We start from the raw sequence: 114,809 nt of genomic DNA, 5'->3' as shown, positions 1-114,809 counted from the left end.
GAGGGGCCGTACATCCTGACCGACCTGCGCTGGTACGACGGCCCGCTGTACGTCCGCTACGGCGCGTTCGCGCGGCGGTTCGTGGTCGACGAGCGGGGCTCGCTGGTGCCGGCGGTGCGGGACGGCTCGGGGACGCTGGTCCCGGACCGCCGCCAGCCCTCGTTCCAGGTGCCGGAGTGGGTGACGCTGCCCGCGTTCCTCGCCCCGCAGCTCGCGGCGCGCAACACGACGACGGTCGGCGAGCTGCCGTACACGATCGAGAAGGCGCTGCACTTCTCCAACGGCGGCGGCGTCTACCAGGGCGTCGACACGCGGACCGGGGAGAAGGTCGTCCTCAAGGAGGGGCGTCCGCACGCGGGGCTCGCGTCCGACGGGGCCGACGCGATCACCCGGCTGGAGCGGGAGATGGAGGCGCTGAAGGCCGTCGCCGGTACGGGGGTCGTGCCCGAGGTGCGGGACTGGTTCGAGCTGGGCGGGCACCGGTTCCTCGTCATGGACTTCCTGGAGGGCAAGCCCCTCAACTCGTTCTTCGCCGAGCGGCATCCGCTGCTGGTGCCCGACCCGGACCCGGCGGCCGTCGCCGCGTACACCGAGTGGGCCGTACGCATCCACGGCAAGGTGGAGCGGGCGGTGGCCGCCGTGCACGCGCGCGGGATCGCCTTCAACGACCTGCACGTCTTCAACATCATGGTCGCGCCCGACGAGTCGGTGAGCCTGCTCGACTTCGAGGCGGCGGCGCCGCTGAGCGAGAACGGCCGGCAGGTCGTCGCGCACCCCGGGTTCTTCGCGCCGCCGGAGCGCAGAGGCGTCGACGTCGACCTGTACGCCCTCGCCTGTCTGCGGCTCGCCCTGTTCCTGCCGGTGACGACGCTGTTCGTGGTCGACCGGGGCAAGGCGGCACACCTCGCCGAGGTGATCGGGGAGCAGTTCCCCGACGTACCGCGCGAGTTCCTGGACGAGGCGGTCGCGGAGATCGTCCGCGAGCCCTCGTACGGCGCGCCGGCCCCGGCAGGGGACGGGGTCGGCGCGCGCGCCTCCTGGCCGGCTCCCGCCGACTGGCCGCGCAGCCGGGACTCCATGGTCGAGGCGGTCCTCGCGTCGGCGACGCCGGACCGCGACGACCGGCTCTTCCCCGGCGACGTCGCCCAGTTCTCGGACGGCGGCGGCCTCGGGGTCGCGCACGGCGCGGCGGGGGTCCTGTACGCGCTGCGCGCCGCCGGCGCCGACCGCTACGAGGAGGGCGAGCGCTGGCTCCTCGACCACACGGACCCGCCGCCCCCGGGCACGCCGCTGGGTCTGTACGACGGACTCGCGGGCGTCGCGTACGTCCTCGCGCTCCTCGGACACCGCGAGCGCGCCCTCGACCTCGTCTCCGGCATCCTGCGCGAGCGCTGGCAGAAGCTGTCGTCCGACCTGCAAGGGGGCCTCGCGGGCCTGGGCCTCGTGCTGGGCGGACTCGCGGACCTCACGGGCGAGTCGTCCCTGGACGCGTACGCCGCTGACAGCGCCGACATCCTCGTACAGCGCCTCGCCGAGCCGCGTCCCGCGAAGCCCCGGCCCCGGGCGGGGTTGATGCGGGGCGCGACCGGGCCCGCGCTCCTGCTGCTGCGGCAGTACGAACGCACCGGCGACAAGGCGCTGTTGGAGGCCGCCGGGACCGCGTTGCGGCGGGACCTCGAAGCGTGCGTCGTCCAGCAGGGCGGGTCGCTCGAAGTCGACGAGGGGTGGCGGACGATGCCGTACCTCGGGGACGGCAGCGCGGGGATCGGGCTGGTCCTGGACGACTACCTCACCCACGCCCCCGACGACGGTTTCGAGCAGGCCCGCACCGGCATCTTCACGGCCGCCACCTGCCGCTTCTACGCGCAGCCCGGACTTCTTCAGGGGCGCGCCGGGATGATCCTGCACCTGGCGCGTACGACGATGCCGGGCGCCGCGGGGTCCCGGCTCACCGCGCAGATCGACGCGCTGGACTGGCTGGCGATGCCCTATCAGGGCCAACTCGCCTTCCCCGGCCACCAGATGATGCGTCTCTCCATGGACCTCGCCACCGGAACGGCCGGCTGTCTGCTGGCGCTCGCCTCGGCACTCGCCGAGGAACGCGGCGCCGCGCACCTGCCGTTCCTCCCGCCGCCTTCCCGGCGGCCCCAGAGCACGGCTCCGACGGAGTCGTGAACCACCCCCGTCCCCACGGGAATTGACGGGACAACCCGAAAAGGAGCACACCATGGCACTGCTCGACCTGCAGACGCTGGAGTCCGAGGAGTACACGGGCGGCCAGAGCACCCTCAGCCTCCTGTCCTGCATCAGCGCCGCGAGCGTCCTGCTCTGTCTCTGATCAGGGAGACGACGCCGCTCTGTCGTCGCTAGCGCGTAGCTCTGGGGGTCGGTCCCTTACGGGGTCGGCCCCCGGGGTCGTGCGCTCAGGAAAGGGGATCCGGTGAGTGACGACCCGGTGGGGGTCCGGACACGGGGGCTGCTCAGGGACGCCCTGCGGCACAGCGGGGTTCGGTGTGCCGGGCTGGCTGTGGTGAGTGTGGGGGCCACGGGGGCCGGGCTGGCGTTGCCCGCCGTGCTGGGGCGGGCGCTCGATCTGCTGCTGCGGGGGGAGGAGGCCGGGGTCTGGGTGGGGTGGTGTGTGGGGCTCGTGGTGGTGGGGGTGGTGCTGGACGGGTTCGTGAGTGTGCTGGCGGGGACCGTCGACGCCCGTACGGCCGCCTTCCTGCGGCGGGGGGTCGTGCGGCAGGTGCTCGCGCTGGGGCCACGGGGGCGGTTCGAGGCGGGGGATCTGGTGGCCCGGGTCGTGGGGAGCGGGGCTCAGGCGGGGGCGTCGCCCGCTGCACGGGCCGCGCTGGCCGCGTCGGTGGCCGGGCCGGTGGGGGGTGTGGTGGCGCTGGGGGTGCTCGATCCCTGGCTCGCCGTCGTCTTTCTCGCCGGGGCACCGGTGCTGGCGCTGCTGCTGCGGGTGCTCGCGCGTGATACGTCCGAGTGCGTCGTGCGGTACCAGAACGTTCAGGGGCGGATCGCCGCGGCGCTCTCCGAGGCGGTCGAGGGGGCCCGTACGATCCAGGCGGCCGGCTCCGCCGAGCGTGACGCCGCGCGCGTCCTGCGGCCCCTGCCCGAACTCTCCGACGCCGGGCGGCGGATGTGGCACGTGCAGGGGCGTGCCGCCGCGCAGGCCGTCGCGGTCGCGCCGTTGCTGCAACTCGGTGTGGTCGCAGTCGCCGGGTTCCTGCTCGCCCGGCACCGGCTGTCGGCGGGGGATGTCCTCGCGGCGTCTCGGTACGCGGTCCTCGCGACCGGAGTGGGCGTGCTGACGGGGCAGTTGGCGGGGCTCGTCCGCGCGCGGGCCGGGGCGCGGCGGCTGGCGGAGGTTCATGTGCGGGAGGCGCCGTCCTTCGGGGGACGCCGGTTGCCTTCTGGGCCTGGGCGGTTGGAGTTGCGGGGGGTGCGGGCTGTGCGGGGGGACCGGGTCGTTCTCGACGGGGTCGATCTGATCGTGCCGGGGGGGACGACCCTTGCGGTTGTGGGGCGCAGTGGTTCGGGGAAGTCGCTGTTGGCGGCTATCGCGGCGCGGCTGGCGGATCCTGCTGAGGGGGAGGTGTTGCTCGACGGGGTTCCCCTTCACACGCTCGCCCATGACGAGTTGCGTGCGTCTGTGGCCTGTGCCTTCGAGCGGCCTGTGCTGTTGGGTACGACCATCGCGGACACGATCGCCCTGGGCCTGCGGGGGTCCATCGACGTCGAGCGGGCGGCTCGCAAGGCCCAGGCCCACGACTTCATCACGCGCCTGCCTCAGGGGTATGCCACGCCCTGCGCGGACGCGCCCCGCTCCGGTGGTGAGTCCCAACGCCTTGGCCTGGCGCGGGCGTTCGCTCGTCCTGCTCGTCTTCTGGTCCTCGATGATGCGCTGTCCAGCCTTGACACGATCACGGAACACCGGATCACGGAGATGGTGTTCTCGTCGGCGGATTCGACGACTCGGGTTGTGGTGGCGCATCGGGCTGCTACTGCTGCTCGGGCGGATGCGGTTGCTTGGGTGGAGGGGGGGCGGGTTCGGGCGGTGGGGGGGCATGGGGAGTTGTGGGGGGTGGCGGAGTATCGGGGGTTGTTTGGGGAGGGGGGTGTTGGTGAGGCAGGTTCGGGCGGGGTGGGGGCGGGGGTTGGGCGGGGCGTTTGTGGTGGGGATGAGGGGCGTGTGGGGGGTGGGGGGCGTTCTGGGGGTGGTGGGGATGGGCTTGCTGGAGTTGGTGTGGGGGTGGGATTTGAGCATGTAGACCTGGGGGGAGGGGGTGTTGGGGAGGGTGGGGTTTCTGGTTGCTCGGGTTCCGGCGTTGGAGTGGGGGCGGGTGGGGAGGGGCTGGGAGAGGGGGGTGTCGGCTCGGAGGGGGCTGTGGGGGTGTGGGCACCGGAAGTTGGTGGGGGGTCGGTGAGAGGCGGGTCGGAGAGGGGTGGGTCGAATGGAGGCGGGTCGGTGAGAGGCGGGGTGGATCGGGGCGAGGTGCATCGGGGCGGGTCGGAGAGAGGCGAGTCGAATCGAGGCGGGTCGGAGAGAGGCGAGGTGGATCAGGGCGGGTCGAATCGGGGCGGGTCGGAAAGGGGCGAGTCGAATCGAGGCAGGTCGGAAAGGGGCGGGTCGGAAAGGGGCGAGGTGGATCAGGGCGGGTCGGATCGGGGGCGTACGGCTGGTGAGGTTGGCGGGGAGGGGGCGCGGTGAGTCGTGAAGGGCGTTCCCTGCCTCGGACCGGCGCCGACGCAGACACCACACGCGCCGCTCCCCACTCCAACTCGGCCTCCAGCACCCCCACTTCCGCCCCCGGCCCCCATTCCGACATCGCCCCCACCCCGGTCTCCACCTTCACCCCCGACACCTTCACCTCCGACACCCTCGACTCCAACTCCGGCATCACCTCCGACGCCCCCGGCCCCAACTCCGACATCGCCCGCGACGCCCTCAACTCCAGCCCCGACTCCGCCCCCCACCTCGAACCCGCCCTCACCACAACGCCGGTACCCGAGCAAAAGGAAACCCGAACCTCCCCGACGCCCCCTCTCCCCACGTCTACATGCTCAAATCCCACCCCCACATCAACTCCAGCACGAACACTCCCACCGCCCACCAAACCCACCCCCCCACCCGCACCCAACTCCGACCCCGCCCCCAACTCCCTCCTCCCCCGCGCCCTCCACTACCTCCTCTCCCACCGAACCGTCCTCCTCCGCCTCACCCTCTGGTCCCTCCTCGAAGCCGGCCAGACCTTCCTGCTCGGATACGCATTGGCCAAGGCCCTGGACGAGGGGTTCCTCGCCGGGCGGGTCGGAGTGGGGATGGGGTGGCTCGGGGTCGCCGGGGCCGGGGTGATTGCGGGCACCGTAGGGACCGGCCGGGTGTACAGGTGCGTCGCCGATCTCGTAGAGCCCCTGCGGGACCGGCTGGTCACAGGGGTGGTCCGGCGAGGCGTACGGGACGCCGATCGGGGTGCCCTCTCCGGGCTCACCCAGCAAGTCGAGATCGCGCGAGACACCTTCGCCGGACTCGTCATGGTCTCCCGCTCCTTCGTGTTCACGTCCGTCGGCGCCCTCGTCGGCCTCTTCTCCCTCGCCCCGGCCCTGCTGATCGTCGTCCTACCGCCCCTCGCCGCAGGCGTCGCCCTCTTCGCCCTCACCCTCCGCCCCCTGGCCCGACGCCAGGAGGCGTACCTCCGTGCGGACGAGGCCTTGGCTGCGCATCTCGGCACGGTCTGTCCAGGGCTGAGGGACATCACCGCGGCGGGTGCGGAGCGGGACGTCGAGCAGAGCACCGCACGTCTCATCGACGCGGAGTTCCGAGCGTCCCGCGCGCTGGCCCGCTGGAGCGTCACCCGGGTCATCGCGCTGGCGATCGGGGGCGAACTCCCCGTCGTCCTGCTCCTGTTGACCACCCCTTGGCTGCTGACCCACGACGTCACCCCCGGCGCCCTGCTAGGCGCGTTCGCGTACGTCACCCAGTCCCTGCTCCCCGCTCTGAACGCCTTGGTCCACGGCCTCGGCACAAGCGGCTCACGCCTGACGGTGGTCCTACGCCGCCTCACGGCAAACACGCCACCTGCGCCGGACCCCACTCCCGCCCCGGCACCCCTCGACGCCCCTCACCGAACCCCACCCCGACCGCCCGGCACCGCCGCCCACAAGGACCTGCCTCGATTCGACTCGCCTCTCTCCGACCCGCCCCGATCCACCCCGCCCCTCACCGACCCACCCCGATCCGACCCGCCTCGATTCGACCCACCCCTCTCCGACCCGCCCCGATCCACCTCGCCCCTCTCCACCCTGCCTCTCACCGACCCGCCCCTCCCCAACCCCCCACCAACTTCCGGTGCCCACACCCCCACAGCCCCCTCCGACCCGACACCCCCCTCTCCCAGCCCCTCCGAACCCACCCCCACTCCAACGCCGGAACCCGAGCAACCAGAAACCCCACCCTCCCCAACGCCCCCTCCCTCCAGGTCTACATGCTCAATCCCCACCCCCACACCAACTCCAGCAAGCCCATCCCCACCACCCCCAGAACGCCCCCCACCCCCCACACACCCCTCACCCCCACCACAAACGTCCCGCCCAACTCCCGCCCCCACCCTGACCCTCACCAACCTCACCTTCGCCTACGGCCCCGCCTCCACCCCCGTCCTAGACCACCTCTCCCTCACCCTCCCCCCCGGCGCCCACCTCACCGTCGTAGGCCCCAGCGGCATCGGCAAATCCACCCTCACCGCCCTGATCGCAGCGACCCTCACCCCGACCGAGGGCGAGATAAAGATCGGCGGCAGAGCGGCCCCCGACGCAAAGGCGCACCGCGTCCTCATCCCCCAAGAGGCGTACGTGTTCACCGGCACCCTCGCCGAAAACCTGACGCACCTGTGCCCGGACCCCGTACCGGAGGACGAGCTGTGGGCCGGCGCCGAGGCCGTCGGAATGGCCGGCCTGATGCGTACCCTGGGCGGCCCGCACGCCCCCGTGGACCCCGCCGCCCTCTCCACCGGCGAGCGCCAGCTCATCGCCCTGACCCGCGCCTACCTCTCCCCCGCCCCCCTCGCCCTCCTGGACGAGGCGACCTCGCACCTGGACCCGGCGGCCGAGGAGAGAGCCGAGCGCGCGTTCGCCGAGCGCCCCGGCACGCTGATCGTCGTCGCGCACCGCATCGCCTCGGCCCGCCGGGCGGACCGCGTCCTGGTCATGGACGGCGCGAACACCGCGTACGGCACGCACGGGGAACTCCTGGAGAGCTCACCCCTGTACCGCGACCTCGTGGGCCGCTGGTCAGCATCCTCATAACCACCCCTGCCCCTGCGAGATCCGTATCGCGTCGATCCGGTTGCGCGCCCCCGTCTTGCGGGTGATCGCCGCCATGTAGTTCCGCACGGTCCCGTGCGACAGATGCAGCCGCCCCGCGATCTCCGCCATGGACACCCCCTCCGCGGCGAGCGTCAGCACGCTCAGCTCCCGCCGGGTCAGCGGCATCTCGGCCGCCTTGAGGAATCCGAACCCGAGGGAGTCGTTGATGAAACGTTCCCCCTGAGCGACGGTCCGGATCCCGTCGAGTAACTGCTCGGGCGGCCCCGCCTTGTCGACGTAGCCGAGCGCCCCCGCTTCGAGGGCACGTTTCAGCAGGCCAGGGCGGTTCGCGCTGGCGAGGACCAGCAGGCGGGGGGCGATGCGGTCGCCGCCGGGGTCGCAGAGTTCGCCCAGCGGGGGGATGCCGTAGCTGTCCGCGCAGTCGAGGTCGGCCACGCACACGAGGGGCCCTACGCCGCGTATTCGTGCGGACGCGCCGCGCCACGGCGTGTCGTGCACCCGCAGGTCGCCCTCCCGGGCCAGCCATCTCGCCAGCACCGTACGCACCAGTCCCTCGTCGTGCACCAGAAGTACCCGGATCACTTACGTCCCTTCGGCTCGCCCGCCCACCGGCTCGTCATTTGATGCGTGCCCCATTCTTGGCGCCTGCCTCAGTTTCGGAGCGCGAAGAACCGGCCAGGGCGATGCGCGGGGGCGCACGTACGGCGCCCGGATGCCGTCCCGCGCTTCGATTCGGGTGCCTATGAACGGTTCGAGGGGGTACGGGAACCCGTTCTGGACGCCGCTCCCCGCCGCTCCCGCCGCTCCTCGCCGTGCGCTCCGCGCCGTATCGGGAGAGATTTGTTCCCGACCGCACCGCCGGGCGAGGAGGTGGTCGTGGTGGAGGTGCCGCCGGCCGCGGGGCCGCCGCTGTCGCAGGGGCTGACCTCGATGATGGACGCCGTGGGCGCCCTCTCGGGGGCCGTGTACCTGCTGTCGGAGGAGGAGCCCGTCCTGGAGATGGCGGTGATGGCGGGGCTGCCCCGCGCCTTCGCCGCACCCTGGGAGCGGGTCGGGCTGAGCGCGCCCCTGCCGGTCGCCGAGGCGGTGCGCGACCGGCGGCTCGTGTGGGTCGCCGACGAGGTGGAGATGGCCCGCCGCTTCCCGCGGATCGCGGTCGTCCTGCCGTACCCCTTCGCGCTCGCGGCCCTGCCGGTCGCGACGCCTTCGACTGTCTACGGCGCCGTCTTCGTGACCTGGCCGGGCGGGCGCCCCGCCGAGCTGTCCGAGGAGGAGCGGCGCCGACTCACCGGCGGCTGCCGGCGGCTCGCGCTGCGGCTGGAGCGGGCGGACGCGGTCGGCGCGGAGCGGGACGTCGTCGAGCTGGGGACGGGTACGGCGCCGGAGGCCGCGCGGCTGGTGGCGCGGCTGCCGTACGGCCTGTGCTCGCTGGACCTGCACGGGCGCGTCGACTTCGCGAACGCCGCCGCCGCGCGGCTGCTCGGCGTGCCGGTCGCCCGGCTGACGGGGACCCGGCTGTGGGCGTCGGTGCCGTGGCTGGACGACCCGGGGTACGAGGAGCGGTACCGGGCCGCGCTGATCGGCCAGATCCCGACGTCGTTCGTGGCGCTGAAGCCGCCGGCGGAGTGGCTGTCGTTCCGGCTGTACCCGGGGACGGACGGGCTGAGCGTACGGATCGGGCGGGCCCGCGCCGAGGCCGGGGAGCCGAGCGCTCAGTCCCCGCCACTGGTCACGCTCTCGCAGGCGCTGAGCCTGTCGGGCGCGCTGACGGAGACGGTGAGCGTCGCCGACGTCGTACGCCTCGTCGCGCGGGAGATCGCGCCGGCCGTGGGGTGTCAGGCGCTCGTGCTGCTGGGGTCGCAGGCGGGGCGGCTGCACGTGCTGGGGCAGCACGGGTATCCGGACCCGGCGACCGTGGACCGCTGGGACGGCCTCCCGCTCACCGACCGCACGCCCGGCACGCACGCGCTGGCGACCGGGCTGCCCGCGTTCTTCGCCTCCCGGCGGCAGCTCGAACACCTCTACCCGGACCGGCACGCGACCCCGGACGGCTTCGCGGCCTGGGCCTATCTGCCGCTGATCGCCTCCGGCCGCCCGGTCGGCGCGTGCGTCCTCGCGTACGCCGAGCCGCACGACTTCCCCACCCACGAGCGGGCCGTCCTCACGAGCCTCGCGGGGCTGATCGCGCAGGCCCTGGACCGGGCGCTGCTGTACGACGCGAAGAACCGGCTCGCGCACGGGCTCCAGGCCGCGCTCCTGCCCCACTCGCTGCCTGAGCTGCCGGGGCTGTGCGCGACCGCCCGCTATCTGCCGGCCACCCGGGGCATGGAGATCGGCGGCGACTTCTACGACCTGGTGCCCTCCAAGCCGTACGCGGCGGCCGTCATCGGGGATGTGCAGGGGCACAACGTGACGGCGGCGGGGCTGATGGGGCAGCTCAGGACGGCCGTACGGGCGTACACGACCGTCGGGCAGGAGCCCGGGGAGGTGATGCGGGGGACGAACCGGCTGCTGCTGGACCTCGGGGCGGAGCTGTTCGCGAGCTGCCTGTATCTGCGGCTCGATCCGGCGCGGGGGCGGGTGGTGATGGCCCGGGCCGGGCATCCGCCGCCGTTGCTGCGCAGGGCGGACGGGCGGGTGCGGGTGCTCGATCTCGCCGGGGGGCCGCTGCTCGGGATCGACGCGGGGGCCTCGTATCCGACGACCGAGGTGGCGTTGGAGCCGGGGGCGGTGCTGGCGCTGTACACCGACGGGCTGGTGGAGATTCCGGGGGTGGACATCGAGGAGGGGGTGGCGGGGCTGGCGCGGCGGCTGGGCGAGCACGGGGGGCGGTCGCTGGAGGAGGTGGCGGACGCGCTGGTGGGGAGGTATGCGGCGGCGGAGGACCGGTTGGACGACGTGGCGTTGCTGTTGCTGCGGGCGGAGGAGATGTGACGAGTCCGGCCCTCCAGTGGGGGGAGAGGGCCGGACTCCTGTCAGCGGTGGATCAGTTGTTCTGGCCGCTCTGCTGGTTCTGCTTCTGGTTGTTGTTCTGGTTCTGGTTGTTGTCGACGCCCTGGTTGTTGTTCTGGTTGTTGTTCAGGCCGTCGCCGCCTTCGAGGCCGCTGTTGTCGGCTTCCTGGCCGACGCCGTTACCGGCTTCCTGGCCCGCGCCGTTGTCTGCGCCGTTGTCACCGACGCCGTTGCCGGCCTCCTGACCTGCGCCGTTACCGGCCTGGTCGCCCGCGCCGTTCCCGGCCTGGTCATCGGCACCGCCGCCCGCCTGGTCACCGGCACCGGCGCCCGCGCCGTTCAGCGTCGCGCCCGTCGCCTGGAGGGCCGTCGTCACCGGCTGGAAGAACGTCTCGCCGCCGACCGTGCAGTCACCGCTGCCGCCGGAGGTGAGGCCGATCGCGCTGCCGTCCTGCGTGAAGAGGGAGCCGCCGCTGTCGCCGGGCTCGGCGCAGACGTTGGTCTGGATGAGGCCGGTGACGGTGCCCTCGGGGTAGTTGACGGTCGCGTCGAGGCCGACGACCTGGCCGTCGTTGAGGCCGGTGGTCGAGCCCATCCGGAAGACCTGCGTACCCACGGTCGCGTCGGCGGCCTGGAGGATCTGGACGTTCTGGCCGCCGCCGATGTTGACGTCGCTCGGCGCCTGCGTGGTCGCGTCGTCGTACTTCACGAGCGCGAAGTCGCCGTCGCCGGGGAAGACGGCCTGGTCGACGGTGGCGATCGGCTGGCCGTTGGCAGCGTCGGCCCACTTCTCCTCGGCGACACCGCAGTGCCCGGCGGTGAGGAAGGCGGGCGAGCCGTCGCCGGCCGTGACGTTGAAGCCGGCCGAACAGCGGGCGTCGCCACCGAAGATGGCGTCACCGCCCGAGAGGAACGTCTTGAAGGTGCCGGCCGACTTCTTGACGGTGGCGACGTTCGAGCCGAGCGCGTTCACGGTCGATTCGAGCTGGTTCCACTTGGAGCCGGTGACCGTGGAGTCGGCGGTGACGAGAACCTTGTTCGTTCTGGGGTCGACGGCCCACGACGTGCCGGGGATGGTCGCCTGCGCCTTCAGCGTCTGCGCGGCCGACTTCAGCTTCGCGGCGCTGTTGGCGACCTCGCGGACCTTCGCGCCGGCCTTCTCCGCCTGCTCGACGGCGTTGTTCTGGTCGCCGGAGACGTTCACGACGTTGACGACCAGCTGGCTGGCGTCGGCGTCGTAGTACGAGCCGGCGAACGCGTCGCCGAGCATCTTCGAGAGCTGGGAGGCGAGGCCGGAGACGTCACCGGAGGACTTCAGCGTCTTCGGCGCGACGGAGGAGGCGTTCGTGTCACCGTCCTGCGAAGCGTTCGCGTTGGGCAGCAGGAGTGCCGCCGCTCCGAGCGCGGCCACACCGCCCACGGCTATCGCTGCCTTGCGCTTCGGGATTCGCTTGTGACTCAACTTCTTCGACCTCCTGAGGGGACGGGGTCTGTGCTGCCTCGTCGGCAGCTCCGTACAGCGGCGCCTTGGTTGGCCATGAGTACGCGGGTCCCTGGGAGGGCGTTCAAACGGGTTTCCCGTTTCTTTGCGAACGGCCGGGCGGCGACGGGTAATCGGCCAACCCCCCATATGCCGCTGACCGGCACCGAAACTGACAGAACCGGTCCGGGCAACTCGCCCACCAGAAGAGGAAGGACGCCCTCCTGTACGTCCGCGCCGGTCACGCCGGTGTCTCAATACCGCCGGTCCTGGCGGGAACCCCCGGCACCGAACCCCAGAGTGACCGTTCAGTAACATTCCGCCGACAATTCTCGGGCGAATCCCCGGTGCGAGGAATCTGCACATCGATTGCTCATCGGAGTCACCTCGGGCGCGCTTCCTGCACAACTCGGCAAAGGCGTCGCAACGTTTGGCGCGGGAGTGCCGGATTCGCCGCGACAGCGCACCACGCTCATCCGAGCGATCAAGTGCCTTCGTGTGAAGAACTCGGCGGCGCGCTGTGGACGTGCCTGCACGCTTCCGCACTCATCGGGCCCCAACTGCCCTCAGGTGACCGTCGGTTGATTGGAAGCCCGGGTGCGGGACTGCTTTGATCCAGTCGTCCCCCCGAGGGGGCCCGCTCCTCCGGCCTACGGAGGTCACCCCCTCAAGAACACCATCAGGAAGGGAAGTTCCATCATGGACTCCATCCAGACCGTTGAGATCTCCGACGCCGAGCTCGACAACGTCTCCGGCGGCCTGACCCTCAACGCGCTGGGCACCGTCACCAACCTGGTCGACGGCATCGTGCCGGTCTCCGGTGTTCTCAACACCGCCGTCAGCACGGTCGAGGGTGTCACCGGCCTGAGCGTGGCCCCGGTCACGAACCTGGTCGCCGGTCTCTGATCGACGCCTCACAGTCGCTGAGCTCCGGAGCCGTGACCCGGCTCCGGGGCTCTTCGCTGCTTTCCGCCAGCTGCTCTCCGCCCGTCCAGTGAAGGTCGTATGCAGTTCCGCCAACAGGCCCTGACCAAGCTCCAGTCGCCGGAGGATCTCGACCTGCCGGTGCGTTTCGCGCGTCCGCAGGGCTGGCTGGTGCTGGCGGTGACGGTCGTCGCGCTGGCCGCCGGGTCCGTGTGGGCGGTCACCGGCTCGGTCGCCTCCACGGTGAGCGCGCCCGCCGTCCTCACCCACGGCGAGGGCAGCTACATCCTCCAGAGCCCGGCGGCGGGACAGGTCACCGCCGTCCTCGCGCAGGAGGGCCAACGGCTCGGCGCGAACGCCCCGTTGCTCCAGGTGCGGACGGCGCAGGGCGACGCGGTCGTCCGTACGGTCGCCGCCGGACGCGTCACCGCGCTCGCCGCGACGATCGGCCAGATCATCTCGACCGGCGCGAACGTCGCCGCGATCGAGAAGGTCGCGAAGGCCGGCGACCCGTTGTACGCGACCGTCTACGTCCCCGCGCAGAACGCGGCCACGATCCCCGAGAACGCCGCCGTCGACCTCACCGTCCAGACGGTCCCGACCCAGCAGTACGGCGTACTGCGCGGCCACGTGAAGTCGGTGGACCGCGCGGCCCAGTCGGCGCAGCAGATCGCCGCGTTCCTCGGTGACCAGCAGCTCGGCGAGCAGTTCACGAGCAAGGGACGGCCGGTCGCGGTGCTCGTCCAGCTCGACAAGTCCGCGCGGACCAAGAGCGGTTACCGCTGGTCGTCGGCCGAGGGGCCGCCGTACGGGCTCGACTCCATGACGCTGGCCAGCGGTTCGATCAAGCTGGCCGATCAGCGGCCCGTCGACTGGCTGTTGCCGTGAGCGCCGTGAAGACGGTCCGTACGCCGACCGTGCTCCAGATGGAGGCCGTCGAGTGCGGGGCCGCCTCCTTGTCGATGGTCCTCGCGCACCACGGCCGGCACGTCCCGCTGGAGGAGCTGCGCATCGCGTGCGGCGTCTCGCGGGACGGCTCGCGCGCGAGCAACCTCCTGAAGGCGGCCCGCAGTTACGGCTTCACCGCCAAGGGCATGCAGATGGACCTGGCGGCCCTGGAGGGCGTCCAGACCCCGGCGATCCTGTTCTGGGAGTTCAACCACTACGTCGTCTACGACGGTATCGGCCGCCGCTTCGGCCGCCGCGGCGTCTTCATCAACGACCCTGCCAAGGGGCGCCGGTTCGTCCCGATGGAGGACTTCGACGGCAGCTTCACGGGCGTCGTCCTGGTCCTGGAACCCGGCGAGGAGTTCGAGCGGGGTGGCCGCAAGGCGGGTGTCCTCGGCGCGATGCCCGCACGCCTGCGCGGTACGGCGGGTACGCTCCCGGCGGCCGTCCTCGCGAGCCTCCTCCTCGTCCTGGTCGGCGCGGCGGTCCCGGCGCTGAGCCGCCAGTACATCGACATGTTCCTCATCGGCGGCCAAACCTCTTTGCTGGGCGTCCTGTTCACGTCCATGGCGGCCTGCGTCCTGCTGACCATCGCGCTGACCTGGCTCCAGCAGGCCAACCTCCACCACGGCCGCATCATCTCCTCGACCCTCTCCAGCGCCCGCTTCCTGCGCCACCTGCTGCGGCTGCCGGTGACGTTCTTCTCCCAGCGCAGCCCGGCCGACCTGGTGCAGCGCCTCCAGTCGAACGACGCGGTCGCCGAGACCCTGGCCCGCGACCTCGCCTCGGCGGGCGTGGACGCGGTGGTCGTCGTCCTGTACGCCGTACTGCTCTACACATACGACCCCCAACTCACCTTCGTAGGTATAGGCGTTGCCCTCCTGAACATTGTCGCGATGCGGGTCGTGATCCGGCTGCGCGCGACGCGTACGGCCAAACTCCGCGCGGACAACGCCCGGTTGACCAACACGGCATACACCGGGCTCCAGTTGATCGAGACGATGAAGGCGACCGGCGGCGAGGACGGCTACTTCCGCAAGTGGGCCGGGCAGCACGCGACGACCCTGGAGGAGCAGCAGCGGCTCGGCGTCCCGAGCGCCTGGCTCGGTGTGGTCGCGCCGACGCTCGCGACCCTCAACAGCGCGCTCATCCTGTGGATCGGCGGGATGCGGGCGATCGAGGGGCACATCTCGGTGGGTCTGCTGGTCGCCTTCCAGGCGCTGGTGGCCCGTTTCACGGCCCCGCTGACCCGCCTGAACGGCGTCGCGGGCCGGATCCAGGACTTCGCGGCGGACGTGGCCCGGCTGAAGGACGTGGAGAACTTCCGCGCCGACCCGCTGTACGACCGTCCCGGCGGCGCCGACTCGACGCGGCGGCTGCGCGGACACGTCGAACTCCAGAACATCACCTTCGGGTACAGCCCCCTCGACAAGCCGTTGCTGTCCGGTTTCGACCTCACCGTCGGCCCGGGTCAGCAGGTCGCGCTGGTCGGCGGCTCGGGGAGCGGCAAGTCGACGGTGTCCCGCCTGCTCTCCGGCCTCTACTCCCCCTGGGAGGGCGTGATCCGCATCGACGGACAGCGCCTGGACGACATCCCGCGCGGCGCGCTCGCCGCGTCGGTGTCCTTCGTCGACCAGGAGGTGTTCCTCTTCGAGGGGTCGGTCCGCGACAACGTGGCGCTGTGGGACCCGTCGATCACGGACGAGGCGGTGACCGAGGCGCTGCGGGACGCGGCGCTGTACGACGTGGTGACGCGCAGGCCGGGCGGTATCCAGAGCAAGGTCGAGCAGGACGGCCGGAACTTCTCCGGCGGCCAGCGTCAACGCCTGGAGATCGCGCGGGCGTTGGTGCGCAAGCCGAGCGTGCTGATCCTCGACGAGGTGACCAGCGCGCTCGACGCGGAGACCGAGCTGGTCGTCATGGACAACCTGCGGCGGCGCGGCTGCGCCTGCGTGGTGATCGCGCACCGGCTCAGCACGGTCCGCGACAGCGACGAGATCGTCGTCCTCCAGCACGGCACGATCGTGGAGCGCGGACGGCACGAGGAGCTGGTGGCGCGCGGTGGCGCGTACGCGGCGCTGGTGAGGGAGCGGTGACGGTGCAGGAAGGCGACCTGGTTCTCGGTGCGCTCGGGCAGTCGGGCACACGGTTCGACTGCGCGGGCTCCGCGCGGCTGGACCTGGAGGGGCCGCAGGTGCTGTGGCTCGTCGCGTCGGGCGCGCTCGACCTGTTCGCGGTGGACGCGGGGCAGGAGGGGCACTGGCACCATCTCGGCCGCCTGGAGACGGGTTCGCTGCTGCTGGGTCCGGTGGCGGGGGCGCAGCACACGCTGGTGGCGCGGCCGGTGCGGGACTGTGCGGTGCACCGGATCAACCTGCGGGAGCTGTATCAGCCGGTCGCTCAGGAGGTGTGGTCGTACGACGAGTACGGCAATCCGCAGTACGCGCCGCTGACGACCAGTCCGCTGGAGTACGCCCTATCCCTGGGCGTCGGCCGCAGCCTCTCCATCCTCTTCCAGGCCCCCATGGGTGCGGCCGAGGTCACCGACGAGGACGTCTTCTGGATGCAGGTGCCGCCCGGCAGCGTCCAGTACGGCACCTTGTACGGCCAGGAGGCCGCCGCCGACCTGCTGATGGACCCGGCCGTCTGGCAGAGCATGGTCGACCAGCAGTACCGGCTCCTCACCACCCTCGACCGCTGGATCGAGCAGCTCGAACGCACCCACGAGACGCGTGCCGCCGCCGGGATCAAGGCCGGTGAGGCGGTCCGCGTCCAGGCCGACCGGACGCTGCTGGCGTCCATCGGGAAGCCGTCGGCGTCCCGGCGTACGACGTCCGCCGACGCGGATGCCACGTTCGCCGCGTGCAAGCTGGCCGCCCAGGCCGCCGGGATCGCGCTGACCGAGCCCGCGCGGATGGGCGCCGTCAACGACCGGCTCGACCCCGTCGAACAGGTCGCCCTCGCCTCCCGTGTGCGCGTGCGCGCCATCCGGCTCGACGGGCGCTGGTGGCGGGACGACGTGGGGCCTCTCGTGGGGCACCGGGCGCTGTCCGGGTCGCCGGTCGCGCTGCTGTGGCGGCGTGGCGGGTACGTCGCCGTGCATCCCGGGACCGGGCGGGAGACACCGGTCGAGAAGGCGAACGCGAGCGAGTTCGAGGCGCGCGCGGTGATGTTCTACCGGCCGCTGCCCGACCGGCCGATGGGTCCGCTGGGTCTGCTGCGGTTCAGCATGCGCGGGACCCGGGGCGACCTCTCGGTGCTCCTGCTGAGCGGGCTGGTGACCGTCGCGATCGGGGCGCTGGTGCCGATCGCGACCGGCAAGGTGCTCGGGGAGTTCGTGCCGCGCGCGCAGGAGGGGCTGATCGTCCAGGTGTGTCTGGCGGTGATGCTCAGCAGTGTCGTCGCCGCCGCGTTCATCCTGTTGCAGAACCTGACGATCCTGCGGCTCGAAGGGCGGATCGAGTCGACGCTCCAACCTGCCGTGTGGGACCGGCTGTTGAGGCTGCCGACCAAGTTCTTCTCGGCCCGCTCCACCGGGGAACTCGCCAGTGCGGCGATGGGGATCAGCGCGATCCGGCGGCTGATGGCGGGGCTCGGGCCGTCCGTCGCGCAGTCGTTGACCGTCGGTGCGATGAACCTCGGGCTGCTGCTCTGGTACAGCGTGCCGATGGCGATGGCCGCGATCGGGATGCTCGTCGTCATCGGCGCCGTCTTCCTCGGGCTCGGGCTGTGGCAGGTGCGGTGGCAGCGGCGGCTCGTCGTCCTGTCCAACAAGCTGAACAACCAGGCGTTCCAGACGCTGCGGGGGCTGCCGAAGCTGCGGGTCGCCGCCGCCGAGAACTACGCGTACGCCGCCTGGGCGTCCGAGTTCGCCCGCAGCCGTGAGCTCCAGCACCGGCTCGGGCGGATCAAGAACCTCAACGCCGTGCTCGGCGCGGTGTATCTGCCGGTGTGCACGCTGGTGATGTTCATGCTGCTCGCGGGGCCCGCGCGCGGGAGCATGTCCGCGTCCGCGTTCCTCACCTTCAACACGTCGGTGACGATGCTGCTGACCTCGGTGACGTCTCTGACCGGGGCGTTCGTCTCCGCCGTCGCCGCGCTGCCGCTGTTCGAGGAGATCCGGCCCGTGCTGGAGGCGACGCCGGAGGTTCGGGGCGCGGCGACCCGGCCGGGGCCGCTGACCGGGGCGATCGAGGCTCGCCGGCTGTCCTTCCGGTACTCCGACGACGGGCCGCTCGTCCTCGACGACGTGTCCTTCGAGGTGCGGCCCGGTGAGTTCGTCGCGGTCGTGGGGCCCAGCGGGTGCGGCAAGTCGACTCTGCTGCGGCTGCTGATCGGCTTCGACCGTCCGGTGTCCGGGAGTGTCCTGTACGACGGACAGGACCTCTCCGCGCTGGACCAGTCCGCCGTCCGGCGGCAGTGCGGGGTGGTCCTCCAGCACGCCCAGCCGTTCAGCGGTTCCCTCCTCGACGTCATCTGCGGGACCGAGTCGTACACACCGGAGGAGGCGATGGCCGCCGCCGAACTCGCCGGGCTCGCGGACGACATCAAGCGGATGCCGATGGGTCTGCACACGATCGTCTCCGGCGCCGGGGCCATCTCCGGGGGCCAGCGGCAACGCCTGATGATCGCCCAGGCCCTGATCCGCCGCCCCCGCATCCTCTTCTTCGACGAGGCGACCAGCGCGCTGGACAACGAGACACAGCGGGTGGTCATCGAGTCGACACGCAAGCTGAACGCCACGCGGGTGGTGATCGCGCATCGGCTGTCGACGGTGATGGACGCGGACCGGGTGGTGGTGATGGAGAACGGGAAGATCGCTCAGCAGGGGGCGCCGGGGGAACTGTTGGCGGATGTCGGGGGGCGGTTGCACGAGCTGGTGCGGAGGCAGTTGGCGTAGGGGGTGGGGGGCCGGGTTCGTGATCGGTGTCCTGGTGGTCGAGGACAAGGAGTTCGCGTCGCGGGCACCGGCGTGCCGGACGGTCGCGCTGACGTCGCGGAGCGGCAGGGATGGATCTAGGGGTGGCGTGACCGTCGGCCAGTTCACCTCCACCCGCCAGGAGACACCGCGCCCTGACCGCCCTCTCCCGACACCGACCCCAGGGAAGACGATGCCCCGGACCAGGCCCACCCTCCGAGGCAGACCGCGCCTCAAGGACTTCCTGTTGGTGCGAGCGGCGGCCCCGCATGTCCGCCTCCTGCCCACGTCCCCGGACTGGCACCCGGAGTCAATCCCCGGCGGGGATATTCACCAGGTCGAGTGAACTAGATCTTGCGGAGTGCTGTGAAGGGATGGTTCGCGGTGGTGCGGGGTAGCTTCCGGGACCGGAGCGAGACCCCTGCCGAGGTGGAACAGGACATGACGCCACCGGCCAATCCGTACGCGCGGACCAGATCCAGCGGCCGGTTCACCGTGGTCGAGGTGACCGGGGAGATCGACATGGCGACCGCGAACCTGCTGGCGGAGCATCTCGACGCGGCCACCGCGAAGGGCGTACCGGATGTCCTCGTGGACCTGCGGCTGGTGGAGTTCTTCGACTGCTCGGGCCTGCGGGCACTGTGCCGCGCGGAGGACCGGGCACGGCGGAGCGGCGGCAGGCTGCGGCTGGTCGTCGGCGGGTCTGCCGTACGGCGGCTGCTGATGGCCGCGCGGCTGACGGACCGTTTCCCGCCGCTGACGGAAATCCCCGGCGAGGAACCGGAGTTCGAGGATCGACCCTCGGGGCCGGGGAGTTGACCCTCAAGGGTGAACCCCGGGAACCGGCGGCGGCCCCACCCCGCCTTTCCGGTCCCCGGGGTCCTAGGAGTCACAGGCTCTCCCGTGTCCAGGACTCGCACTCCCCAGTAACGAGCCTCTCGTGGCGTCCACAGGGACCCCGCGACTCCGGTCTGGATGGCAGCGGTCAGAACCCGAACACGCTGCTGGCGCCCGCGTTCTTGACGCACTCGTTGGCGAACGTCCGCTCGTAGGCGACGCGTTTGCCCTGCCAGACGCCGTCGACAGTCACGACGACCGGGTCGTACTGCTTGGTGCAGGGCCCGCTCGCCCGCATCGTGAGCGCCTCGAAGTCGCCGCCGACGGCGCGGAGTTCGGCGCAGGCGAGGGCGGCGGCCGGGTGGGTCCCGGAGGCGGTGGGCGCGCAGTTCAGGGTGACGGCGCGGGCCGGCGTGGTACCGGCCGCGCGTTCGCCGTGCCCGACGGTCAGCACGAGGGCCGACGGCGCGTACAGGGATGCCTGGCCTGCGGACGGGGCTGCGGATGCGGACCCGGTGAGGGGCCCGCACACGGCGACGGCCGCGAGGCCGCCGATCACTGCCCAGCGCGCGGTGTTCTGCATTGTGTGCTTCCTTCCGCTCGGTTGGAGTCTGTGCCGCCGGTCACCGGGTGGGTGCCGTGCGGCGGACGCCACTCTGCCGGGTCCGGCGCCGGACTTCACATCGACACCACAGGTTTCAGTAACCTTGCGTATTCAATCAGTGGCGTGAAGCGACAGGATTCGAACGCGAGAACGCCGCAGGCAAGCGCTTCATGATCCGCTTCCCGGCCCGGATGGCCGGTTCTCGTAGGTTCGGCAATCGACCTGAAACATTCCCTTCACACTCCCCTGACACTCTCCGGCCCAAGCAATGGTCGAACCATCCACTTCAGCCGCAGACTGTGGACGAATCAACCTCTGGCAGGCGCCCGCGCGCGAGCCGTACGGTCACCGCACCCCCCAGAACCAGCCTCCGCCGCCGCCCAGTTGGAGTCCCCATGACGTCCCAGCACCCCCCGTCCCTGACCGAGGTAGAGCCGTACGGCGTGGAGCGCATCCCCGACGCCGACCGCACCGCGCGCCCGCTGGACCTGTTCCGGCTGGCGTTCGGCGGCGCCAACACGTTCTCCACGTGCGTGCTGGGCGCGTTCCCGATCCTGTTCGGCCTCTCCTTCTGGCAGGGCCTCGCGGCGACGCTCCTGGGGGTCGTCGTCGGCGCCCTGATCCTGTGCCCGATGGCCGTGTTCGGCCCGGTCAACGGCACGAACAACGCGGTCTCCTCCTCCGCGCACCTGGGCGTGCACGGCAGGATCGTCGGCTCGTTCCTCTCGCTGCTGACGGCCGTCGCGTTCTTCTCGATCTCCGTGTGGAGCAGCGGCGACGCGCTGGTGGGCGGCGCGCACCGCCTGCTGGACCTCCCGCGCGGGGACGCGTCGTACGCCGTCGCGTACGCGCTGTTCGCCGGTCTGGTGCTCACCGTGTGCGTGTACGGCTTCCGGTTCATGCTGTTCGTCAACAAGGTCGCCGTGCCGACCGCGACGGTCCTGTTCCTGGTCGGCGTGTTCGCGTTCGCCGGGGACTTCGACCCCTCGTACGCGGGCGCGTTCTCGTCGACGTCGGACGCGGCGTTCTGGCCCGCGTTCATCGGCGCGGCGCTGATCGTGCTGTCGAACCCGGTGTCGTTCGGGGCGTTCCTCGGGGACTGGTCGCGGTACATCCCGGCGAACGCCCCGCGCGGCCGGGTGGTGGGCGCGGCGTTCCTGTCGCAGCTCGCGACGCTCCTGCCGTTCGTGTTCGGCCTCGGGACGGCCAGCATCATCGCGGCGCGGGCGCCGAAGTACGTCGATCCGGCGGCCCCGGACTTCGTCGGCGGCCTGCTGGCGATCTCGCCGGGCTGGTTCTTCCTGCCGGTGTGCCTGCTCGCGCTGATCGGCGGCATGGCGACGGGTACGACGGCCCTGTACGGCACCGGCCTGGACTTCTCGTCCGTGTTCCCGCGCCTGAGCCGGGTCCAAGCCACGTTGCTGGTCGGCGGGTTGGCGATCGCGTTCATCTTCGTGGGCCGGTTCGCGCTGGACGTCGTGCAGTCGATCTCGACGTTCGCGACGATGATCGTGACGTGCACGACACCGTGGATGGTCGTGCTGATGCTGGGCTTCTGGACGCGGCGCGGCTGGTACGACGCGGACGCCCTCCAGGTCTTCAACCGGCGTCAACGCGGCGGGCGTTACTGGTTCGCGCACGGCTGGAACTGGCGCGGGATGACCGCGTGGTGGGTGGCGGCGCTGATCGGTGTGCTGTTCACGAACATCCCCGGCCAGTTCGTCGGCCCGCTCGGCGGTCTGGCGAACGGCGTCGACATCAGCCTGCCGCTGTCGCTGGCCGTCTCGGCGGTGCTGTTCCTGTCGCTGCTGCGGATCTTCCCCGAGCCGCGTGCGGTGTACGGGCCTGAGGGCGCGCGGTTCGCGAAGACCGTGGACGTACCCGTGCCGGCGATCACCGATAGCGGTGTTCTGCCTGGTCAGGACGGATTGTCAGAGCCGTCGGCTACCTTGCGGACATGACCGGATTCGTGTTGGTGGCGGGAGCTTGGCTCGGGGCGTGGGCGTGGGACGAGGTGGCGGCGGAGTTGCCGTCGGCCCATCCGCTCACGCTGTCGGGGCTCGCGGAGAAGCGGGATCTGCCGGCGGGGCAGCAGACGCACGTGCGGGACATCGTCGAGGAGATCGAGCGGCTCGATCTGCGGGACGTGGTGCTGGTGGGGCACAGCTACTCGGGCGTGCCGGTGGGGCAGGCCGCCGAGCGGATCGGGGAGCGGCTGCGGCGGGTCGTGTTCGTCGACGCGAACGTGCCGGTGGACGGGAAGGGGGACCTGGACGGCTGGGACAGCGACTGGGTGCGGGAGGCGCTCGCGGCGCACGGCGGGGTCTGGCCCGCGCCGCCCGTCGAGCAGTTCGTGGAGCTGGGCCTGACGCCCGAGCAGGCGGCCCGGATCGTCGCGGGCGCGACCCCGCACCCGGGCGCGACCCTCACCGAGCCGGCCGCCCTCACCGGCGCGCTGCCCGACCTCCCGGCGACGTACATCAAGTGCCTGCTCGACGGCGAGGAACCGCTCCCGGCGGTCACGGAGTTGCTCAAGAATCCGTCCTGGGACCTGGTCCGTATGGACAGCGGGCACTGGCCGATGTTCTCTCAGCCTCGTGAACTCGCCCGCGTCCTGCGGGAGATCGCGGAGTAAGGGAGCGACATGGGGCAGCACTTGGCGGACTTCCAGTACGAGATCTATCTCGACGGCCTGACGGGCGCGGTGCCCCGGCTGCCCACGGATCTCACGGCGCTGGAGGAGATGGCCGGGCGGCGCCTCGGCCCCGGGCCCTTCGGGTACGTCGCGGGGAGCGCCGGGGACGGCAGTACGGCGCGGGCGAACCGGGCGGCCCTGGAGCGGCGCCGGATCGTGCCGCGCATGCTGCGGGACGTCGCCGAGCGGGATCTGTCCGTCGAGGTGCTGGGGCGTACGCTGCGCGCGCCGCTGGCGCTGGCTCCGATCGGGGTGCTGTCGATCCTGCACCCCGGCGCGGAACCGGCGGCGGCGCGGGCCGCTGCCGCGCAGGGCGTGCCGTACGTGCTGTCGTCGGCGTCCAGCACGCCCCTGGAGGACGTCGCCTCGGCGATGGGGGACGCCGAGCGGTGGTTCCAGCTGTACTGGTCCAAGGACCGCGAGGTGACCCGGAGTTTCCTCGGGCGGGCGCGGGCCGCCGGGTTCTCCGTCCTCGTCGTCACGCTGGACACGCCGCTGCTCGCGTGGCGTCCGCGCGATCTGGACCAGGCGTATCTGCCGTTCCTGCGCGGGGTGGGCACGGCCAACTACTTCACCGACCCGGCGTTCCTGGCGGGCCTCGCGAAGTCACCGCAGGAGGACCTGAACTCGGCGGTCCTCCGCTTCGTGAGCCTCTTCTCCGACCCCGGCAAGACCTGGCCCGACCTCGCGTTCCTCCGCGAGAACTGGCCCGGCCCGATCGTCCTCAAGGGCATCCTCCACCCCGACGACGCGCGCCTCGCCGCCGATGCCGGGATGGACGGGGTGGTGGTCTCCAACCACGGCGGACGACAGGTCGCCGGTTCCATCGCGGCTGCGGACGCGCTGCCCCGGGTCGCCGAGGCGGTCGGGGACCGGCTGACGGTGCTGTTCGACAGCGGGGTGCGGACGGGCGCGGACGTGTTCAAGGCGCTCGCCCTCGGGGCGCGGGCGGTGCTGCTGGGGCGGCCGTACGCGTACGGTCTGGGGCTCGACGGACAGCCCGGGGTCGAGCACGTGATCCGGTGTCTGCTGGCGGAGTTCGATCTCACGTTGGCGTTGTCGGGGCATGCGGGGGTGGGGACGGTGGGGGTGGACGCGCTGGCGGAGGCGCCGGTTTGATGAGGCTCCGGCCTGGGCGGGCGCATGCTGCGGGAGTGGGCCGCTCGGGGAGCCGCCGTGTCGGGCGGTGCCGCTCGGACCACCGGCGCACGCCGTGCGGTGGTGCGAGCGGCTCGGGTGGATGCCTTGGTGTGCAGCCGACGTTCGGGCTCAGGCCTGCTGTGGTGACGGGCCGGTCGAGCCGTTCACCGAGAACGAGCTCGGGGTCGGGCGGGGTGCGTCCGTCAGCCAGCGCTGGGACGGTGAGCCGTCGCGGACCTTGACGGCGACGTTCGCGCCGGGGTCGTCACCCACGGCCGCCAGCGGGAGGCGTTCGTCCCAGCGGGGCAGCAACTCGCCCTGGACGGTGAGGTCGTAGCGGACGTCGTCGGCACGAGGGCTGTCCGCGTCCGCGCAGGTGTTGGCGATGACGACGCCGGCGTCCGCGTGCGAGTCCACGCACAGGGCGGGCTCGGCGACGCTGCGCAGGAGGCCGTCGTCCTCGTACGACCACTGCTGGGCCCAGTTGGAGGAGCACACCTCCAGCGCGAGGGCGATACCGGCACGGGCGCCGACCGGGACCTCCAGGCACAGGTCGGCGTCGGCGTTGCGCAGCCGCGTCTGCTGGGGGCCGCCGGACATGCCGACGCTGCCCTGCGTGGGCGTGGGCGACAGGGAGTCGGCGCCGGGCAGGGCGCCCCCACCGCTGACGCTGGTGGACGAGGCCGGGTCGGACCCCTCGTCGGACCACATCCCGGCGGCGAGGAACGTCGTCAGCACCCCGGCGGATGCGATCCCGACCCCGGCGATGAGCGCCCGGGGCGACCGCTTCCCGACTTGCCGCACGGCACGCCGGGTCCCTTGAGCCCCCCGAACCCCACGCACCCGAGCCCGCCCGGCGGCCCGCCGGGACCGAGGCCGCCCGTCGGCACCGGCATCGCCGCCGCCCGACTCACCGTCGGGGTCAGCGAAGCCCTCGTACGCGAAGTCGGTTCCCGGACGACCGGCCCCAGCGCCGAACGCGTGGCCCCCGACCCCGTCGAACTCCCCGTCGACACCAGGGAATCCCGCTGCGGAACTCCGCCGCGAGCCCGGTCCGGCCGCACCACTCGGCATCACCCCACCGAACTCGGAAAACGCCCGCCCGCCCTCACCCGGCACCACACCACCAGGACCACCGAACGCCTGACCACCCTCGGCCGACCCCGCACAGTCAGGACCGGCGAACGCCTGGCCTCCCCCGCCCGACACCGCTCCACCGGGACCGCCCAACGCCTGGCCTTCCCCGCCCGACACCGAACCGTCAGGACCGGCGAACGCCCGCCCACCCCCACCCGGCACCACACCATCGGGACCACCGAGCGCCTGGCCACCCTCGGCCGACACCGCACCGCCAGAGCCTGCGAACGTCTGACCGACCCCACCCGACACCACACCATCAGGATCGGGAAACGCTCCTTCGCCCACGCCCGGCACCGCCTCCGACCCGGCCCCAACGCCGCGCCCCCGCCACCCCGGCCGCCCAGCACGCCGTACACCCCCGCCGAACACCCCCACCCCCTGCGCCCCACCCGGCGGAATATCCCCGGGAAGCACCTCAGCGGCTCCCTGCGTGTCACCCCCGCTCCCCCACGCACCGAACACCCGCCCCCGACCGGACTCCTCCCGGCGCGCAGGCGACGGCATCCGGTCGAGGAGCCTCCGACCCGCCCCCCTCTTCACAGCCCCCCGCACCCGAACCGGCTCCTCGCGCCCCCGGTCCGGCCGGGAGTCGTGGTACCGCCGAGCCCCCCACCCCAGCACCGCCTCCGCGAGCATGAGCCCCACCCACCCCGCGCCCTGGGCGAGTTGCTCGGCGGCGGCGCGGCAGTAGCGGCACGCGTCGAGGTGCCGGCGAACGTCCGGCAGCAGGTCACCCCCGCGCCGCAACGGCACCTCCAGGAGCCGGTTGTAGAAGCGGCACTCCTTGCTCGGCGCCAGCTCCCGGTGCGCGCGGACGATCCCCTCGCGGAGCTTGTCGCGGGCGCCCTCCAGCGCGGCGGCGGCCATGGACGTGTCGACGCCGAGCAGCGCGGCGGGCACACTGACCGGCTCGCCCTCGACCTCGACGTGCCACAGGAGGCACCGTTCGGTCGCCGGAAGCGCGTGATAGGCGTACTCCGAGAGGATCCGGTTGTCCGGCGTCATCCCCTTCGCCGCCCGCATCCCGCGCGCCCCGGCGGGCTTGCGCAGCTCGGGCAGGACGGCGGAGACGCGCTCGGCGGAGGCCCACAGCCGGACGGTCTCGCGGACGGCGAGCAGCAGCCGGGGCCGCAGATCGGTCCCGGACTCGCCGAGCTTGAGCCGGTCGAAGACCTGGTGGAAGGCGGTCCCCGTGGCCATCGACGCGACCGGCCCGGACCCGGCGAGGCAGATCACCGCGTAGTCGTGGGCGGGTCTCCAGTGCCGCGCGATCAGCAGCGCGGTGGCCTCGGCGACCTCGCCGTCCGTCCCGCCGCGCACCCCTGCCGCGAGCGCGTCGTCGGACTCCCCGGGATCCCCGCCGGGCGGCGGGTACGGGGGACGCGGAGGGTAGGCGGAGGGCACTGTGCGGATCCTTCGGTGCGGAACTGTGCGACCGGCCGAACCTCGGCGCACGGATAGTTCACCATTGCACAACTTAGTCGCACACAACAAGGCAAGAGGAACGGCGCCCATCACTTTTCGACGAAAGGTGAAACGCCCTCAACTCCGGCCCGTAAAGCGGGATTTCAACCCACCGTTGAAGCAGACCCACGCGCCACACCCCGTGTGAATCAAGCGCCCGCACCCCACCTCCCACACACACTCCCGCCGCCCCGGGACACGCGCTCAACTGGAAAACGGCCCTCCTCGGGGCCCTCGCGTCGGATGGCGGCTCTCCTGCGCGAGTCGGCCGCCGGCTCGGCCCTTCCCGCACCGGCCGGCGGCCCAAAACTCATATCTGCCACGACCGCAACCGATCCGCGGCCCCGTACACATCCGCCTTCCCGGACATCAAGTCCCGGGCGAGATCCACTAACGCCCCGTACGGCGGATCGATCCCGGCGCCGCTGACGTACATGTACGACACGGCCGTCGCGCAGGCGAACCGCGCATTGGCCGCCGGCAGCGGCTTGAGAACCGCGAGCGTGTGCAGCAGGGCCGCCGCCCGCCACGCCGGGTCCGAGTCGACGCCGAGGCGCGGCGGGTCGACGCGGTGCCGGGCGACGGCCGCGACGAGCGCGGAGAAGTCGTCGACGGTCGGCTGGTCCGGGAGGACCTCCTCGTGGCGCTGGAGCAGCCACGGTACGTCGATATGGATGGCGGTCGTCACCGGCGGACCGACCTGCCCCTCGCCCGGGCGGGGCTCTCGTCGTCGGGGAAGGCCGCCGCGAATTCGTCGGCGTGGGCGGCGAAGAACGTCCGGAACGCCGCCGCGCCTTCCTGAAGTGCCCGATGCCGGGCGATGTCGGCGGCGGCGGCCTCGCGGACGAGCGCCTTCATCGACGTCCCGCGCTCCTTGGCGATCTGCCGCAGGTCCTCCAGCTCGCGTTCGCTGAACTCCACATTGAGGGCTGGCATACCCCTCACGGTACCGCTCGGGTACTTACCCGTAAATATCCCCAGGTCATGTAGGTGACCGAGCGGTACCGGAGGCGTACAGGCGTTCCCCTGCTACCCCTGGTCGGCGACGAAGGACGCGAGCCGGGTCAGCGCCGCGTTCCAGTTGACGGCCGTCTCGTTCGTCGACCAGGACTGGATGTCGTCGATGTAGCAGAACTGGCCGACGCAGCCCTGGAGTTTGCTCTGCGCGTACGGGTCCTGGATCGACGAGTTGGGACCGCCGGCCAGCGTCCCGGCGGGCGGCGACGGCAGCTTCGGGTCGAGCTGGTTCGCGTACCAACGGCTGTGCTGGTGATGGGCGTTGGCCTCGCCGTAGCCGGTGACGTACGACATGTTCAGCGCGTTGCGGCCGAGCACGTAGTCCATGCTCTGCACGGCCCCGTCGCGGTACTTGGAGGCGCCGGTGATGTCGTACGCGCTCGCGACGACGACCGCGTTGTTGAGTATCTGGTGCGCTGAACCCCAGTCGTACAGGTTGTTGTTGGGCGCGTACGGCATCCCGTACGACTGACCCGCGAGCGTGGTGAGGTAGCCGTCCGCGCCCTTCACGACGGACGCGCGGACCTTGTCGCGGCCGGAGAGCCTGCTGGGGACGAGGGCGAGGTCGAGGCGTCCGGCCGCCGCCGTGCCGCCCCAGTCGAAGCTGACGGGGCCGAAGACATCCGCCGTGTGGAGCGGGGAGTTGAGGACGGAGTCCGCGAACTGCTTCTCGCCGGTGGTGAGATACAGCTCGGCGGCGGCCCAGTAGAACTCGTCGGTGACGTTGTTGTCGTTGTAAGCCCCGCCGCCGGTACCGTCGTTGGGGTCGGCGTAGACCGCCGGGTGCGCCTGCGCGGCCGTCCACGCCTTGCGGGCCGCGGTCAGCGCCTTCGCGGCGAACGCCTTGTCGTACGGCTTGTAGAGGCGGGCCGCCTGGGCGGCTGTTGCCGCGAGGTTGAGGGTGGCGGCGGTGGACGGCGGGTGCAGTTCGCGCTTCTGCGGGTCGTCGCTCGGCAGCAGGGGCAGGCCGGTCCAGTTCTGGTCGTGGATCTTGTGGTGGGCCATCCCGGCGAGGGGCTGCCCGTCCGGGACCTGCATCTTCAGCATGAACTCCAGTTCCCAGCGCGCCTCGTCGAGGACGTCGGGGACCTTGTTGCCGCTCTCGGGAAGCGCGAGCTGACCGTCGCCGAGGCGGGCCGGGGTGCCGGTGCGGGCGTGCAGGGAACGCTCGTAGGTGCTGAGCACCTCCCACGTCGCGATGCCGCCGTTCACCACGTACTTGCCGTGGTCCCCGGCGTCGTACCAGCCGCCGCTGACGTCCAACGCGTAGTCGCAGACGCCGGGTTGGCAGGGTACGGAGGTGTCGCCCTGGTTGGGCGCGGTGCCGGTGTGGCCCGCCGCCCTGCCGTAGCCGGGCCGCAGGTCGTCGCGGATCGCGATGCCGCTGCGCTGCGTGTAGTAGTACTTCACGGCGTCGCGGCTGAGCTTCTCGTAGGCGGCCTTGCCGATGTCGAACGGGCGGCTGGTCTCGCCGTCGGCGGTGAGCGTGTAGCCGGTGCCGGCCTTGCGGTAGGCGCCGAAGTCGACGGTGTGGACGTTCTGCGCGGAGGACACGTCCGTGCCGCGCGGTACGGTCCAGCCGTGCGCGACCGTCTTGCCGGCCGCGTTCTTCAGCTGCCACGGCAGGCGGGTCGTCGCGGCGGTCACGAGGGTCGCGTTCTTCGGCCCGGCGGGCAGGTAGGCGACCTGGTTGACGCGCACGCGCGGCCCGGTGTCCGGCTCGTACACCTCCGGCGGCACCCCGCCGAGCAGCGAGACGTCGTCCACGCAGAACCGCCACGGGTCCGCGCTCCCGCCGACCTGGAAGGAGACCTGCGCCTGCGCGGTGTCGACGGGCGAGGTGAAGGTGTAGGAGTACGAGCCGTCGGCCTCGGTCAGGACCGGGCTCGCCTCCTGCCAGGTGTCGTACGGGGAGACGGCGAGGCCGACGATCGCGCGGACCACGTGCCCCTCGGGGACGCCGGACGCCTTGAAGGAGAAGCGGTACGACTCGCCCTTGACGAGGGTGAGGTCGTTCTGGCCGATCCCGGAGTCCCAGCGGTTGGCGGTGCCGCCGGGGACGTCGGCGCACAGGCGTCCGTCGGCGGGGACGGTGGTGACGTTGCTGGTCCACCAGGGGGCGGTCCCGGTGTCGAAGCCGCCGTTCTTGACCTGCTCGACCTCGTCGGCCCCGGCGGGGGTCGCGGGCAGCGCCACGAGGGCGCCGCCCAGTAGGGCGGCCAGGGTCAGTGCGGCCGTTCTGCGTCGTTTCACGTCTGGCTCCTCGTGGGTGCGGCTCCGGGCGTGGCTCTTCAGCACCGCGACTCCATGGGAGCGCTCCCACGCGCGGCGCACGACGACCATGCTTGTTCCCGCCATGACATCCCGTCAACGGTTCGGACAGGACGGCTTCCCGCCCGTCCCGTCCGAACCTCCGCGCAGGAGCTACGCGTCCAACTTGCTCACCCTGACTGCGCCTTGGGTCTCACCCGGATACGCGCTGGTGAACGTGAGCCTCACCCGGCTCCCCCGCAGCGCCCCGAACGTGATCACGGACGGCGCGTCGGAGGCGGTGGCCCACTCGACGCCAACTCCCGTGGCGGGTACGTACGTTCGCCCGTCCCACACCTCGATCCCGACGCTCTTCGGGAGGCTGTGCCCGGCGTCGACGGTGAACGACACCTCCACCCGGTCGAAGTCCCGCACCCTGCCGTAGTCCACCGCGACCCAGTCCGCCGCCCGCGACCCGGCGTGCGCGGGCAGCAGCGCGGTGGCCGACTTGAGGAACCCGTTGGACCAGCCGGTCGCGGGGTTCCCGTCGAGCACGGCGGCCGGGAGGGTGTCGGGCCGGCCGGAGTAACTGGCGTCGGCGTACGGGTAGTCGGGCACCTCGGGGTGTTCCGGCGCGAACGCGGGCGCCGGAGTCGCGGACGCCGAGCGCGCCCAGGTCGTCCGTACGGAGACCGTGCCCTTCTTCAGCCCCTCCCCCGTCGCCGTCACCTTCAGCGTCCCGGGTTCGCCGCCCGAGCGCACGATGGCAAGTGCCTTGCCGTGGAAGGCGGTTCGGGTGCTTGCCTGGTACTTCTCGGCGCTCTCCTGGCGCCCGTTGTCGAGCCCGGCGAGGGAGCCGCCGTCGACGGTGAACGTCAACAGGTGCTCGGCATCGGGGACGACGGTCCCGCGCGCGTCGACCACCTCGGCGGTGACGAAGACGTGTGAACGGCCGTCGGCGGCAAGGGACTTGCGGTCGGCGGTGAGACGTACGGCGGACGGGGCACCGGCCGTGCGCAGGACGTCGGTCGCGACGACCTTGCCGCCCCGCCGGGCGACCGCCTTCAACTCACCCTCCTGGAAGGGGACTTTCCACGTCAGGTGCAGTTTGCCCGCGCTGCCGTTGGGACTTGTGTAACTCCCGGGATACGGGCCGTCGGTGAACGTCTTGTCGTCGCCGGTCGCCTCGGTCGTCTCCAGGTACTCGCGGCCGTCCACGGTCTTCTTCACGTCGAACGACCGCACCCCCAACGACCTACCGTTCAGGAAGAGTTCGACCTCGGGGACGTTCGCGTAGGCCCACACCTCGACGGTCTCCCCCGCCGCGTGGTTCCAGCTCATCGGCAGCAGGTGGACCATGGGCTCGCTCACCCACTGGCTGCGGAAGAGGTGGTACATGTCCTTGGGGAACCCGGCGGTGTCGACCGCGCCGAAGAACGACGCCTTCACCGGGAACACGTCGTACGGGGTGGGTTCGCCGATGTAGTCGATGCCGGACCACAGGAACTGTCCGGCGAACCACTTCCGGTCGCGGTCCTTCTTGTGGCCGTACTCGCCGCTCATCGTCCAGGAGGCGAGGTTGTTGTCGTAGGAGGAGGTCGCGCGCTTGCCGGGGGTGTAGTTCTCGCCGGTGTTGAGGTGCTCAGGTTCCTGATAGGCGCCGCGAGTTGACGTCTCCGACGAGGATTCCGACTCGAAGAGGAACAGGTGCGGGTAGCGGGCGTGGAGGGCGTCGACCGACTTCGCGGTGTTGTAGTTGAGGCCGAGGCCGTCGAGCTTGGCGAGGATCAGGTCGGCCGGGGTGCCGGGGGCGGGGACGCTGCGGTGGCGGTGGGAGCCGATGACGACCGGGCGCGTCGTGTCGTACGCCTTGATGCCGGCGATGAGGCGGTCGGCGATCGTCAGGCCCGCCGTGGAGGTGAACTCGGTGATCTCGTTGCCGATCGACCACATCACGACGGCCGGGGAGTTGCGGGCCGCGAGAACCATCTCGGCGATGTCGCGGTCCGACCACTCGTCGAAGAAACGGCCGTAGTCGTAACGGGTCTTGGGGGTCTTCCAGCAGTCGAACGCCTCCACCAGCATCACGATCCCGAGCTCCTCGCAGATGCGGATCATCTCCGTGGAGGGCGGGTTGTGGGAGGTGCGGAAGGCGTTCACGCCCATCGACTTCATGATGGTCATCTGCCGCCGGATCGCGTCCGCGCTGACGGCCGCGCCGAGCGCGCCGAGGTCGTGGTGGAGGTCGACGCCCTTCAACTTGGCGTGTTTGCCGTTGAGTTCGAAGCCGTCGTCGGGGTCCAGGCGGAAGGTGCGGATGCCGAAGACCGTGCCGTAGGTGTCGACCACCGTGCCCTGGATACGGAGTTCGGTCTCCAGGCGGTAGCGGTGCGGGTCCGTGAAGTCCCAGCGCTCCGGGTCGGGGACGACGGCGGTGTGGGCCTCGGTCGCGGTGTCGGCGACGGTCACCGTGGACGTCGTACGAGCGACCGTGCGGCCGTTCGGGGCGACGATCCGGGAGGTGATCTCGACGTCCTGCGGGGTACCGGAGGTGTTGGCGACCGCCGTGCGGATGTCTACGGTCGCGCGGTCGGCGGTGATCTCCGGGGTGGTGACGTGCGTGCCCCAGCGGGGGACGTGGACCGGGTCCATGACGATGAGGCGGGCCTCGCGGTAGATGCCGCTGCCGGAGTACCAGCGGCTGCTGGGGAGGCGGTTGCGGACGCGGACGGCGAGGACGTTCTCCGTTGCGCCGTCGGTGTGGAGCCGGCCGGTGAGGTCGTAGGCGAAGCCGGTGTAGCCGTAGGGGTGGGTGCCGAGTTCCGTGCCGTTCACGAAGACCGTGGAGTCCATGTAGACGCCGTCGAACTCGACGGAGACGCGCTTCCCGGCGTAGGTGCTCGGCACGGTGAAGGAGAGCCGGTACCAGCCGAGGCCTCCGGGGAAGAAGCCGGTGCCGCTGGTGGTGCCGTTCTCGGTGGTGGGGGCCAGTTCGATGGACCAGTCGTGGGGGACGGCGACCTCGCGCCAGGCCGCGTCGTCGTACGCGGGGTCGGCGGCGTGGTCGTAGGCGCCGGTCGGGTCGGTGATCCCGCCCGGGTTGACCAGCGCGAAGCGCCAGCCGTCGCGCAGGGGGAGGGTGTGGCGGGCCGGGGCTGCGGCGTGGGCGGTGGTGGAGACGGAGGTGGACAGGAGGGCGCCGGCTGCGGGGGCGGCGGCGGAGGCGAGGAGGACCGATCTGCGGCTGAACGTCATGGCGGCTCTTCCAAACAGGCGTCGGGAACCAGAACTACTCACAACTGATCGTCAAACAACAGAATGTGACGCCGGTCCGCGCACACCCGTCAAGGGCGCGGGTCGGGTGCTCGCCATTCCCTCGTCCGCACTCCCCGTTCGCTCTGCGGCCGGACGGTCTAGGCTGGGGCGGAAGTGGCTGGTCTGTTCACTGTGAGTGTCCGCGATGGAGTGGCGAGCATGAGCCCGGTCTATCCGTTCGACGATGCCGAGACGGCACGGGTGGTCGTCGCGGACGACGGTGCCCTCGTCGAGTGGAACGGCGGTGCTCACGCGCTGCTCGGCTGGGAATCCGACGAGGTCGTGGGCGGCCCGGCGGCGGCCCTGCTCGCGGACGGCACGCTGCCGGTCCCGACGGCGGCCCGCTGGGACGGCACCGTCGCGCTGCGTCACCGCGACGGGTACGTCGTACGGGTCTGGCTGCTCGCCCACCACCGGCGCCCCCGCGACGGCGGGCCCGGGTCCTGGCTGGTCGTGACGCCGCTGACCGGCAGCGGCCCGCGCGCCCCCGACGACCCGCTCGCGCTGCCCGCGCTGGCCCAGTCGCCGTGTGCCCTGGCCGTGTACGACGCCCGGCTGAGGCTGCGGCTGGTCAACGACGCCATGGCGGCGTCGATCGGGCTGCCCGAGGAACGCATCCGGGGCCTGAGACTGGCCGAGATCGGCGGGCGGCCCCAGAGCGAGGAGCTGGAGGAGCACATGGCCGACGTGCTCGCCACCGGCCTCGCCAAGGACGTACAGACCTACACGCGCACCGGCGGCGAGGAGCACGCGCACGCCTGGCTGGCCAGGCTCGCGCCGGTCACCGACGAGGAGGGGCGGATCCTCGGCGTCGCCCTGTCGGCCCACGACTTCACCGAGAACTACCTCGCCAGGGAACGGCTGCAACTGGTCAACGAAGCGAGCGTCCGGATCGGTTCCACCCTCGACGTCACTCGTACGGCTCAGGAGCTGGCGGACGTCTGTGTGCCCGCGCTCGCCGATTTCGTGAGCGTCGACCTGCTGGACCCGCCGGACGGCACGGAACTCCCGGCGCGGTTCGTGTCGCCGACGCCGCTGCGGCGGGCCGCGCACCAGTCCGTGAACCCGGGCAGCCCGGAAGCCGTGGCCAAGCCGGGCGAGGTCCAGACGTACCCGGCGGGTTCCCCGCAGGCGGACTCGCTGGAGGCGGGGCGCACGATCGTCGCGACCGTGCCCGGCGGGGAGCTGGACCAGTGGCTGGCCTGGGACGCCGCGCGCGGGGCGCGCGTACGGGAGGTCGGCATCCACTCGATCATGTCGGTGCCCCTGCGCGCGCGGGGGGCGACCCTCGGGGTGGCGGTGCTGACCCGGTTCCGCCGCCCCGACCCGTTCACCCCGGACGACGTGCTGCTCGCGGAGGAGGTCACCGCGCGGGCCGCCGTCTGCGTCGACAACGCGCGCCGCTACTCGCGCGAGCGCGACACCGCGATCGCCCTCCAGCGCAGCCTCCTGCCGCGCTCCCTGCCGCGTACGGCCGCCGTCGACGCCGCCTCCCGCTACCTGCCCGCCGCGCGCGCGGGCGTGGGCGGCGACTGGTTCGACGTGATCCCGCTGTCGGGGACGCGGGTCGCGATGGTCGTCGGGGACGTCGTCGGACACGGCATCCAGGCGTCCGCGACGATGGGACGGCTGCGTACCGCCGTCCGCACCCTCGCCGACATCGACCTCACCCCGGACGAGCTGCTCACCCACCTGGACGACCTCGTCGTACGGCTCTCCGAGGAGGCCGGCAGCGAGGGGAGTCCCGGGGAGGTGGGGGCGACGTGTCTGTACGCGGTGTACGACCCGGTGACGCGGCGGTGCACGATGGCGCGCGCCGGGCATCCGCCGCCGGTCGTGGTGCCGCCGGGCGGCCGGCCGCGCCGGGTGGACCTGCCGGCGGGGCCGCCGCTGGGGCTCGGCGGGCTGCCGTTCGAGTCGGTCGAGATCCAGCTCGCCGAGGGCAGCGTCCTCGCGCTGTACACGGACGGGCTGATCGAGTCCCGCGCGCGGGACGTCGATTCCGGGTTCCGCGCGCTGTGCGCGGCGCTCGACGGGTACGCCGACTCCCTCGACGAGACCTGCGACCGCGTCCTGCACGAGTTGCTCCCGCCGGGCGGCTCCGCCGACGACGTGGCGCTGCTCCTCGCGCGTACGCGCGCGCTGCCCGCCGACCACATCGCGACCTGGGACGTCCCGCCCGACCCCTCCCTCGTCGCGAGCGTCCGCAAGCAGGTCGCCGAGCGGCTCGTCGCCTGGGGGATCGACGCGGTGTCCTTCACGGCGGAACTGGTGGTCAGCGAGCTGGTCACCAACGCGATCCGGTACGGCTCGCACCCGATCCGGCTGCGGCTGATCCATGACGCGGCGACGCTGATCTGCGAGGTGTCCGACACGAGCCACACCGCGCCGCATCTGCGGCGGGCGAAGACGTGGGACGAGGGCGGGCGGGGGTTGCTGCTGGTGGCGCAGTTGACGGACCGGTGGGGGACGCGGCACACGTCGGAGGGGAAGACGATCTGGGCGGAGTTGGGGCTGCTCGGGGAGGAGTGAGGGGGCTGGGGGCGGCTCTCTTACCGGCTCCTGTTTTCATGGGGGGCTGCTCGTCGTCGTACGTCCCGTAAGGATCCGCCCTGAACACCGCGCTCGCCGTCTCCCTGTCGTCCGTGCTGCTCGCCGTCTCGCTCGGGTGGGCCGTGCTGCGGCCCTCCGGAAAGTCGGAGGCGCTGGTGGCGGTGCCCGCCGCCGTGCTGGTGGTGGCGCTGGGGGCGATCTCCGCCGGGGACGCGTGGGAGGAGGCGGAGCGGCTCGGGCCTGTCGTCGGGTTCCTCGCGGCCGTACTCGTGCTGGCGCACTTCTGCGCGGTGGAGGGTCTGTTCACGGCGTGCGGGGCGTGGCTGGCGCGGCGTGCTGCGGGGCGGCCCCGGCGGCTGCTGTCCTCGGTGTTCGTGCTGGCGTCGGTCATCACGGCCGTACTGAGTCTGGACGCCACGGTCGTGCTGCTGACGCCTGTCGTGTTCGCGACGGCGACCCGGCTGAAGGTGCGGGCGAGGCCGCATGTCTATGCCTGCGCGCATCTGTCCAATACGGCGTCCTTGCTGCTGCCCGTCTCGAACCTGACCAACCTGCTGGCGTTCACGGCGAGCGGGCTGAGCTTCACGCGGTTCGCGGCGTTGATGGTGGTGCCGTGGGTGGTGGCGATCGGGGCGGAGTACCTGGTCATGCGGCGGTTCTTCGCCGCCGATCTGCCGGAGCTGGAGGCCGTCGAGGACGACGGGCCCGCGCCGGATGTGCCGATGTTCGCGCTGGTGACGGTCGCGGCGACGCTCGCCGGGTTCGTGGTCGCGTCGGCGGTGGGGGTCGAGCCCGCGTGGGTGGCGTTCGCGGGGGCGCTCGTGCTGGCGGTGCGGGCGCTGGTGCGGCGGCAGGCCGGGCCGGTCGAGGTGGTGCGGGCGGCGGCTCCCGGGTTCCTGGCGTTCGTGCTGGCCCTGGGGATCGTCGTACGCGGTGTCGTCGACAACGGGCTCGGGGACGTGCTCGGGCATGTGCTGCCTGGCGGGTCGGGGCTGCTCGCGCTGCTGGGGTTCGCGGCGGTGGCCGCGCTGCTCGCGAACCTGATCAACAACCTGCCGGCCGTCCTGGCACTGGCGCCGCTGGCCGCCCCGGTGGGGCCCGGGGCGGTGCTCGCGGTGCTGCTCGGGGTGAACATCGGGCCGAACCTGACGTACGCCGGGTCCCTCGCGACGCTGTTGTGGCGGCGGGTGGTGCACGGGCACGAGGAGCGGGTGGACGTGGGTGAGTTCACGCGGCTGGGGCTGCTGACGGTGCCGGTGGCGCTGGTGGGGTCGGTGGTGGCGTTGTGGGGGGCGCTTCAGGTCGTGTGACCGGGTCAGCGCCGGGCTCGGGGGCGTCGGCGTTGACGGGGGGCCGGGGGTGGCCTGGGGGTCAGCGGCCGTAGCCGCCGTACCCGTAGCCTCCCCAGCCGTAGGGGTAACCGCCGTAGCCGGGGCCTCCGCCGTAGCCGTTTCCGTTGCCGTACCAGTCGCAGGCGTACGGGTTGTTGTACGAGCACTGGGACTGCGGCGGCGGGTTCGACGCGGGCGGGGTCGGGGTGGGTGCGGGCTTCGGGGTGGGCTTCTTGGGCGGTGCCGGGGTGGGGGTGGGCTTCGGTGCGGCCTTCTTGGGGGTGGCCGGGGTCTTGCTGGGGGTCTGGGCGGTGTCCCAGTTGACGATCTGCATCTGGAGGTCGGGCTTGGACGTGTCGATGACCCAGCGCTGGGCGGCACTGTCCGCGCGGGTCTTCGCGACGAGCGCGCCGGAGCCGTCGGTCGCGGCGGGGGCGAGCGCGAGGTCCTGGCTCCAGCGGGGGACGAGGGTGCCCTGGAGGGTGAAGTCGTAGCGGACGCTGGTCTCCTGGGTGCCGGCGTCCGTGCAGGGGGTCAGGCGGACCGCGTAGCCGAGGTGCGAGTCGAGGCACAGGTTCTGGGCGAGGCCGTTGCGCAGGAGGCCGTTCGTCTCGTACGACCACTGCTGCGAGGCGACCGAGGAGCAGGTCGCGAGGACGGCTTCGGCGCCCTCGACGGCCTTGCCGCCCTCGATGCCGATGCACTGTCCGGAGAACACGTTGTGCAGGCGCCCGCGCAGGGTGCCCTGGACGGAGCCGCCCGAGTCGACCCAGGAGGGGCCGTTGCCCGGCGTGTCCTTGCCGGGGCTCGGTGACTCGACGCTCTCTCCGGCCTGGTTGCCGCTGTCGCCAGAGCCCGTCGCGGACCACACGGCGAGCGGGAGGACGACGAGGCCGCTGACGGTGAGGACGGCCGCGGCGAGGTTGCGGCGGCGGGCGCGGCGGCGGGCCTTGCGGATCGCGCGCACGGAGCCGCCGCCGGGGGCGACGACGAGGTCGGTGCTCGGGGCGTGGAAGTCCTCGCCGGGGAGGGGCAGTCGCTGTGTCTCTTCTTGCCGTGTCTCTTCTTGCTGTGGTTCCTCAGGCGTGCCCGCGCGGGCGTCCTGGTAGGCGTGTGCGGCCCAGCCGAGGGTGCCTTCGGCGAGGGCGGTGCCGAGGGCGGGGCCTTCGGTGAAGCAGGCGAGCTGGTCGGCGGTGTAGGCGCAGTGGCGGCAGCGGTCGAGGTGGCCGCGCAGGTCGGCGTCCATGCCGTCGCCTCGGCGGCTGGTGACGTCCAGGAGGCGGTCGTAGCGGTGGCACTCCTCCTCGACGGCGAGTTCGCGGTGCGACTGGAGGAGTTCCTCGCGCAGGCGGTCGCGGGAGCGGCGCAGTTCGACGCGGGCGCCCTCGGTGTCGAGGCCCAGCAGGGAGGCGGGGGCCTCGAAGGGTTCGGACTCGACCTCGATGTGCCACAGGAGGCAGCGGGAGGTCGGGGAGAGGCGCTGGAACGATCTCGACAGCAGCCGTCTGTTCAACGGCGGCAGGAGGCGGGCCGCGAGGACGTCGGCGTCCTCGACGCGCAGGGCGGGGTGGAGGAGGTCGCGGCGGCCGTCGGTGTACCACTCGGAGGCTATTCGGCGGACGGTGACCAGGAGGTGGGGGCGCCAGGCGGCGGTGGGGCCGTCGTGGCGCAGGGACTCGCCGAAGAGGCGGGTGAAGGCCGCGGTGGTGAGCATCCCTGCGGCGCGGTCGCCGTCGGCGCACAGGCGCGCGTAGGTGAAGGCCGCTTCCCAGTGCCGGTCGAGGAGTTCGCCCACGGGGTGCAGTGCGGGCCCCGCTCCTTCCCAGCTTTTCAGTTCGGCGCTCAGCATTTCGTCCGTCGCCTTCGAACGCCGAGCCGAAGTCGGGGAATTCGGCTGACCCGCTTCTGTCACAGTTGGATTCCTCCCGGCAAAGCTGCACGGAACCGGCCGTCTCGAACGTCCGCCGGGGCAGCTCTCGTGAAGCGTGGGGGGAGGACGGGAGGGGCCTTCGCGCGTACGTGGAGAACGTGTCGGCGCGTTGACAGGCACACCTTTGCATAGGCCGTGGAGATGGAACAAGGGATCTAGCCGAATGGTGAGCGTTCTGTGGCCGCTCCCTGTGAAGTGCTTTTATTTTCAAGATGATTGGGGTCGGACTTCGCTGTTTGATTCCAGCCGTGATGCCGGATTCAGGGGGCCGTGTATAGGGGTGGGCGTATCGGCCGAAAGGTCTAGGAGGCGTCAACTTCGGTCGCGGGATTTGCTACTTGTGGTGGTAGGGGATGGCCGATCGGCCGATGTGGAGGGGTGGGGTGGGGCAGGAGAGTGGAGGCGGGTTCAGCTCGGCGGGTCGGGTTCGGGAGGCGGGACAGGGATGGTGCGTACGTGGGGCAGGGCGGGCGGGGTGGCGGTGCTCGTGCTGGCGGTCCTGGCGGCGGTGCTGGCCGTACCGGCTCAAGCTGCCGTCTCCGCCGTGCAGTTGTACGTGGCTCCGTGGGGCAAGGACTCCTGGCCGGGCACCTTCCGGCAGCCTTTCGCTACGCCGGGGCGGGCGCAGCGGGAGGCGCGGGGGCGGGCCGGGGCGGTGGTGAATCTGCGGGGCGGTACGTATGCGCTCAAGGCGCCGTTGCGGTTGACCGGGGCGGACTCCGGGGTGGTGTATCAGGCGTACGGGTACGGGAGTTCGCGGGCTGAGCGGGTGACGTTCAGCGGGGGGCGGGTCGTTTCCGGGTGGCGGCCCGACGGGCGGTCGAAGGGGGCGTGGCGGGCCGAGGTGGGGGCGTTGGAGACGCGGCAGTTGTATGTGGAGGGGCGGCGGGCGGAGCGGTTCGCCGGGGGCGCTGGGGGGAAGCTGACGGTGACGAGGACCGGGTACGTGACGGGGAGTTCGGCGCCTTCGCGGTGGCGGCGGGCGGGGGATGTCGAGTTCGTGTACCGGTCGGGGTATGTCGAGGGGCGGTGCGGGGTCGCGGGGGTCGCGCGGGGTGCGGGTAAGGGTGCCGCTCGGGGGTCCGTGATCACGATGGACGAGCCGTGCTGGTCGCTGGTCCGGGAGCTGTACGCGTCGGACGAGTTGCTGGCGGCGCCGGTGGCGGTGGAGAACTCGCCCAGTTTCCGTGCCCGGCCCGGGAGTTGGTACCTGGACCGGTCGCGGCCGGGGCGGCACGCGTTGCTGTACGTGCCGCGTGCCGGGGAGGACATGCGGCGGGCGCGGGTGGTCGCGCCGGTGCTGGAGTCGCTGGTCTCGGGGGTGGGGGTGCGTGATGTCGCGTTCCGGGGGCTGACGTTCGCGTACGCCACGTGGCTGGCGCCGAGTTCACCGGCCGGGTTCCCGGCGGCGTGGAGCATGTATCTGCGGCCGGACGGGAAGCTGCTCACGGTGCCGGGGGCGGTGTCGTTCCGGGGCGTCGAGCGGGTGGCTCTGACGGGGAACCGGTTCGCTCATCTCGGGGCGCAGGCCGTGGAGTTGAGGGACAGTTCGGGCAGCTCGGTCGTCGGGAACGTCATCAGCGACACGTCGGACGGCGGGATCGCGCTGGGGGTGCTGCCGCCCGAGGAGAAGGGCGTCAACCGGGGGAACCGGGTCACGGACAACTGGATCCACCACACCGGCCGGGAGTACCGCGCGTCGTCCGCGATCTGGGACTCGGCGACCCGGGAGACGGTGCTCGCGCACAACCAGGTCAACGACGTGCCCTACACCGGCATCCTCTCCGGTCCCAGCGAGGATCTGCGCGGCATCATGCGGGGCAACCGGATCGTCGGCAACCGGGTCTTCGCGACGAACCGGGTGCTCGTCGACGGGGGCGGGATCTATCTCCGGGGCGAGCAGGGCCGCTCGTTCGCGGACGGGGCGGTGATCAGCGGCAACGCGGTGACGGGGAGCCGGTACGGGATCTGGAACGTCGGGATCTACACGGACGACAGCACGAACTGGGTGACGGTGGCGGACAACGCCGTGTACGACTACGTGGCGTCGATCGGCGGGTGCAGCGAGGAGTGGGGCGGGCGGCCGGTGCGCAACGTCCGCTACCGGGGCAACTTCTGGGACGACACGGTGCCGGACTGGGTCCCCCGGCGCTCCTACCCCGGCGCCTGGCCACCGGCCGACACGACCACCCCGGAGGAGGGCTGCGGAGACCCACACGGACTGACGTTCACGGCGAACACCCTGCTGCCGACGACAGCACCGGGACGGGCCTGTGCGGCAGACCACCGGTGCGCGGCGGTGGTGGCTCAGGCGGGGCCCCGGCCGGGGTGGCGGCGGGGGCTGGGGCTGCGATGAGGGCGACGGTTGGGGTGAGCGCCGGGAGGGTCCGGGACCTGGCGGGCCTGCCGGGGCCTTGGTATGCCTTGTCCGCCCAGCATGTGAGTCCCGCATCGGCGAGGGCTTCGATGATGCCGTGCTGATCACGGCACCCAGCAGTCCCCGGGTGCGCTGACCGGTCAGGACTTCGTCCGCGTCGTCACCTCGTGCCGCCGAAGGAACGCGTCGACAAGCCCGTCGGTGAATTCGCGGCCGATCGGTTCGTCGGTCACCAGCACGCGGTAGTAGAGAGGGCCTACGAGCTGGTCCGTCTCGGCCGCCATGTCGAGGTCCGCAGGCAGCTGACCCCTGTCCACGGCCCGCTCCAACAGCAGGCGGTCGCGGCAGCGTTGCCCGTCGAGGTATCGGGACCGGAAGTCCTGGGCGAACACCGGATCATGCTGCGCCTGGGCAATCAGCGCCTTGAAGACGGCGCCGGAGTCGGACTCGCCGAGGAACCACGCCAGTTGGCGCAGATAGTCGCGCAGGTCGAGGGCGATGTCGCCGGAATCGGGAGCCGTGAGGTCCTCGGTCGCGTCCTGGAGGAAGGCGTCCATCAGGACGTCGGTCTTGCTCTTCCACCAGCGGTAGATGGTCTGCTTGGCCACACCGGCCCGTGCGGCGATGCCCTCCATCGTGACGCCCGCGAAACCCTTCTCGGCGAGCAGGTCGTCGGCCACCTGCAGTACTGCCAGCCGGGCCTGTTCGCTGCGTCCGTGCCGGTTGCCGTGGTGACGCCGCCCCGATCCGCCGGTGCCGCCCGCCTCGACGGCGTTTGCCGCAGGTGCCATTTCGCCTCCCGGCGGTCAGGATATCGCCCCTAGAAATGACGCAACGTTGCGTCTACTCTAACTCTCATGACACACACCCACACGCTTGCCGACCCCCGCATCGAGGCAGCCCTCAGCCTGATGTTCGAGCGAGCCGAGCAGGACGAAACCACTGCCGCACGCGTCAGCGCACAGCTGCCCGGCGGGTTCGCGCCGCTGACACCCCAGGAGCGGGCCGACGCCGTCGCGGAGGTCTACATGCCGATCTCCGCCAGAGGCGGGCAACTGCTGTACAACCTGGTCCGAGCCGTCTGCCCGGCCACGGTCGTCGAGTTCGGCATGTCCTTCGGGATCTCCACGCTCTACTTGGCCGCAGCCGTACGGGACAACGGCACCGGACGCGTCATCACCACGGAACTCAGCAAGGACAAGATCGCCGCAGCCCGCCGGACCTTCACCGAGACCGGCCTGGACGACCTGATCACCACGCTGGAGGGGGACGCCCGCGACACCCTCCACAGCCTCGACGCCCCCGCGGACTTCGTCCTGCTGGACGGCTGGAAAGAGCTGTGCCTGCCCGTCCTGCGGCTTCTCGAACCGCGCCTGCGGCCCGGCACGCTCGTCGTGGCCGACGACGTCGACCTGAACAGTCTGCGGCCGTACCTCGACTACGTACGCGACCCGGCGAACGGATACCAGAGCGTGACGTTCCCCGTCGAGGACGGCATGGAGATCAGCTGCCGCCTCTGAACGGCACGGCGAATCCAGACCAGTCGGCGGGACCAGTGCCCGACCAGTCCGGGCCGGGGTGGGGACCGAGGCGGCCCGGGGTGGGGGTGCCCTGGGCCTCGCCTATGTAGAGGGTGATTTGTTGGCGGAGGCGTTCGGCTGTGGTGCGGTTGGCCATGAAAGTGGGGAAGGTGTCGAGGTTCGCGTTCGGGTACTGCCAGACGGGGGTCAGGCCGGGCGGTGGGGCTACGTCGGTGCGGACGGACCAGGCGTCGGTGGTCTGGCGTTCCTTGGAGAGTTGCCAGTTGAGGAAGAGTTTCGCTGTGGCGGGGTGGCGGGCCGATTTGAGGATCGCTTCTCGCTGGCCCCAGGCCACGAACGGGTCGGTCGTGTTCGGGATCATGCTGCCCTCGGCGCCGGGAGTGACCCAGCCGCCCAGGCCGACGGCCTTCTTGCCCTCGGCCATGAGGGTGCCGGCGGCGTCGGAGCCGCGCAGGAACCGGGTGTTGCGGGCCATGCCGTCGAGCCACTTCCAGCCGTACGCCTGCACGTACCGGCTGTAGAGGAAGAGGGTCGCGTCGTCGTCGTTGGGGTAGGCGGAGGCGACCTTGCCCTTCCAGCGCGCGGCGGCGAGGTCGCGGACGCTCCGGGGTGCGTCGGCGCCGACGGCCTGCCGGTTGTAGGCGGCGCCGAAGGCGAACACGTCGGTGGCGATCCAGGCGCCGTCGGGGTCCTTGAACGCGCTGTGCACTTTGTCGAACCCGGCGGGCTTGTAGGGCAGCAGAACGCCCTGCCCCTTCCAGCGGTCGAAGTCCTGGAGGGTCTGGAGCTGGACGACGTCGGGGACGAGGCTCTTCGTCGCGATGATGGTCGATACGGGCGTCGTGGTACTTGCTGTAGTCGACGACCATGTCGACGGTGACACCGGGGAAGCGCTGCTCGAACGCCTTCTTCGTGTCGTCCTGCTGGTCCTTCCAGTCACCGCCCGCGTAGACGACGAGCTTGCCGCCCTCGGCCTTGGCGGCGGCGTACAGCTGGTCGAGGGTCTTCGTCTCCTCGGCGGAGGGCCCGGCGTCGGAGCGGGTGGCGGCGCCGAAGGCGAGGCCGACGGCGGCGACGGTCGTCGCGAGGACCGCGGCGACCAGGGTGCCGCGCAGGGGGGTCGGTTCCTGGGGCTTGGCCAGGGGGTTGAACAGCATGAGCGGCCTCCGGGCAGGCGGTCAGCGGACGAGTTCGGCGGGCTTGGCGGCCTTGCCGAGCAGCCACTCCAGGGGCCCGCGCCGGAAGTACCGGGCCCACAGGGCGGCGAACACGGTGACGGCGACGATGAACCCGAGCAGGACGTGCAGCGGCGAGCCGGGAAGTTCCTCGATGCCGAGGACGTGGATGCCGGCGATGTGGAAGACGTACGCGGTCAGGGACATCGAGCCGACGGCGATGACGGGCTTCGCGAGCCGGTGGAAGCGGGGAAAGGCGTCGACGGCGGCGAGGCAGCCGACCAGGACGAGGAGCGCGACACCGGTGTTGCCGAGGACGGACAGGGTGGTCTCGCTGTGCGGGGAGGCGACGAGCAGGCCGTAAGGGGTGTCGCCGGCCGGGAAACCCCAGGTGTCCGACCACCAGGCCGACGCCGCCGAGCCGCCCCCGCCCGTGCCCATGCCCATGCCCGCGCCGCCCTTGTCCCAGCCGCCCCAGTCACTCTCCGCCAGCCGCGTCAGGGCGCCGGGCACGAGGTGCAGGGCGAGCCAGGAGCCGCCGTATCCGAGGACGGCGAGCGCGGCGCCGGTGAGGGCGAGGCGGGTGCGGACGACGGTGGCGGCCAGGTCGAGGCGGGCCACGGCCATACCGGCGATGACGAACGGGATCCAGGTCAGGGCCGGGTAGCTGCCGGAGAACAGGAGGGAGACGACGCCGCCCGTCTCGGCGGGCCAGGTCCACAGGCCGCCGGGCTCGTGGTTCGCCAGGAAGTGCTGGACGACGTAGAGGACCTGCGGCAGGACCAGGGCACTCGACGCCGCGATGACCGCCAGGGGCAGGGCGCGCAACCGGTACAGCGGGAGGACGAGGAGGAAGTACAGGCCGTAGAAGGCGAGGATGACCTCGACGGGGGTGCCGCTCATCGTCAGCAGCGTGCCCAGGACCAGCAGGACCACCGCGCGGATCACGACCTTGGCGACCGCCTGGCGCCCGGCCCGGCCGGTCTTCGGGGTGCGGCGGCCGGTGATCAGCATGATCGAGAACCCGGCGAGGAAGGCGAAGAGCGCGGAGGCCCGGCCGTGCGCCAGCTCCATCACGTGGCCGACGAAGCCGCCCTGCGCGGGGTCGGGGCCGACGTGGGCGGCGTACATGCCGAAGACGGCGAGACCGCGCGCGAGGTCCACGCCGATCAGACGGCCGGTGGAGGGCCGTGCGGGCTGCTCGGCCGATCCCGGAGCCGGGTCGGCGGCCCGGTCCGTCAGCGCCGTCCGGTCTGCGTTCTGCGTCATGGATCCAGGCTGTTGCGCGGGCCGCCGCCGCAGTATCCGGCAGTCGTCCGGACACCCCCCGCCGGTCGGGGGGAGCGGACCCGCCGACCGGCGACCCCCCGGGCGGCTGGTCCGCTCCCCCCGACCGGCGGGACTGCGCCCCGTACCCTCTGCCACGAGGGGTTTCGCCCTCTACGGTCGGATGTGACGGCGCAGACGATCGGTGACGATCACAACCCAGAACGACGAGGCGGGACGCACGTGATCCGTGTCATGGTGGTGGACGACGAGGCCCTGGTGCGGTCCGGTTTCCGGCTCATCCTCAACGCGGCCGAGGACATCGAGGTCGTCGCGACGGCGACCGGCGCGGAGGCCGTGGCCACGGTCCGGCGCGAGCGGCCGGACGTGGTGCTGCTGGACATCCGGATGCCGGACGTCGACGGGCTGACCGTCCTCGGCCAGGTACGGGCGCTGCCCGAGCCGCCGGTCGTGGCGATGCTGACGACGTTCGACGCGGACGAATACGTCGTGACCGCCCTCAAGTCCGGCGCGGCCGGGTTCCTGCTGAAGGACACCGAGCCGGACCAGCTCGCGCAGCTCGTACGGACGCTCGCGGCGGGCGGCGTCGTGATGTCGCCGAAGGCGTCGCACGCGGTGTGGCGGGGGCGGCCCGTCTCCGCCGCCGACGACGAGGAGGCGGGGCGTGTCGGGCGGCTCAGCGAGCGGGAGCGCGAGGTGCTCGTGCTGGTCGCGGAGGGGCTGTCCAACGCGGAGGTCGGGGCACGGATCCATCTCAGCGCCGGGACCGTCAAGGACCACGTCAGCGCGATCCTCACGAAGCTGCGCGTCGGCAGCCGCGTACAGGCCGCGCTGCTCGCCCAGCGGGCGGGGCTGCTGGACTCGCGTGAGGGCGGGCCGGGGCGATGAGGTGGCGGCCGTCCGAGCGTGTTCTCGACGCGCTGGTCGTCGCCATCGCCGTCGCGGACGTGTGGATCAACCTGGCGGACGACAGCGCGTTCGTCCTGGTGGCCGCCTCGGTCGCCTGTGCGGCGCTGGTGCTGCGGCGGCGGTTTCCGCTCGCCGTGTTCCTGCTGACGATCCCCGCGACCGCCATGCAGGACTTCGTGTTCGCGCCGTTCGCCGCGCTGTTCACCCTCTCCGAGCGGTCCCGGGACCGGCGGCTGCTCGGGCTGTGCGCGGTGCTGTTCGCCGTCGTGTCCGCCCTGCCGTGGCCGTTCGACGGGCTGTCCCAGAACGAGCGTACGTGGACCGTCGTCTACTTCTTCTACACGCTCGCCACCGCCGCCGCGCCCGTCCTCCTCGGGCAGCTCCTCCAGGCCCGGCGTGATCTCGCCCGGCGGCTCGTCGAGATCGAAGAGGCCCGGGAGCACGAGCGGTTGCTGCACTCCCAGGCCGTACTCGCGCGGGAGCGGGCCCAGTTGGCCCGTGAGATGCACGACGTCGTCTCGCATCAGGTGAGTCTCATCGCCGTTCAGGCCGGGGCCCTGCAGGTCGCCGCGAAAGATCCCGAGTTCCGGGAAGGGGTGCGGGCCATTCGGTCGCTCAGTGTCGACACGCTCGATGAACTCCGGCACATGGTCACTCTGTTGCGGGCGTCCGGGGGGCGGGCCACGGAGTTGACTCCTCAGCCGACGCTGACGGATCTTCAGCGGTTGGTGTCCGGGAGCGGGATCGAGACGGAGTTGGTCGGGGAGTTGCCGGTGCAGGTGAGTACGACCGCTCAGCGGGCCGTGTACCGCACGGTGCAGGAGGCTCTGACCAATGTGCGCAAGCATGCGCCGGGGGCTCGGGCGACGGTTCGGTTGTGGCATGACGCGTCGGGGTTCGGGGTGACGGTGCGGAATACGCCTGCGACTCGGGCGTCCTTGCCGTTGCCGGGGGCGCATCAGGGGTTGATCGGGTTGGGGGAGCGGGCGGAGTTGTTGGGTGGGACGTTTGCTGCGGGGCCTACCGAGGAGGGTGGGTTTGAGGTGCGCATGAGCGCTCCCCTGTAGGTGCCGCTGACGGTTGTGGGGCGGGTGCGGCTTCGTTGTGACTGGTCGCGCCCACGCGGCGGTAGCCGCATATCAGATACAGCCCCGCGCCCCTAAAAGAGCTAGCGAACCGTACCCGCTTTGGTCACAGCGTGGCCCGCACCGTGGCCCTCCGCCCGGTGAGTGATCCGACCGTCAAAGATGCGTACGACTGTCTCCGTGTAGTCATCGACTGCCGCAGCGTCGAGCGCTTCCACGATCGCTCCCTCCTCGTCCAGGACAATCCGGACACGAGGCAGGTCCGTGGGTGCGAACACGCGGCGCAGGCATGCCACGAGGTCTGTGATCCGTAGTCGGACCAAGCGGCCTGTCTCTGCGGGGTCTGCGGTCACCACCACGAACGTCGTCCCCTCCCCCGCCGCTTCCCTCACCCCCCCCAGCCGCGCAGCGCCCAGTACGACCACCACTCCGTCGTCCCGCAGGTCGACCGGTTCGCCGGTGATCTCGTCTCGCAAACCGGTGGGCGGCGTCCATGCCTCCCGTGTCTCTCGCGCCGGGGCTGTGAACGCCAAGTGCGGTGCTGGTTCGTCAGGGGCGAGCGGCAGGTCCGCCATGTGTTCCGCCGCCCTCGCCACGTCGAACGGGTCCCCCGCACCCGGCGCGTTCTCCGCCAGCCCCGTCGCCCCGTGCAGCAGCGTCAACGCGAGGTCCGCCACCCGTACCGGTGGGCTCTCCGCGTTCAGGGACAGGGCCAGCAACAGCGCCTCCAGGCGCAGGAGTTGTGCCAGTGCCGCTCGCATCGGAGCCGTGTCGGCCACGCCCGACAGTGAGCGGAGTTGGAGGTGGCCGCTCGCCGGGGTGTCGCCGGCCAGGGGGAGGCGTTCCAGCCAGACGCGGGCGAACGCACCCAGCGCCTCGCCTGCCGACTCCGGGGATTTCAGGGGCGGTCGGGCAGCCGACCGCACGGTCTCCGCGTCGGCCGCCAGCACCGCCAGGTACAGCGCGCGCTTCCCCGCGAAGTTGGAGTACACCGCGCCCCGCGTGAGGTCCGCGCGTTCCGCGATGCGGTCGATCTTGGCGTCGGTGAAGCCGTGCTCGGTGAACTCGGCGCGGGCGGCGGTGAGTACGGCGGCGCGGGTGCGGTGCTGCTGTTCGGCGCGGGTGAGTCTCGCCATGGTGTCCCCTTCGGTTCGGGCTGTGCCATGATACCGGGACCATCCAGATGTTGACGTCATCTGAAAACATCGAACATCCAAGAGGCCCTCATGCCCCTCCCCGTCCTGCACGCCCTCCGCTGTGCCGGTGCCGCGAGCCCCACCCGTATCGGCGCCTTCACCGGCCTCACCGAACCGGACGTCGAGTCCGCGCTCATCGACCTCGGTGTCGAGGGGTTCGTGACGCGCTCGTACGACGCCTGGAGCCTCACGGACGCGGGGCGCGCGGAGAACGTCCGGCGGGTCACCGCCGAACTCGACGCGGCCGGTGCCCGGGACTCGTTGCGGGCGGCGTTGCAGCGGTTCCTGGTGCTCAACCCCGAGTTGCTCGACCTGTGCACGGCGTGGCAACTGCGGCCGGAGCACGGCACGTTCAGCGTCAACGACCACACCGACCCGGCGTACGACGCGCGCGTCCTGGACCGATTCGCCGACCTGGACCGGCGGTTCGCCCCCGTCGGTGACGAACTCGCCGCCGCGCTCCCCCGGTTGGGCCGCTACCGGGTCCGGCTGTCCGGGGCGCTGGAGCGTGCGGTGGGCGGTGAGCGGCAGTTCGTGACGGACAGTACGGCGTCGTACCACACGATCTGGGCGGAGCTGCACGAGGATCTGCTCGTCACGCTGGGGCTGCCGCGATGAGGTGGGTGCACCCGGTCTCGGCCGAACTCGCCGGGGACAGAGCGGAGTTGGGCGGCAAGGCGCTCGGACTCGCGCTGCTGCACCGGCTCGGGCTGCGGGTGCCGCCCGCGTTCGTGGTGTCGGCGGAGGCATGCCGGGTCTTTCTCAGCGAGAAACGGCTCCCGGACGGGCTCCGCGAGGAGCTGGCCGAGGGGATCGCCGGGCTCGAACGCGCCACCGGCCGCGTCTTCGGCGGTCCCGGCAGGCCGCTCGCGGTGTCCGTACGGTCCGGGGCGGGGGTGTCGATGCCGGGGATGATGGACACGGTGCTCGGCCTGGGGCTGACGGCCGCGGCGACGGCGGGTCTTGCCGCCGAGACCGGCGACGAGGGGTTCGCGCGGGACTCCCGGGCGCGCTTCCTCGCGAGCTTCGCGGCGGCGACGCCGGTCCCCGTACCGGACGACGCCCCGACTCAGCTCGCCCTGGCCGTAGAAGCCGTCCTCGCCTCCTGGCGCTCCCCCCGCGCCCACACCTACCGCACCCTCCACACCATCCCCCACGACCTCGGCACGGCCGTCATCGTCCAGGCCATGGTCTTCGGCAACCGCGACCCCCGCAGCGGCACCGGCGTCGCCTTCAGCCGTGACCCCAACACCGGCGAGAACACCCCGTACGGCGACGTCCTGTTCCGTACGCAGGGCGAGGATGTCGTGTCCGGCGCGCACCCGACCCGCCCGCTGCGTGAACTCGCCGACCGGGAACCGGCGTTGTGGGCGGAGCTGCTCAACGCCCTGCGCCGCGTGGAGAGTCACTACCGGGACGCCTGCTACACCGAATTCACGTTCCAGTCCGGGGAGTTGTGGCTGCTCCAGGTCAGGCCGGGCCGGTTCACGAACGCGGCGGCGGTCCGTACGGCGGTGGAGCTGGCCGAGGCGGGTGCCATCGACCGGCACGAGGCGCTGCGCCGGGTCCGCAGCCTCGCCCACGTCCGCACGCCCCGCATCGCCGAGCCGAAGGACGTCGTGGCCCGGGGAGTCGGCGCGTGTCCCGGCGTGGCGGTCGGCCGGGTCGCGACGACGACGGAGGCGGCGGTCCGCATGGCCCGGGACTCCCCCGTCGTCCTGTTCCGCCCCGAGACCTCCCCGAACGACCTGCGCGGGATCGCGGCGGCGGCCGGAATCGTCACGGAGCGGGGCGGCCCGTCGAGCCACGCGGCGGTGGTGGCACGGGCGTTGAACAAACCGGCGGTGGTCGGAGCGCAGGGCTCCGCCCTCCCCGAAGGCACCCTCGTCACCATCGACGGCACCACCGGCGAGGTCGCCCTCGGCACCCCCCGCATCCTCACCGGCGCCCCCGACCACCACGTACACCGCCTGCTCGCCTGGGCCGACGACCTCTCCGGGAACCACACACCCCGCGACGACGTCCAGCGCCTCGAAGACGCCCACCGAACGCTAGGAGTCCTCTGACATGCCCACCCGCCACCTCCACGTCGTCCGCCACGGCGAGGCCGATGCCTTCGGGCACCTCACCCAAACCGGCGACCGCCAGGTCGAGTTGCTCGGCCGGCGGCTGTCCGCGCTGCCGGTCGACGCGGTCTGGCACTCGCCCCTCCCCCGCGCGGAGCGCTCCGCACAGCTCCTCGGCGTCCACCTCCCGGACACCCCCGTGAAGGAGGCACCCGAGCTGACCGACCACGTGCCGTACGTCCCGGACGACATGCCGCCCGCGTACGCCGGTTTCTTCGACGGGTTCGGCGGCGAGGAGGCGGCCGAGGGGCGGCGGCTGGCGGACGCGCTGATCGCGAGGTTCGCGCGCCCCGCCGAGCGGGAGACCCACGAGGTGCTCGTCACCCACGCCTTCCAGGTCGCCTGGCTCCTACGGCACGCCCTGGAGGCGCCGCCCGCCCGCTGGATCGGCCTGAACTGCGGAAACACCTCGCTGACGACGATCCAGTACCGGGACGGCCTCCCCCCGGCGATCGTGCTCTTCAACGACATGGGCCACCTCCCGGCGGACCTGCGCTGGACGGGCTTCAGCGCCGGGGTACGCCCCTGAGGGACCCACCCCTCAGCCCCGCCCCACCCGATACTCCCCCGGCGGCACCCCGTACCGCCCCCTGAACGCCCGGCTGAAGTGGAACGCGCTCGCGAACCCCGAAGCCGCCGCCACCCGTTCAGCCGTCAGCGCCGTGCTCTCCAGCAACCGCGCCGCATGCCGCAGCCGAGCCTCCCGCAGGGCCCGCATCGGCGACACCCCGAGCTGCTCGGTGAACAGGTGCGCGAACCGGGACGGCGACAAGGCGACGGCCGAGGCGAGCGAGGCGACCGTGTGAGGGGCGCCGGGGTCGGCGGCGATCAGCGTCTGTGCTCGCCGGATCCGCTCATCGGCCCCCGGTGGTACGGGACTCGGCGAGGCGGCGGCCAGCAGAACCGCCTCCTCCAGTGCGCACAGGGCGAGTTCACGCGCGAGAGCGCTGTGCGCGACGGCCACCTCCTCGGCCGGCCGGACCGGTTCCCCGCCGGTCCAGCGGGCGTCGTCCAGCATCCGCCGGAACGCCGACTCGACGCGCCCGCGCAGCACTTCGGGCACGGGTCCCGTCGTATGGACGCCGTCGCCGACGTCGTACGGCCGGATCCAGGGCAGCCAGGACGGTCTCAACGGGCAGTGGGCCCACCAGAATTGCCACGCAGACGCGCCGGGCCGGACGGCGTACCGCTGGGGGACGCCCGGGGCGAGCAGGACGAAGTCACCGGCGGCCACGGGGAGTTCGGTACGCCCCTGCCCGACCAGGCCCGCACCTCCCGTGGTCCACAGGATCAGCCAACTGTCCGACCCGGACGGCCGGTTGACCGCGTACCCCGCCGCCTGGTCGAACCGCCCGACCACCACGAGCCCCGGCGGCGGCGACGGGTCCGCAGCAGTCTCGGTCAACTCCTCAGCACGCACGGGCATCCTCCTCCGCTGATTTCCGGCCTAGTTTCCTGTGCCATGACAGTCACAGGCATTCTGGACCGGTTCCGGCAGGACGGCTACGCGGTCGTGCGGGGTCTCTTCTCGTACGACGAGGTCGAGCGCGTCCGTGGTGAGTTCGCGGCGTTGCAGGCGGCGGGGCGGGAGGTGCCGGGGCACTTCCGGCCGCGTGCCGGGGACGATCCGCTGGACGCGTACCCGCGGGTGATGCAGCCGCACGAGATCAGCGAGGTCGCCCGGAAGATGCTGCTGGACGCCCGACTGCGGGGCGTGCTGGAGGAGTTGCTCGGCGAGGAGGTGCTCGCGGCGCAAAGCATGTTCTACTTCAAGCCGCCGGGGGCGCGGGGGCAGGCGCTGCACCAGGACAACTTCTATCTGCGGGTCGAGCCGGGGACGTGCGTCGCCGCGTGGGTGGCCTGCGACGACATCGACCGGGAGAACGGCGGGCTCGAAGTCGTCCCGGGCACCCACCTGTTGGACCTGTTCTGCCCCGAAGTGGCCGACGAGTCCGTGTCGTTCGCCCGCGAGTACGTCGCGCCGCCGCCCGGTCTGTCCGCCGTACCCGTCGACATGGCCCCCGGCGACGTCCTGTTCTTCAACGGCAGCCTCGTGCACGGGTCGCAGCCGAACCGGACCGGCGAGCGGTTCAGGCGGTCGTTCATCGGGCACTACGTGGGGCGGTCGACCGAGCGGATCGGGGCGTACTACCGGACGATCGAGATGGACGGGGAGCGGGTGGTGCTGGCGGAGAGCGAGGGGGCGGGCCCCTGCGGCACGGAGTTCGCGGCGCAGGGGCCCCACTGACTCAGTGACCGGCGATGGGGTGCGGGGTGTAGGGAGTCTCCAGCTCCTCGATCTCCTTGTCGGTCAGCTCCAACTCGACCGCCGCGACCGCGTCTTCGAGGTGTTTCGGCTTGGACGCGCCGATGATCGGGGCCGTGACCGTGTCCTGGTGGAGGAGCCAGGCGAGGGCGACCTGGGCCCTCGGCACGTTCCTGGCCTCGGCGATGCGGGTCACGGCCTCGACGATCGCGCGGTCGCCTTCCTGGTAGAGGGTGGCGCCGAAGTTGTCGGTGGCGCTGCGGTCGGTGGCCGCGTCCCAGTCGCGGGTGAGGCGGCCCCGGGCGAGCGGGCTCCACGGGATGACGCCCACGCCCTGGTCGGCGCAGAGGGGGAGCATCTCGCGCTCCTCCTCGCGGTAGATCAGGTTGTAGTGGTTCTGCATCGACACGAACCGCGTCCAGCCGTTGCGTTCCGCCGCGTGCTGCATCTTCGCGAACTGCCACGCGTACATCGAACTCGCCCCGATGTAGCGGGCCTTGCCCGCCTTCACCACGTCGTGCAGCGCCTCCATCGTCTCCTCGACCGGGGTGTGCGGGTCGAAGCGGTGGATCTGGTACAGGTCGACGTAGTCGGTACCGAGGCGGGACAGGCTGTGGTCGATCTCCGTGAGGATCGCCTTGCGGGAGAGGCCGCCGCCGTTGGGTCCGGGGCGCATCCGGCCGTGCACCTTCGTGGCGAGGACGATCTCGTCGCGGACCGCGAAGTCGGCCAGCGCCTTGCCGACGATCTCCTCGCTGGTGCCGTCGGAGTAGACGTTCGCGGTGTCGAAGAAGGTGATCCCGGCGTCCAGGGCCTGCCGGATCAGCGGGCGGGACGCCTCCTCGTCGAGGGTCCACTCGTGCGTGCCGCGGTCCGGGAGGCCGTACGTCATGCAGCCGAGACAGATCCGGGAGACGTCCAGGCCGGTCGAACCGAGCTTCACGTACTGCATCGTTGCTGCTCCTGCCGTCGGAGTGGGTGACAGAGGGAGCGTACGTCCGGGTCGTCGCCGCTCCGCAAGGCATTTCAGGTGACGGCCCGGCGTGGGAGCGGCACGGGCCCGGAACGCCGTGCGCATCCTCGGACCGGGCGACCGGCACGGGCTGGTCCGCGAGGTACGGGAGGCATCGATGCGGGTACGTCGGATCGGGTTCGGGGCGTTGGCGGCGGGGGCGTTGCTGGTGCCGGGGTTGTGGGGCGCGGCGGCGTGGGGGCAGAGCCCGGAGACGCGTACGGCCCCGGCGGTGTACGAGGCCTCCCGGGCCCCCGAACCCCCCGCCACCCTCTGCTCCCCCGCCGGTACCCTCCGCGGGCCCGGCGGGCAGTTCGCTCGCGTCAGTCTCTGCGCGGGTACCGGCACCCCGATCACCGCGATCTCCGCCCCCGCCACCTGCCGCCGCCCCGGCACCCGCCCCGCATGCCTCACCTCCGGCACCTGGACCGCGACCCGCGACGGCGTGCCGGTCGCCTCGGGAACGCTGCCCGGCTCGACCCCGTACCCCGGGCCCGGCACCTACGAGGTAACGGCGACGGTCAAGGTCCGTTCCACGCCCGCCGGTGTCGATCTCGCGGGCACCGTCCGCGCGCGGCTCACCTTCACCGCGCCCGCCCCGAAGCCGACGCACCGTATCGAGGTGGACCGGCGCACGCTCGCCCCGAACGCGGTGACGACCCTGACGTACACGGTCTCCCGGGACAGCGAACTCGGCGACGGCAGCGGGAGGTTCGGGGTGATCGGCGTGGAAGGGACGACCCTCACCACGGACGACCCCCGCTGCGTGAACCCCCTGGTCGGCCGGTACCCGGAGCAGGCGCGGACCGCGTACGCCCTGGACTGCGCCCTGACCGACCTCCAGCCCGGCAACCCGTCGACGGTCGTCGTCGAGGCCACCGTCGGGGAGCACTGTTCGGCCGTCGTCTCGAAGCTGGGGTACTGGATGCCGCGCGGCCAGGCCCTCTACACAGGAGGCATGCTGGAAGGCCCGGCCGTCGGGTGCGCTAGCCGACGGTGATCGCGGAGACCGGGCACGCGCGGGCCGCCTCGCGGATCAGGGGGTCGGTGAGGTGGTCCGTGTGGTCGTCGGTCAGGGTCGAGAAGCCGTCGTCGTCCTGGGTGAAGACCTTGGGTGCGGTGAGGGCGCACTGTCCGGCGCCGATGCAGACGTCCGTGTCGATGTCGATGTGCATGTCCGGAGCCTCTACCAGGTCACGGGGAGTTCCAGCATCCCCTGGATCGTGTCGCCGGGTTTGAAGGGGATCGTGTCGGCGGGGACGGCAAGGCGCAGGCCGGGCAGCCGGGTGAAGAGGGTGTGCAGGGCGATCTCCAACTCGGCGCGGGCGAGGTTCTGGCCGAGGCACTGGTGGATGCCGAAGCCGAAGGAGACGTGGTGGCGGGTGGGCCGGTGGAAGTCGAGGGCGTCGGGGTCGTCGTAGGTGGCGGCGTCACGGTTGACGACGGAGGTGGCGAAGACGACGCCCTCGCCCGCCTTGATCGTCGTACCGTCGACGTCGATGTCCTCCAGGGCGATGCGCAGCAGTCCGTCGACGATGGACAGCATCCGCATCAGCTCCTCGACGGCGTCCGGCAACAGGCCGGGATCGGCGCGGAGTTCGGCGAGGCGGTCGGGGTGGCCGAGGAGGGTGTAGGTGCCGAGCGAGATCATGTTGGCGGTGGTCTCGTGGCCGGCGACGAGGAGGATGAACGCCATGTCGAGGACGTCGTCGCGGGCGAGTTCGCCGCCTTGGAGGCGGTGGTGGACGAGCATGTCGAGGACGCCGTCGCCGGGTCGCCCGGCCTGTTTGCGGTCGACGAGGTCGCTCAGATAGCTCCGCAGGCGATCGCGGGCGGCGCGCGCCTCGGCCTCGTCGCGGCTGCGCAGGATGCGTCCGGACTGTTCCTCGAAGAACTCGTGGTCGGCGTAGGGGACGCCGAGCAGGGCGCAGATCACCATCGAGGGGACGGGCAGCGCGAACAGGGAGACGAGGTCGGCGGGCGGTCCCTGGGCGAGGAGGGCGTCGATGCGGTCGTCCACGATCCGCTGGATGGCGGGGCGCAGTGCCTCGGCGCGGCGGAGGGTGAAGTCGGCGAGGAGCATGCGGCGTTGGGTGCGGTGCTCGGGGTCGTCGACGCCGAGGATCGGGATCGGGCGGTCGCTCAGCGCCTTGACGCGGGGGGTGACGCCGGGGAATCCGGGCCGGGTGCGGTCGGAGGAGAGGCGGGGGTCGGCGAGGAGGGTGCGGGCGAGGGTGTGGCCGGTGACGAGCCAGGTGGTGGTGCCGTCGTAGAGGGTGGCGCGGGTGAGGGGGCGGTCGGTGCGGAGTGTGTCGTAGCCCGTGGGGGGCTGGTAGGGGCAGGTGCGGTCCTGGGGGAAGGCGAGGGGGGCCGGTCGCGTCATGGAGACCTCGCAGAGAGTGGATTGCGACGTACCTGTCCCCATTAGATGCCCCAAGCATCTACATTTGCGACGTCGACTTCGGCCAGATGGGCGCGGCCGGCGATCTGGCCGGAACTCTGCGCTCCAGACGCTGCGGCGACCGGTGTGACCTGTGAGGATGATTCCGAGGGAGACGCGCGTTCCCTGGGACACGTGAGCACGCCGTACGACGTGAGAAGAGGATGGTTGCCATGCCGCTCGAAGGCGAGTACGAGCCCAGCCCGGCGCAGTGGGTGCGGGATCAGGTGGAGTTGTACGAGAAGTCCGGCGGGACCGAGGGGACGACGCTGATGGACACCGGGCTGCCGGTGATCCTGCTGACGACCCGGGGCGCGAAGAGCGGCAAGCTCCGCAAGACGCCGCTGATGCGGGTCGAGCACGAGGGCCGGTACGCGCTGGTCGCCTCGCAGGGCGGCGCCCCGAAGCACCCGGTCTGGTACCACAACGTCACGGCCGATCCGCATGTCGAGCTCCAGGACGGGCCCGCCAAGCAGGACATGACGGCTCGCGAGGTCACCGGCGAGGAGAAGGCCGCGTGGTGGGAGCGGGCCGTCGCCGCCTACCCGTCGTACGCCGAGTACCAGCTCAAGACGGACCGGGAGATCCCCGTCTTCGTGCTGGAGCCGCAGGCGTAGAAATCGGCGTTCCCGGCAGGTGTGAAACCCCGCCCGCCGGGAACGCGGATGTACGGGCCCCGCCGCGCTCCCCCGTCGCGGCGGGGCCCTCTTTCATGCCCCGATTCGACTTCTTGGACACCTGTCCAGCTATAGTGGACAGGTGTCCAAGAAGTTCTGAGCCGAGGGAGCCGAAAAAGTCATGGAAACGGTCGCGAACGTACTGGTGGCGCTGATCGCCCTGCTGCACGCGTACATCCTGGTGCTGGAGATGTTCCTGTGGCAGAAGCCGCCGGGCCGCCGTTTCCACGGCTTCGACCCGGAGTTCGCCGCGGCGACCGCGAAGCTCGCGGCCAACCAGGGCCTCTACAACGGTTTCCTCGCGGCGGGCCTGGTCTGGGGCCTGATCGCCGCCGACCCGACCGGCTTCCGCGCGCAGGTCTTCTTCCTGTCCTGCGTGATCGTCGCGGGGGTGTACGGCGCGGCGACCGCGAACCGGCGCATCCTGTTCGCGCAGGCCGTGCCCGGCGCGATCGCCCTGGCCGCCGTCCTGATCGCACAGTGACCCGCGCCGCGCCCGAGGACCCGCGGGCCGCCCGCACCCGGGCGAGGCTGCGGTCCGCGCTGCTCGCGGAGTGCGCGGAGCGTCCGCTGGAGGAGGTGAGCGTGGCCGCGCTGGTCCGGCGGGCCGGTACCGGGCGGGCCACGTTCTACGTCCACTACACCGACCTCGAAGACCTCGCGGTCGACGCGTGCGCGGACGTCGTACGGGAGGCGGTGGAGGCGCTGCACGCCTGGCAGGGACGGCCCGATCCGGTCCGCGCACCGGCCGCGCTGCCGGAGTTCTTCGCCTCCCTCACTCCTCATCTCGCCCTGTACCGGCGGCTGTTGACGCCCGGTGGGGGCGGGCCGCTGGGGTTGGTGCTGCACCGGGATCTGCGCGCGTACAGCCTGCGCGAGCGGGAGCGGGCGGGGGCCGCCGACGCCGCGCTAGTGGCGTCGGCGGTGGCGGCGACGTTCGCGGGGGTGCTGGGGGACTGGCTGCACGGGCTGTTGGAGGGGACGCCCCGTCAAATAGCCGACGAGGTGTGGCAGTTGCTGGTGGCGCTGCACGCCAGCCGGTGAACTGCCTGCCAGGTTGTGCGGGGTCGCGTCAGAAGAGCAGGACGGGTTTGACGGTCCGGCCTTCGGTCATGTCCTTCACCGCCTGCCCGATGTCCTCGAAGCCGTACGTCCCGATCAGCTTCTCCAGCGGCAGCCGCCCCGCCTTGACCAGGCCGACCAGCGTCGGGACGAGGCTCTGCGTCTCGCTGTCCCCGAGCGTGAGGCCCACGACCCGCTTGCCGGTGAGCAACCCGTTGACGTCCAGGGCGACTTCGGTCCCGAAGGGCGGAGCCCCCACGACGACGAGGGTGCCGCGCGCGGCGAGCGCGTCCACACCGGCGCGCAGGACGGCCGTACTGCCGGTCGTCTCCACGACACCGTCGGCGCCCTGTTGGAGTTCGTGTACGTCGGTGAGGGTGCGGGTCGCTCCCAACTCCCGTGCCAGGTCGAGCCGTTCTGGCACCCGGTCGACGGCGACGACCTCGGTGGCCGGGGAGAGCGCGGCGGCCATCACCGCCGAGAGTCCGACGGCACCGGCGCCGAGGACGACGACCGTGCTGCCCGGCTCCGGCTTGAGGACGTTCCAGACGGCGCCGACGCCGGTCTGAACTCCGCAGCCCAGCGGGGCAATTGAAGCGAGCGGCACCTCCGGGTCGACCTTGACGAGACTGCGCTCGTCCACCAACGCCCGCTCGGCGAAGGAGGACTGGCCGAAGAAGTGGCCGCCGAGGTCCTCGCCGTCGCGGGTGATGGTGGCGGTGCCGTCGGCCCGGCGGCCCCCGAGGAGGTTCAGGGGGAGCCAGTCGGCGCAGTAGGCGGGGTGGCCTCCGTTGCAGTTGCGGCACGCGCCGCAGGAGGTGAAGGAGAGGACGACGTGGTCGCCGGGTCGCACGGAGGTGACGGCCGCGCCGACGGCTTCGACGACTCCGGCGCCTTCGTGGCCGAGGACTCCGGGGAGGGGGAAGGGGAGGCCGCCGGACGCGACGCCGAGGTCGGTGTGGCAGAGGCCGGCGGCGACCATGCGGACGACGGCCTCGTACGGGCCCGGGTCGTCGAGGGTGACGTCCGTGAAGGTGAAGGGGGCGCCGCCCGTCTCGACGACGGCGGCTCTGGTGGTGCGGGGCATGGGGGTGAACTCCTGGGCGTCGAGAGAGGGTTGGGGGACTCGCGGAGTGGGGAGGGCGGTCAGTCCAGCGACACGACCACCGACTTCGTCTTCAGGTACGAGGCCAGCGCCTCCGGCCCGTACTCCCGCCCGAACCCCGAGTCCTTCACTCCCCCGAACGGCACCGCAGGGTCCAGCATCGCCCAGTCGTTGATCCAGACGATGCCCGCCTGGAGGCGGTCGGCGACGCGGTGGGCGCGGGCGAGGCTGCCGGTCTGGATGCCCGAAGCCAGGCCGTACGGCGTGGAGTTGGCGAGGGCGACCGCCTCGTCCTCGTCGTCGAAGGGCTGGACCGTGAGGACGGGGCCGAAGATCTCCTCCTGGACGACGCGGGAGTCGTTGGGGAGGTCGGCGATGACGGTCGGCCTGTAGTAGTAGCCGCCGTCCAGGTCGAGGCGCTCGCCGCCGCAGACGATCCGGCCGCCGTCCTTGCGGGCGAGGTCGACGTACTCCTCGACCTTGCGCAGATGCCGCTCCCCCGTCAGCGGGCCGACGACGGTCGCCGGGTCGCGCGGGTCGCCGACCGGGATGCCGGGGACCGCCTCGGCGAGGATGTTCAGCAGCGTCGTACGGACCGAGCGGGCGACCAGGAGGCGGGGGCCGCCCATGCAGAACTGGCCGGTGTTGAAGACGAATCCCTTGATGATCGCGCCGACGGCCTTCTCCAGGTCGGCGTCCTCGAAGACCAGGTGGGGCGCGTTTCCGCCCAGTTCGACGGTGACCGGTTTCAGCGCCTGTCCGGCGATCGCGGCGGCGTGCCGTCCGATGTTCGTGGAGCCGGTGAAGGCGACCTTGTCGATGCCGGGGTGGCGCAGGAGGGCTTCCCCGGCGACGGGGCCGGTTCCGGTGACGACGTTGACGACGCCGTCGGGGACGCCCGCGCGCTGGAGGAGGTCCGCCATGTACAGGGCGCTGAGCGGGGTTTCGTCGGCCGGTTTGTGAACGACCGTGTTCCCGGCGGCGAGTGCGGGCGCGAGTTTCGAACCAGCCAGTATCAGCGGGAAGTTGAACGGCGTGATCGCGGCGACGACGCCGAGCGGGCCGCGTCTCGTGTAGGCGTGGGCGTTGTGCTGGGTCTCGCGGGTGGCGCCGTCGAGCTGGAAGGCGAGGGTGGCGTAGTACTCGTAGTCGTTGGCGGCGTTGGTGACGTCGACGGCGCGGGCCAGCGTGATCGGCTTGCCGACGTCGAGGCTCTCCAACTCGGCGATGCTGTCGGCCTCTTGGCGGATCAGCTCGGCGACGCGCAGCAGGACGCGGCCCCGTTCGCGGCCGGTGGAACGGGACCAGGGGCCGGTCTCGTACGCCTCGCGGGCGGCGCGTACGGCGGCGTCGACGTCGGCGGGTCCGGCCTCGGCGACCGTGGTGACCGTGCGGCCCCGGGAGGGGTCGATCACCTCGGTGCGCGCTCCGTCGGCGGCTTCCCGCCATTGGCCCCCGATGAAGAGCTGCCCGGGGTCGATCTGGAAGGCGGTCATCGCCACTCCTCGGGTCTGCGGCGCCGTCGCCGCGTCGTCAACCGACAGGTTTCCTGGTGGTTCGCAGTCTCTTTACAGACAGGTTTCCTGTCAATGGTTTACGCTCGGTCCATGGCCGGAAGCGCACCCCCCTCTCTCCTCTACATGGTCAAGCAGCTCGAACTCGCCGTCCGCTCCCGGCTGGACGAGCTGGTCAGGCCGTCGGGCATCACCGCCCTCCAGTACACGGCGCTGACGGTCCTGGAGCGCCATGACGGCCTGTCCGCCGCCCAGTTGGCGCGGGACTCGTTCGTCACCGCGCAGTCGGTCGCCGACCTGGTGCGGGCCCTGGAGAGCCGGGGTCTTGTGTGCCGGGAGCCGAATCCGCACAGCAGGCGGGAGCTGAGGATTCTGCTGACCGACGCGGGGCGGGAGCTGCTCGCGCGGCACGAGGGGCCGGTGCGGGAGCTGGAGGGCCGCATGATCAACGCGCTGACGGAACATCAGACGGATCAGTTCCGGCAGTCGCTCTCCCGGGCCTGGCAGGCACTGTCGTAGGACCCCGGGCCGGGCTTTCACACGTCGTCGCGAACTGGCCGACTATGAGCGGTCCATTTTCGAAGACATATGTCAATCGAACATGCTGAAATTCACTCCATCGGGGGTAACTTGCTGAGGCGGGCTCCGCCGAGCGCTGCTCAGCGTCCGATTTCATCCCATCCGCCGGCCCGTGCTGGAGGCAATGCCATGGTGCCGCAGGAACCCCTGGTCGACACCCCTCACCTGCGTATACGTGAGGAACAGGGGTACGTCGTGCTGGAGTTCCACGGCGAGATCGACATCGTCGCGGCGATGGAGATCCTGCCGCACATCGACGACCGCGTGGCGGGACAGGCGCCGCGCGTGCTCATCGACCTCACTCCGGTCGAGTTCTTCGACTGCTCGGGGCTGCGGCTGCTCTACCGCGCCCGCGCCCGGGCCCTGGAGCGCGACGGGGAACTGCGCCTGGTCTGCGTCCACCCGCTGACCCTGCGGGTGCTGCGGGCGACGGGTCTCTCGAAGCTCCTGCCGCCCGCGCCGAGCGTGGAGGCCGCCCTCGGCAAGCCCGGGGAGACCTTATGAACCCGGGTTCCGCCCCGGCTATTCGCTCCCGGGCGCGTCGAACAGGGCGCTGACGGACTCGCCGTTGTGAATACGGCGCACGGCTTCCGCGAGCGCGGGGGCGATCGACAGGACGCGCAGCTTGTCCGTGTGCTCCTCCTCCGGGACCGGCACGGTGTTCGTACACACGATCTCCAGTACGTCCGGCTGCTCGCTCAGCCGCTTCAGCGCGCCGGACGCGAACAGGCCGTGCGTACAGGCCACCCTGATCGACCTCGGCTTCAACTCCCTGAGTTTCTCCAGGAGTTCGAGGACCGTGCTGCCCTTCGCGATCTCGTCGTCCAGCACGATGACGTCCCGGCCCGTCACCTCGCCGATCACCGCGCTGATGCTGACCCGGTCGTCCGCGAACCGCTGCTTCGCGCCCGCCGCGACCTGCGCGCCGATCAGCCTCGCGAACGCCGCGGCCTCCTTCGCGTTCCCGAGGTCCGGGGAGACCACCGTCGTCCGGGCCAGGTCGTACCGGCGGAAGTGCGCGGCCAGTTCGCGCAGCGCGTGCAGGTGGTCGACCGGGACCGAGAAGAAGCCGTGCACCTGCGGAGAGTGCAGCGTCATCGCCAGGACCCTGCTCGCTCCGGCCGACACCATCAGGTCCGCGACCAGGCGTCCGCCCATCGAGATGCGGGGGGCGTCCTTCTTGTCCGAGCGGGCGTACGAGTAGTGCGGCAGCACGACGGTGATCCGCCGCGCCGAGGCGCCCCTTGCCGCGTCGCACATCAACAGCAGCTCCACGAGGTGTTCTTGAACCGGTTTGACGAGCGGCTGCACCAGAAACACGTCCCGTTCCCGGCAGTTGGCCTGGAGCTGCACCTCCAGACAGTCGTTCGCGAACCGGCTGACCTGGGTGGGGCGCAGGGGGATTCCGAGGTGGGCACAGACTTCTGCGGCGAGTTCGGGGTGGGCGCTGCCGGAGAAGACGGCTATGTCTCGCACGATCGGCTCCTAGGGGGCTCTGATGATCATGTCGGGGGCTCTCATGGTAGGGGGATGGAGGGGGCGGAACTTGTGGGCGGGTCGGGGGAGTTGGAAGGGGCCGGGTCGAGAGGGCTCGGCGGCGGCCCTTTGCTGTGGCTTCAGTTCGTCAGGAAGTTCGTCACCGCTTGCCTGTACTCCTGCGGTTTCTCCATGTCCACCAAGTGGCCCGCGTCCATGGCCATCAGGAAGGTCGCGTAAGGAGGCTGCACACGGTGGTGTTCGCGTCGATCACGGCTTGGTGAGGCCAGGCGGCCAGGACACACGCCCCCGTATCGCCCTCGCCGATGAGCTGGAGGAGCCGGAGGACCGAGGTACGGGTGTCGGGGTTCATGACGGGACCTCTCTGCGTAAAAGCGGGACGTGTGAACTCGCCCTGTCCGACGGATTGTTGCCGCCCCGCAGCCCTCTCCGCGATTACCTCCCAGGTAGGCACCTCTCCTGTCACAGCTTGCCTACAAGGCGGTGCGGAGTGCCGTTCGGAGGGAATCCGTATGGCGGGAACACCAGTACGGGTATCCCGCGCCAGCGGGAACCGCAGGAAGGACCGCCATGACGACGACTCCCCCCGACACCGTCACGACTCCCCAGAAGCGGATGCCCCAGCGCATGCCGGTGTGGGCGAAGGTGCTCACCTCGGTCGTAGTGGTGCTGGCCGTCATGTTCGCGGGTATCCGGCTGAGCCTCCTGCCGGGCCTGCGCGACTTCTTCGGAACGGAGACGCAGGACCGTACGGGTCCGGCGCTCCTCCAGTCGATCCAGGACATGAGCCGCTACGAGGGCGCTTCGGGCAACTTCCAGGTCGTCGTCGACCTGGAGAAGGACGCGAAGTTCCTGCCGGACGCGATCCGCGGGACCCGGACCCTGTACGTGGGGGCGGGCACGGTGGACGCGTACGTGGACCTCGGAAAGGTGGCCGACAAGGACGTCACGGTCGACAAGGACCGTACGACGGCGACCCTGCGCCTGCCGCACGCGCAGCTCGCGACACCGGCGCTCGACCCCGACCGTTCGTACGCCGTGTCCAAGCAGCGCGGCCTGCTGGACCGGCTCGGCGACCTGTTCTCCGGCAACCCGAACAGCGAGCAGGCGGTGCAGAAGCTCGCCGTGAAGCACATCGGCGAGGCCGCACAGCAGAGCGAGCTGACGGCGCGCGCGGAGACCAACACGACCGGCATGCTCAAGGGCCTGCTGCGGTCCCTCAGCTTCAAGGAGGTCACCGTCTCGTACATCGCCTGACCGGGTGGCGGCCGGGGGTGCGCGGATCGGCATCCCCGGGCGTTTCCTGGGTAACAGCCTTAGGACGCTGGGAAGTTGAAGCCTGGAGGACCGCAGATGGCCCGTGCAGCCTCACGTCCGCCTACCACGAAGGCCAAGGCCGTACCCACCCCCGCGAAACCGGAGCCCGCCCCGAGAGGGGTGAAGGCGTTCACGAAGCGGCTGACGGCCGTACGGACGCGGACCCCGAAGAAACCGGCGAAACCAGCGCCCCCCGCTGCCGCCAAGGGCAAGAAACCCGCCGCCAAGGACTCCCCCACCGGCCCCCGTCCCCTCCCCCTCTACCTCCGCATCCCCGCGATGGCCGTCGGCTTCGCCGTGCTCGTCGGCTTCGGCGCGGTCCTCGCCCGGCTCACCCTCGAACCGTCCCCCGCCTCGGTCCCCCTGATCCACACGAACCTCCGCCCCGGCCACTCCATCGAGGCGTACCTGGACCAGCCCGCGCTGCGGGACGCGGTGCGGCAGATCGGCGGGAACATCCTGCTGGGGGTCCCGTTCGGCATCCTCGTCCCGGTGGTCGCCCCGAAGGCGCGCGGCATCATCAAGGTGCTGTTCCTGACGGCCCTGGTGATGCTCGCGGTCGAGTTCGCCCAGGGCGCGCTGGTCACCGGCCGCGCCTTCGACATCGACGACGTCATCCTCAACACGACGGGCGCCCTGATCGGCTACCTGCTCCTGGGCCGGCGACTGGGCCGCGGCGTGCACGCCAGGCGCGGCTAGCGCGGTCTCCAGGTGTACCGGTCGCCGCCGACCCAGCGGACCGCGTCGGGGTCGTCGAGGTCGTGGATGGTGATGCCGTAGAGGGCCGCGGTGTCGAGGACCTCGGTGACGGCGTGGGCGGAGCCGACGACCCGGCCGTCGATCTCCATGATGCGGAACGGGGGTGTGCCCGGCTGGACCCCGAGCACCATGACCCGCGGGTGGGAGATGTAGGGGCTCGCTATCTCGGTCATGTAATCGAGGGTAGAACGACTCCGCCCCACCGCTACCTGACACAAACCCCGACGGGCGAACCGCCCGCCCCTGCGCAACCCTGGTGACATGCTCCCCGTCGAGGCCCTGGAGCGGATCGCGTTCCTGCTGGAGCGTTCCCTCGCCCCGCCGTACCGCGTCAAGGCGTTCCGTACGGCGGCCCGCGTGCTGTCGGCGCTGCCGGAGGCGGAGGTCGCGGACCGGGCGGCGGCGGGGACGCTGGAGTCGCTCAAGGGGGTCGGCCCGAAGACGGCGCAGGTGGTGCGGGAGGCCCTGGCCGGCCGTACCCCGGCGTACCTGGAGCGCGTGGCGGCCGAGCAGCCCCCGCCTCCGGAGGGCGGCGCGGGCCTGCGGGCCCTGCTGAAGGGGGACTGCCACCTGCACTCCGACTGGTCGGACGGCGGCAGCCCGATCGAGGAGATGGCCCGTACGGCGGCGGCGCTGGGCCACGAGTGGGCGGTGCTGACGGACCACTCGCCGCGCCTGACGGTGGCCCGGGGTCTCACGGCGGACCGCCTGCGCGCCCAGCTCGACCTGGTCGCGGAGCTGAACGCGACGTGGGCCCCGTTCCGCCTGCTCACCGGCATCGAGTGCGACATCCTCGACGACGGCTCCCTGGACCAGGACCCGGAGCTGTTGGCCCGCCTGGACGTGGTCGTCGTGTCGGTGCACTCCAAGCTGCGGATGGACGCGCGCTCGATGACCCGCCGGATGGTGGCCGCCGTCCGCAACCCGCACGCGGACATTCTGGGCCACTGCACGGGCCGGCTGATCGCGGGCAAGCAGCGGCCGGAGTCGGAGTTCGACGCGGCGGCGGTGTTCGCGGCGTGCGCGGAATCGGGAACGGCGGTGGAGATCAACAGCCGCCCCGAACGGCTGGACCCGCCCCGACGGCTGCTGCGGCAGGCCGTGGACGCGGGGGTGCTGTTCTCGGTCGACACGGACGCGCACGCGCCGGGGCAGCTGGACTGGCAGGTGCTGGGGTGCGCGCGGGCGCAGGAGTGCGGGGTTCCGGCGGAACGGGTGGTGACGACATGGTCGTACGACGAACTGATGGACTGGGCGGGCGCGCGCGTTTGACTTCGAGAGCACTCCAATTCGTACGGTCATGGTCATGAGCAACAGCGACACTCCTCAAGTCAAGATCGGTTCGGGTTTCGGCGCCCGGAGCACCGCCGACGACGTCCTCGCGGGACGCGACCTCACGGGCACGCTGGCCCTAGTGACCGGGGGCTACTCGGGCCTCGGTCTGGAGACGACGCGGGCGCTGACCAAGGCGGGCGCGCGGGTGGTCGTACCGGCGCGGCGGGTGGACGCGGCGCGCGAGGCGCTCGCGGGGATCGACGGGGTCGAGGTGGACGAGCTGGACCTGGGCGATCTGGAGAGCGTCCGGGCGTTCGCGGACCGGTTCCTCGCCTCCGGCCGCACCATCGACCACGTGATCAACAACGCGGGGATCATGGCCTGCCCCGAGACGCGCGTGGGTCCCGGCTGGGAGACCCAGTTCGCGACCAACCACCTCGGTCACTTCGCGCTGGTCAACCGGCTGTGGCCGGCGATCGAGCCGGGTGGCGCGCGCGTCGTGTCCGTCTCGTCGCGCGGCCATCACTTCTCCGGTGTCCGCTGGGACGACGTCGACTGGCGTCAGGGCTACGACAAGTGGCAGGCGTACGGCCAGGCGAAGACCTCGAACGCCCTGTTCGCCCTCCACCTCGACAAGCTGGGCCGCGCCTCGGGCGTGCGGGCGTTCTCCCTGCACCCGGGCGGCATCCTCACGCCCCTCCAGCGCCACCTGGCCAAGGAGGAGATGGTCGAGCGCGGCTGGATCGACGAGAACGGCGAGCTGGCGATGCCGGAGCTGTTCAAGACGCCCGAGCAGGGCGCGGCGACGCAGGTGTGGGCGGCGACGTCGACGCAGCTCGACGGCCTCGGCGGGGTGTACCTGGAGGACTGCGAGGTGTCCGAGGCGGTGTCCGCCGAGGACATCGCGTCCGGGGCGGTGACCGCCGGTGTCGCGCCGTGGGCGAGGGACGCGGAGCAGGCGGAGCGGCTGTGGGCGCTGTCGGCGGAGCGGACGGGTGTGAACGCGTTCGCGGGCTGACCGTCTGGTGTGAGGCGCTGGCCTCTCTATGGGGCCAGCGCCTCGGTCTTATGGGGCCAGCGCCTTGTCCTTATGGGGCCAGCGCCTCGATCTCCCCCAGCGCGCCCAGCAGTTGGGGCACCACGGCCTCCTGTGCCCACTGCCGGTGCCCCTCGTCGGCCTTCCTCGGGACCTGTTCCGTCAACATGATCAGGTAGAGGTAGGTGCGGTAGAGGGCGTACCGCTGCCGGGCGGAGTCATCGAACTCCGCCTTTCCGCCCGCCTTTTGATAGGCCGTCAGGAAGGTCTCGTCCTCCTGGATGTCCGCGAGCAGCGCGAGGGAGACGAAGTCCGCCAGCGGGTCGCCCCAGAACATGCGTTCGCCGTCGATGAGTCCGGTGACGCGGGGTGCGGCGGGGTCGATGAGGATGTTGCCGGGCCACAGGTCGAAGTGGACGAGGCACGGGGTCGTGACCTCGTCCAGCGCGTCGTACGCCTTACGTACGGTCGCCCTGATCTCGCTTGTCCTGAGCGGGAGTTGAGCCACGTAGTGGTCGGCGTCGGCGAGGACCGCGTCGAGCATGCCGGTGAACGCGGTACGCCAGTCCGGGGCGAGCGGGCCGAGGGCGCCGGAGGGATATCCGTAGCCCGGCCCGGTGATCCGGTGGAGGCGGGCGACCTGCTCGGCCAACTCGGCACGCAGGGTGTCGTGTTGGGGCGCGGGCAGCTCGGACCACTGTTCGCCGGGTACGGCGGTCATCAGGAGGTGGCCGTCGCCCTGGACCACGACCTTCGGGGCGGGTACGTCGGCCAGCGCCGCGCCCTCGTAGAACTGGGCCTCCGCCACGAGGAGTTGCTTCTCGTGGCGGAGGCCCTCGTCCAGTGGGGCGACCTTGAGGACGTACCGGGTGCCGTCGTCGAGGCGGAGTTCCTCCACGGCGTTGTAGGTGCCGCCGCTCAAGGGGGTGACGTGGGTGAGGCGTTCGGGCTCAAGAGCAGCCTCTTCGAGGACGTGCCGCGCTCGTTCCCAAGAGTCCGTAGAGTCCATCCCCCGCGCCCTTCCGGTCAGTTCGCGGCGTACACGTCCTCGACGTAACGCCCGTTCACCATCAGCTCGTTGAGCCAGGTCTCGGCCGCCGCCTCGTCGGCGTCCGGCGTGTGATCCCGGTACAGCGTACGGAACGCGTCCCGCACTCCGGGAGCCATGCGCGACCCGTCGCCGCAGACGTAGACGCGAGCGCCTTCGGTCAGCAGCTTCCAGACCTCCTCGCCCTCGGCGGCGATCCGGTGCTGGACGAACCGGCCGTCGGGTCCGGCGCTGAAGGCGGGCCGGATCGAGACGGCTCCGGCGGCGCTGGCGGCGTTGAGTTCCTCGGCGTGCAGGTAGTCGGCGTCGGGGGCGTCGCAGCCGAAGTAGCAGAGGGCGGGCGGGAGTTGTCCGGTCGCGTTGACGCGGTCGGCGATCGCGCCGCGGAAGGGGGCGAGGCCGGTACCGGCCGCGACCATGATCACGGGGGTGGTGTGGTCGATGCGGAAGGCCTCGCGGCAGGGCTGGATACGGGCGTACACGGTGTCGCCGGGGGCGAGACCGGCGAGGTGGCCCGAACCGGTGCCCCGGTAGCGGCCGTTGCCCGAGCGGGCGGGGGCGTCGAGGAGGGAGACCATCAGGTCGACGTGGCCGGGGTCGGTGGCGGGCGAGGAGGAGATGGAGTAGTGGCGGGGGCGCAACGGCGTGAGCAGATCGAGGAGCCCCGGCCAGTCGAGGACTCCGCGCAGCGCCGGGTTCGCCTCGATCAGCTCGGTCAGGGTGCGCGGGTCGTCGTCGGTGAGGGCGACGAGGGCGGCTCGTTCGGGCGGGCAGGGGTTGGCTGCGGCGAGCGCGGCGCGCTGGGCGGCGGTCGGGCGGTCCTGCAACTCGACGTAGTGGGTGAGGAGTTGACGCGCCGTCACCGGGCGGTCGACGGCGAGGCCGTCGCGGCGGGTGGGGCGGACGTCGAGGAGGGTGTCCGGGTCGAGGCCGAGGGCGGTGAGCGTACGGTCCACCAGCGCCGGGGAGTTGGCGGGGAGGACGGTGAGGTGGTCGGCCGTGCGGTACGTGGTGCCCTCGGGGAGGGCGACGCGCAGGAAGCACTTGCGGCGCGGGTGGCCGGGGTCGGTGAGGTCGTGCGCCTCGGTGACCGTCATCGGGACCAGGCCGTGGCGTTCGGCGAGGGTGTCGAGGGGGCCGCCGGTCAGGACGCGGACGGTGTAGGCGTTCCCCGGGGTCTCGCTGTCCGCCGAGGTCGCCTCGGGATCGCCGTAGCGCTCAAGCAGTGCGGTGCGCAGGGTGCGGGTGAACTCCCGTACGGTGCCGGTGAGATCGCCGGAGGCGTCGGCCGCCGTGCGGTCGGTGAGGCGGGTCGCGCCGAGTTCGGCGAGGCGCTCGTCGATGCGGGTCGGGACGTGCTGGTAGGTGGCGGCCCAGTTGCGGTCGCCGACGCCGAGGACGGCGTAGGTGACGCCGGTGAGGTCGTGGTCCTCCTCCAGCCAGGCGGCGAAGGCGGTGGCGTCGTCGGTGGGGCGGCCGTTGTAGGAGGCGGCGGCGATGACGACGGGGCGGTCGGTGGGCAGGCCGTCGGCGTACGCGTCGAGGGGTGCCGTCCGTGTCGTACAGCCGATGTCGCTTGCCTCGTCGGCGAGTTGGGCGGCGAAGTCGCGGCAGGTGCCGTAGTTGCTGCCGTGCAGGAAGAGCGCGGAGGTGCCAGGGAGGACGCGGGCGGGGAGGGTCGCGGTGTCCGTGCGGGCCGGTTCGGTGGCCGTGACTCCCGGGAGGGGGGCGTGCGTTCGGTCGGCGGGGGTGCGCGGGGTGAGGGTGAGGGTGAAGCCGTCGGGCTTGAGGGTGAGGGTCTCCTTGATGGTGAGCCGGTAGTCGGCGTGGTCGTGGAGGCGGTAGCGGTGGACCAGCATCGCCAGGAGCATCGTCGCCTCGTGGAGCGCGAACTGCCGTCCGATACAGGCGCGTTCACCGGTGCCGAACGGTTTGAAGGCGTACGGCGAGCGGGCCGCCTCCGCCGCCGGGGTGAACCGCTCCGGGTCGAACAGCTCGGGGTTGTCGCCCCACACGGGCTGCCGGTGCAGCATCGGCGCGAGGACACTCACCCCCTGTCCGGCGCGCAGCGGGATCCGTCCGCCGAGCAGCGTGTCCTCCAGCGCCTGCCTGCTGGACGCGGCGGCCGTCGGCCACAACCGCAGGGCCTCGTTGAGGACTTGGCGTGTGTAGGTGAGCCGTCCGACCTCGTCGTACGTCGGCTCCGGGTCCGCCTGGTCGCCCCACAGGGCGTCGACCTCGCGGCGTACGAGGTTCAGGACCTCGGGGTGCTTGGCGAGGTAGTAGAGGGCGAACGACAAGGAACCGGAGGTGGTTTCGTGTCCGGCTATGAGGAACGTGATGACCTGGTTGCGGATGTTCGCGTGGTCGAGGGTGGTGCCGTCGGACGGGTGGACGGTGGTGAGCATGAGGCCGAGGAGGTCGGTGGCGGCCGACTGGTCGGTGCCGGTGCGGGCGGCGATGACCTCGTCGACGACCCGCGCGAGATAGTCGGCGTCGGCGCGGAACGCGGCGTCGGCAGCCGCGTAGTCACCGCCGGGGACGCGGGCGAGGCGGGTCATGCTCCACTCCAGGCCGCGGACCATCGCCTCGACGAAGGGGTGCGGTTCGGGGCGTTCGAAGGAGCCGAAGTCGTAGGCGAATCCGGCGAGTCCGATGGTGTCCAGCGTCATGCGGGTCATGTCGTCCGGCACGTTCACCGGCCGCCCGGCGCGGGCCGCGCCGTCCCAGGAGTCGATGAGGCGGCGGGCCACCTTCAGCATCACGGGGTGATAGGTGTGCATCGAGCCGAGCGCGAACGCGGGCATCAGGATGTCGTGCGCCTTCGCCCAGTTGGGCTCGTCGTTGTACGCGGTGAACAGGCCGTCGGAGGTGAGTTCCCGGACGTTCTCCAGGGCCGGGCCGACGTACTTGGCGAAGCGGCGCTCGTCCGCCAGCTCGGTCACCAGGTCCAGGTCCGCGACGAAGAGGGTGTCCCGCCCGTGCAACCGCCGTACCAGGACCGGCCCGTGCTCCCGCATGAGGCCCATCACCTGCTGGATCGGCGTGCGGCCGGGTCCGGTGGCGCTGATGTCGACGACGGGGACGGACGTGAGTTCTGCTTGCGGCGCGGTGGGGGACATGGCGCTCGGCTTCCTCTCGCTGGACGGCGGGTACGTCGTCCAGCGTTGTGCACGGGCGGGGGCGGGCCGGGCGGGAGGACTACACGATCGTGCAGTCAAGAATTCGCAATGGCCCTTGTGCAAAGCGTGTTCGAGGCTCACGGCTAGGCTGATCGGATGTCTGTCTCCGTGATCGCGCTCGACGAGACCACCGATCCCCCGTTGCGTCCGCTGCCCGCGCGAGCCGTCGAGCTGCTGACGGCCGTGTCGGCGCCGCCGAGGCTGGTCGCCCATCTGCGGCTGGTGCACGACGTCGCGGCCCAACTCCTCGACGTCGTCGCCGGGTTCGGGCTCGCCGTGGACCGGGAGGCGGTGCTGTTCGGGGCCGCGACGCACGACATCGGCAAGGCCCTGCATCCCGCCGAGCTGTCCGGGCCCGGGGCTCAACACGAGGAGGCGGGGCGGGAGTTGCTGCTGGCGCGTCAAGTCCCCGCCCCGCTCGCCCGGTTCGCCGGTACGCACGCGTCCTGGCAGTCCCCCGAGGCCGATCCCGAGGACCTCCTCGTGAGCCTCGCCGACAAGATCTGGAAGAACAAGCGCGTCACCGACCTGGAGGACCTCGTCGTCGCCGAACTCTCCCGCGCGTCCGGGCGGCCCGTCTGGGAGGTCTTCCTCAACCTGGACGAGACCCTGACCCGCATCGGCGAGAGTGCCGACGCCCGCCTCGCGTGGCAGGCCGCGCACCCCGTTCACGCCGGTCGATAGGGGGCGTTGCATGCGAGAACCGGACGCTGACGCCGCCGTCGTCTGGCGCAACCGTGCGCTCACCCTCTTCGACCGGGTGTCCGCCCCGGTCGCCGTGTGCGACGTGTACGGCGCCGTGCTGCTCGCGAATCCGGCGATGGCCGCCGAGTGCGGGTCCACGCCGGGGCGGGTGAAGGGGCTGGGCGTACTCGACCTGTTCCGGCCCGTCGAGGCGGTACAGGTCGAACGCATCGCCCAGGCGCTGCGCCTGCGGCACCGGTCCCGCTACCAGGTCTCCGTACGGTGGGACGCGCCCGGCGGCCGGATCCGGCACGGCGAACTCACCGCCGACCCCGTCAGCGACGGCGTCGGCATGACCCCGGCGCTGCTGGTCATGCTGCGGGTCCTCGGCGAGGAGACACCCGCGTGCACGGCCCCCTCCGAGGCGGTGACCCCCGTCGAGGCCCGCATCCTCGCGCTGCTCGCCGGGGGCGCGACCACGGCACGCGCGGCGCGGGAGACGGGGCTGACGCCGGACGGGGTGAGCTATCACCTGCGGCGGCTGTCGGCGCGGTGGGGGGCGGCGAATCGTACGGAGCTGGTGGCTCGGGCTTATGCGGAGGGGGTGTTGGCGGCGGGGGTGTGGCCGCCGGTGGGGAGGGGGGTTTAGGGGGTGGGGAGGGCGCGGAGGGTGGCGCAGGGGAGGAGGCGGGAAGGGGGCGGGGCGGATCTCGGGCGTGCGGGGTTGAGGCGCCGAGGGGGAGGGGGCGAGGACGGGTGGGGCTTGGCGAGCGTGGGTCTTAGGCGGGGCGGGTTTCGGCGGGTACGGGGCTTGGCGGGTACGGGTCTTAGCCGGCGCGGGTTTCGGCGGATGCGGGCCGCAGCCAGCACGGGGCTTGGCGAGTGCGGGGCTTGGCGGGGCCGGCCTCGGTGCACACGGGCCTCGGCGGGTGGCGACTATGGCGAGCACGAGCCTCGGCGGATGCGGGGCTTGGCAGGCAGGGGCCTCGGCGGGTGTGGGTCTTAGCCGACACGGGCCCCGGCGGGTGCAGGGCCCGGCGGTGCCGACCTCAATACGCACAGGCCTCAGCAGGTGGCCGCCATGGCAAACGCGGGCCACGGCGGATGCGGAGCTTGGCAGGCACGGGCCCCGGCGGGTGCGGGTCTTAGCCGACACGGGCCCCGACAGGTGCAGGGCCCGGCGGTGCCGACCTCAATACGCACAGGCCTCAGCAGGTGGCCGCCACGGCAAACGCGGGCCACGGCGGATGCGGAGCTTGGCAGGCACGGGCCCCGGCGGGTGCGGGTCTTAGCCGGCACAGGCCCCGGCGAGTGCGGGGCCCGGCGGTGCCGACCTCAATGCACACGGGCCTCAGCAGGTGGCCGCCACGGCAAACGCGCGCCACGGCGAGCGAGCCTCCGCGGGTGCGGGCCTCCGCAGTAGGTTCGCCGTCTCAGGGCGTTCGCCGCCTCACGACCCGGGAGCCACTGCGCCCGCCGGTTCCGTGTCCGTCGTCGGTGTTTTCGTTCGCGCCGTTCCCGCTCCCTCCGGTGCTCCGAAGCGGGCCAGTGTGTGCCAGATCATCTTGAGATCCTGGAGTTCGTACCGGCCCGTGCGCGCCGCGTCGCCGATCACTCGGGGGTCGATGTGGCCGCCGGACGCGATCTCCTCGCCCAGAGCGGCGTACTCGGCGCCCCGGTAGTCCGCGTGGGCGTGGAGTTCCGCGACGGTGAGGCGGTAGCCGGGGTGCCATTCGACGGGGCACGGGAGGAGGCGGGCGTCGGCCTCCACCTGCGTACCTCGATAGCAGGCGTCCAGGACGACCGCCTCGACGTCCCGCGCGAGGTCGACTCCGCCGTGCACCTGGGTCTCGATGTAGTCGTTGAGGGCGTCCTGTTCATCGGATTCGGCGAGGGCGATCAAAGAAGAAGACGCGGCGACACCGAAATGGGTTGGCTCGGCAGCGCTGTCGGGATAGCAGAACGTCGAGCGGGCGAGCGCGTCGGCGGTGAGGCGGAAGTGGGAGGAGCCGAAGCGCGGGGCGGCGCCGACGACCTGGCGGCGGAAGTCGAGCGCGCCGTAGACGGGCCGTTCGTGCGGGGCGGCGTCGTCGTACGCGCCGCCGAAGATCCGGCTCTCCCAGCGCCAGCGGTCGCCCCCGGGGTGCGCGGTGAGGCCGCCGTTGCTGGAGCCGGTGACGAACTGGGAGTGGTAGGCGCCGTCCCGGGAGAGGGCCAGCAGAATCGGTTCTCCGCGTGTCGTGCGGTCGGGATGGAAATTCAGGGTGATCCGCAGGTTTACCGAGACAGCGGGCCCGTACGCGCGGGTGGTGACATGGGCGATGGCGGCACGCACGCGCGGGGACGCGAAATCCACTGGAACCTCCTGACGACGGCTGCTTACTCTAGCCTTGAACCTAGGATCACTAGGTTCAAGATTCGAACTCCCTGGAGGCTAACCGTGCGCGCGCTCACCGAGCACGAGATCCGCAACTCCTTCGTGAACTGTTCAAAAGGTGAGGCCAAGCGGCTCGCGATCCCGCGTGACCTGGACGAACGCCCCTGGGACGACCTCGACTTCCTCGGCTGGCGCGACCCCGGGGCGCCCGACCGCAGCTACCTGGTCACCGAACACGCGGGCCGCCTCGTCGGCGTGACCCTGCGCTTCCCGTCGTCCCAGCGGGGCTTCCTGCACCGCAGCATGTGCTCCCTGTGCCTCACGACCCACCGGGGCGGCGGCGTCTCCCTGATGACCGCGCGCAAGGCCGGCGCGGCGGGCCGCGAGGGCAACTCCGTCGGCGTCTACATGTGCACGGACCTCGCCTGTTCGCTGTACGTACGGGGCCGCAAGGTCCCCGACTCGGGCAGCCGGTTCGAGGAGAGCCTGACCGTGGAGGAGCAGATCGCCCGTACGACAGGGCTGCTGGCGGGGTTCCTGGACAAGCTCGCCGTCTGACTCACTCCGCGCGCAGGCGGGCCGCTGTCACCCGGTGGAGGTGGATCAGCACGTCGTGCGCGCGGGCGAGGGCGACGTCCGAGGGGCCCTCGTCCGGGTAGGCCGTGCCGATGCTGCGCGTGGGGCGTGCCGTACGGAGCCACTCCCGCGCGGGCGCGCGTACGGTGCGCAGGTCCAGGACGTAGTTCCGGTACCGGACGCGGTCGAGGGTCGCCTCGTTGCTGCCGGGCTCCGGCGGGCCGACCGTCCACCGCCTGACGGCCGTCCCGTCGGCGTCAGTGGCCATGAACGAGCCGCGTCCGAACGTCACCCCGACGCTGACGTACCCGTCCCCGAGGCGGTCCCTCAGGAACGCGCCCTGCATCTTCGGGTAGTTGACCGGGTCCACCGGTACGTACCCGATGTGCGCGTCGTGCGCCGACAGGAGGATCTTGGTTCCGGTGTGCTGGGCCCACCACGCGACGTTCGCCGCCATCGCCTCGTCGCGGTAGCCCATCCCTGCCGAGATCTCCGGCTGTCCGCGCTCGAACTCGAACGCGTACTGGCCCGCCGTACGGTCGATGGCCGTGGCGTTCTGGACGGCCATGTCGTATCCGGCGCCGGACGGTTTCTCCTTGATCAGCTTCAGCGCCTGGGCGGTTCGTTCCGCGCGTTCCTTGCGTATCCCGTACGGGGTGGCGAGGTACTCCTCGATGTACGCGCCCGTCTGCCGGGTCGGGCGCAGGCCCGCGTACAGCTCGGCGAGCCTCGTGCTCAGTTCCGGGCGGTGTTCGGCTACGTACCGCTCGACCTCGTCGTACACCTCGGGGCCCGTCCAGGCGATGTCGTCGCCGAGGAAACGTACGGGGTCGTCGGGGTGGTGGATGTTGTACGTCCGCATCCACTTGACCAGGGCCAGGTAGTCGGTGTTGTTCCACCAGCTGTAGTCCCGCTGGAACTCCTCCCTGAAGATCTGCTCCGGGTTGCCCTGGCCGTGGACCACGTATGCGTCCAGGCGGCGGCCGGTGCTCCAGGGGGTTTCCAGGGCGAAGGTGCGGAAGCCCTGTTTCTCGACGAGGTGGCGGAAGACTCGGGCTTTGAGGGCGAAGAAGTCGTGCGAGCCGTGGGTGGCTTCGCCCAGACCGACGATCCGCGCGTCGCCGATCGCTTGGTCCAGGGGGTGGAGGTCTTGGGTGTTGCCGCCTGGTTCTGGGGTGCGGAGGGGGTGGGCGGAGTGGTTGAGGGTGGTGGTAATCGGGTCGGGGGTGGGGGTTGCGGTGGCGGGGGTTGTGGTGAGGGTGAGGGCGAGGAGGGTGGCGGTGGTGGTTGCGGTTGCGGCGGCTGCTAAGCGGGGGTGGTTCATGGTTGGAGGGTGGCTTGGGAGGGGGGTGGGGGGATATACGGCTGGCCGCCGTTTTGGGGTGGGGGTAGCTGGAAGGTGGGGGCGGAGCCGGAGGTGGGAGCCGGGGTCGCGGGCCGGAGGCCAGGACCGGGGACCGGGGACCGGGGACCGGGGACCGGGGACCGGAGCTTGGGCCGAGGGCCAGGGCTGGGGCCAGGGCTGGGCCGGGACTAGGACCGGGACCGAAGGCCGGGGCCAGGGATGGGGCCGGGATCGGAGCCGGAGCCAGGGCCGGAGGCCCGGGCCCGGAGCTTGGGCCGAGGGCCGGGCCCCGGAGCTTGGGCCGGGACCGGGGCCCGGAACTTGTGCCAGAGGCCGAGGCCAGGGCCGGGACCGGGGCCCGGAACTTGTGCCAGAGGCCGAGGCCGAGGCCAGGGCCGGGGCCGGGACCGGGGCCCGGAGCTTGGGCCAGAGGCCGAGGCCAGGGCCGAGGGCCGGGGCCCGGAGCTTGAGCCGAGGGCCGGGCCCCGGAGCTTGGGCCGGGGACCGGAGCTTGGGCCAGAGGCCGAGGCCAGAGTCGGGGCCAGGGCCCGGAGCTTGAGCCAGAGGCCGAGGCCAGAGTCGAGGGCCGGGACCAGAGTCCGAGGGCCGAAGGCCGGGGCCGGGGCGAGCGTCTCCGTCGCCTTCCTGGACGCGGTGTCCTGTCGGTTCGCCGAGGTGGGGGAGGCCGTCGACGCCGTCGTCAAGGAGCTGCTCGCCAGTGACCGGACGTCGACCTGGGAAGGGTGGGGCGCCGTCGAGCGGATCAGTGAGGAGTACGGCGTCCATGACGTCAACCTCGTGAAGCCGGGGGTGGGGGAGACGACGCGGGTGCTGTTGCGGCGGGTGTCGGGGCCAGGGCCGGAGGCCAGGGGTGGGGGGTTCGGAATGGGGTTGACCCGAACGGGTGATCGAGTGAGGGTGGGGAACTGGGTGGGGAGGGCCGGGCGTTCAGTGGGCAACTGGGGACGGCTCGGGGCGGGACGGCGGCGGAAGGAGCGGGGGCATGGCGAAGGCTAGGGTTCGGATCGATGGGGACACAGTGCGGATGCCCGGTGGGGTGGCCGTGCGGTTCATGCGGACGCTGCGGCTGCCCGAGACGGGGACGCATCCGTTGCCTCCGGGGCTCGGGGAGTTTCCGGTGCGGCGGATCGCCGACTATCCCGACACCGCGCCCGCGCACTGGCTCGCCCGGGGCGGGGTGATGCTGCCGATGTACCTGCGCGAGGCGATGTGGCTGAACTTCACGGAGACGCAGAAACCGGGCGCGCTCCAGGTCGGAGTGGGAAAGGTGTGCGCGGTCTCGGGGAAGCCGTGGAGCGACCACCTCACCCGGGGCCCCCAGAACTACGTCGTCCTCCCCCGCCAGCCCTGGCTCGACGGCATCAACTCCGGGAAGGGCACCGTCCGCCAGTTCGTCGCCGTTCCGCTGGGGCTCGGGGCGACGGTCGAGGGACAGGTCACCGGCGAGGAGACCTGGGGCGGGGTCCAGCTCCAGTCGTTCACGCTGACCGAGGAGCGGCTCCATGCCTGGCGTGAGGGCCAGCGCCGGCACTCGAAGCGGCTCGGGCCGACCGGTTTCCTCGCGGAGGGCACCACCGCGAGTCCGATGCGTGCGATGGCCGCCGCGCCTCGTGCGGGTGCGGCGATGGGGCTCGGTGTCGGCGGTTCCATGCGGCAGGAGGTCTACCGCGACGACCGCCCGCTCACGGACTGGTCCCCCACCCCGGCGGCCCGCCTCTTCGTCCACCTCGTCACACCCCCGGAATGGCACCGCATCACCGGCGAGGCTCCCCCGCCGTCCCCGGTGGACCGCGCGGCGTACACGCAGGCCGGGTTGCCGTGGTTCGACTACTACGACGAGGAGGCGACGGACCTGCCACCGAGCGGGACGCTGGGCGGGGTGAAGCCGGTGGGCGACTGGATCGGGGACGACCTGGAGGCATGGCAGGAGCCGGGGGCGGGGCAGGTGACGCCGTTGAAGGATGCGCGGGAGAAGGGGGTGGAGGACGGGGAGTGGTGAGGCGAGGCATCACCGGGACGGGGAGGGGCTGGGGGGAGGGCGCTGCTGGTGACGGGGGCCTGGGAACGGCAGTCGCCGGTACAGGCATCCAGACACTCCGGATGGCAGGTGCCGGGAACGGTGGGCGTGGTCTGGTGGACGACCGGCCGCATCCAGCGTTCGATCGCCGTGCCGCTGACGGACGTGGATGCGGTGGCCGGGTATGGGCCCCGTGATGCTGGGCGGCGACGCCCGTGGGCCAGCCGTTGATCAGGACGCGGCCGGCAAGGGGAGTCACCTCCGCGAGGAGGTCGGTGCCGCGTCCCTCTCCGGCGGCCTCCGCCTCCGACAGTTGGACAGTGACGGTGAGGGGCGCGTGCGGAGGGGCGGGGGTTCCGGAGCTGAGAGGCGGGCGGCAGGCAGCGGACAGCAGGGGCAGGGGCAGGGGCAGGGGCAGGGGCAGGGGCAGGGGCAGGCCACGATATAGAGACTCTCCCCCTCAATGTCGAACAGGACCCCACCGAGCAGGGCCGCAGGGCCGCAGGGCCGCAGGGCCGCAGGGCCGCAGGGCCGCAGGGCCGCAGGGCCGCAGGGCCGCAGGGCCGCAGGGCCGCAGGGCCGCAGGGCCGCAGGGGCCGCAGGGCCGCAGGGCCGCAGGGCCGCAGGGCCGCAGGGCCGCAGGGCCGCAGGGCCGCAGGGCCGCAGGGGCCGCAGGGCCGCAGGGCCGCAGGGCCGCAGGGCCGCAGGGCCGCAGGGCCGCAGGGCCGCAGGGCCGCAGGGCCGCAGGGCCGCAGGGCCGCAGGGCCGCAGGGCCAGGGCCGCAGGGCCGCAGGGCCGCAGGGCCGCAGGGCCGCAGGGCCGCAGGGCCGCAGGGCCGCAGGGCCGCAGGGCACGATTGGAGGCTCTCCCCCTCGATGTCAAGCAGGACCCCGCCGAGCATGGCGGCGGGAAACAGTTCTCTCGGGGGGCCCGTTTTGCGTCCTTGGGCCCCGGCGGGTCATGGTGGCTGATGGCATTGGTGGCGAGGATGTGAGGTGCGGGATGGGTGGCGGGTGGAGTAGGCGGCGGTTCGCCGGGGTTTTCGGGGCTGTGGTGGGGGGTGGGGTTGTCGGGTGTGCTGGTGAGGGGCAGGAGGCTTTGGCCGAGGGGGTGGCGGGGAAAACCGGTTCGGTGGGGGGTTCCGGCTCGGGTGGGACCAGTGTGGCCAGTACGCCGAGTGGTTCCCCGAGTCCTGCGGCTGAGGGGCCCCGGCCTCTTTACGTCGGCACCTATACCTCCCAGGACGGTGGCGGGGAGGGTATCGGGTTCGCGTCGTATCACCCGGTGACCGGGGAGATCACGTCCGGCAGGACGGTGACCGGCGTTCCGGACCCCTCGTTTCTGGCCGTGCATCCGGACGGGCGGACCCTGTACGCGGTGAACGAGCAGGAGCAAGGCGCGGTGACCGCTGTGCGGATCGCGGACGGGCAGGTGTTGGGGAGCCGTGGGACAGGGGGGCGGCATCCCTGTCATCTGTCGGTGCATCCGAGTGGGAAGTGGCTGCTCAGTGCGGATTACGGGTCGGGGAGTGTGGCCGTGCACCCGATCGGGGACGGCGGTGAGCTGGGGGAACGTACCCAGTCGGTGACGCACGACTCGCCCGCGCCGGGGCCCGGTCAGGAGGGGCCGCACGCGCATCAGATCGTGACCACGCCGGACGGGCGGCATGTGCTGGCGGTGGATCTGGGTACCGACACGGTCTACACGTACCGGCTCGACGCCACGGCAGGGACGCTCACCGAGGTCTCCCGCGCGCAGACCCGTTCGGGAGCGGGACCCCGGCATCTCGTGTTCCACCCCGGGGGCCGGTACGCGTATCTGGCGAACGAGTTGGACGACACCATCGCGGTGTGTGCGTACGACGTGGAGTCGGGTCGCCTGACGATCGGGGAGCCGCAGTCGACGGGCTCGAAGACGCGACCCACCTACCCGTCCCAGCCGGTGGTGACACCGGACGGGTCGTACGTGTATCTCGCGAACCGGGGTGACAACACGTTGGCGAGGTACGGCGTGGAGGCGGACGGCGCGAGGCTGCGGCTGCTGGACACGGTGAAGGTGGGCGGCGACTTCCCCCGCCACGTCTCCCTCTCCCCCGACGGCCGCCTACTGTTCGCGTCGAACCAGCGCTCCGGCAGCATCACGGTCTTCCACGTGAACCCGACGACCGGCACCCTCACCCCGACCACCACCCCGTACGCCTCACCGATACCGGTCTGCGCACTGCCTCTCTGACCCCGCCCGCCGCGAGGCGCCCTCACCCCTCCTCCCGCTGCCTCTGCAACGTCCGGGGGCACGATGCCGCGCTCGCCCGGGTCAGCAACGCGTGCATCCGTTCCGTCAGTTGGGACACATCGTCGGCCGGGGCGTGGAATGCCAGCCGGACGTCCCCGTGCGTACGGGCCCGCTCGACGCGGAGTGTCAGCCCGTGGCGGTCCACGGCGAGGGGGTGGACGCGGACGGCGCCGTGGAGGGTGTCGCGGCCGACCAGGCGGGTGAGGCGTTCGACCGCGTCGGGGTGTGCGTCCGCGAGGTGGGTGAGGAGTTGGGCCTCGGCCCCGGCAAGGGGGTCGGGTGCGGCGGTGGCGAACTCGTCGCGGTCCACCACGACCGCTCCCGTGGGCTGCTTCAGCACGATGCGCGTGGCGTGGAAGCCGAGCACCCCGTCCTCGGGAGCGAACCAGCCGGCGAGCCAGAGACGGGAGCGGATGCGGCCCCGGACGGGGACGGGGGCGACGTCGGCGAACTCCAGGACCGCGGAGGGCTCGCCGCGCGGCGCGCAGATCGCGGCGGTGACGAGGGCACTGTCGTCGGGCACGCACAGCAGGACGCGGCCGTCGTCGGTGACGGTGTGGGCGCCGATGAACTCCTCGCGTCCACCGTCCGCGGTGACCCCGCAGGACCAGGCGGTCGCGAGGATCGACCGGGCGCGTTGCGCCGCGGAAGGCGCGGCAGTCCAGCTCGGGTTGTCATCCATCCGAAGACCTCCTTAGGTAAGGCTCGCCTAACTTACCGAAGATCGAAGCGCACGCCAACCACCGGTCCACGCCAACCACCCGCCCCCGGCGGCGCACAGCTCACACCAGCCACAGCCCACACCGGTCCACCGAGCCACGCAGCCCACGCCGGTTCACCCAGCCCCACACCTCACACCAGGACCCCGAGCAACGCCCGCGCACACAACTCCCGCACCTGCTCCCGCGACAACTCACCCCCACGCAGCCACTCCAGAGACACGGACGTCATGAACGCGAGCCACCCCCGCACCGCGAGCCGCACCTCCGCACGCTCCCCGAAGAGCGGCCCGAACTCCGGGTCGGCGGCGAGCGCGGCGAGGATCTGCCGCTCCTGCGCGGCGAGCGCCCGCTGATAGACGCGCCGTACGGCCTGGTCACCGGCGGAGTCGGCGCGGTGGAAGGCACGGAAACCGTGGGCATGCTCCTCGACGTACCCGAGGAACACATCGAGCCCGGCGGAGAGTTGCTCACGGACCGGTACGCCGGGCACCGCCGCCGTCAGCCGCAGCATCCGCACACTCTCGCGCTCGACGACCGCCGCGAAGAAGTCCCGTTTCGTCGGAAAGTAGTGGTACAGCAGCCCGCGAGAGACCCCGGCGATCTCGGCGACCTGCTCGATCCACACCTCGTCGTACGGACTCTCGGAGAACAACGCGGCGCCGACCGACAGCAGTTGCTCGCGCCGCTCCTGCGTACTGAGCCGGCGCCGCACCCTCTCCCTGTGCTCTGCTGCCATGCCGGAACCTTACTTGACGCGAGTTCAATAGGCGGATCAGACTGGAACCCGTTATTGAACCCACGTACAACACCGCTCAACGTGCCGCAGGACCAAGGGAGATCGCGTCATGACGGAGACGACGACAGGCACCGGCACCGGCCTGCCCAGGGGCTTCCGCGACGCCGCGCAGGGCTGGCCCGAACTGCACCGGATACCGCACCCGAAGGGCCGGTTGCCGCTGCTCGGCGACGTACGCGGCGTGAACCGCAGGACCCCGCTCCAGGACACGATGCGCATAGGCGCCGAACTCGGCCCGATCTTCCGCCGCAAAGCGTTCGGCAACGAGTTCGTGTTCATCGGCGGCGCACGGCTCGCGGCCGACCTCGCGGACGAGTCGCGGTTCGCCAAGCACGTGGGACTCGGCATCGCGAACCTCCGCCCGATCGCCGGGGACGGCCTGTTCACGGCACACAACCACGAGCCCAACTGGCAGCTCGCGCATGACGTGTTGGCGCCGGGGTTCAGCCGGGAGGCGATGGCCGCGTACCACCCGATGATGCTGGAGGTGGCGGCCCGCCTCACCGCCGGCTGGGACCGGGCGGCGGCGCAGGGGGCCACCGTGGACGTCCCCGGGGACATGACGAAACTGACCCTGGAGACGATCTCCCGCACCGGCTTCGGCCACGACTTCGGCTCCTTCGAACGGACCCGCCCGCACCCCTTCGTCACCGCGATGGTCGGCGCCCTCAGCTACGCCCAGCGCCTCAACGGCCTGCCGATTCCCGCCCTGTTGAGGCGCGCGGCCAAACGCAACGAGACCGACATCGCGTTCCTCAACGACACCGTCGACGACCTCGTACGCGCCCGGAGGGTGAGCGGCAGCGGGGACGGCGACCTGCTCGACCGGATGCTGGAGACGGCCCACCCGGAGACGGGCGAGCGGCTGTCCGCCGAGAATGTGCGCCGACAGGTGATCACCTTCCTGGTCGCCGGGCACGAGACGACGTCCGGGGCGCTCTCCTTCGCCCTGCACTACCTCTCCCTGCACCCCGAGATCGCCGCCCGCGCCCGCGCGGAGGTGGACCGGGTGTGGGGCGACAGCGAGGTGCCGGGGTACGAGCAGGTCGCCAAACTCCGTTACGTACGGCGGGTGTTGGACGAGACGCTGCGGCTGTGGCCGACGGCGCCCGCGTTCTCGCGGGAGGCACTGGAGGACACCGTGCTCGCCGGGGAGCACCCGATGCGGCGCGGCGCCTGGGCGCTCGTCCTGATCTCGATGCTGCACCGCGACCCCGAGGCGTGGGGCCCGGACGCCGAGCGCTTCGACCCGGACCGCTTCGACGCGGCGGCGGTCCGCGCGAGGCCCGCACACACCTTCAAGCCGTGGGGTACGGGCGCACGCGCCTGCATCGGACGCCAGTTCGCGCTGCACGAGGCGACGCTGGTCCTCGGACTCCTGCTACGCCGCTACGAGTTGAGGGCCGACCCCGCGTACCAACTCCAGGTGACGGAACGCCTGACGCTGATGCCGGAGGGCCTGCGCCTGGGCCTCGAACACCGAACAGGCGTACCGCACAAGGCAGTTGACGAGACGACGACGCCCCCCGCGCCCCCGGCCCACGAAGACGCCAGCCCCGCAACCACCGGCCCCGCAGACACCGACGCCGCAAACACCGCCCCCGCCTCAGCCCCCGGCTGCCCAGTGCACCGGCCTACCGACTGACCCCGGCAACCGCGTCCCCGCACTCCCCCGCGCCGCATCGACCTGCGGCTGAAGCAGAAACAGCGCGCCGCTCAGATCCGCGTCACTGAGGTCCGCATCCCGCAGATCCGCCCCGATCAGATCCGCACCCCGCAGATCCGCCCCCGTCAGATCAGCGGCAATCAAATAGGCCCCCCTGAGGTCGGCCCCCCGCAGATCCGCCCCCCTCAACCGCGCCCCCATCAAATCCGCCCCCCGCCGCCGCTTCTTCTTCCCCGACACCGGCACCCCGGCCCGCGCCAACTCACTGGCCTCGGACAGCAGTTGAGCCACAGACTGCCGATGAGCGGCGACATCCAGCGCGAGCAACTCGTCCGGCGTCCCCCGCGTCAGCGCGTCCGTACGCGACAGCGCCTCGCGCAGCCCGGCATGCACGGGACGCGCGGCGGGCAGCGCGAGCGCTTCCGTGAGGTACACCAGGAGTTCGTGCAACTGCCGTACCACCGGGAAGACTTCATGCATACGGCGGCCCGCGTCGCGGCCCTCGAAGACGACCTGGGAGACCTTCTGGCCGGCGCCGAGGCAGTCGTACACCGTGCAGCCGTTGAAGCCCCGCTGCCTCAGCTGGTCGTGGATGCCGCAGGTGTGGTCCGCGAGGAGGTTGCGGCAGGGCGTGCCGGCGGGCTTGTCGAAGGCGAAGTCCGCCGAACGCGTGAAGGGCAGCGCCACACAGCACAGCCCGAAACAGCTACCGCAGTCGCCGCGCAGGTCAGTGGGCGCGGGCTTCGTCTCTTCCATCCCGCCACCCTACTGACCTGCGCACTTTTCCCGCGAACCCGTTACCCGACGATCCCCTCCGGCAGGTCGAGCCGCGCGACGCGCTCCGGGTCGGCCAGGATGTGCAGGGCCACGATCCGGTCGTCCACGACCGTGACGCCCATGACCGAACGGGCCGTCCCCTCCACCACGTTGACGATCCCGACCTCGCCGCCGACCAGAGCGAACCGCCCGAACGGGGCGAACTCGCGGAACAGCAGCGCCTGTTCGGCGACCCGCACGGCACCCCGGACCAGCTTCGACGCGGCCCGGCCAGCCACCAGGGCGCCGGAGTCGGCGCGCAGGACGACGTCCGGGTCCAGGACGGCGAGCAGGGCGTCGAAGTCACCGATCCGAGCGGCCGTCAAGAACGCTTCCACGACCCGGTGTTGACGCGCCTGGTCCGGCGGCGCGGACGGGGTGGCGCCCTGCACCTTGCGACGCGCCCGGCTCGCAAGCTGGCGAGTAGTCGCCGGGGGGCGTTCCACGATCTCCGCGATGTCGTCGAAGGGCACCGCGAACATGTCGTGCAGCACGAACGCGAGGCGCTCCGCCGGGTCCAGGGTGTCCAGGACGATCAGCATCGCCAGGCCGACCGAGTCCGCGTGCACGGCCTCCGCCTCGGGGTCCTCCCTGGTCAGGGGCGTGATCACCGGGTCCGGGACGAACGTCTCGTCGATCGGCTGCTCCCTGCGGGACGTCCTCGCGTTCAGCAGGTCCAGGCAGATGCGGCCCGTCACCGTGGTCAGCCAGGCCGGCAGGCTGCGGATCTCCGCCGGGTCCTGGCGGGACAGTCTCAGCCAGGTCTCCTGGACCGCGTCCTCCGCCTCGCTCAGCGAGCCGAGCATCCGGTAGGCGACCGACCTGAGGTGGGACCGCTGCTCCTCGAAGCGGGCCGCGAGCGTGTCGGGCATGTCTTCCCCCGTACCTTCCGTCATCGTGCGAAGAGTTCGAACGCCACCGCCGGGCGACCGCCGAAGCGTTCGCCGACCGACTTGGCCACGTCCGTCAGGAACGTCCGCGCGTACGTCTCCGGGTCCTCGTCCGTCAGTGCCTCTATGTACGTACGGTGTGCCACCAGCGACGCGACCGCCCGGTCCAGGCCCGTCGTCGCGTCCATCGCGTGCGTCGGCGTCGACGAGCCCGCCACCGCGACCCAGCGGACGCCGTTCCAGGGTTCCAGGTCCAGGTCCGGGAAGATCCAGCGGTTGCCCGCGTCCGCCGCGGCGTCGAGCGTTGCTCTGCCCACGGCCACGTGGTCGGGGGTGTTCCAGGCGATGTCCCCCCACGTGTCGCGGTAGTTGAGGGTGATCACCAGGTCGGGGCGGTGGGTTCTGATGGCCGCGGCGATGTCCCGCCTGAGGAGTGGGCCGTATTCGATCACGCCGTCTTCGTGGTTCAGGAACTCCACGGTGGTGACGCCTACTTCTGCCGCGCTCGCGCGTTGTTCCCGTTCGCGGAGGGGGGCGCACTCGGCTGGGGACAGGGTGTCGATGCCGGCTTCGCCTCGGGTGGCTAGGAGGTAGGTGACCTCTTTGCCGGCGTCCGTCCAGGCGGCGACTGCGGCTGAGCAGCCGTATTCGAGGTCGTCGGGGTGGGCCACGACGGCTAGCGCCTTCTGCCAGTTGTCGGGCATGGGTTGCAAGGGGGTGGTCATGTTTGTTCTCCGGCTGCGGGTCCGATGTGGTTGTTCGCGCTCACGCGGCGGTAGCCGCAAATTAATACAGCCCCGCGCCCCTAAAAGATCACACCTCGTCCCGCGTTAGCGCTAGAAGTCGGTCCAGTACCCTCGGGCCGCCTGCCCGCACACCGTCGTGTTCGAACTCGTCCGTCACCCATGTCCGCAAACCCTTGATCGACCTTGCTGTCTCCAAGGAGTGCGCTGTGTGGACGTACAAGTCGTCGTGGTAGATCGCCGCTGCCACCGGGACCTCGTTCCTCGCCAGGCGTTCCCTGTCGTACAGCGGGGTCCAGTCCGTGCGGGTCGCCAAAAGATTCGCCGTTTCCTTCAGCGGTCGTAGGGACGGGTCCGTGTCGAACATCCATGGGTGGATCGTCTCGCCCGTGAACAGGAACGGGTCCGTTCCGGTGAACTGCGGGAATTCGGCTCGGATTCTGTCCGCCGACCATGCCGTCGGGCGGTCGTCCTGGCCGTAGATCGACTCGTGGACCAGCGCGTAGAGCGGGTTCTTCGCGTACGACAGGTGGTCCTGGAGGTTTTCCTGGAACTCGTCGGAGAGGGTTCGTCCCGCGAGTGTCGGGACGAACGCGTGTTCCAGGAGGTGGTGGAGGCGGTGGCTGCCTTCGCTGCCGCCCAGGAGGATGCCCAGGGTGCGGAAGCCGTCGACCGTGAGGAGGCCGCCGTTCGGCAGGGTCAGCGGGTTGTCCGCCAGATATGCGGCGATACGGCGGGCTCGCTCCGCGTCCTGCGGGTAGCGGGCGTAGTGCGCGGCGGCCTTGCGTTCCATGCGGGGGTAGGCCGCGCGGTACACGTCGTCCGCGTGGGCGTCCAGGGAGGGGAGGCCGCCGGTGATGACGGCGGCGGCGAGGCCCTCGGGGGCGAACGACAGGTACGTGACCGTGCAGAAGCCGCCGTAGCTCTGGCCGAGGACCGTCCAAGGAGCGTCGCCGGTCAGTTCGCGGCGGATCAGTTCGCAGTCGCGGACGATGGAGTCGGCGCGGAAGTGGGTGAGGTACGCGGCCTGTTCGCCGGGTCCGCCGCGCAGCGGGAGTGTCTGCCGGGTCGCCGGTGTCGAGTGTCCGGTGCCCCGCTGGTCCAGCATCAGCACCCGGTACTCCCGCAGCGCCCTCGCCAGCCAGCCGGGCCGCCCGACGCTGCGCTCCGCGCCGAACCCCGGCCCGCCCTGGAGGTACAGCAGCGACGGCAGCTCCTGCCCGGCCTTCTCACTGGCGACGACCTCACGGGCGTACAGGGAGATGGTCTCCCCGGAGGGGTCGGCGTGGTCCAGCGGCACGGTGAAGCGGTGGTCGGTGAGGACGACGCCGGGCTGGCGGTAGTGCGTGTCGGTCACGGTTGCTCCCGGGGTGAAGGCGGACAGCCCCCATGATCACTCACCGAGCCGACAGACTCGACCTCCGCACCACCAGCTCCGGCTGGAGCACCACCCTCCGGTGCTCGTGCGCCCGCTTCGGCGTCTCCTCGTCCGTCTCCTCCAGGAGCAGTTCCGCCGCCAACGCCCCCATCGTCACCGCCGGTTGGCGGACGGACGTCAGCGGTACCGCAGCCGCCGCCGCGAACTCGATGTCGTCGTAGCCGACGATCGCGAGGTCGTCGGGGACGTTGACGCCGGCCGCGTACATGGCCTGGAGGACACCCAGCGCCAGCAGATCGTTCGCGCAGAACACCGCCGTCGGCCGGTCCGCGAGGCCCAGCAGCCGCGCCCCCGCGTCGCGCCCGGCGGCAACGTCGAGGCGCTCGGTCGGCAGCTCACGGAGGCGTTCGGGGCCGAGCCCCGCCTCGGCCAGCGCCTGGAGCGCGCCCGTACGGCGGTCGCGGACCTGGTTGAAGCCGGGCGGGCCGCTGACGTACGCGATGGAGCGGTGGCCCGCGTCGATGAGGTGGCGTACAGCGAGCGCGCCGCCGGCGACGTCGTCGACGGAGACCGAGCACTCGGTCGTACCGTCCGAGACGCGGTCGACGAGGACGAAGGGGATGCCGTGGCGGCGGAACGACTCTATGTTCCGCCCCGTCGCGTCGGCGGGGGTGAACAGGACGCCCCGCACCCGCTGTTCGGCGAAGAGGGAGAGGTAGTCGGCCTCTTCGGAGACGCTCTCGGCGCTGTTGCAGACCATCACGCCGAGCCCGGCGTTCCGCGCGGCGCGCTCGGCTCCCCGGGCGACGTCGACGAAGAAGGGGTTGCCCATGTCGAGGACGAGCAGCCCCATGATCCGGCTGTGCCCGGCGCGCAGCTGGCGCGCCGACTCGCTGCGGACGTACCCGAGACGGTCGATCGCGGACAGCACCCGGGCCCGGGTCTCGGTCGCGACCGTGTCCGGACGGTTGATGACGTTGGAGACCGTGCCGACGGAGACTCCGGCGGCGCGGGCCACGTCCTTGATCCCCACCGACTGAGCCATCGGACGGATACCTCCAGGTGAGCGGGGTACGGCGGGCGGAACTTCACAGTACCGTCCCGGCCGTACCCCTGACGGATCAGGCGGGCAGCGCGAAGTCGACGACGTGCAGCGCCGACGGCGTCGTACCGCTGGACTTCTCCTGGTACATGAAGGACAGGACGTTGTCGGCGGCGACCCTCGACTCGTCGATGACGACCTCGCCGAAGGCGTTGAGTCCGGAGCCGTCGTAGAGGACCGTCCAGTCGGTGTAGCCGGACGCCTTGGAGGCGGCGGCGATCCGGCCGAAGGGGAAGATCGCGTAGGCGTTGCCGTACTTGTCCAGGAGCAGCTTGGTGCGCTGGCTGGAGTTCAGCGGGACCGGGATCTCGGTCTTCTGCCAAGCGCCGGAGCTGTTCTTGCGCAGGTGGAAGGCGCGTCCGTTGGCGGTGCGGTCGGTGACGTAGTTCGTCGTGCACTGGCCGAAGCGGCCGGGGACGTAGGAGATGATCGCGTGCGGCAGGCCGGACGCGTCGGTGGTCTGGCTCTCCTGGTTCATCAGGGAGTGGTCGGGGTTGAGCGCGTCCACCACGAGCCCGCTGTCGGTGACGGCGACCTTGTCGGAGCCGCCGGTGGTGCCGACGACGGTGCCCGCGTCGTTGCGCCAGGTGCGGCCCCGGTCGTCGGAGTAGACGTAGCCGGTGTCGTGGTTGGTGATGCCGCCCGAGGAGCACATGACCGCGCCGTTCTGCTCCCGCCAGGTGAAGAAGGAGTGCAGGCGGCCGTTCTTGTCGTAGTCGATGCCGTGGAGGTACATGTTGCGGGCCGTCGAGGAGCCGTGCTCGCTCGTGTACGTCCCCGTCGAGCTGGACCACTCCCCGAGCGCCGTCCAGCTCGAACTGTCGTACTCCGCAAGGGCGTTGCGGCCGTTGCCGGAGATCGCGACCCGGTAGCTGAGCTGCAACTTGCCTTCGGGCGTGGCGATGAACTGGGGGTAGGTGAACTGGGTCGTCGGTGCCAGTCCGTCCAGGGTGGTCTGTACGGCGCCGAACGCGGCCGACGTCCACGCCGTGGTACCGGGGTTGTCCATCAGCCCGGCGACCGACTTGACGTAGAAGAAGCCGTCGCTGTGGGAGTCCATGTTGAGGTGGAGGCGGCCGTCCACCTTGGAGACGCCCATGGAGATGACGTTGTGGGAGTCGCTCGCCTTGAGCTGGTGGGAGAGGGTGACCGTGGACCAGGCCGAGGCGTTCAGGGCGCGGCGGGCGACGACCGCGTTGCGGGCGGCCGTGTACCAGACGGCGTACTGGTAGCCCTTGTAGGTCAACAGGCCGTTCTTCTGGAACGAGTTGTTGTTGACCAGGCCGTCGTAGGAGACGAAGAAGACGGCCTGGGCGTCGAGTTGGGTGTTCTGGCGGAGGCTGACGGAGGGACCGGGGTCGGCCGCTCGCGCTGTGCCCGCTATGCCTGGCGTGCTCACGGCGGCAAGTATCGCTGTCGTGAGGACGGTACGTCTTTTCATGCGGCTCCTACAGGGTCACGCGAGGTGGAAGACCTCGGTGAGCGGTTTCATGGCCTCGTCCGGCCGGGCGCCGTCCAGCGACTCGAAGAACGGCGCCATCTCGGCCTGCCAGCGGGCGTTGACGTCGGTGGCCTCCATGCCGGCCTGCGCGGCGGCGAAGTCGTCGGTCTCCAAGTAGCCGACCAGGAGCCCGTCTTCGCGCAGGAACAGCGAGTAGTTGCGCCAGCCGGTGGCGCTGAGCGCGTCCAGCATCTCCGGCCACACCTCGGCGTGGCGCTCGCGGTACTCGTCGAGCCGGTCCGCGCGGACCTTCAGCAGAAAGCAGACGCGCTGCATCAACGCCCCCTGAATTTTAGAGAACTGACGGTCGATCAGAAGTTGAACTGGTCGATGTTCTTCGCGTCGAACACGGTCGGCTTACCCAGCGTGATCACGCCGTTCGCGCCGATCGTGTACGTCGTCGCCCCCGCCTTGAAGGTCTCGCCCTCCTTGCCGGTGATCTGCCCCGAGGACAGCGCGACGGCCGTACGCGCCGCGAGGTCACCGAGCTTCGCCGGGTCCCACAGCTCGAACGCCTCGACGGTGCCGTTCTTGACGTAGTTGCGCATGTCGTTCGGCGTACCGAGGCCGGTGAGCTTGACCTTGCCCTTGTACTTGGAGCCGGAGAGGTACTGGGCGGCGGCCTTGATGCCGACGGTGGTCGGGGAGATGATCCCCTTCAGGTTCGGGTACTCCTGGAGGAGGCCCTGGGTCTGCTGGAAGGACTGCTGCGCGTCGTCGTTGCCGTAGGCGATCTTGACGAGCTTGATGTCCTTGTACTTCGGGTCCTTCAACTCCTGCTTCATGAAGTCGATCCACGCGTTCTGGTTGGTCGCGGTCTGCGCGGCCGACAGGATCGCGATCTCGCCCTTGTAGCCGATCTGTTCGGCGAGGAGCTGCACCTCGGTGCGGCCGAGGTCCTCGCCGCTGGCCTGCGAGATGAACGCGTTGCGGCACTCGGGGTTGGTGTCCGAGTCGTAGGTGACGACCTTGATGCCGTTGCCCATGGCGGTCTTCAGCGCCGGGCACAGCGCGCCCGGGTCCTGCGCGGAGACGGCGATCGCGTCGACCTGCTGCTGGGTGAGCGTGTTGACGTAACTCACCTGGCCGGAGGTGTCGGTGGCGCTGGACGGGCCGACTTCCTTGTAGCTGGAGCCGAGTTCCTTCAGCGCGGTCTCGCCGCCCTTGTCGGCGGAGGTGAAGTAGGGGTTGTTGACCTGCTTCGGCAGGAAGCCGACGGTCAGCCCCTTCTTGGTCGCGGCGTTCGGGTCGGCCTTGCCGCCGGTGCTGGCGGCTCCGCTGTTCTCGGTCTTGACGTCTTCCTTCGTGGTGCCGCCGCACGCGGTGGCGGTGAGGGCGAGGGAGGAGACGGCGGCGAGGGTGACGCAGGCGCGGCGGAGGGTGGTCTTGCGCATGGCGGGTTTCCTTTACGAGAGCGGGAGTTACGACGTCGGTGTCGAGGCGGCTCGTCTGCCCGCCCTCGCGACGGAGATCTGGCGTGCGACCCGGGGGCCGAGCACCGAGATGACCAGCAGGACGCCGGTGACGACGATCTGCGACTGTGCGGAGACGTCCTGGAGGCTCATGACGTTCTGCGCGGTGCCGAGCAGGAACACCCCGGCGATGGCGCCCCCCAGGGTCCCCTTGCCCCCGTCGAAGTCGATGCCGCCGAGCAACACGGCGGCGATGACGGAGAGTTCGAGGCCGGTGGCGTTGTCGTAGCGGGCGCTGGAGTAGTGCAGCGCCCAGAAGATGCCGGTCAGCGAGGCCATCAGACCGGTGACGACGAACAGGATCAGCTTGCCCCGCTTGACCCGGATGCCGGCGAACCGCGCGGCCTCCTCGCTGGCGCCGATCGCGAACACGGACCGCCCGAAGGGGGTGGCGTGCAGGACGACGACCGCGATGGCCAGCAGCACGACGAACGGCAGGAACGCCTGCGGCAGGAAGCTGTCCCCGACCCGCCCGGCCGCGAAGTCGAGGTACTGGGACGGGAAGTCGGTGACCGCGTCGGAGCCGAGGACGATCTGGGCGATCCCCCGGTAGGCGGCGAGCGTCCCGATGGTGACGGCAAGGGACGGCAGGCCCAGGCGAGTGACGAGCAGCCCGTTGATCAGCCCGCACACCACGCCGAGCGCGAGGCAGATGGGGATGATCGTCTCGATCGTCATCCCCTCGTTCCACAGCCGCCCCATGACGGCCCCGGACAGCCCGGCGGTCGAGGCGACGGACAGGTCGATCTCGCCGGACACGACGAGCATCGTCATCGGCAGCGCGATGAGCGCGATCGGCAGCGTGTTCCCCAGCAGGAACGACAGGTTGAGCGCGTTGCCGAACCCGTCCACGGTGGTGAAGGAGAGCAGCAGCAGGACGACCAGCAGGCCACCGACGACGGTGTCCCAACGGACGGCCCTGGTCAGGGACTCAGGCACGGGGATCACCCTTCTTCTGTACGCCGTTGGCGGCGATCCGCGCCGCCCCCGCCTTCTTCTTCAGCGAGGCCGCGACCCGCACCGCGACCACCCGGTCCACGGCGATGGCGAGCAGCAGCAGGACCCCGTTGATGGCGAGCACCCACACGGAGCTGACCCCGAGCGCGGGCAGCACGCTGTTGACGGACGTCAGCAGCAGCGCGCCGAGCGCGGCGCCGTACACGCTCCCGGAGCCGCCGGTGAAGACGACCCCGCCGACCACGACGGCGCTGACGACGGTGAGTTCGTAGCCGTTGCCGGTCCCGGAGTCGACGTTCCCGAACCGCGCCAGGTACAGCGCGCCCGCGAGCCCGGCGAGGGCCCCGCAGAACGTGTACGCGGCGAGGATCCGCTTGCGGACGGGGATACCGGCGAGCCGGGCGGCCTCGGGGTTGGAGCCGAGTGCGTACAGCTCGCGTCCGCTGCCGAAGTGCTTGAGGTAGTAGGCGGTCGCGACGAGCACGGCCAGCGCGATGAGCGCGAGGTAGGGGACGGCGGAGATGCCGCCGGAGCCGAAGTCGACGAAGGAGCCGGGGAGGTTGGCGGCGGTGATCTGGCGGGAGCCGACCCAGATGGAGTCGATGCCCCGGATGATGTAAAGGGTGCCGAGGGTGACGACGAGCGCGGGGACCTGGCCGAGGCTGACGAGCAGCCCGTTCAGGAGCCCGAACCCGATCCCCAGAAGCACCGCCAGGACGATCGCGATCACCGGGTTGCCGCCGCCGTGCAGGTACGTACCGGCGGCGAAGGCGCTGATGCCGAGTGTGGAGCCGACGGACAGGTCGACGTTCCTCGTGATGACGACCAGCGACTGGCCGGTGGCGACCAGGACCAGGATCGTCGCGTTGAGCAGCAGGTCCTTGATGCCCTGCTCGGAGAGGAACTCGCTGTTGCCGGCCTGGGTGATGGCGATCATCACCAGGAAGACGACCAGGATGGCGAGTTCACGCATCTTGACGACACGGTCGACGAGCCGGGTCCCGGAGGACTTCGGCACCTCGACGGGCAGGGCGCTCATGCGGCCCTCCCGGTGGCTGCGGCCATCACGGTTTCCTCGGTGGCGTCGGAACGGGAGATCTCGGCGGCGATCCGGCCCTCGTGCATGACGAGGACGCGGTCGGCCATGCCGAGGATCTCGGGCAGGTCGGAGGAGATCATCAGGACGGCGACCCCGTCGGCGGCGAGTTCGCTCAGCAGGCGGTGCACCTCGGCCTTCGTACCGACGTCGATCCCCCGGGTGGGCTCGTCGACGATCAGCACCTGGGGGCCGGTGGCCAGCCATTTCGCGAGGACGACCTTCTGCTGGTTTCCACCCGAAAGAGTGTTGACGGTGTCGGCCAGCCGGGCGTACTTGACCTGGAGCTTGACGGCCCAGTCGAGGGAGCGGCTGCGCTCGGCGCCCCGGTCCATGAGGCCGGCCTTCACGGTCGTACGAAGGCCCGTGAGGCCGATGTTGCGCTCGATGGACATGTCCATCACGAGGCCCTGGGCGCGCCGGTCCTCGGGGACCAGGGCGAGCCCGGCGGCCATCGCGACGGACGGGGCGCCGTTGGTGAGGTGCCTGCCGTCCACGACGACCTCGCCGCCGTCCCAGCGGTCGATGCCGAACACGGCCCGCGCGACCTCGGTACGGCCGGCGCCGACGAGCCCGGCGAGGCCGACGATCTCGCCGCGCCGTACGTCGAAGGAGACGTCGGTGAAGACGCCCTCGCGGGTCAGGCGGCGCACGCTCAGGGCGACGGCGCCGGGGGTGACGTCCTGCTTCGGGTACAGCTCGTCCAGGTCACGGCCGACCATGCGGCGCACCAGGTCGTCCTCGGTCATGCCGTCGATCGGCTCGCTGGCGATCCAGGCGCCGTCGCGCAGCGTCGTCACCCGCTGGCAGATCTCGAAGATCTCCTCCAGCCGGTGCGAGATGAACAGCACCGCCGCGCCCTGTTCGCGCAGGGTGCGGACGACGCCGAAGAGGCGGGCGACCTCGCTGCCGGTGAGGGCGGCGGTCGGCTCGTCCATGATCAGGACCCGGGCGTCGAAGGAGAGCGCCTTCGCGATCTCGACGATCTGCTGGTCGGCGATGGACAGGCCGCGCGCCGGGCGGTCGGGGTCCAGGGCGACGCCCAGGCGGGTCATCAGGGCCGCCGTCGCCTCGTGGGTGGCCTTGTGGTCGATACGGCCGAGGGCGCGGCGCGGCTGGCGGCCCATGAAGATGTTCTCGGCGATCGACAGGTCGGGGAAGAGCGTCGGCTCCTGGTAGATCACGGCGATTCCGGCGTCGCGGGCGTCGCCGGGGCCGTGGAAGACGACCGGTGCGCCGTCCAGCAGCACCTGGCCGGCGTCCGGCCTGTGCACCCCGGCGAGCGTCTTGATCAGCGTCGACTTGCCCGCGCCGTTCTCCCCGGCGAGCGCGTGCACCTCTCCGGGGTACAGCTCCAGGGAGACGCCGCGCAGGGCGCGGACGGCGCCGAAGGACTTGGCGACGTCCGTGAGCGCCAGCACCGGGGCGGGTCCCGGGTCGGACGGGTGGGTCATGGGGACTCCTCGACGACGACGCCGGCGGTGAGCCCCACGACGTCGTGAAAGGTTTCAACTGGATTGCCGGGACCGTAGGCACCACGGGCATGTCACGTCAATGGGTCCGTCTCGAAAAAATTTCGATAGTTGAAGGTCACGCGACGGTCACGGAGAACCCGCCCGGCCGGAGGGGTTGACACTCCCCCGGCTCGCTCATAGCTTCCCTTTCTGAATCGTTTCATCCGACGCCTGCCTCTGGAGCCCGAAGTGACCGATCTCGCCGCGGTGAAGACCGCACTGAAGAACCAGGCCGTCGAGACGCCGTCGTGGGCGTACGGGAACTCGGGCACTCGCTTCAAGGTGTTCGCCCAGCAGGGGGTTCCGCGTACGCCGTGGGAGAAGCTGGACGACGCCGCCCAGGTCCACGCGTTCACCGGCGTGGCCCCTACCGTCGCCCTCCACATTCCGTGGGACAAGGTCGAGGACTACTCGGCACTTGCGAAACATGCGGAGGAGCGGGGGCTCAAGCTGGGCGCCATCAACTCCAACACGTTTCAGGACGACGACTTCAAGCTCGGGAGTGTCTGCCACGCGGACGCCGCTGTGCGGCGCAAGGCCGTCGGGCATCTGCTTGAGTGCATCGACATCATGGACGCCACCGGGTCCCGGGATCTGAAGCTCTGGTTCGCCGACGGGACCAACTATCCGGGGCAGGACGACATCGTTGCCCGGCAGGAGCGGCTGGGTGAAGCGCTCGCCGAGGTGTATGCGCGGCTCGGTGACGAGCAGCGGATGCTGCTGGAGTACAAGTTCTTCGAGCCCGCGTTCTATGCGACCGATGTGCCGGACTGGGGGACCGCCTACGCGCACTGTCTCAAGCTCGGGCCCAAGGCTCAGGTCGTCGTCGACACGGGGCATCATGCGCCGGGGACCAACATCGAGTTCATCGTCGCGTTGTTGCTGCGGGAGGGGAAGCTCGGGGGGTTCGACTTCAACTCCCGGTTCTACGCGGACGATGACCTCATGGTGGGGGCCGCTGATCCGTTCCAGTTGTTCCGGATCATGTATGAGGTGTCTCGGGGTGGGGGGTTCTCTTCCGAGGTGGCGTTCATGCTGGATCAGTGTCACAACCTTGAGGCGAAGATTCCGGCGATCATTCGGTCGGTGATGAATGTTCAGGAGGCGACGGCGAAGGCGCTGCTGGTCGACCGGGAGGCGTTGGGGGTGGCTCAGGTCGCTGGGGATGTGCTGGCTGCTAACGCGGTGATGATGGATGCGTTCAACACTGACGTGCGGCCGTTGTTGCGGGAGGTTCGGGAGGAGATGGGGTTGGACGGGGATCCCATCGCTGCGTATGCCCGGTCCGGGTGGGGCGAGAAGATCGTGGCTGAGCGTGTGGGTGGGCAGCAGGCTGGGTGGGGTGCGTAAGCGTCTGCCTGGTTCCGATTCGTTGCGGGGTGCGGGCCGTATGTGGTTGCTCGCGCAGTTCCCCGCGCCCCTAAAAGAACTCGATCCAGCCGTCTCTCTAGAAAGCTAAGGAAAGATCATGTCCACCCATCCCGAGGCCGCTGCCCTTATCGCTCGGTCGCGTCGGCTTGGTGCCGATCCTCGTAACACCAACTATGCCGGGGGGAATGCGTCCGCCAAGGGGGACGCCGTCGATCCTGTTACCGGGGGCGATGTGCCGTTGATGTGGGTCAAGGGGTCCGGGGGTGATCTTGGGACTCTTACCGAGGCCGGGCTTGCTGTGTTGCGGCTTGATCGGTTGCGGTCGCTTGTTGGTGTGTATCCCGGTGTTGAGCGCGAGGACGAGATGGTTGCCGCGTTTGATTACTGCCTGCATGGGAAAGGAGGGGCCGCTCCTTCCATCGATACCGCCATGCATGGGCTTGTCGATGCCGCGCACGTCGATCATCTGCATCCCGACTCCGGGATCGCGCTCGCCTGTGCCGCCGATGGGGAGAAGTTGACCGCCGAGTGTTTCGGGGACACGGTCGCTTGGGTGCCCTGGCGGCGGCCCGGTTTCCAGCTCGGGCTGGACATCGCCGCCATCAAGGAGGCCAATCCGCAGGCCATCGGCGTGGTTCTGGGCGGGCATGGGATCACCGCGTGGGGGGACACCGCCGAGGAGTGTGAGCGGAACTCGCTGCACATCATCCGGACCGCCGAGGAGTTCCTTGCCGCGCGTGGGAAGGCCGAGCCGTTCGGTGCGGTGATCGAGGGGTACGAGGCTCTGCCGGACGCCGAGCGGCTGGAGCGGGCCGCTGCTCTCGCGCCGTACGTCCGTGCGCTCGCGTCTCAGGACAAGGCGCAGGTCGGGCACTTCAACGACTCGGCGCCGGTGCTGGAGTTCCTTGCGCGTGCCGAGCACCCTCGGCTGGCCGCGCTGGGGACGTCCTGCCCCGACCACTTCCTGCGGACCAAGGTCCGGCCGCTCGTCCTCGACCTGCCGCCGGCCGCTCCGCTGGAGGACGCGGTGGCGCGGCTGAAGGAGCTGCACGCCGAGTACCGCGAGGAGTACGCCGCTTACTACGCGCGGCACGCTTCGGAGGACTCGCCCGCTCTGCGCGGCGCCGACCCGGCGATCGTGCTGATTCCCGGTGTCGGGATGTTCTCCTTCGGCAAGGACAAGCAGACCGCGCGGGTCGCCGGGGAGTTCTACGTCAACGCGATCAACGTGATGCGCGGGGCCGAGGCGGTCTCGTCGTACGCGCCGATCGAGGAGTCGGAGAAGTTCCGGATCGAGTACTGGGCGCTGGAGGAGGCCAAGCTCCAGCGGATGCCGAAGCCCAAGGCGCTCGCGACCCGGGTGGCGTTGGTGACCGGTGCCGGGAGCGGGATCGGGAAGGCGATCGCTCAGCGGCTGGTGGCCGAGGGGGCGTGTGTCGTCGTCGCGGACCTCAACGCCGACAACGCGGCTGCTGTGGCCGAGGAGTTGGGCGGCTCGGACAAGGCGGTCGCCGTCACGGTCGATGTGACGTCCGAGGAGCAGATCGTTTCGGCCTTCAAGGCCGCCGTGCTCGCCTTCGGTGGTGTGGATCTGGTCGTGAACAACGCCGGGATCTCCATCTCCAAGCCGCTCCTCGAGACTTCGGCGAAGGACTGGGACCTCCAGCACGACATCATGGCGCGCGGGTCGTTCCTCGTGTCGCGGGAGGCCGCGCGGGTGATGACCGCGCAGGGGATCGGCGGGGACATCGTCTACATCGCCTCCAAGAACTCCGTCTTCGCCGGTCCGAACAACATCGCGTACTCCGCGACCAAGGCCGACCAGGCGCACCAAGTCAGGCTGCTGGCCGCCGAGTTGGGCGAGCACGGGATCAGGGTCAACGGGGTCAACCCCGACGGGGTCGTGCGCGGGTCCGGGATCTTCGCCGGGGGCTGGGGTGCCCAGCGGGCGGCGACCTATGGGATCGAGGAGGAGAAGCTGGGCGAGTTCTACGCGCAGCGGACCATCCTCAAGCGCGAGGTGCTGCCCGAGCATGTCGCGAACGCCGTGTTCGCGCTGACGGGCGGGGAGTTGACGCACACCACGGGGCTGCATGTGCCGGTCGACGCGGGTGTGGCCGCCGCGTTCCTGCGGTGAGCGGGCGTCAGAAGGCTTACGCGGCCGTCGACTTGGGCGCGTCCAGTGGACGTGTGATGGCCGGCCGCGTGAGCCCCGACTCGCTGGAGCTGACGGAGGTGCACCGGTTCGCCAACCGGCCGGTGCGGCTTCCGGAGGGGCTGCGGTGGGACGTACTCGCCCTGTACGCCGGGGTGTTGGACGGGCTGCGCACGGTCGGTCAGGTCGACTCCGTCGGCATCGACAGCTGGGCCGTGGACTACGGGCTGCTGGACGCCGACGGGGTGCTGCTCGGCAACCCCGTGCACTACCGGGACTCCCGTACGGAGGGGGTCGCGGAGAAGGTGTGGGCGTCGGTTCCGGCGGCGGAGCTGTATGCGGCGACCGGGTTGCAGTACGCGCCCTTCAACACGCTGTACCAGCTTGCCGCCGAGCGACTCCGAGGCGCTGAACGCCTGTTGCTCATCCCCGACCTGCTGACGTACTGGCTGACCGGCGAGCAGGGCACCGAGCTGACCAACGCGTCGACGACCCAGCTGATCGATCCCCGGACCCGGGGCTGGTCTCGCGAGGTCGCCGAACGCGTCGGCATCGACCTGGAGTTGTTCGCGCCGCTGCGGCAACCCGGCGACCGTGCCGGGGAGTTGCTGCCCGCCGTGCTGGAGGAGACGGGGCTCACCGGCCCCGTCCCGGTGACGGCCGTCGCCTCGCACGACACCGCCTCCGCCGTGGCCGCCGTCCCCGCCGGGAGCGAGCGGTTCGCGTACATCAGCACGGGGACCTGGTCGCTGGCCGGTCTGGAGCTGGACGCGCCGGTCCTCACGGAGGAGAGCCGGGCCGCGAACTTCACCAACGAGCTGGGGATCGACGGCACGGTCCGCTACCTGCGCAACATCATGGGGCTGTGGCTGCTCCAGGAGTGCGTACGGGCCTGGGGCGAGCCGGACTTGGGGCTCCTTCTGCGGGAGGCCGCCGCCGCGCCGGCGCTGCGGTCGGTGGTGGACGCGGGAGACGCGGCGTTCCTCGCGCCGGGGCGGATGCCGGAGCGGATCGCCGAGGCGTGCCGGGCGTCGGGGCAGCCGGTTCCTCAGGCGCGGGGCGAGATCACCCGGTGCATCCTCGACTCCCTGGCCCTCGCCCATCGCCGGGCGATCGAGGACGCCCAGCGGCTCGCCGATCACCCCGTCGACGTCGTCCACATCGTGGGCGGCGGGACGCGTAACGCGCTGCTGTGCCAACTGACCGCCGACGCCTGCGGGTTGCCGGTCGTGGCGGGGCCGACCGAGGCCGCCGCGCTGGGGAACGTGCTGGTGCAGGCGCGGGCGCACGGCCTGGTCGGCGACCGGGCCGACATGCGGCGCCTGCTGGTCCAGAGCCTGCCGCTCACCCGGTACGAGCCCCAGGGGGGAACGGACCGGTGGCGCGAGGCGCAGGAGCGGCTCGGGGGGCGGTGAGGGGCACTCCCGCAGACCGGGTGGGGTGCGCATCCTCAGGACCGCACCCCACCCCTTCTCCCCTCCCGCCCCGTCTCCGACTACCCTGCACTCATCCGATGACTGACCCCGAGGAGCTGCGATGCGTGTCGCTCTGTTCCTGACCTGTGTCAACGACACGCTGTATCCGGACACCGGCCGGGCCGTGGTGAAGCTCCTGTCCAGGCTGGGCGTCGACGTGGACTTCCCGATGGCGCAGACGTGCTGCGGGCAGGCCCACTACAACACCGGGTACCGGCATCAGGCGGAACCGCTGGCCCGGAAGTTCTCCGATGTCTTCGGGGGGTACGACGCGATCGTCACCCCGTCCGGGTCGTGCGGGGCGATGGTGCGGGAGCTGTATCCCCGGATGGGCGAGCGGGCGCGGGCGGAGGGCCGGGGCGACTCGCTGGCCACCGTGCTCGCGCCGGTCGTGCCGAAGACGTACGAGCTGACGGAGTTCCTGGTGGACGTGCTGGGGGTGACCGACGTGGGGGCCTACTACCCGCACACGGTGACCTACCACCCGACCTGCCACGGGCTGCGCAGCCTCGGGCTCGGCGGGCGGCCGTACCAACTCCTCAAGGCCGTCAAGGGACTTGAGCTGGTGGAGCTGCCGGGGGCGGAGGAGTGCTGCGGGTTCGGGGGGACCTTCGCGATGAAGAACTCCGACGTCTCGGCGGCGATGGGCGCGGACAAGGTCCGCAACGCCGCGTCGACCGGCGCGGAGGTGCTGTGCGCCGCCGACAACTCGTGTCTCATGCACATCGGGGGGACGATGACCCGGCTGAAGACCGGCATGCGGCCGGTGCACATCGCGGAGATCCTGGCGAGCACGGAGGAGGAACCCGCCGTATGAGTGGAACGTTCGTAGGGATGCCGGCGTTCCCGGTGGCCGCGAAGGAGGCCGTCGGCAACGCGACCCTGCGCGGGAACCTGCGCCACGCCACGCACACGATCCGCGCCAAGCGCGCCAAGGCCGTCGCCGAGGTGTCGGACTGGGCCGAGCTGCGCGAGGCGGGCAAGCAGATCAAGGACCACACGCTGCGCCATCTCGACCGGTATCTCGTCCAGTTGGAGGAGTCGGTCCAGGCTGCGGGTGGCACCGTGCACTGGGCGGCCGACGCCGACGAGGCGAACCGGATCGTCACCCAACTGGTCAAGGAGACCGGCGAGTCGGAGGTCGTCAAGGTCAAGTCGATGGCCACGCAGGAGATCGGCCTCAACGAGGCGCTCGAAGCGGAGGGCATCCACGCGTACGAGACCGATCTCGCCGAGCTGATCGTCCAGTTGGGCAAGGACCGGCCCTCGCACATCCTCGTCCCGGCGATCCACCGCAACCGGGGTGAGATCCGGGACATCTTCCGCGCCGAGATGAGCGAGTGGGGCCGCCCGGCGCCCGAGGGCCTCACCGACACGCCCGCCGAACTCGCCGAGGCGGCCCGGCTGCACCTGCGGGAGAAGTTCCTGCGGGCCAAGGTCGGCGTCTCCGGCGCGAACTTCATGGTCGCCGACACCGGCACTCTCGTCGTCGTCGAGTCCGAGGGCAACGGCCGGATGTGCCTGACCCTCCCCGAGACGCTGATCTCGGTCGTCGGCATCGAGAAGATCGTCCCGACCTGGCAGGACCTGGAGGTCTTCCTCCAGACCCTGCCGCGTTCGTCGACGGCCGAGCGCATGAACCCGTACACGAGTACCTGGACGGGTACGACGGACGGCGACGGGCCGCGCGTCTTCCACCTCGTCCTGCTGGACAACGGGCGCAGCGACACCCTCGCCGACGAGGTCGGACGGCAGGCGCTGCGGTGCATCCGCTGCTCGGCGTGCCTGAACGTGTGCCCGGTGTACGAGCGGGCCGGGGGGCACGCCTACGGCTCGGTGTATCCGGGGCCGATCGGCGCGATCCTCAGTCCCCAACTCCGGGGCACGGCAAGCGAGATCGACGCCTCGCTGCCGTACGCGTCGTCGTTGTGCGGGGCCTGTTACGAGGTGTGCCCGGTCGCCATCGACATCCCCGAGGTGCTGGTGCATCTGCGGGAGCGGGTCGTGCAGGGCGGGCCGGTCGTGCGGGAGGGGAACCGGGTCGTGCTGAAGCCCGCGAAGGGGCATGCCGCCGAGCGGGCCGCGATGCGGGCGGCGGGGTGGGCCTTCGGGCGGGCCGGTGCGCTGCGGGCGGGGCAGCGGGTCGCTTCGCGGAGCCGGCGGTTCCATCCCCGGACGCTGCCCGGGCCCGGCAAGGCGTGGAGCGGGACGCGGGATCTGCCGACGGTTCCCGTCGAGCCGTTCCGTGACTGGTGGCAGCGGACCCGAGGGGGCGCGAAGTGAGCAGCAGGGAACGGGTGTTGGGGCGAGTGCGTCGCGCACTGGCGGATGTGCCGCGTGACGATGCGCCGGTGGAGCGGGGGTATCTGCGGGAGCACGGGGGGCTGAGTCCGGCGGAGTGTGTCGAGCTGCTGGCGGAGAATCTGGCGGATTATCGGGCGATCGTGCACCGGACGGAAGAGCAAGAACTCGACGATCTGATCATGCGACTGCTCTCCGCGCGGGGTTCCGAACATGTCCTGGTGCCTCCCGGCCTGCCTCCGCACTGGCTGGCCTCCGCCGACCCGGTACGCATCCACGATCGCGCCGCCAACACGCCTGCCTACCTCGACAAGATCGAGAGCGTGATCACCGGCTGCGCTCTCGCCATCGCCGAGACCGGCACGATCGTCCTGGACGGCAGTCCTGGCCAGGGACGACGCCGGATCACCCTCATCCCCGACCACCACATCTGCGTCGTCCGCGTGCCGGATCAGGTCGTGTCCTCCGTACCGCAGGCACTCGAACGGCTGGACCCCTTGCGGCCGTTGACCTGGATCTCGGGTCCGTCGGCGACGAGTGACATCGAGCTGGACCGGGTCGAGGGTGTGCACGGGCCCCGGACGCTGGAAGTGATCCTGGTAAGCAGTGACAACGGTGGTGAACAAGCGCTTAGATAGGAGCGTCCGTGCCGCCTCTCCTGCCGGAGGCCCCCTTGTTCACGTCCGTCGACGACGTCTCCGCCCGCCTCGCCGAGGCCGGGTACCTCGCCTCCCCGGCGATCGCCACGACCGTCTTCCTCGCCGACCGCCTCGGCAAGCCGCTGCTCGTCGAGGGTCCGGCCGGGGTCGGGAAGACGGAGCTGGCGAAGGCGGTCGCGGCGGTGGGCGGCGCCGAACTGGTCCGGCTCCAGTGCTACGAGGGGATCGACGAGTCCCGCGCGCTGTACGAGTGGAACCACGCGAAGCAGTTGCTGCGGATCAGCGCCGGGCGCGACCAGACGTGGGACGAGGCGCGGACCGACATCTTCAGCGAGGAGTTCCTCCTCCCCCGGCCTCTGCTGGCGGCGATCCGCGGGGACGCGCGCAAGGTGCTGCTGATCGACGAGACCGACAAGGCGGACGTCGAGGTGGAGGGGCTGCTCCTGGAGGTGCTCAGCGACTTCCAGGTCACCGTCCCGGAGCTGGGGACCGTCACCGCGACGCACCGGCCGTTCGTCGTCCTCACCTCCAACGCCAGCCGTGAGCTGTCCGAGGCGCTGCGGCGGCGCTGCCTGTTCCTCCATATCGGGTTCCCGGAGGAGGATCTGGAGCGGCGGATCGTCCGGCTGAAGGTGCCCGGCGTGGAGGAGGCGCTGGCCGCGTCCGTGGTGCGGGTCGTGGGGGCGCTGCGGGCGATGGACCTGCGCAAGGCGCCCTCGGTCGCGGAGACCGTCGACTGGGCGCGCACGCTGCTCGCGCTCGGCGCGGACACGCTGGACGAGACCGTCGTGCGCGAGACCCTCGGGGTCGTCCTCAAGCACCAGGACGACATCCTGAAGGCCGCCGCCAAGCTCGACCTGGACGCGGTGTGAACGACGTCGCCGCTCGGCTCGCCGGGTTCGTCGGCGTGCTGCGCGAGCACGGGGTGTCCGTCGGGACCGGCGAGACCGTCGACGCGGCCGAGGCGCTGGCCGTGCTCGGCTTCGACGACCGCGAGGTGCTGCGGGAGGGGCTCGCGGCGACCCTGCTGCACACGGCGGGGCAACGGGCTGTGTTCGACGCCGTCTTCGACCTGTACTTCCCGCGCTCCGTCGGGGCGCCGGGGCAGGCGCCGGGCGACCGGGAGTCGCTGCGGGAGCGGCTCGCGGAGGCCCTCGCGGACAACGACGACGCGGCGCTGGGGCAGTTGGCCGTCGAGGCGGTCGACGCCCTTGGCGGGTACGGGCGTTCGCCGGGGTCGGACGGGTGGTCGGCGCACCAGACCCTCGAACGGCTGCGTCCCCAGACCCTGTTGGCGCGGGTCCGCGACGACGTGCGCTCGCGGGGTGCCGGTACGGGGTTCGCCGACCGGCTCCTCGAAGACGAACTCCGGCGGCGCATCGAGGAGTTCCGCGCACTGGTGGCCGCCGAGGCGCGGCGCCGGGTGGCCGAGCGGCGGGGGCGGGAGATGATCGCGCGGCGCGCGGTGGCGCCCAGCGCGGACCGGGTGGACTTTCTGTACGCCGGGCGCGATCGGCTCGCCGAACTGCGGCGTACGGTGCAGCCGTTGGCGCGCAAGCTCGCGACGCGGCTGGCGGCTCGGCGGCGGCGTGCTTCGCGGGGGACGATCGATCTGCGGCGTACGCTGCGGGCCTCGCTGTCCACGGGCGGGGTTCCCGTACGTCCGGTGCTGCGCCGGCGGCGGTCCGTCCGGCCCGAACTGGTCCTGCTCTGCGATGTGTCGGGGTCCGTGTCCGGGTTCTCCGACTTCACGATGCTGCTCGTGCAGGCCCTCCACGACCAGTTCTCGAAGGTCCGTGTCTTCGCGTTCGTCAACCGGATCGACGAGGTGACCGGCCTCCTGCGGCACGGGGCCGCCGACCCGGCGGGGCTCGGTGCGGTCATCCGGGCCGAGGCCGACCTCACGCGGTGGCACGGCAGCAGCGACTACGGCGCCGCGCTGGGCGAGTTCGCCGAGCGGTACGGCCTCACGCTGACCCCGCGCACCACCGTCTTCGTCCTCGGCGACGCCCGCACCAACATGAGCGACCCGAACCTCGCGGCGGTCCGCGAGATCGCCGGACGCGCGCGGCGCGTGCACTGGCTGAACCCCGAGCCCCGTTCGCTGTGGGGTACGGGGGACTCGGCCGCCCCCGAGTACGCCGAGCTGGTCGCGATGCACGAGTGCCGCACCGCCCGCCAACTCGGCGACCTGGTGAGCCGGTTGCTCCCGGTCTGACCTCCCTCTGCGCTCCCTCTGCTAGTCCGCCTTCGCGTACTCCTTCGCCATCGAGCCCGCGAAGTCGTACACGATGACCTGGTCGTCGCCCACCACCCACGCGTCGTGCCCGGGCGGGCAGACGAACACGTCACCGGGGCCGACCTCGCCCTCGCCGCCGTCGTCCATCCGGATGTGCATGCGGCCCTGGACGACGTAACCGTTGTGGTGGATCTCGCAGCTGTCCGTGCCCGCGAGGGGTGCCACCGACTCGGACCAGCGCCAGCCCGGCTCGAACGTCGCCACGGCGAAGTCGAGCCCCGTGAGGTGGACGGCTTCGAGGTGACCGCGCGGGAAATCGCGCCGTTCGTCGGGCTTGTCGAGCGTCTTCATCTCCAGCATGACGCTCCTCCCTTCCGGCCTTACGTCTTCATGGTCCGCCTGTCCAGTGGGGGCCGCCATTCGGGGGAACGGAGGGGGGTACAAATAGGGTGCGTCACCAACGCGAACGTCCCTTCACGCCCCTCCCCCGCACAACCCCGCGAACCTCTCCGCATCCACATTCCCGCCCGACACGATCACCCCGACCCTCCCGGACGCCCCCTCCACCCGCCCCGCGAGCAGCGCCGCCAGCGGAGTCGCCCCGCTCGGTTCCACCACGATCTTCAGCCGCTCGAACGCGAACCGCATCGCCGTCCTGATCTCGTCGTCCGAGACGAGTTCCACGGCGTCCACCAAGCGCTGGATCACCGCGAACGTCAGATCCCCCGGCGTGTCCAGTGCCTGTCCGTCGGCGATCGTGCGCGGGATCGGGACGCTGACACGGTGGCCGGCCTCCAGGGACCGCTTCGTGTCGTCGCTGGCCTCGGGTTCGACGCCGATCACCCGGGTGTCCGGGGAGAGCCCCTTCACCGCGGTGGCGCACCCGGCGATCAGTCCGCCGCCGCCGACCGGCACGAGGAGGGCGTCCAGCTCGCCGACCTCTTCGAGGAGTTCGAGCGCGGCCGTGCCCTGGCCCGCCATCACGTGGGGGTGGTTGTAGGGCGGGATCAGGGTCAGGCCACGCTCCGCCGCGAGGGCCTCGCTGATGGCCTCGCGGTCGCCGGTGTACCGGTCGTACGTGACGATCTCGGCGCCGTACCCGGCCGTCGCCTCCATCTTGGAGCGCGGCGCGTCCTCCGGCATGAGGATCACGGCTGTCGTACCGAGTTCACGCGCGGCGAGGGCGACCGCCTGGGCGTGGTTGCCGGAGGAGTACGCGGCGAGCCCCCGCTCCAGCTGCTCCGGCGTCAGCCGGGACGCCGCGTTGTAGGCGCCCCGGAACTTGAACGCGCCGATCCGCTGGAAGTTCTCGCACTTCAGGTACACCTCGGCACCGACCAGCTCGTCCAGCGTCCGCGAACGCAGGACAGGGGTCCGGTGCGCGACCCCTTTGAGACGGGCAGCCGCCTCACGGACGTCGTCGAAGCTGATCGGCAGGTCTGTGGTCGTCATGGGTGCTCCACCTCTCAAGTCGTTCCCGCGCATTCAGTGAGACGCTTCCGCTCGCGCCTGGGACAGATAGCTGTACGCCGAGGCCCGCGAGATCCCGAGCCGGGACGCGACCTGCTCCACGGAGTGCCGGACGGCGAACACCCCCCGCGCGTCGAGGCTCCGGAACAGCTCCAGCCGGCGCGGGCGGTCGAGGTCGGACCAGGTGCCCTCGCGGGCGGGAAGATGCGTGTCGACCAGGACGTCGACGACCGAGTCGATGTCGTGCTCGAACGTCGTCACCGGCGTCTCGGGCACCGACACGGCCGGTCCGGCGAGCGCGCCGAGCAGGTTCTGCACCTTGGCGACCTCGGTGATGTCCACGTTCACGCACAGCGCGCCGAAGACCGTACCCCCCGAGTCCCGCAGCACCATCGTGGACGACTTCACCAGCTTCCCCCCGACCGTGCGCGTCACGTAGTTCAGGTCGTCCGACGCCTCGTCGCCCCCGGCGAGCACCCGCAGCCCGATCTCGCTCATCGCGGCCCCCACCACGCGCCCGGTCACCTCACCGGCGACGGCCACGACCGAGTGCTCGGGCCGCCGGTAGTCGTGCAGCACCGCTTCGCACACCGGCCCGAACGTCGCCACGAGCCCGACCACGACCGGTCTCAGCGCCGCGAGAATCGCGTCCCGCTCGGCATCCCTGCTCCCGCTTCCCATCGTCCGCCTCCCTCGCCTCTGCCATCCAGACTACACATCCAGCTACTGGACGAATAGTCCACTTTCGGGTGACACACCACTCCGCACGCCGACCGCACCCCCTCTGAGGGAACCCCGCCCGAACCCCTGGCGCCCCCGATTCCCGCTTCCCTACGATGAGTTCGCCTCCGCGCCCCGGCGGAGCAGGACTGGGGGGACACGCATGCGGCCCGGTGAACGGCTCTCCATGGACATCGACGCGGCGGTACCCACCGCGGCCCGGATGTACGACCACTACCTGGGCGGCAAGGACAACTACGCGGCGGACCGGACGGCCTGCGAGCAGCTCGACAAGGTCGTCCCGAGCACGCGCGCGCTCGCGCTGAACAACCGCCGCTTCCTCCAGCGGGTGGTCCGCACGCTCGCGCGGGAGTACGGCGTCCGCCAGTTCCTGGACCACGGCTCGGGCCTGCCGACGCAGGACAACGTCCACCAGGTCGCCCAGCGCGTCGACCCGGCGGCGCACGTCGTGTACGTCGACAACGACCCGATGGTCCTCGTGCACGGCCGCGCGCTGCTGGAGGAGGACGAGCGCACGGCCGTGATCCACGCGGACATGCGGCGCACGGAGGAGATCTTCGCGCACCCCGACACCGAGCGCCTGATCGACTTCTCGCGGCCGGTGGCCGTGCTGTTCAACTCGGTGTTCCACTGCATCCCGGACGACGGGGCGGACGGCCCCGAGGCCGTCGTACGGAGGGTCGTCGAGCGGCTCGCGCCCGGCAGCTTCCTGGTGATGTGCCAGCTCGTCAGCGAGGACGCGGAGGTGCGGAAGTTCGTCACGGACTTCATGGACCAGGCGACGCAGGGGCATTGGGGCCGGGTGCGGCAGGAGCGGGACGTCGCCGCGTGGTTCGCGGGGCTGGAGATCCTGGAGCCGGGTCTGGTGGAGGTCTCCGGCTGGCGCCCGGACACGGAGGTCGCGCCGCGTCAACAGACCCTGGAGTGGATCGAGTTCGGCGGCCTGGCGCGGGTCCCCGGCTGAGCCCGGCCGGCTACCGCGGGTACCGCTCCTCCATCACCTGCTTCAACAGGGCCAGCGATTCACGGGGGTTGAGCGCCTGGTCGGCCAACCGGTCGAGCGACACCCGGTACTCCTCGGTCTCCTCCTGCGCCTCGACGAACACCGCTCCGGCGAGGTGCTCCAGGTAGACGACGTCGGGCAGGTCGACGCCGCCGAAGCGCAGGTAGGTCACCGGCAGGGGCGGCGCGGAGGCGACCGCGCCGTCCAACGGGACGATCTGGAGGGTGACATGGGGCCGCCCGGCCATCTCGACGAGGTGGGCCAGCTCCTCCCGCATCACGTCCCGCCCGCCGAGCACCCGCAGCAGCACGGACTCGTCGACGATCGCCCACAGCGCGGGCGCGTCGGCGCGGTGCAGGAGCCGGGCGCGCCGCATGCGCAGGTCGACGCGGCGCTCGACCTCGCGCGAGGGGGCGCGGGGCAGTCCGCGTTCGACGACGGCACGGGCGTACGCGGGGGTCTGCAACAGGCCCGGCACGTACTGGATCTCGAAGGTGCGGATCGCGGTCGCGCCCTCCTGGAGGCCGACGAGCCGGTCGAACCACTCGGGCACGAGCCGCTTGTCGTACCGCTGCCACCAGCCGGGTTCGCCTGCTCTGCGCAGGAGTTGGAGCAGGACGGACGCCTCGTACGCGTCAGTGCCGTAGAGCCGCAGCAGGAGCAGCACGTCGGTCTCGGCGGGCGGTCTGCGGCCCTTGCCGGACTCGATGCGGGAGAGCTTCGCGGGGCTGAACCCGGCGGCGCGGGCGGCCTCCTCCTGAGCGAGGCCCAAGTCCTCGCGGATACCGGCGAGTTGCAGGCCGACCAGGGTCTTCAGCAGGGTCGGCGCGGGGCCTTGCCGGTTCAGATACGGCTCTAGACGGGAGACGCGAGGTGACTCCGCGGGCATCCTGAACTCCTCAGGGCCGGGCACATGACGGGACGGCACTTTCCCGACCGGATTATCCCATCTCCGGGCCGTGTGGCACATGCCCCTGGAACATGCGCGTCACAGGAGGTGGTCGAACTCCCCGTCCTTCACGCCCGCGAGGAACGCCGCGATCTCGTCCGGCGTGTAGACCAGCGCGGGACCGTCGGGGTCGCGGGAATTGCGCAGGGCGACGGAACCGCCGGGCAGGGCGGCGACCTCCACACAGTTGCCGGTCGCGTTGCTGTGGCGGCTCTTGGTCCAGCGGGCGTCCAGCGAGCTCGCCCGTACTCCGTTCTCCACCGGCACGGCTGCCTCCTAGGCGGTGAGGGCAATTTCCCGTGAAATTGCACGGGGCCTTCGACACCGTGGATAATAAACAGGCCGACAACCGGTGTGCCAGAGCCCTGTTCTGACGTCGTACCAGGGAGAAGCCGTGCCGCCACGCGCCCCGTTCCCCGCCGCGAAGTCCGCGACCCTGGATCTCACGGGCAGCCGGGAGGGCTTCGCCGAGGCCCGCGACTTCACCCACCGCACGCTGGACGACTGGGAGTTGGAGCACTGCCTGGACGACGCGGTCGCGGTCGTCACCGAACTCGCCGCCAACGCCGTGCTGCACGCCCTCCCGCACGCGGATACGTGCGACGTACGGGTCAGGCTCACCCTGCGCCGTACACACCTGATGTGCGCCGTCACCGACCGCAGCGACGACGTGCCCGTGTACCCGTCGGCCGTCGACCCGTTGCTCGAACACGGCCGGGGGCTCAGGATCGTCGAGGCGCTGTCGCAGCACTGGGGGTGGACGAAACGCACGCCTGTGGGCAAGACCGTCTGGGCCATGCTCCCGACCCGCTCCCCGGCCTGATCCGATCCCCGCAATCACCGGCGTCACCTGCCGGTACTGGGCTAGCCTCGTACTTCCCGTCCGAGACGAACTGACGTACGGCGAACATCACTTCGGGGTTGATCTGTGTCAGACCAGCGACCGGTCCCACCTGGCCCGGTGACGAACGAGGCCGGCGCCCTCCGGCTGACCGGCGCGCAGCCGCTGCGGCTCGGCGACCCGGACCGCGTCGGTCCGTACGCGACGCTCGCGCTGCTCGGCAGCGGCGGCATGGGTCGGGTGTACCTGGGGCGCTCCGCGGACGACGGGCCCGGGCTGTTCGCGGTGAAGGTGATCAGGCCCGAGTACGCCGAAGACCCCCGTTTCCGCCGCCGGTTCGAGCGCGAGGCCCTGGTCCACGACCGGATCCGCACCGCCCGCGCGCCGCGCTTACGGGGCACCGGCTTCGAGGCCGAACTGCTGTGGATGGCGACGGAGTACATCCCGTCGCTGGACCTCGCCGACGCGGTCCGGGAGGACGGCGCGCTCACAACTCCCGCCGTGTGGCGGCTCGTTGCCGAACTCGGCGAGGCGCTCGGCGTGTTGGCCGAGGCGCACGTCGTGCACCGCGACCTGAAGCCGTCCAACGTGCTGCTCTCCGACCGGGGTACGCACGTCATCGACTTCGGCATCGCCAAGGCGGTCGACGTCAGCGCGATCACCGGTACGGGCAACCGGGTCGGCACGCCCGCGTACATGTCCCCGGAGTATCTGCGCACCGGCCACTGCGACACCGCGTCCGACGTGTTCTCGCTCGCCGGGACGCTGATCTACGCGGCCGTGGGCCGGGCGCCGTTCGGGGACGGCACGGGCGTGGACGTCATGCACCGCGTGGCGTTCGAGGAGCCCGACGCGGAGGTCCTCGCGCAGGTGACGGCCGCCGACCCCGGCCTCGGCGCGCTGCTGGCGTCTTGCCTCGCCAAGGACCCCGCCGAGCGCCCCACCCCGGCCGCGCTCACGGAGTCCGCCGCAGCGCACCTCACCTCGCCCGACTGGCCCGAGCCGCTGGGCACCCGGGTGCGTGAACTGCGCCAGGCCTACGACGTGTTGCACGACATGCCGGTGGCGCTGGTCCCCCACCTTCGCCCACGCGGCCACCGCCCGCCTCTCGGCTCGACTCCCCCACCGGGCCCGCTGAGCCGCCCGGCACCCGACGCCGTCATGATCCCGCCGATCGCGGACAGCGGGGTGGCGCAGACGCCGGGGTCACTGGCGTACGGGGCTGCGGAACCCGGGGAGTTGGCGGGATCGCAGGGAACGGGCTCGGCGGCGGACCCCAACTCCCGGGAAAACACCGGCTCTTCGGAGGCAGCCGGGCCCGCAGGAGACTCCGGCTCTCCAGGTAACGCCAACTCACCTGACACCGCCGGGAGTTCAAGCGGCTCCCGCCCCCTCCTCCCCGGTCCCGGCCGCCGTCGCCGCAAGCGGCTCATCATCGCCACCACCGGTGTCTCCCTGTGCGCGGTCGCGGCCGGTACGTTCGTCCTGACCCGCCCCGGCACCCCCGCCTCCGCCGCCCCGCCGAGGAACAGCGTCGTGACCACCGGCGGCACCGCCCCGAGTCCCGGCGCGTCGGGCTCGCGCGAGCCGAGCGGCACGAAGACCATCTCCGGCGACCGCTCGGCCTCGGACCCCGCCGACGCCCCGGGCGGCAGCCCCAGCGCGCCCACGCCCGACGGATCGGCCGACGAGGGCACCGTATCGACGGGCCCCACCCCCTCGGCGGGCCCGAGCGCCGGGGCGAGCGACCCCGGCACCACCCCGGGCGCCGAGTCCCCGTCCACCGACCCCGAGCCCCCGCCGGCGAGTTGCTCCTACTACGCGGGCAACGGCCCCGTCGGGCCCGGCGACAGCGGCAAGAAGGTCCAGCAGGCACAGTGCCTGCTGGTCGCGCACGGATACGACATCGGCGGCGAGAGCGGCAGTTACGGGGCGGGCACGGAGGCGGCGGTACGGAGTTTCCAGAGCTCGGCGGGGCTGAACGCGACGGGCTCCGTGGACCGTTCGACGTGGGGAGCGCTGCGTTCCGGTTAGCGGACCGGCGGCGTGACGCAGGTCGTGAAGATCGACCGGGTTGTGTGAAACTTGGACGGCTTGGGCCGAACGATGAACATCGACGATCGCTCGATGCTAAGAATTGGCCAGATCAGATCGAGCCCCGCCCCACCCTGCCCGGACGCGTGACGGCTCGGAACCGAATGGGACGCACTTGCCGAACACCTCAGCCGACGCCCCGGCGGCCGAGCCCCGGAGAGGGCCGGCGGAAAAGCCCGCGCGGACGTCACTCACCCGCAACTGGCCGGTGGCCAGGCGCCTGCGGGCCGTGCTGCTGCTCCCGGTGCTGGTGACCCTGGTCCTCGGCGGGATCCGGGTGCGGGACTCGCTGGACACCTGGCGGGCCGCCGACGACGCGGTCCGGGTCGCCGAACTCGTGGGCGTGGCCAGCCGGTACGCGAGCGACGCGATCAACGAACGGGACGTCTCCGTCGTCCCGTTGCTGAGCGGTCAGCGGGACGCGGCGGTCGTCGCCGAGGCACGCAGGGTGACCGACGCGGACGCGAAGGCGTTCGCCGAGGCGGTCGAACGGATGCCGCAGGAAACCCGGTTGATCCGCCGGGTCGCTCTGGTGCGGGCCGGGGAGCGGCAGTTGCCGCAGGTGCGGACCGCCGCGTTCACCGCGCGGACGACGGGCGTGCAGACCGAGGAGAGTTACTACGCCGTCCAGCACCCCTTGATGGAGATCTCCAACGAGTTGGGCTACGGCCGCTCCAACCAGTCGAGTTTCGGCCGTTCCCTGTACGCGATCTCCCTCACCCAGGCCGCCGAGTCGCTGATCCGGTCCATCGGCACCCACCTCCTCGTCGGCGACCGCGACAAGCTCGCGCAGAACGAACTCGCCGTCCAGCTCACCGCGTTCAGGTCGTACGCCTATCTCGAACAGGTCGCACTGCGCGAGTACGCGGCGGCCGGTACCCCCGACGACACGACCCGTCTCCAGCAGGCCCTCGCTGTGGCGCAGACGCGCGGGCAGGAGCGCAACGCGCAGGCCGCCGCCGAGGCGCGGGCCGCCGGGCGGACGTACGTGCCGCCGCCGACGATCGCGACGATGGTCGAGCGGATCTCCTCGGGGGCGTCGATCGGGGAACTCGCCGGGGAGGGCATCACCGCCGAGTCGTTCTTCGCGTCGTCCACACTCGGTTTCGACGCCTACCGCAGCGTCCAGGTGCAGCTGGTGGACAGCGCGCTCATCAACGCCCGTGCCATCGCGGACGATTCGCGCGACGACGCGATCGTGACCGGCGCGGCGGTGCTGGCGGCGATCCTGCTGGCGTTCCTGTTCGCGGCCTGGATGGCCCGCCTCACCAGCCAGGGCATGCGCAGCCTGAGCGCCTCCGCGATCGACATCGCCGAGCACCAACTCCCCGAGCTGATCGGCCGGTTGTCGCAGAACGACCCGCACACCGTCGACCCCCGGGTGCGGCCGATCCCGATCACCTCCACGGACGAGATCGGGGAGGTCGCCCGCGCCTTCGACCACGTCCACAGCGAGGCGGCCCGACTCGCCGCCGTCCAGGCCCGGTTGCGGGGACAGGTGAACGCCATCTTCACCAACCTCTCGCGCCGCAACCAGTCCCTGATCGAGCGTCAGCTCGCGCTGATCGGCGAGCTGGAGGACCACGAGACCGACCCGCAGCAGCTGGAGAACCTCTTCCGCCTCGACCACCTCGCCACCCGGGTACGGCGCAACGGGGAGAACCTCCTCGTCCTCGGCGGGGAGCGGCCCGGCCAGCTGTGGGACCGGCCGCTGCCCCTGGTGGACGTGGTGCGGGCGGCCTCCTCCGAGGTGGAGAGCTACGAGCGCATCGAGCTGGCGGGCGTCCCGGACGTCGGGATCGGCGGCCCGGCCGTCACCGACCTGGTGCACCTGCTGGCCGAACTCCTGGAGAACGCCACGTCGTTCTCGTCCGCGAAGGCGCCGGTGCGGGTCCTCGCGACGCGGCTGCCGGACGGCGGGGTCATGGTCGAGATCCACGACCAGGGCATCGGGCTGCGCCCCGAGGACTTCGCGACGATCAACCGCAAGCTCGCCGATCCGCCGGCCGCCGACGAGACCGCCTCCCAGCACATGGGCCTCTTCGTGGTGAGCCGGCTGGCCCACCGCCACGGCATCCGCGTCCAACTGCGGCCGTCCGCCGCCCGGTCGGGCGCGACGTCCCTCGTCATGCTCCCCGCGACGATCACCGATCAGGCGCTCCCCGACTCCGACACGCTGACCCTGCGCCGCGCGAACCCGGCGGGGCAAGCCGCTGACGACCCGTTCGCCGAGTACGAGTCGTGGAGCGAC

At 71.4% G+C, this 114,809-nt stretch carries 95 protein-coding genes and 2 pseudogenes (2 of these 97 running past the window's edge); 52 read left to right on the top strand and 45 right to left on the bottom strand.

The window, feature by feature from the left end:
• The 4 genes from lanKC to J8M50_RS21385 form a co-directional block, all read left to right on the top strand.
• On the top strand, nt 1-2,175 hold the 3' portion of the coding sequence (lanKC, locus tag J8M50_RS21400; protein WP_010354516.1) for a class III lanthionine synthetase LanKC. It extends 438 nt beyond the left edge of the window; 2,175 of the gene's 2,613 nt are visible here — the last part of the coding sequence; the start codon falls outside the window, past its left edge; the stop codon is at nt 2,173-2,175.
• Nucleotides 2,176-2,227: 52 nt separating this feature from the next.
• The gene (locus J8M50_RS21395; RefSeq protein ID WP_010354517.1) at nt 2,228-2,338 is read left to right on the top strand and encodes a SapB/AmfS family lanthipeptide; all 111 of its coding nucleotides are present in this window, start codon (nt 2,228-2,230) and stop codon (nt 2,336-2,338) included.
• A gap of 102 nt (nt 2,339-2,440) precedes the next feature.
• Nucleotides 2,441-4,717 (top strand): ATP-binding cassette domain-containing protein, encoded by a 2,277-nt coding sequence (locus J8M50_RS21390; RefSeq protein ID WP_010354518.1) that lies wholly within the window; start codon nt 2,441-2,443, stop codon nt 4,715-4,717.
• Nucleotides 4,718-5,262: 545 nt separating this feature from the next.
• Nucleotides 5,263-7,311, top strand: a complete 2,049-nt coding sequence (locus J8M50_RS21385) for an ATP-binding cassette domain-containing protein (protein WP_086014008.1) — start codon at nt 5,263-5,265, stop codon at nt 7,309-7,311.
• Here J8M50_RS21385 and J8M50_RS21380 read toward each other — a convergent pair.
• On the bottom strand, nt 7,306-7,914 hold the full coding sequence (locus J8M50_RS21380; RefSeq protein ID WP_010354522.1) for a response regulator transcription factor: 609 nt from the start codon (nt 7,912-7,914) through the stop codon (nt 7,306-7,308). The two genes, J8M50_RS21385 and J8M50_RS21380, sit on opposite strands and share 6 nt — an antisense overlap.
• Before the next feature lie 348 nt (nt 7,915-8,262).
• On the opposite strand from J8M50_RS21380, the gene J8M50_RS21375 reads away from it, so the two are divergent.
• Entirely contained in the window at nt 8,263-10,266 is a 2,004-nt protein-coding gene (locus tag J8M50_RS21375) for a SpoIIE family protein phosphatase (protein WP_078480858.1), read from the top strand.
• A gap of 52 nt (nt 10,267-10,318) precedes the next feature.
• Here J8M50_RS21375 and J8M50_RS21370 read toward each other — a convergent pair whose 3' ends face one another.
• A complete protein-coding gene (locus tag J8M50_RS21370; protein WP_050987244.1) occupies nt 10,319-11,746 on the bottom strand; it encodes a S1 family peptidase in 1,428 nt (475 codons plus the stop codon).
• A 717-nt stretch (nt 11,747-12,463) separates the two neighbouring features.
• On the opposite strand from J8M50_RS21370, the gene J8M50_RS21365 reads away from it, so the two are divergent.
• The 5 genes from J8M50_RS21365 to J8M50_RS21345 all read left to right on the top strand — a co-directional run bounded on the left by J8M50_RS21365 (nt 12,464) and on the right by J8M50_RS21345 (nt 19,373).
• Nucleotides 12,464-12,670 carry a hypothetical protein gene (locus tag J8M50_RS21365; protein ID WP_010354525.1) on the top strand — a complete coding sequence of 69 codons (207 nt, stop codon included), beginning with the start codon at nt 12,464-12,466 and terminating at the stop codon, nt 12,668-12,670.
• Between the two features lie 99 nt (nt 12,671-12,769).
• Nucleotides 12,770-13,576, top strand: coding sequence for an HlyD family efflux transporter periplasmic adaptor subunit (locus J8M50_RS21360; RefSeq protein WP_010354527.1), 807 nt, complete (start codon nt 12,770-12,772; stop codon nt 13,574-13,576).
• Nucleotides 13,573-15,732, top strand: coding sequence for an NHLP family bacteriocin export ABC transporter peptidase/permease/ATPase subunit (locus J8M50_RS21355; protein WP_040836757.1), 2,160 nt, complete (start codon nt 13,573-13,575; stop codon nt 15,730-15,732). Before J8M50_RS21360 ends, J8M50_RS21355 begins: the two co-directional genes overlap by 4 nt.
• Nucleotides 15,729-18,536, top strand: a complete 2,808-nt coding sequence (locus tag J8M50_RS21350; protein ID WP_010354530.1) for an NHLP bacteriocin export ABC transporter permease/ATPase subunit — start codon at nt 15,729-15,731, stop codon at nt 18,534-18,536. The genes J8M50_RS21355 and J8M50_RS21350 overlap by 4 nt, the downstream gene beginning before the upstream one ends.
• A gap of 459 nt (nt 18,537-18,995) precedes the next feature.
• Nucleotides 18,996-19,373 (top strand): STAS domain-containing protein, encoded by a 378-nt coding sequence (locus tag J8M50_RS21345; protein WP_040836769.1) that lies wholly within the window; start codon nt 18,996-18,998, stop codon nt 19,371-19,373.
• 166 nt (nt 19,374-19,539) lie between these two features.
• Here J8M50_RS21345 and J8M50_RS21340 read toward each other — a convergent pair whose 3' ends face one another.
• Entirely contained in the window at nt 19,540-19,974 is a 435-nt protein-coding gene (locus J8M50_RS21340; protein ID WP_010354535.1) for a subtilase-type protease inhibitor, read from the bottom strand.
• A gap of 416 nt (nt 19,975-20,390) precedes the next feature.
• Between J8M50_RS21340 and J8M50_RS21335 the strand changes: the two genes are divergently transcribed.
• Genes J8M50_RS21335 through J8M50_RS21325 form a run of 3 tightly spaced genes read left to right on the top strand, consistent with a single transcriptional unit; the run spans nt 20,391 to nt 23,809 of the window.
• On the top strand, nt 20,391-21,956 hold the full coding sequence (locus J8M50_RS21335) for a purine-cytosine permease family protein (protein ID WP_010354536.1): 1,566 nt from the start codon (nt 20,391-20,393) through the stop codon (nt 21,954-21,956).
• Entirely contained in the window at nt 21,953-22,630 is a 678-nt protein-coding gene (locus J8M50_RS21330; protein WP_010354537.1) for an alpha/beta fold hydrolase, read from the top strand. Before J8M50_RS21335 ends, J8M50_RS21330 begins: the two co-directional genes overlap by 4 nt.
• Before the next feature lie 9 nt (nt 22,631-22,639).
• On the top strand, nt 22,640-23,809 hold the full coding sequence (locus J8M50_RS21325) for a lactate 2-monooxygenase (protein ID WP_010354538.1): 1,170 nt from the start codon (nt 22,640-22,642) through the stop codon (nt 23,807-23,809).
• Between the two features lie 150 nt (nt 23,810-23,959).
• On the opposite strand, the gene J8M50_RS21320 is transcribed toward J8M50_RS21325, so the two are convergent.
• The 5 genes from J8M50_RS21320 to J8M50_RS21300 all read right to left on the bottom strand — a co-directional run bounded on the left by J8M50_RS21320 (nt 23,960) and on the right by J8M50_RS21300 (nt 32,956).
• Complete coding sequence (locus J8M50_RS21320) at nt 23,960-26,374, bottom strand: RICIN domain-containing protein (protein WP_010354539.1); 2,415 nt, start codon at nt 26,372-26,374, stop codon at nt 23,960-23,962.
• 370 nt (nt 26,375-26,744) lie between these two features.
• Entirely contained in the window at nt 26,745-27,122 is a 378-nt protein-coding gene (locus J8M50_RS21315; RefSeq protein WP_010354540.1) for a hypothetical protein, read from the bottom strand.
• Nucleotides 27,119-27,370, bottom strand: a complete 252-nt coding sequence (locus J8M50_RS21310) for a hypothetical protein (protein WP_040836760.1) — start codon at nt 27,368-27,370, stop codon at nt 27,119-27,121. Before J8M50_RS21310 ends, J8M50_RS21315 begins: the two co-directional genes overlap by 4 nt.
• A 93-nt stretch (nt 27,371-27,463) precedes the next feature.
• Complete coding sequence (locus tag J8M50_RS21305; protein ID WP_029183963.1) at nt 27,464-29,704, bottom strand: glycoside hydrolase family 9 protein; 2,241 nt, start codon at nt 29,702-29,704, stop codon at nt 27,464-27,466.
• Nucleotides 29,705-29,875: 171 nt separating this feature from the next.
• On the bottom strand, nt 29,876-32,956 hold the full coding sequence (locus J8M50_RS21300; protein ID WP_010354543.1) for a glycoside hydrolase family 2 TIM barrel-domain containing protein: 3,081 nt from the start codon (nt 32,954-32,956) through the stop codon (nt 29,876-29,878).
• Between the two features lie 219 nt (nt 32,957-33,175).
• Between J8M50_RS21300 and J8M50_RS21295 the strand changes: the two genes are divergently transcribed.
• Nucleotides 33,176-35,548, top strand: a complete 2,373-nt coding sequence (locus tag J8M50_RS21295; RefSeq protein ID WP_010354544.1) for a SpoIIE family protein phosphatase — start codon at nt 33,176-33,178, stop codon at nt 35,546-35,548.
• A 113-nt stretch (nt 35,549-35,661) separates the two neighbouring features.
• The gene (locus tag J8M50_RS21290; protein WP_010354545.1) at nt 35,662-36,879 is read left to right on the top strand and encodes an SLC13 family permease; all 1,218 of its coding nucleotides are present in this window, start codon (nt 35,662-35,664) and stop codon (nt 36,877-36,879) included.
• 61 nt (nt 36,880-36,940) lie between these two features.
• On the opposite strand, the gene J8M50_RS21285 is transcribed toward J8M50_RS21290, so the two are convergent.
• Nucleotides 36,941-38,749 carry a ricin-type beta-trefoil lectin domain protein gene (locus J8M50_RS21285; protein WP_010354546.1) on the bottom strand — a complete coding sequence of 603 codons (1,809 nt, stop codon included), beginning with the start codon at nt 38,747-38,749 and terminating at the stop codon, nt 36,941-36,943.
• A 526-nt stretch (nt 38,750-39,275) separates the two neighbouring features.
• On the opposite strand from J8M50_RS21285, the gene J8M50_RS21280 reads away from it, so the two are divergent.
• On the top strand, nt 39,276-41,186 hold the full coding sequence (locus J8M50_RS21280; protein WP_010354548.1) for a right-handed parallel beta-helix repeat-containing protein: 1,911 nt from the start codon (nt 39,276-39,278) through the stop codon (nt 41,184-41,186).
• 161 nt (nt 41,187-41,347) lie between these two features.
• On the opposite strand, the gene J8M50_RS21275 is transcribed toward J8M50_RS21280, so the two are convergent.
• Nucleotides 41,348-41,998, bottom strand: a complete 651-nt coding sequence (locus J8M50_RS21275; RefSeq protein WP_010354549.1) for a TetR/AcrR family transcriptional regulator — start codon at nt 41,996-41,998, stop codon at nt 41,348-41,350.
• A 66-nt stretch (nt 41,999-42,064) separates the two neighbouring features.
• On the opposite strand from J8M50_RS21275, the gene J8M50_RS21270 reads away from it, so the two are divergent.
• Complete coding sequence (locus J8M50_RS21270; RefSeq protein ID WP_010354550.1) at nt 42,065-42,727, top strand: O-methyltransferase; 663 nt, start codon at nt 42,065-42,067, stop codon at nt 42,725-42,727.
• Here J8M50_RS21270 and J8M50_RS21265 read toward each other — a convergent pair.
• Both J8M50_RS21265 and J8M50_RS21260 read right to left on the bottom strand, forming a co-directional pair.
• On the bottom strand, nt 42,711-43,631 hold the full coding sequence (locus J8M50_RS21265) for an ABC transporter substrate-binding protein (RefSeq protein ID WP_050987249.1): 921 nt from the start codon (nt 43,629-43,631) through the stop codon (nt 42,711-42,713). The two genes, J8M50_RS21270 and J8M50_RS21265, sit on opposite strands and share 17 nt — an antisense overlap.
• 295 nt (nt 43,632-43,926) lie before the next feature.
• Complete coding sequence (locus J8M50_RS21260) at nt 43,927-45,192, bottom strand: DUF418 domain-containing protein (RefSeq protein ID WP_010354552.1); 1,266 nt, start codon at nt 45,190-45,192, stop codon at nt 43,927-43,929.
• Nucleotides 45,193-45,432: 240 nt separating this feature from the next.
• Between J8M50_RS21260 and J8M50_RS21255 the strand changes: the two genes are divergently transcribed.
• The gene (locus J8M50_RS21255) at nt 45,433-46,098 is read left to right on the top strand and encodes a response regulator (RefSeq protein WP_010357743.1); all 666 of its coding nucleotides are present in this window, start codon (nt 45,433-45,435) and stop codon (nt 46,096-46,098) included.
• Nucleotides 46,095-47,186, top strand: a complete 1,092-nt coding sequence (locus J8M50_RS21250) for a sensor histidine kinase (RefSeq protein WP_010357744.1) — start codon at nt 46,095-46,097, stop codon at nt 47,184-47,186. Before J8M50_RS21255 ends, J8M50_RS21250 begins: the two co-directional genes overlap by 4 nt.
• Nucleotides 47,187-47,287: 101 nt before the next feature.
• Here the strand turns inward: J8M50_RS21250 and J8M50_RS21245 are convergent, their stop codons facing one another.
• Nucleotides 47,288-48,340, bottom strand: a complete 1,053-nt coding sequence (locus tag J8M50_RS21245; RefSeq protein ID WP_010357746.1) for a TetR family transcriptional regulator — start codon at nt 48,338-48,340, stop codon at nt 47,288-47,290.
• A 90-nt stretch (nt 48,341-48,430) separates the two neighbouring features.
• Here J8M50_RS21245 and J8M50_RS21240 point away from each other — a divergent pair, with 90 nt between their 5' ends.
• The 3 genes from J8M50_RS21240 to J8M50_RS21230 are packed head-to-tail and all read left to right on the top strand — an operon-like array spanning nt 48,431 to nt 51,055.
• Nucleotides 48,431-49,018 carry a hypothetical protein gene (locus tag J8M50_RS21240; RefSeq protein ID WP_010357747.1) on the top strand — a complete coding sequence of 196 codons (588 nt, stop codon included), beginning with the start codon at nt 48,431-48,433 and terminating at the stop codon, nt 49,016-49,018.
• Nucleotides 49,015-50,466, top strand: a complete 1,452-nt coding sequence (locus J8M50_RS21235) for a pyruvate, phosphate dikinase (RefSeq protein WP_029184369.1) — start codon at nt 49,015-49,017, stop codon at nt 50,464-50,466. The genes J8M50_RS21240 and J8M50_RS21235 overlap by 4 nt, the downstream gene beginning before the upstream one ends.
• A 1-nt stretch (nt 50,467) precedes the next feature.
• On the top strand, nt 50,468-51,055 hold the full coding sequence (locus tag J8M50_RS21230) for a histidine phosphatase family protein (RefSeq protein ID WP_010357750.1): 588 nt from the start codon (nt 50,468-50,470) through the stop codon (nt 51,053-51,055).
• 12 nt (nt 51,056-51,067) lie between these two features.
• Here the strand turns inward: J8M50_RS21230 and J8M50_RS21225 are convergent, their stop codons facing one another.
• Complete coding sequence (locus J8M50_RS21225; protein ID WP_010357751.1) at nt 51,068-51,952, bottom strand: helix-turn-helix domain-containing protein; 885 nt, start codon at nt 51,950-51,952, stop codon at nt 51,068-51,070.
• A gap of 36 nt (nt 51,953-51,988) precedes the next feature.
• Here J8M50_RS21225 and J8M50_RS21220 point away from each other — a divergent pair, with 36 nt between their 5' ends.
• Nucleotides 51,989-52,774, top strand: a complete 786-nt coding sequence (locus J8M50_RS21220; RefSeq protein ID WP_010357752.1) for a phytanoyl-CoA dioxygenase family protein — start codon at nt 51,989-51,991, stop codon at nt 52,772-52,774.
• A gap of 1 nt (nt 52,775) precedes the next feature.
• Here the strand turns inward: J8M50_RS21220 and J8M50_RS21215 are convergent, their stop codons facing one another.
• Nucleotides 52,776-53,744, bottom strand: coding sequence for an aldo/keto reductase (locus J8M50_RS21215; RefSeq protein ID WP_010357753.1), 969 nt, complete (start codon nt 53,742-53,744; stop codon nt 52,776-52,778).
• Nucleotides 53,745-53,835: 91 nt separating this feature from the next.
• Here J8M50_RS21215 and J8M50_RS21210 point away from each other — a divergent pair, with 91 nt between their 5' ends.
• A complete protein-coding gene (locus tag J8M50_RS21210) occupies nt 53,836-54,804 on the top strand; it encodes a hypothetical protein (protein ID WP_010357754.1) in 969 nt (322 codons plus the stop codon).
• Here the strand turns inward: J8M50_RS21210 and J8M50_RS21205 are convergent.
• Nucleotides 54,791-54,979: a ferredoxin gene (locus tag J8M50_RS21205; RefSeq protein WP_010357755.1), complete on the bottom strand. Its 189-nt coding sequence runs from the start codon at nt 54,977-54,979 to the stop codon at nt 54,791-54,793. The two genes, J8M50_RS21210 and J8M50_RS21205, sit on opposite strands and share 14 nt — an antisense overlap.
• An 11-nt stretch (nt 54,980-54,990) precedes the next feature.
• Nucleotides 54,991-56,187, bottom strand: coding sequence for a cytochrome P450 (locus J8M50_RS21200; RefSeq protein WP_010357756.1), 1,197 nt, complete (start codon nt 56,185-56,187; stop codon nt 54,991-54,993).
• 230 nt (nt 56,188-56,417) lie between these two features.
• Here J8M50_RS21200 and J8M50_RS21195 point away from each other — a divergent pair, with 230 nt between their 5' ends.
• The 3 genes from J8M50_RS21195 to J8M50_RS21185 all read left to right on the top strand — a co-directional run bounded on the left by J8M50_RS21195 (nt 56,418) and on the right by J8M50_RS21185 (nt 57,965).
• Nucleotides 56,418-56,861 (top strand): nitroreductase family deazaflavin-dependent oxidoreductase, encoded by a 444-nt coding sequence (locus J8M50_RS21195; protein WP_010357757.1) that lies wholly within the window; start codon nt 56,418-56,420, stop codon nt 56,859-56,861.
• A 181-nt stretch (nt 56,862-57,042) separates the two neighbouring features.
• Nucleotides 57,043-57,405 carry a DUF1304 domain-containing protein gene (locus J8M50_RS21190; RefSeq protein ID WP_010357758.1) on the top strand — a complete coding sequence of 121 codons (363 nt, stop codon included), beginning with the start codon at nt 57,043-57,045 and terminating at the stop codon, nt 57,403-57,405.
• Nucleotides 57,402-57,965: a TetR/AcrR family transcriptional regulator gene (locus J8M50_RS21185; RefSeq protein WP_010357759.1), complete on the top strand. Its 564-nt coding sequence runs from the start codon at nt 57,402-57,404 to the stop codon at nt 57,963-57,965. The genes J8M50_RS21190 and J8M50_RS21185 overlap by 4 nt, the downstream gene beginning before the upstream one ends.
• A 28-nt stretch (nt 57,966-57,993) precedes the next feature.
• Here the strand turns inward: J8M50_RS21185 and J8M50_RS21180 are convergent, their stop codons facing one another.
• Entirely contained in the window at nt 57,994-59,070 is a 1,077-nt protein-coding gene (locus tag J8M50_RS21180) for an NAD(P)-dependent alcohol dehydrogenase (RefSeq protein ID WP_010357760.1), read from the bottom strand.
• 59 nt (nt 59,071-59,129) lie between these two features.
• Entirely contained in the window at nt 59,130-60,584 is a 1,455-nt protein-coding gene (locus J8M50_RS21175; protein WP_010357761.1) for an aldehyde dehydrogenase family protein, read from the bottom strand.
• Nucleotides 60,585-60,695: 111 nt separating this feature from the next.
• On the opposite strand from J8M50_RS21175, the gene J8M50_RS21170 reads away from it, so the two are divergent.
• The gene (locus J8M50_RS21170) at nt 60,696-61,121 is read left to right on the top strand and encodes a MarR family winged helix-turn-helix transcriptional regulator (RefSeq protein ID WP_029184370.1); all 426 of its coding nucleotides are present in this window, start codon (nt 60,696-60,698) and stop codon (nt 61,119-61,121) included.
• A gap of 189 nt (nt 61,122-61,310) precedes the next feature.
• The gene (locus J8M50_RS21165; protein ID WP_010357763.1) at nt 61,311-61,685 is read left to right on the top strand and encodes an anti-sigma factor antagonist; all 375 of its coding nucleotides are present in this window, start codon (nt 61,311-61,313) and stop codon (nt 61,683-61,685) included.
• Nucleotides 61,686-61,703: 18 nt separating this feature from the next.
• On the opposite strand, the gene J8M50_RS21160 is transcribed toward J8M50_RS21165, so the two are convergent.
• Nucleotides 61,704-62,657 carry a ribose-phosphate diphosphokinase gene (locus J8M50_RS21160; protein ID WP_010357764.1) on the bottom strand — a complete coding sequence of 318 codons (954 nt, stop codon included), beginning with the start codon at nt 62,655-62,657 and terminating at the stop codon, nt 61,704-61,706.
• A gap of 140 nt (nt 62,658-62,797) precedes the next feature.
• Nucleotides 62,798-62,908 (bottom strand): alpha/beta hydrolase, encoded by a 111-nt coding sequence (locus tag J8M50_RS21155; RefSeq protein WP_141655628.1) that lies wholly within the window; start codon nt 62,906-62,908, stop codon nt 62,798-62,800.
• Between the two features lie 340 nt (nt 62,909-63,248).
• Between J8M50_RS21155 and J8M50_RS21150 the strand changes: the two genes are divergently transcribed.
• Nucleotides 63,249-63,935 (top strand): DUF4230 domain-containing protein, encoded by a 687-nt coding sequence (locus tag J8M50_RS21150; RefSeq protein ID WP_010357766.1) that lies wholly within the window; start codon nt 63,249-63,251, stop codon nt 63,933-63,935.
• Nucleotides 63,936-64,031: 96 nt separating this feature from the next.
• Complete coding sequence (locus J8M50_RS21145; RefSeq protein WP_078481217.1) at nt 64,032-64,694, top strand: VanZ family protein; 663 nt, start codon at nt 64,032-64,034, stop codon at nt 64,692-64,694.
• On the opposite strand, the gene J8M50_RS21140 is transcribed toward J8M50_RS21145, so the two are convergent.
• Complete coding sequence (locus J8M50_RS21140; RefSeq protein ID WP_010357768.1) at nt 64,691-64,927, bottom strand: hypothetical protein; 237 nt, start codon at nt 64,925-64,927, stop codon at nt 64,691-64,693. The two genes, J8M50_RS21145 and J8M50_RS21140, sit on opposite strands and share 4 nt — an antisense overlap.
• A gap of 88 nt (nt 64,928-65,015) precedes the next feature.
• Between J8M50_RS21140 and J8M50_RS21135 the strand changes: the two genes are divergently transcribed.
• Together J8M50_RS21135 and J8M50_RS21130 are read left to right on the top strand one after the other, a co-directional pair.
• Complete coding sequence (locus J8M50_RS21135; RefSeq protein WP_010357769.1) at nt 65,016-66,026, top strand: PHP domain-containing protein; 1,011 nt, start codon at nt 65,016-65,018, stop codon at nt 66,024-66,026.
• Between the two features lie 28 nt (nt 66,027-66,054).
• Complete coding sequence (locus J8M50_RS21130) at nt 66,055-67,047, top strand: SDR family NAD(P)-dependent oxidoreductase (RefSeq protein WP_010357770.1); 993 nt, start codon at nt 66,055-66,057, stop codon at nt 67,045-67,047.
• 70 nt (nt 67,048-67,117) lie between these two features.
• Here the strand turns inward: J8M50_RS21130 and J8M50_RS21125 are convergent, their stop codons facing one another.
• Both J8M50_RS21125 and J8M50_RS21120 read right to left on the bottom strand, forming a co-directional pair.
• Nucleotides 67,118-68,074, bottom strand: coding sequence for a phosphotransferase family protein (locus J8M50_RS21125; RefSeq protein WP_010357771.1), 957 nt, complete (start codon nt 68,072-68,074; stop codon nt 67,118-67,120).
• Nucleotides 68,075-68,091: 17 nt separating this feature from the next.
• Complete coding sequence (locus J8M50_RS21120) at nt 68,092-71,235, bottom strand: bifunctional cytochrome P450/NADPH--P450 reductase (RefSeq protein ID WP_010357772.1); 3,144 nt, start codon at nt 71,233-71,235, stop codon at nt 68,092-68,094.
• A 156-nt stretch (nt 71,236-71,391) separates the two neighbouring features.
• Between J8M50_RS21120 and J8M50_RS21115 the strand changes: the two genes are divergently transcribed.
• Both J8M50_RS21115 and J8M50_RS21110 read left to right on the top strand, forming a co-directional pair.
• Nucleotides 71,392-71,979, top strand: coding sequence for an HD domain-containing protein (locus tag J8M50_RS21115; protein WP_010357773.1), 588 nt, complete (start codon nt 71,392-71,394; stop codon nt 71,977-71,979).
• 10 nt (nt 71,980-71,989) lie between these two features.
• Nucleotides 71,990-72,628 carry a PAS domain-containing protein gene (locus tag J8M50_RS21110; protein ID WP_010357774.1) on the top strand — a complete coding sequence of 213 codons (639 nt, stop codon included), beginning with the start codon at nt 71,990-71,992 and terminating at the stop codon, nt 72,626-72,628.
• 801 nt (nt 72,629-73,429) lie between these two features.
• On the opposite strand, the gene J8M50_RS21105 is transcribed toward J8M50_RS21110, so the two are convergent.
• Nucleotides 73,430-74,335, bottom strand: a complete 906-nt coding sequence (locus J8M50_RS21105; protein ID WP_010359709.1) for a DUF3626 domain-containing protein — start codon at nt 74,333-74,335, stop codon at nt 73,430-73,432.
• 84 nt (nt 74,336-74,419) lie between these two features.
• Between J8M50_RS21105 and J8M50_RS21100 the strand changes: the two genes are divergently transcribed.
• The gene (locus J8M50_RS21100; RefSeq protein ID WP_010359707.1) at nt 74,420-74,914 is read left to right on the top strand and encodes an FBP domain-containing protein; all 495 of its coding nucleotides are present in this window, start codon (nt 74,420-74,422) and stop codon (nt 74,912-74,914) included.
• Between the two features lies 1 nt (nt 74,915).
• Here the strand turns inward: J8M50_RS21100 and J8M50_RS21095 are convergent, their stop codons facing one another.
• Nucleotides 74,916-76,256: an erythromycin esterase family protein gene (locus J8M50_RS21095; RefSeq protein WP_010359706.1), complete on the bottom strand. Its 1,341-nt coding sequence runs from the start codon at nt 76,254-76,256 to the stop codon at nt 74,916-74,918.
• A gap of 639 nt (nt 76,257-76,895) precedes the next feature.
• Here J8M50_RS21095 and J8M50_RS21090 point away from each other — a divergent pair.
• A pseudogene (locus tag J8M50_RS21090) lies at nt 76,896-77,123 on the top strand (RNA-binding protein); the annotation flags it as partial.
• A gap of 157 nt (nt 77,124-77,280) precedes the next feature.
• Nucleotides 77,281-78,297, top strand: coding sequence for a hypothetical protein (locus tag J8M50_RS21085; RefSeq protein WP_029184583.1), 1,017 nt, complete (start codon nt 77,281-77,283; stop codon nt 78,295-78,297).
• A gap of 122 nt (nt 78,298-78,419) precedes the next feature.
• On the opposite strand, the pseudogene J8M50_RS21080 reads toward J8M50_RS21085, so the two are convergent.
• Nucleotides 78,420-78,646 (bottom strand): annotated as a pseudogene (locus tag J8M50_RS21080) (aldehyde dehydrogenase (NADP(+))); the annotation flags it as partial.
• A 629-nt stretch (nt 78,647-79,275) separates the two neighbouring features.
• Between J8M50_RS21080 and J8M50_RS21075 the strand changes: the two are divergent.
• Nucleotides 79,276-80,547, top strand: coding sequence for a lactonase family protein (locus J8M50_RS21075; protein ID WP_370516623.1), 1,272 nt, complete (start codon nt 79,276-79,278; stop codon nt 80,545-80,547).
• A gap of 22 nt (nt 80,548-80,569) precedes the next feature.
• Here J8M50_RS21075 and J8M50_RS21070 read toward each other — a convergent pair whose 3' ends face one another.
• On the bottom strand, nt 80,570-81,289 hold the full coding sequence (locus tag J8M50_RS21070) for a DUF2470 domain-containing protein (protein ID WP_010353662.1): 720 nt from the start codon (nt 81,287-81,289) through the stop codon (nt 80,570-80,572).
• A gap of 170 nt (nt 81,290-81,459) precedes the next feature.
• Nucleotides 81,460-82,065: a TetR/AcrR family transcriptional regulator gene (locus J8M50_RS21065; RefSeq protein ID WP_029183847.1), complete on the bottom strand. Its 606-nt coding sequence runs from the start codon at nt 82,063-82,065 to the stop codon at nt 81,460-81,462.
• Nucleotides 82,066-82,174: 109 nt separating this feature from the next.
• Here J8M50_RS21065 and J8M50_RS21060 point away from each other — a divergent pair, with 109 nt between their 5' ends.
• The gene (locus J8M50_RS21060) at nt 82,175-83,770 is read left to right on the top strand and encodes a cytochrome P450 (RefSeq protein WP_010353664.1); all 1,596 of its coding nucleotides are present in this window, start codon (nt 82,175-82,177) and stop codon (nt 83,768-83,770) included.
• Here the strand turns inward: J8M50_RS21060 and J8M50_RS21055 are convergent.
• The 11 genes from J8M50_RS21055 to J8M50_RS21005 all read right to left on the bottom strand — a co-directional run bounded on the left by J8M50_RS21055 (nt 83,732) and on the right by J8M50_RS21005 (nt 95,200).
• Nucleotides 83,732-84,547: a pentapeptide repeat-containing protein gene (locus J8M50_RS21055; protein WP_010353665.1), complete on the bottom strand. Its 816-nt coding sequence runs from the start codon at nt 84,545-84,547 to the stop codon at nt 83,732-83,734. The genes J8M50_RS21060 and J8M50_RS21055 overlap by 39 nt on opposite strands.
• 41 nt (nt 84,548-84,588) lie before the next feature.
• A complete protein-coding gene (locus J8M50_RS21050) occupies nt 84,589-85,479 on the bottom strand; it encodes a sigma-70 family RNA polymerase sigma factor (RefSeq protein WP_010353666.1) in 891 nt (296 codons plus the stop codon).
• Between the two features lie 20 nt (nt 85,480-85,499).
• The gene (locus tag J8M50_RS21045; RefSeq protein WP_010353667.1) at nt 85,500-86,222 is read right to left on the bottom strand and encodes a PIG-L deacetylase family protein; all 723 of its coding nucleotides are present in this window, start codon (nt 86,220-86,222) and stop codon (nt 85,500-85,502) included.
• Nucleotides 86,223-86,310: 88 nt separating this feature from the next.
• Nucleotides 86,311-87,597 carry an alpha/beta fold hydrolase gene (locus J8M50_RS21040; RefSeq protein ID WP_010353669.1) on the bottom strand — a complete coding sequence of 429 codons (1,287 nt, stop codon included), beginning with the start codon at nt 87,595-87,597 and terminating at the stop codon, nt 86,311-86,313.
• 40 nt (nt 87,598-87,637) lie between these two features.
• Nucleotides 87,638-88,663 carry a LacI family DNA-binding transcriptional regulator gene (locus J8M50_RS21035; RefSeq protein ID WP_010353670.1) on the bottom strand — a complete coding sequence of 342 codons (1,026 nt, stop codon included), beginning with the start codon at nt 88,661-88,663 and terminating at the stop codon, nt 87,638-87,640.
• Between the two features lie 76 nt (nt 88,664-88,739).
• Nucleotides 88,740-90,161 carry a BNR repeat-containing protein gene (locus J8M50_RS21030; RefSeq protein WP_010353671.1) on the bottom strand — a complete coding sequence of 474 codons (1,422 nt, stop codon included), beginning with the start codon at nt 90,159-90,161 and terminating at the stop codon, nt 88,740-88,742.
• 15 nt (nt 90,162-90,176) lie between these two features.
• A complete protein-coding gene (locus J8M50_RS21025) occupies nt 90,177-90,497 on the bottom strand; it encodes an L-rhamnose mutarotase (RefSeq protein WP_010353674.1) in 321 nt (106 codons plus the stop codon).
• 35 nt (nt 90,498-90,532) lie between these two features.
• Nucleotides 90,533-91,615 carry a rhamnose ABC transporter substrate-binding protein gene (rhaS, locus tag J8M50_RS21020; protein WP_010353675.1) on the bottom strand — a complete coding sequence of 361 codons (1,083 nt, stop codon included), beginning with the start codon at nt 91,613-91,615 and terminating at the stop codon, nt 90,533-90,535.
• Between the two features lie 27 nt (nt 91,616-91,642).
• On the bottom strand, nt 91,643-92,632 hold the full coding sequence (locus tag J8M50_RS21015; protein WP_029183849.1) for an ABC transporter permease: 990 nt from the start codon (nt 92,630-92,632) through the stop codon (nt 91,643-91,645).
• Nucleotides 92,625-93,689, bottom strand: coding sequence for an ABC transporter permease (locus J8M50_RS21010; RefSeq protein ID WP_010353677.1), 1,065 nt, complete (start codon nt 93,687-93,689; stop codon nt 92,625-92,627). Before J8M50_RS21010 ends, J8M50_RS21015 begins: the two co-directional genes overlap by 8 nt.
• Complete coding sequence (locus J8M50_RS21005; RefSeq protein WP_010353678.1) at nt 93,686-95,200, bottom strand: sugar ABC transporter ATP-binding protein; 1,515 nt, start codon at nt 95,198-95,200, stop codon at nt 93,686-93,688. Before J8M50_RS21005 ends, J8M50_RS21010 begins: the two co-directional genes overlap by 4 nt.
• A gap of 249 nt (nt 95,201-95,449) precedes the next feature.
• Here J8M50_RS21005 and rhaI point away from each other — a divergent pair, with 249 nt between their 5' ends.
• The 8 genes from rhaI to J8M50_RS20965 all read left to right on the top strand — a co-directional run bounded on the left by rhaI (nt 95,450) and on the right by J8M50_RS20965 (nt 105,439).
• Complete coding sequence (gene rhaI / locus J8M50_RS21000) at nt 95,450-96,610, top strand: L-rhamnose isomerase (RefSeq protein WP_010353679.1); 1,161 nt, start codon at nt 95,450-95,452, stop codon at nt 96,608-96,610.
• Between the two features lie 118 nt (nt 96,611-96,728).
• Nucleotides 96,729-98,768, top strand: coding sequence for a bifunctional rhamnulose-1-phosphate aldolase/short-chain dehydrogenase (locus J8M50_RS20995; protein WP_010353680.1), 2,040 nt, complete (start codon nt 96,729-96,731; stop codon nt 98,766-98,768).
• Between the two features lie 56 nt (nt 98,769-98,824).
• The gene (locus J8M50_RS20990) at nt 98,825-100,201 is read left to right on the top strand and encodes a rhamnulokinase (protein ID WP_010353681.1); all 1,377 of its coding nucleotides are present in this window, start codon (nt 98,825-98,827) and stop codon (nt 100,199-100,201) included.
• 121 nt (nt 100,202-100,322) lie between these two features.
• Entirely contained in the window at nt 100,323-101,078 is a 756-nt protein-coding gene (locus tag J8M50_RS20985; RefSeq protein WP_010353682.1) for a (Fe-S)-binding protein, read from the top strand.
• Nucleotides 101,075-102,544, top strand: coding sequence for a LutB/LldF family L-lactate oxidation iron-sulfur protein (locus J8M50_RS20980; protein WP_029183851.1), 1,470 nt, complete (start codon nt 101,075-101,077; stop codon nt 102,542-102,544). The genes J8M50_RS20985 and J8M50_RS20980 overlap by 4 nt, the downstream gene beginning before the upstream one ends.
• The gene (locus J8M50_RS20975; RefSeq protein ID WP_029183852.1) at nt 102,541-103,200 is read left to right on the top strand and encodes a LutC/YkgG family protein; all 660 of its coding nucleotides are present in this window, start codon (nt 102,541-102,543) and stop codon (nt 103,198-103,200) included. The genes J8M50_RS20980 and J8M50_RS20975 overlap by 4 nt, the downstream gene beginning before the upstream one ends.
• A gap of 35 nt (nt 103,201-103,235) precedes the next feature.
• Nucleotides 103,236-104,093: an AAA family ATPase gene (locus J8M50_RS20970; protein ID WP_029183853.1), complete on the top strand. Its 858-nt coding sequence runs from the start codon at nt 103,236-103,238 to the stop codon at nt 104,091-104,093.
• Entirely contained in the window at nt 104,090-105,439 is a 1,350-nt protein-coding gene (locus J8M50_RS20965) for a vWA domain-containing protein (protein WP_010353686.1), read from the top strand. Before J8M50_RS20970 ends, J8M50_RS20965 begins: the two co-directional genes overlap by 4 nt.
• A 21-nt stretch (nt 105,440-105,460) precedes the next feature.
• Here the strand turns inward: J8M50_RS20965 and J8M50_RS20960 are convergent, their stop codons facing one another.
• The 3 genes from J8M50_RS20960 to J8M50_RS20950 form a co-directional block, all read right to left on the bottom strand.
• Nucleotides 105,461-105,820, bottom strand: a complete 360-nt coding sequence (locus J8M50_RS20960) for a cupin domain-containing protein (RefSeq protein ID WP_010353687.1) — start codon at nt 105,818-105,820, stop codon at nt 105,461-105,463.
• Nucleotides 105,821-105,934: 114 nt separating this feature from the next.
• Complete coding sequence (locus tag J8M50_RS20955) at nt 105,935-106,912, bottom strand: threo-3-hydroxy-L-aspartate ammonia-lyase (RefSeq protein WP_010353688.1); 978 nt, start codon at nt 106,910-106,912, stop codon at nt 105,935-105,937.
• A gap of 33 nt (nt 106,913-106,945) precedes the next feature.
• Nucleotides 106,946-107,611: a helix-turn-helix transcriptional regulator gene (locus J8M50_RS20950; protein ID WP_010353689.1), complete on the bottom strand. Its 666-nt coding sequence runs from the start codon at nt 107,609-107,611 to the stop codon at nt 106,946-106,948.
• 202 nt (nt 107,612-107,813) lie between these two features.
• On the opposite strand from J8M50_RS20950, the gene J8M50_RS20945 reads away from it, so the two are divergent.
• Complete coding sequence (locus J8M50_RS20945; RefSeq protein ID WP_010353690.1) at nt 107,814-108,635, top strand: SAM-dependent methyltransferase; 822 nt, start codon at nt 107,814-107,816, stop codon at nt 108,633-108,635.
• 10 nt (nt 108,636-108,645) lie between these two features.
• Here the strand turns inward: J8M50_RS20945 and J8M50_RS20940 are convergent, their stop codons facing one another.
• Both J8M50_RS20940 and J8M50_RS20935 read right to left on the bottom strand, forming a co-directional pair.
• Nucleotides 108,646-109,563, bottom strand: coding sequence for a helix-turn-helix domain-containing protein (locus tag J8M50_RS20940; RefSeq protein WP_010353691.1), 918 nt, complete (start codon nt 109,561-109,563; stop codon nt 108,646-108,648).
• Nucleotides 109,564-109,662: 99 nt separating this feature from the next.
• Nucleotides 109,663-109,884 (bottom strand): DUF397 domain-containing protein, encoded by a 222-nt coding sequence (locus J8M50_RS20935; protein WP_040836453.1) that lies wholly within the window; start codon nt 109,882-109,884, stop codon nt 109,663-109,665.
• Between the two features lie 133 nt (nt 109,885-110,017).
• Between J8M50_RS20935 and J8M50_RS20930 the strand changes: the two genes are divergently transcribed.
• The 3 genes from J8M50_RS20930 to J8M50_RS20920 all read left to right on the top strand — a co-directional run.
• Entirely contained in the window at nt 110,018-110,446 is a 429-nt protein-coding gene (locus J8M50_RS20930; protein ID WP_010353693.1) for an ATP-binding protein, read from the top strand.
• A gap of 138 nt (nt 110,447-110,584) precedes the next feature.
• Nucleotides 110,585-112,498, top strand: a complete 1,914-nt coding sequence (locus J8M50_RS20925; protein WP_010353694.1) for a serine/threonine-protein kinase — start codon at nt 110,585-110,587, stop codon at nt 112,496-112,498.
• A gap of 175 nt (nt 112,499-112,673) precedes the next feature.
• A protein-coding gene (locus J8M50_RS20920) for a sensor histidine kinase (protein WP_306045093.1) crosses the window boundary here: on the top strand, nt 112,674-114,809 show its 5' portion. 123 nt of this gene lie beyond the right edge of the window; the window shows 2,136 of its 2,259 coding nt (coding positions 1-2,136); it begins with the start codon at nt 112,674-112,676; the stop codon falls past the right edge of the window.

This window comes from Streptomyces acidiscabies (assembly GCF_020010905.1).
Lineage (GTDB): Bacteria > Actinomycetota > Actinomycetes > Streptomycetales > Streptomycetaceae > Streptomyces > Streptomyces acidiscabies.
This window is presented reverse-complemented; position numbering and strand designations above follow the sequence as displayed.

Bases quoted from the DNA above. Each gene is read 5' to 3' on its own strand.
- J8M50_RS21395 (WP_010354517.1), top strand. From the start codon at position 2,228: ATGGCACTGCTCGACCTGCAGACGCTGGAGTCCGAGGAGTACACGGGC.
- J8M50_RS21375 (WP_078480858.1), top strand. From the start codon at position 8,263: ATGATGGACGCCGTGGGCGCCCTCTCGGGGGCCGTGTACCTGCTGTCG.
- J8M50_RS21365 (WP_010354525.1), top strand. From the start codon at position 12,464: ATGGACTCCATCCAGACCGTTGAGATCTCCGACGCCGAGCTCGACAAC.
- J8M50_RS21360 (WP_010354527.1), top strand. From the start codon at position 12,770: ATGCAGTTCCGCCAACAGGCCCTGACCAAGCTCCAGTCGCCGGAGGAT.
- J8M50_RS21345 (WP_040836769.1), top strand. From the start codon at position 18,996: ATGACGCCACCGGCCAATCCGTACGCGCGGACCAGATCCAGCGGCCGG.
- J8M50_RS21340 (WP_010354535.1), bottom strand. From the start codon at position 19,974: ATGCAGAACACCGCGCGCTGGGCAGTGATCGGCGGCCTCGCGGCCGTC.
- J8M50_RS21335 (WP_010354536.1), top strand. From the start codon at position 20,391: ATGACGTCCCAGCACCCCCCGTCCCTGACCGAGGTAGAGCCGTACGGC.
- J8M50_RS21330 (WP_010354537.1), top strand. From the start codon at position 21,953: ATGACCGGATTCGTGTTGGTGGCGGGAGCTTGGCTCGGGGCGTGGGCG.
- J8M50_RS21325 (WP_010354538.1), top strand. From the start codon at position 22,640: ATGGGGCAGCACTTGGCGGACTTCCAGTACGAGATCTATCTCGACGGC.
- J8M50_RS21310 (WP_040836760.1), bottom strand. From the start codon at position 27,370: ATGCCAGCCCTCAATGTGGAGTTCAGCGAACGCGAGCTGGAGGACCTG.
- J8M50_RS21300 (WP_010354543.1), bottom strand. From the start codon at position 32,956: ATGACGTTCAGCCGCAGATCGGTCCTCCTCGCCTCCGCCGCCGCCCCC.
- J8M50_RS21295 (WP_010354544.1), top strand. From the start codon at position 33,176: ATGAGCCCGGTCTATCCGTTCGACGATGCCGAGACGGCACGGGTGGTC.
- J8M50_RS21285 (WP_010354546.1), bottom strand. From the start codon at position 38,749: ATGCTGAGCGCCGAACTGAAAAGCTGGGAAGGAGCGGGGCCCGCACTG.
- J8M50_RS21280 (WP_010354548.1), top strand. From the start codon at position 39,276: ATGGTGCGTACGTGGGGCAGGGCGGGCGGGGTGGCGGTGCTCGTGCTG.
- J8M50_RS21275 (WP_010354549.1), bottom strand. From the start codon at position 41,998: ATGGCACCTGCGGCAAACGCCGTCGAGGCGGGCGGCACCGGCGGATCG.
- J8M50_RS21270 (WP_010354550.1), top strand. From the start codon at position 42,065: ATGACACACACCCACACGCTTGCCGACCCCCGCATCGAGGCAGCCCTC.
- J8M50_RS21260 (WP_010354552.1), bottom strand. From the start codon at position 45,192: ATGACGCAGAACGCAGACCGGACGGCGCTGACGGACCGGGCCGCCGAC.
- J8M50_RS21250 (WP_010357744.1), top strand. From the start codon at position 46,095: ATGAGGTGGCGGCCGTCCGAGCGTGTTCTCGACGCGCTGGTCGTCGCC.
- J8M50_RS21245 (WP_010357746.1), bottom strand. From the start codon at position 48,340: ATGGCGAGACTCACCCGCGCCGAACAGCAGCACCGCACCCGCGCCGCC.
- J8M50_RS21240 (WP_010357747.1), top strand. From the start codon at position 48,431: ATGCCCCTCCCCGTCCTGCACGCCCTCCGCTGTGCCGGTGCCGCGAGC.
- J8M50_RS21235 (WP_029184369.1), top strand. From the start codon at position 49,015: ATGAGGTGGGTGCACCCGGTCTCGGCCGAACTCGCCGGGGACAGAGCG.
- J8M50_RS21230 (WP_010357750.1), top strand. From the start codon at position 50,468: ATGCCCACCCGCCACCTCCACGTCGTCCGCCACGGCGAGGCCGATGCC.
- J8M50_RS21225 (WP_010357751.1), bottom strand. From the start codon at position 51,952: ATGCCCGTGCGTGCTGAGGAGTTGACCGAGACTGCTGCGGACCCGTCG.
- J8M50_RS21220 (WP_010357752.1), top strand. From the start codon at position 51,989: ATGACAGTCACAGGCATTCTGGACCGGTTCCGGCAGGACGGCTACGCG.
- J8M50_RS21215 (WP_010357753.1), bottom strand. From the start codon at position 53,744: ATGCAGTACGTGAAGCTCGGTTCGACCGGCCTGGACGTCTCCCGGATC.
- J8M50_RS21205 (WP_010357755.1), bottom strand. From the start codon at position 54,979: ATGCACATCGACATCGACACGGACGTCTGCATCGGCGCCGGACAGTGC.
- J8M50_RS21200 (WP_010357756.1), bottom strand. From the start codon at position 56,187: ATGACGCGACCGGCCCCCCTCGCCTTCCCCCAGGACCGCACCTGCCCC.
- J8M50_RS21195 (WP_010357757.1), top strand. From the start codon at position 56,418: ATGCCGCTCGAAGGCGAGTACGAGCCCAGCCCGGCGCAGTGGGTGCGG.
- J8M50_RS21190 (WP_010357758.1), top strand. From the start codon at position 57,043: ATGGAAACGGTCGCGAACGTACTGGTGGCGCTGATCGCCCTGCTGCAC.
- J8M50_RS21180 (WP_010357760.1), bottom strand. From the start codon at position 59,070: ATGCCCCGCACCACCAGAGCCGCCGTCGTCGAGACGGGCGGCGCCCCC.
- J8M50_RS21175 (WP_010357761.1), bottom strand. From the start codon at position 60,584: ATGACCGCCTTCCAGATCGACCCCGGGCAGCTCTTCATCGGGGGCCAA.
- J8M50_RS21170 (WP_029184370.1), top strand. From the start codon at position 60,696: ATGGCCGGAAGCGCACCCCCCTCTCTCCTCTACATGGTCAAGCAGCTC.
- J8M50_RS21165 (WP_010357763.1), top strand. From the start codon at position 61,311: ATGGTGCCGCAGGAACCCCTGGTCGACACCCCTCACCTGCGTATACGT.
- J8M50_RS21150 (WP_010357766.1), top strand. From the start codon at position 63,249: ATGACGACGACTCCCCCCGACACCGTCACGACTCCCCAGAAGCGGATG.
- J8M50_RS21145 (WP_078481217.1), top strand. From the start codon at position 64,032: ATGGCCCGTGCAGCCTCACGTCCGCCTACCACGAAGGCCAAGGCCGTA.
- J8M50_RS21140 (WP_010357768.1), bottom strand. From the start codon at position 64,927: ATGACCGAGATAGCGAGCCCCTACATCTCCCACCCGCGGGTCATGGTG.
- J8M50_RS21135 (WP_010357769.1), top strand. From the start codon at position 65,016: ATGCTCCCCGTCGAGGCCCTGGAGCGGATCGCGTTCCTGCTGGAGCGT.
- J8M50_RS21130 (WP_010357770.1), top strand. From the start codon at position 66,055: ATGGTCATGAGCAACAGCGACACTCCTCAAGTCAAGATCGGTTCGGGT.
- J8M50_RS21125 (WP_010357771.1), bottom strand. From the start codon at position 68,074: ATGGACTCTACGGACTCTTGGGAACGAGCGCGGCACGTCCTCGAAGAG.
- J8M50_RS21120 (WP_010357772.1), bottom strand. From the start codon at position 71,235: ATGTCCCCCACCGCGCCGCAAGCAGAACTCACGTCCGTCCCCGTCGTC.
- J8M50_RS21115 (WP_010357773.1), top strand. From the start codon at position 71,392: ATGTCTGTCTCCGTGATCGCGCTCGACGAGACCACCGATCCCCCGTTG.
- J8M50_RS21110 (WP_010357774.1), top strand. From the start codon at position 71,990: ATGCGAGAACCGGACGCTGACGCCGCCGTCGTCTGGCGCAACCGTGCG.
- J8M50_RS21095 (WP_010359706.1), bottom strand. From the start codon at position 76,256: ATGAACCACCCCCGCTTAGCAGCCGCCGCAACCGCAACCACCACCGCC.
- J8M50_RS21085 (WP_029184583.1), top strand. From the start codon at position 77,281: ATGGCGAAGGCTAGGGTTCGGATCGATGGGGACACAGTGCGGATGCCC.
- J8M50_RS21075 (WP_370516623.1), top strand. From the start codon at position 79,276: ATGGTGGCTGATGGCATTGGTGGCGAGGATGTGAGGTGCGGGATGGGT.
- J8M50_RS21070 (WP_010353662.1), bottom strand. From the start codon at position 81,289: ATGGATGACAACCCGAGCTGGACTGCCGCGCCTTCCGCGGCGCAACGC.
- J8M50_RS21065 (WP_029183847.1), bottom strand. From the start codon at position 82,065: ATGGCAGCAGAGCACAGGGAGAGGGTGCGGCGCCGGCTCAGTACGCAG.
- J8M50_RS21060 (WP_010353664.1), top strand. From the start codon at position 82,175: ATGACGGAGACGACGACAGGCACCGGCACCGGCCTGCCCAGGGGCTTC.
- J8M50_RS21055 (WP_010353665.1), bottom strand. From the start codon at position 84,547: ATGGAAGAGACGAAGCCCGCGCCCACTGACCTGCGCGGCGACTGCGGT.
- J8M50_RS21050 (WP_010353666.1), bottom strand. From the start codon at position 85,479: ATGCCCGACACGCTCGCGGCCCGCTTCGAGGAGCAGCGGTCCCACCTC.
- J8M50_RS21045 (WP_010353667.1), bottom strand. From the start codon at position 86,222: ATGACCACCCCCTTGCAACCCATGCCCGACAACTGGCAGAAGGCGCTA.
- J8M50_RS21035 (WP_010353670.1), bottom strand. From the start codon at position 88,663: ATGGCTCAGTCGGTGGGGATCAAGGACGTGGCCCGCGCCGCCGGAGTC.
- J8M50_RS21030 (WP_010353671.1), bottom strand. From the start codon at position 90,161: ATGAAAAGACGTACCGTCCTCACGACAGCGATACTTGCCGCCGTGAGC.
- J8M50_RS21025 (WP_010353674.1), bottom strand. From the start codon at position 90,497: ATGCAGCGCGTCTGCTTTCTGCTGAAGGTCCGCGCGGACCGGCTCGAC.
- rhaS (WP_010353675.1), bottom strand. From the start codon at position 91,615: ATGCGCAAGACCACCCTCCGCCGCGCCTGCGTCACCCTCGCCGCCGTC.
- J8M50_RS21010 (WP_010353677.1), bottom strand. From the start codon at position 93,689: ATGAGCGCCCTGCCCGTCGAGGTGCCGAAGTCCTCCGGGACCCGGCTC.
- J8M50_RS21005 (WP_010353678.1), bottom strand. From the start codon at position 95,200: ATGACCCACCCGTCCGACCCGGGACCCGCCCCGGTGCTGGCGCTCACG.
- J8M50_RS20995 (WP_010353680.1), top strand. From the start codon at position 96,729: ATGTCCACCCATCCCGAGGCCGCTGCCCTTATCGCTCGGTCGCGTCGG.
- J8M50_RS20990 (WP_010353681.1), top strand. From the start codon at position 98,825: ATGGCCGGCCGCGTGAGCCCCGACTCGCTGGAGCTGACGGAGGTGCAC.
- J8M50_RS20985 (WP_010353682.1), top strand. From the start codon at position 100,323: ATGCGTGTCGCTCTGTTCCTGACCTGTGTCAACGACACGCTGTATCCG.
- J8M50_RS20980 (WP_029183851.1), top strand. From the start codon at position 101,075: ATGAGTGGAACGTTCGTAGGGATGCCGGCGTTCCCGGTGGCCGCGAAG.
- J8M50_RS20960 (WP_010353687.1), bottom strand. From the start codon at position 105,820: ATGCTGGAGATGAAGACGCTCGACAAGCCCGACGAACGGCGCGATTTC.
- J8M50_RS20955 (WP_010353688.1), bottom strand. From the start codon at position 106,912: ATGACGACCACAGACCTGCCGATCAGCTTCGACGACGTCCGTGAGGCG.
- J8M50_RS20950 (WP_010353689.1), bottom strand. From the start codon at position 107,611: ATGGGAAGCGGGAGCAGGGATGCCGAGCGGGACGCGATTCTCGCGGCG.
- J8M50_RS20945 (WP_010353690.1), top strand. From the start codon at position 107,814: ATGCGGCCCGGTGAACGGCTCTCCATGGACATCGACGCGGCGGTACCC.
- J8M50_RS20940 (WP_010353691.1), bottom strand. From the start codon at position 109,563: ATGCCCGCGGAGTCACCTCGCGTCTCCCGTCTAGAGCCGTATCTGAAC.